We start from the raw sequence: 115,343 nt of genomic DNA, 5'->3' as shown, positions 1-115,343 counted from the left end.
AGCATCCGTTTCTAAACCGAGCGCATGAACAGTCGTCTGAACCAAAAAAGAAAGCGCGCGACGTCCGGAAACCGAAAGCGAAGTTAACCCTTCCGTTCGGCACGAAACGTAAATCAAAGCCACGTCGAGAAGAACGACGGGAACCGAGACGCCAAACACGTGAACCGGAACGAACTCACGTCAAACATGAGGCGACCGCACCGAAAGACAAACCGCGCCGCCGGAAGTGGAAAGGGAAGCTATTGCTTGTCATGTTGCTCCTCCTCATCGGAGTCGGCTATATGGCAACGCGTCCTGTCACGTTTTTAGTGATGGGAAGTGACGCCCGCGTCGGAGAATCATTATCTGGATCACGGACGGACTCTTTACAGTTGATGGAATTTGTACCACGTTCACGCACTGTTCAAAACGTCTCGATTCCGCGGGACACGTATACAGCGATTCCTTGCGAACCAGAACGAGAAGGCGATAAAATCACCCATGCGTTCGCCTATGGCGGTGCGGATTGTACGGTCGGGGCGGTAGAGGGACTGACGGAAACCTCGGTCGACGGTCAAGTCGTGATCACGTTTGAAACGTTTATGGAATTGATTGACCTCGTCGGCGGCGTCAACGTCACAGCGACCCACTCGTTCAGCGAGAAAGGCTTCAATCAAACGTATGAGTACACAGAAGGAGTGTCTTACGCCATGGACGGGGACATGGCGCTCGCCTACGCCCGTCACCGGAAGACAGACACGGACGGTGCCCGCTCGAACCGTCAAACCGAAGTCATGTCGGCCGTCGCCGATAAATTGGCCAGTCCGACGGGGTGGACGAAAATCCCGGCGACGTATCGTTTCATGAAAGACGAGATGGGACTCGAAATGAATCCGTTGCAGATGGCATCGATCGGAATGACGATGGTATTACAGCCACAGGTGGATAAACTTCAAATCGAAGGAGAAGACGCCTACATCGATAACGTCTATTACTATCAACCGACCGAAGCGAGTGTTCAAGCCATTCGTGACGCCCTCGACTTGACGATGTGGGGAACGGTGAGATAATTTCGCGAAAAGGGTTTGATTCCGTTCCGAAAGAGGAAATTTAATCAAATGAACTACTCTTTTGAGGAGGGAAATTTGAATGAAAGTTTTAGTCATTGGAGCAACAGGAAAGATCGGTAGACGTGTATTGAAAAGTTTAGCGAAATCGCATCAAGTGACCGCTTTAATTCGTTATCCTGAACTACAGGCAGAGTATGAAAAGATGGGTGCGCGCGTGCTCACCGTCGACGTCGAGAAAGAATTGGATAAAGGGATTCACGAGGCGACCTCGGGACAAGATGCCGTCATCATCGCGGCAACGGCAGGGGCAGATGGATCAAGCAAGGAAATCGAACTGCTGGACCGCAACGTCGCGATGAAAGCGATTGACGCTGCTAAAAAAGAACGTGTCCGTCACGTCGTCTTGCTCAGTGCATACGGCGCGGATCAACCGGACGCGGCACCGAAAGAACATTTCAACTTCTTGTCTGCCAATAACGCGGCCGATGAGTATATCGAACATAGCGGTTTAAACTACACGATCATTTGCCCAGTGACAATTGTAGATGGGCCAGGGAAAGGCTCGATTGAGGCATCGGAAGACTTGAGTGATGCGAATGGTGCGACGATTTCTGAAACGGACGTCGCGACGATCATCACCGCTTCGCTCGATAATCGTGGGTTGTATGGCCGTCGGATCGAAGTGAAATCCGGCAGTACCCCAATCAATGAAGCACTCGATTTTGACAGTCGTGGAGAAGTGGCGACTGGAGGCAGAACGACGCTTCGTCGACCACAACGCTAACGAAAATCTGGAGGAGAAGGTGTCCTGATGGAACGAAAATTGTATAAAGATCCGTCTGATCAAATGATTGCCGGTGTCTGTTCGGGACTAGGGAAATACCTCGGGGTCGATGTCACGTTAATGCGCATCATCTTCGTCGTCCTCGCTTTGTTCGGGGGTCCTGGTCTATTGATTTATATCGTCCTGGCCATCGTCATGAAAAAACCGCCGTCAGAGTATGAGGCGGAGCAAGAAAATCGCTTTTAACAAAACGAGCTGACCGCATCGGTCAGCTCGTTTTTTATTCGGTATAGAGCGTGTAAGTCGCCTCGAACGACTCACCAGGGTCGAGCAGTTGCATATCTTCTTTATGGCGGATGTCCTTCCGATGACCTTTGTAGTCAGCGTGTCCGAACCAAGGTTCGAGACAAGCGAACGGGGCGTCGGAGTGTGGAGGCGACCAGATGCCGAAATGGGTGAAGTGAGGGGATTCCATGACGATGGCCCGACCGCTCGGTTGATGTCGAAGCGCTGCGTACTCGATTTGTTCAAAGATGAGGGCATCTTGGTCGAACAAGTGATGAGTCAGCGGGATGTAACGGCGTTCCCCGAGAGGTTGATAGGCACCCGTCAAGTAAGGTCCTTCGAGCAATAGACGGTCGAGTGTTCGCGTCTCCCCAAAGTCAATCGTATAGTCTTCAAACGTCCCCCCGGCAAATGGGATATTAAAGGCCGGGTGCCCGCCGATGCTGAACGGGAGGACGGTATCATCTCGGTTGACGACACGATACGTCACGCTCAACTCTTCGCCGATGAGGCGATAGATGACATTCAGTTCGAATGAAAATGGATAGTGTTTACGCGTCTCGACAGAATCGCGCAGGATAAAGCGGACGTGGGTATCGGAAGCCTCGGCGACCTCGAACAGTTCGTCGCGCGCAAATCCGTGTTGGCTCATCGTGTACGTCATTCCGTCATATAAGTAACGGTCGTCGAGCAGGCGTCCGACGAACGGAAAAAGGATCGGGGCTTGCCGGCCCCAATACGTTGGGTCACCTTGCCAGAGGAGCTCCGTCCCGTCGACGTTCCAACTGGTCATTTCGGCACCGTGTGCTTTTAGTGTGACGCTAACTTTCTCGTTGTAAAGTTGCAAGATAGTTACTCTCCTTTGAATGATATGATAAGTTAAGTTTAGGAGTGAACAGTACACAGGACAAGGGGTAAATCATGCGATTTCATAAACTAGCGATTGGATTGATCATGGCTGGCCTCGTGGCCGGTTTAGGCTATAAAGGATATGACGAGTTTAATAGTCAGGCGAAGGAACCGGCGGTCAGCATCGCCACGGACGATAGCGTACTTGGCGGTCTCGAGGTCGGTCAACGCGCGCCGGCCCTTGAACTGGAGACGGTCGAAGGGGAACGCCTATCGCTCGCCGATTACAATGGACAGCCGGTTGTAGTGAACTTCTGGGCGACGTGGTGTCCTCCGTGCCGTGAAGAACTACCTGAACTGATTAAATTTAGCGATGAGACGGGCGTCCCTGTGCTAGGCGTGAACATCACGAATAATGAACGTCGCGGCCGACGAGATGTCGATGCATTTTTAGAAGAAGTGCCGCTCAGTTTCCCGGTCCTGTTAGACGAAGACGGCGAGGCTGTAAAAACGTATCGCATTGTGGCCATGCCGACGACCTATGTCATCGGATCAGACGGTGTGATCACCGCCAAACAAGTCGGACCGGTCGATTTCGATTGGTTGCGAGACAAAACAAAGTAAATGAACGGACAAAGACAGACTGGGAGTGAACCGGTCTGTCTTTGTCTACTTTTTATAATGTTGTTTGATGAGCGCATCAAAATTCGGTGTCATGTCTTCCTCGAGATAATAGTGATGATTATCTCGAATGATTGTATCGCCAACACGTGCTTCTGATGGCAAGAATCGTCTTGGGATGAAACTCGAGCCGTTGTTCCAACGTAACACGGCATACTTCCCTTCGACCCGCACCAATGTGCCGTACTTAATCATGCCTCTTCCTCCTCAACGAACAGCTTTCTGTCTCTTTATTCTTATAGAGTGTATTCCCACATTCCACAAAAGCTACACATATTTGCGCAAGGCTGGACAAGCAAATGGGAACTCAAAGAGGTGACAAAATTGTGAAGAAAGTTAGAAGAAAACGCTTTCTTTTTTGTTTGTTTTCTTCTATAATGAAGGCACGGGGTGATTTTGACGAATTTGTGAACAATGGGGGTATGGTCAATGTTTTCATCAGCTATGATTGGATTGCTCGCCTTAACCGGCGTGACCATTTATGGGATTGACCGTATGTTCACGGTCCGTTCAGAGCGCATCACAAAGAAATAGGTCTACATAATAGGGGGGATCGCAACGTCTTGGGGAGACGTTGCGATTTTTTTGTGTCAATAATCTTGCTGCCGTGACTCGCGATCTTTCGCTTTTTGTTCGACGTGCTTACGGTTCCGTTCATGGACGCGTTGGAAAAAGGCGTGCTCGGGCCAATGGGGAGACCAAACCCGTTCCTCGGGCAGAGCGAGGATATACTCTTCGGCCGCGCTCAGCCGCTCCATCATCTTGCTGCGATCGTCGCATAAATCGCCATGGCCCGGGACGAGCCAACGAATCTCATACTCATAAATGGCGGCTTGGAGTTTTTGCAAGGAATTCAAATACGCCTCGGCATCATGCTCGATGAACGGAGGCTCGATATTGGACCCGTAGTCGCCACAAATCAGGAGTCGCAACGGTTCGACGATTAAAGACATATGAGTCGACTCGTGTCCGGGCGTCAATAAAAACGTGATGGGGGTAGAGCCGAGTGCGAGCGTCCCGTCCTCGGAGATCATGATGTCGACGGCCGGTTTGACGATGGGGCGATCGATATAATACTGCTCATAAAACGACTGGATCTCGTCTAACTGCGAGCGCGCATCCGTCTCGACGAACGCCTGAGATGCGATGACGGTCGCATCGGGAAACGCATAGGCACCGATAATATGGTCGTAATGCTGGTGCGTATAGATGACATACAGCTTTTTGCCTTGTCGACGCAGTTCGACGTCTCGGCGGATGGTGGCAATCTCTTCAGGCAGCCAGTTCGGGTCGATGACGATTAAGCTCTCATTCGTCTCAATCAACGTCGAAGTCGTTCGCATGAGTGCACTTTCGTAAACAGTGAACGGTTGAAGACGTACTTGAATCACGGGAATCCCTCCTTCTTGTCTTCCATCCTTTTCCCGAATCGTCATCATTTAAGCGTCGCCGGTATGACTGCTATTATCGTGAAAAACAAAAAAAGCAGAACGTCAAATGACGTCCTGCTTCATGCACGGTACACCGTGCGGTTATGTGTGCGAGCAAATTCTCGCGTATATGTCGGTAATTGGAGCGGGTGAAGAGAATCGAACTCTCGTCATCAGCTTGGAAGGCTGAGGTTTTACCATTAAACTACACCCGCATATGAAATTTTAAAATGGAGCGGGTGAAGAGAATCGAACTCTCGTCATCAGCTTGGAAGGCTGAGGTTTTACCATTAAACTACACCCGCGAAACGCTTAACGTTACGGTAATATAATAGCACAGGATTTTAGCTTTGCAAACCCTTTTTTGAAAAAACATTGGTTGTTGCGGCTAGGTCGTCTTGCTAAGATAATAGGAGAGAGGAGTGGATGGGGCATGAGTGAGCGTAAATCCTATTTACAGATGATGAGCGAGGGCTTTCGGATGATGAAAGAAGGCAAACAAATCAATCATGAGACGAAGCTGCGCCAATGGACATTCTCGATCAGCCGTGAGGCGAATTGGCATGTGATTCTCCGGACAGAGCGCTTGAAATGGGTCAGTCCGGCGACCGATCAGTTCATCATTGAACCGTTATTCGTCCAAATCGGGGCATTACAGCTCACGCGTCATCTCGAAACGAACGAAGTACGTTTGACTATCGATGAAGAATGGGGAATTGAAAGTAAGGTCGTCTGTGACGACCAGGAGTGGGAACGATTCGTCGCGTCGCTCAAACAGATGAAGGGGGAGTAGTCGTGAGTCGAGAAAGGCTATATCGGATTGAAGCGGAAGCTCGTGGGAGTGCCTGGCGGGCCCGTGTATTGACCGGCATCCAACGATTCCGCTTTTTTAAAGGGGAATTGCTCGCACCGACTGAACGCCCTTACGTCGTCTTGAGTATCTCTCAAGACATGCAGGCACTTCCCGATTTGATTGAGACGGATATGGGTGTCCTGCTCATCCACGAACGAATCGGCCCGATTTTTATGAACTTATGCCCATATGATATTCAACTCGTTCGAGTCGAGTTGCACACGAGCACCGGAAAGACGGATCAATACTGCGCACTCAACGTGTTACGCCGTTTCGAGATTGAACATCTTGAAGATTCGGGCGAGTATCGACCGTTAGATCCGGATCGGCTCTATTTTTTGTCACGGCAAACCGTGAGACTAAATTTATTCGGGCATATGATTGCCCAAGATCGAAACAGCCAACGCCTTTACGTAACGGAGCGTCTCAAATATGCGCTTCAAGCGAAAATGGTGACCGGGCTGGCATTCAAGAAAACGAAGGAGCAAACAGCATGAAGGAATACGAAATTGACGGTTGGATCCGTCTAGACTACCCAGAACACTTTGAATACAACGAAGAAGAAGACCATGTCAGTTTTTACTCTGTCGAGGCAGATGCGCAAGGGACGCTTCAAATGTCTATCTATGAAGCGGAGGAAGCGCAAGCCCCGAGTGACGCCGCACTTCAAGAGTTGAACACGTTTTTAGGTGAGTTCCCAATCGACGTCAAAGTCGCCCCAAGCGTCACGTCGGAGGCCGGCGGCATGACGACGGCCTACGCGAGCGGAATTGAAGACGGCATGCATCTCGACGTATGGTCGTTGACAGACGGGAAGCGACTTTTGTTTTTGACGTATGTCGCCGATGAAGTGACGAATGAGAAGTTAGAGATCGAATCGATTATCGACTCGATCGAGTGGACATAACAAGAGACACGCGCCAACGTCGGCTGCGTGTCTCTTTGTGTCTTACTGGAATTTCGGAACTTCGAAGTAAAGCGTGTAAGCGTCGAGCTGTTGATACATGTTGTAAATATTGGCCGTTTGTTTTGTTGCCCACGAAATATCGGTGGCATATTGATACGTACCTGGATTGCTCGGATTGAACCGCATCTTATAGAGCGTGTTCTGTTTCCGGCTCGGGTTGTTGATATACGAGTCGCCGATGAACTTGGCCCCGCCGATGATAGCGGCTTCCGGTGTGAACCAACCTTCTTTATAAGCGCGCTCAGCACCTTTGACATGGGCGTTCCCGTCAATCGCACCGATGCCGTACATATTGTAGACGGTCTTCGGCGTGACGGCCTTGCCGTCGACGCTCGAGACGACTGTCCCGTTGGCGAGTGCGGACGTTCCGTGTCCCGTCTCTAATAACGCATGCGACAACAGATAAATCTCGTTGACGTTGTGCGTACGTGAGGCATCGATGAACGCTTGGCCACGGCCTGCTAAAATTCCTTTGCCGACGAGCGATTTGTTCAACACGGTCGCTGTCAAATCTGCACTCTTCGACAAGTCGAGGAATTGGAAATATTCACGTGACGTCGTGGCGAACGAAGTCGGTGAAACTTGACGTGTGATTTCTTCATCCGTCGCAAGACGCCAATTCCGGTCATAGACGCGAATATTGTATCCACTCGGGCGATAGTAGCTGATTGTGTAATACTGACCGATTTCACCGGTGATGGTCACCGTCTCACCCGGGTTGATCACCCCGAACGAGTGCGCCGTCAATGAGGCATCTTTCAACACCTTGACGTTTCCAGCAACGTTGGCGGCGCTGACATATCCCGTCAATAGACCCGATTTTACTTTATACCAAGTCGTCGAGCCGACCTTTTGCGTGCCGAGATATTCGAGCTTCGTATTGCTCGAGAGGCTAGTCAAGCTGGCAGCCGATGATGAGGCGGTTGCTTTCAAGTACTGGAATGAAGTTGTAAATAGCTCTGTCGAGGCGATCGTCCCGGTCGTGGCAGTCGTTGTCGCACGAGTGATGTATGATTTCGGTACATACGCGTTCGCGGCGCGATATGCGTCCGACTGGGCGAACACGTTGCGCTGCTTCGTGACCATCGTCGCGAGCGTATACGGATAAGCAGTCTCTGTGATCACCATCTCTTTACTGCCGGCAACAGGCGGCGTGTACGGTTTCGTATACGTGAGGGAGATGTACCCTTTTACGAGCGAACCGTTGACGAGGTACGAGATGACACCCCAGTCGCTGCCGACGATTGGTTTCACTTTGACGACCGTTCCGTTAGCGAGCGTACCGATAACGTTCCCGTCTACCGGTTTTGTCCGGACGTTCAACGTGCCATTGTTGGCGACGACGACCTCGACTTCCCGTTCAGCTTCTAACTGTTCTTCTGGAGCCGGTGGTTTGTCGGCGAAATAGGCGGCGGTCGCATAGCCCGTGAGCGAGCCGTACTTGATTTTGTACATCGAACTCGTCAAGCCAGCCTCAGAAATTTGCTGAACTTTCGTTCCCGTCGGAATGACGGCAATTTTTGTTTTCGGTGAAACAGACCGGTCATAGAGGACGACTCGTTGCGTCGTATAATAATCGGTCACGACGATCACCTCCGGTTTGTCGACTGAGAAATGGCGTGAAGCTGCATAGCCCGTTTTCCCGTCGTAACGTACTTTAAACCATGAGCTCGACAATCCACTCTGCGAAATCTGCTCGATTTTCGCGCCGAATGGAATCGTGTCAATTTTCGTCGCACCCGAAGCCGATGAACTATACATCGCCACGTTGCGAATCGCGTAATAAGGTTTGATCACAATCACTTCTGGCGGAGTCGTCGAGAAGTTTCGAGCCGCGGCATAGCCGGTCACGCCATCATATTCAATCTTGAACCACGAACTTGCGAGTCCGGCCTCTGACACTTGTATTACTTTGCTACCGGCTCGGATTGTCCGTAGACGTTCCGCCCCTGAAGCTGATGATTTATACAAGACGAGGTCACGAGCGGCATAGTAAGGCGTCCGCACGACGGTTTCTGGTTTTGTCTTTGAGAAATTACGTGCTGCCGCATAGCCGGTCACGCCATTGTAGCGGATTTTGAACCAAGATGAGCTCAGCCCTGGCATCGCGAGTTGTTCGACTTGGGCACCGAGTGGGATCGTCGCGATTTTCGTCGCGCCCGAGGCGGAACTGTTATAGAGAGCGACGTTCTTGACCGCAAAGTAAGGGGTCGTCGCTTCCGGTGTCAAGAGCGAAGTCGAGAAGTTCCGGGCCGGGGCGTATCCAACGGTCGAGCCGTACTCGATTTTAAACCACGAACCGGTCGCGCCGAGTGAGGCGAGGTGCGTCACTTTGGCACCTGCCGGAATCGTTCCGATTTTCGTCGCCCCTGAACCTGTCGAGTCATACAGCACGGCTGTCTTGACAGCATAGTAAGGCGTTTCGACAGGCGTCGTCGGTGTGAAGTAGCGGGCTGCAACGTAACCTGTATATTTCCCGTAAGTCACTTTCATCCACGAGCCGGTCGCGCCGTGCGAAGAGATATAGGTCACGGTCGCGTCTTTCGGGATCGTCGTGAGGATGACGGCAGAAGTCGACGTCGACGAACGCAAGTTGACGTTCGCGTCCGCTGTGTAGGCCGATGCCGTTGTCGTCGCTGTTTTTTCAACGGTTGATTTCAATGTCAAATACGTTGCCGACACGTAGCGTTTTTCGCCCTCGAATTCGATTTGGGCCCAGTTATCGTTCGTTGTGTACACTTGAACGGTCTCGCCTTGCGTCAATTTCCCGACAATGTCCGAAGTGGTCGAAGTGGCGGAACGTACGTTTAAAATAGATGTATTCACGGTTCCTTCGTATGTTGCTGCATATGAATGAGCGGGAACAAGCGTACTCAACATTGTGCTAGAGATGAGGACGGCCGTGCTCAATCGTGTGATTGTTGGCTTCAATGTGTTACCCCTTTCGGTGAATACAGATCAACATGTATGTATTCATGTAGTGTGCGGTCTAAGTATAGCGTACTTAAAAATTGGAAAGAAGAATGTAAATTACAAAAAAGGTAAATGAATTAGAAAAGTGATGTATTATTATGGAAAGAAAAAAGAACCTCCTAGGAAATGGAGGTTCTTTTTTCGATTTGTACGGTTTGATGCATCCAATCGCCGATATCGGTCCACACGTCTTGTCGTTGTCGTTCACGCAAAATCTCATGTCTGGCATTGTCATAGGAGAGAACGGTCAACTCGATATCGGCAATTTGGTGTTTACGAACGATTCCCGTGAGTCCTTCACCGTCATGGACGACCGGATCGTCAGCCCCGACAACGAACAAGATGGGTAACGTTTTCGGATGCTCGTGAATCCGGGCAGTGGACGTCACATCGAGTGAGGCGCGGGCGACCTCATGCAAGTAGCCGAGCGTCGGAATGCCACCGCAATCCGGGTCGTTTACATAGGCGGATACTTCTTCTGGAACGCTTGAAATCCAATCGCTCTCGGTCGTGGCGGGTAAGAACTTTAAGTTGTATCGTCCGAACAGCAAGCGTTCGAAAAAGCGAGATTCATATTGGCTCCCTTTGAACCGGATGGCCAAATCGATCGCATACAGTCCGATCCGCCCGATCCATCCCGAATGCGGAGGCGGAGACACGGCGATGACGCCAGCCAGGCGATGACCTAACCGTTGCCCGAGGCGACGGGCGAGCAGTGAGCCGAAACTATGGCCGAGGACGACGGTCGGCAACTCGTCTTGATAGTGATCGAGGAGTGAGATAGCGTCGTCAACCATTTGATCAAATCCTTCATGTGGAGACAAGTGGGCGTAAGTGGACTGATCCCGTGCCAAAGAACCGGCACCGCGGAGATCGCATAGGAATACGTTAAAACCAATTTCTGACAAAAAAACAGCGAATTCGACATATCGTCGGTGATGCTCAAGCATACCGTGAAAGATGAAGCAATTTCCAATTGGTTGTGAGGTGGGAATGTGTAGCACATGCGTCCGATACCCGTCCGCATACGTATGTTCCGTGACGTCCATCTGTATCCCTCCGTGTCGTTTAAAATAATCCGATCGCTTTACCGGTCTCGTCGATTCCCATATTCAAGGCGGCCGGTTGCTTCGGCAGACCTGGCATCGTCAAGACGTTTCCGGTCAAGGCGACGAGGAAGCCAGCGCCGACCGACGGTTTCAACTCTCTTACGGTCACAGTGAACCCGTGCTGGTAGCCGAGTTTCGTCGGGTCGTCTGACAGCGAGAACGGTGTCTTCGCCATACAAATCGGCAAGTGTTGCCAGCCGTTCGCTTCGATTTGAGCCATTTGTTTTTTTGCGGTCGCGGTGAACGTGACGTCGGCCGCCCCATACACTTCACGGGCGATCGTCAAGATTTTTTGTTCGATCGAATCGGTCAACGCATAGAGCGGGGTGAACGCACTCTCATTCGACTCAATCGTCTCGATGACGGCCTCGGCGAGCGCACGTCCGCCTTGGCCTCCGTTTGACCACACTTCACTGAGCGCCACTCGAATGTGGTTCGCTTCACACCAGTCGAGGACGGCCGCCAACTCTTCGGTCGTATCTGAATTGAATCGGTTGAGGGCGACGACGGTCGGCAAGCCAAGTTTCCCCATCGTCTCGACATGTTTGGCAAGAAGTTTTAATCCGTTCCCGACGGCCCCGACGTTCTCGACGTGGAGTTGGTCTTTGGCGACGCCACCATGCATTTTCAAGGCACGGACTGTCGCCACGAGGACGACGGCGTCCGGATTTAATTTACCGATGCGTGACTTGATGTGACAGAACTTCTCGGCACCGAGGTCGGCTCCGAATCCGGCTTCGGTGACGACGTATTCACCGAGCTTGAGCGCAGTTTTTGTCGCAATCAACGAGTTGCAGCCGTGAGCGATATTGGCGAACGGACCACCATGAACAAGCGCGGGCGTCTGTTCGAGTGTTTGCACCAAGTTCGGCTTGAACGCTTCTTTCAACAACAGTGTCGCGGCACCAGCCGCCCCGATTTGTTCGGCCGTGATCGGTTCGTTGTCTTGATCGTAGGCGACGACGATGCGCTTGATGCGCGTCTCAAGGTCGGTCAACGAATCGGCGAGGCAGAGGATGGCCATGATTTCGGACGCCACGGTGATGTCAAATCCGTCTTCACGTGGTACCCCGTGGGCACTGCCGCCGAGTCCGATCGTCACGTGACGAAGTGCACGGTCATTCAAGTCGAGGACACGTTTCCAGACGATTTTACGGACGTCGATCCCGAGGTCGTTCCCTTGATGAAGATGATTATCGAGCATGGCGCTGATCGTGTTGTGAGCTGCGGTGATCGCATGCATGTCACCTGTGAAGTGAAGGTTGATGTCTTCCATCGGCAACACTTGGCTGAAACCGCCGCCGGCCGCACCGCCTTTTAAGCCCATCGTCGGACCGAGTGATGGTTCACGTAGACAAACGATTGCTTGTTTATCGAGTTGATTCAACGCCTGTCCAAGTCCGACGGTCACGGTCGACTTTCCTTCACCGGCTGGAGTCGGATTGATCGCCGTGACGAGGATGAGTTTCCCGTCTTCTCGAGTCGCCATCCGATCGATGACATCGAATGATAACTTGGCTTTATATTTCCCGTATAGATCGAGGTCATCTTCTTGTAAACCGAGTTTTTCCGCAATCTCTTTGACAGGTAGCATCTCGGCTTGTTGGGCAATTGTTAGGTCGGATAACGGTTTAATCGTCGTCATGTATAAAATCCCTCCACTTTCGAACATTGTAATCTATTTAGTCCATTTCATTCGTGAATCGACCCGGAATCAAGGTTTAATCTTTCGTTGGGGAAGACTCGTTCGTGTTGTCATTGAGTTTATCATAACCCATCGCTTCGTAGAATTCACCCATTGAGTGCAATATATTCCACCCTTTCCGTCAAATGTATCCGTTTTCATTTTTGGTCCAGGAAGGTAAGTTGATAGTGGAGGCGATGAACATGACAGAAACACCGAAACGAATCAAACGGAGACGAAATTGGAAGAAGCCGGCGAGTTTTATCGCATTCGTTGGTCCGGCCTTTTTGGCATTTGTGGCAATCGTGCTTATTCCATTTTTCAACGGGATTTATTACAGTTTTACAGATTGGAACGGTGTGACGGGGCAATTGAATATGGTCGGACTGGACAACTACCATCGGATTTTATTTGAAGATGAACAGTTCCGCGCTTCGTTCTGGATCACAACGAAATATACGCTCGTGGCCGTGGTGCTGACGAATATCGTCGGCTTCCTATTGGCTTTACTATTGACGATGAACATTAAGACGCGCAATATTCTGCGCACCGTCTTTTTCATGCCAAACTTGATTGGCGGGCTCATTCTCGGGTTCATTTGGCAGTTTATCTATGTGAAGGGCTTTGAATCAATCGGGGCACTGACCGGGTGGAGTCTGTTCGAGCTGCCGTGGCTAGGTGACGCTCAGACGGCGTTTTGGGGCATCGTCATCGTCGCCATTTGGCAAGGTGGGGGCTATGTCATGGTTATTTACATCGCGGCGCTCCAAAATGTGCCGACAGATTTACTCGAAGCGGCTAAAATCGACGGGGCAAACCGGTTGAAGATGCTTCGTCATATCACCCTTCCCATGATCATGCCGTCGATCACGATTTGTCTGTTCTTGACGATCTCATGGTCGTTCAAAGTATTCGATACGAACTTATCACTGACGAACGGCGGGCCGTTCAAATCGACAGAGATGCTCGCTTTGAACATCTATACCGAATCGTTTGTGAATAATAACTACGGACTCGGCTCGGCGAAAGCAGTCATCTTCTTCCTCGTCGTCGCGGCGATTACCGTCACGCAAGTGTACTTGACGAAAAAGCGGGAGGTGGAGGCATGACGACGGAAAAAATTGAACGCATCGAAGCGAATATCGATCAGGCACCACGACAATTGTTGCCTCAAAAGCCGTTGCGGACGGGCGGATATACGGCGGGGCTCGGTCTCGTCGAACTGGTGGCGATTTTACTCGGGCTCTTGTACCTCGTCCCGTTCTATTACGTCATCGTCAACTCGTTCAAATCGATCGCCGAGATTTACACGAATACGTCTGCCTTGCCGAACGTTTGGCTCGCCTCGAACTATTCAGAGGCATGGGAGGCGATGAACTACGGACGCGTCTTCTTGAACTCGCTCCTCATCACGGCCGGCGCGAACCTACTGATCGTGCTGTTCACATCGATGGCGGCTTGGAAGCTAGTCCGGACGAAACATTGGATTTCGACGGTCATCTTCTTCTTGTTCGTCGCGGCGATGGTAATCCCGTTCCAGTCAATCATGATTCCGCTCGTGAAAGTATCGAGCGTACTCGGGTTGTTAAACAGCCATTGGGGACTGATGGTCATGTATCTCGGGTTTGGGTCAGGCATCTCCGTGTTCTTATATCACGGGTTTATGAAGTCGATTCCGGAAGAAATCGAAGAAGCAGCCATCATTGACGGTTGCTCGACGTGGGGCGTCTTTTGGCGCATCGTGTTCCCGCTTTTAAAACCGATCACGGTGACGATCGTCATCTTGAACAGCCTTTGGATTTGGAACGACTTTCTGTTACCTTCACTTGTCCTCCGAGACATCGAACTGCGGACGATTCCGCTCGCGACGTTCTATTTCTTCGGACAATATACAAAACAATGGGATTTGGCACTCGCAGGTTTAGTCCTTGGGATCGTTCCGCTCCTCGTCTTTTTCTTCGGTATGCAAAAGCATATTATCAAAGGGATCACGAGCGGCTCGATCAAATAACCCTTCCCAAGGGTCTCCCCCGTCCGCTACACGGGGGAGAATTTTTTTGAAAAAAGCTGTTGACATTCGTCGGAATATTTATAATAATTGGGTCAATTCAATTGTGAACGACATTGAAAGGACGAGTACACAGAAGACGTAAGCAAAGCGAGCCGGGGAAGGTGAGAGCCCGGACTGAAATCTCTGTCGAAGAACCTCCTGGAGTCGCTACCCGAACGCTTTGCAAGTAGACGTAGCCGGAATGTTCCCCGTTATCGGAACTACGAGATGTTCGTCTCGAAAAAGTGAGTAGATTCGTCTACTAATTTGGGTGGCACCGCGGAGCTTGAAGCCTTCCGTCCCATAGTCCATGGGATTGGAGGGCTTTTTTCTATTGCTCCGTCCCAAAATCCCACAATTGGAGGAAGAAAACATGACAACGACAGCAACAAGCAAGATGAAAGCGAAACAACAGGCGATTACAGTAGTGAAGGCGACATTCGAAGACAAGTTCAGCACGGCGCTTGGGTTGACACAAGTGCAGGCCCCGCTGTTCGTCACATCGGCGAGCGGTGTCAACGACCACTTGAACGGCGTCGAACGCATCATTCAGTTCGATACGCAGTATCCGGGACACGAACTTGAAATCGTTCAGTCGCTCGCGAAATGGAAACGAGAAGCGCTCGGCCGTTACGGATTCGAGGTCGGGGAAGGCTTGTACACCCAGATGCGCGCCATCCGTCGTGATGAAGAGCTCGACGCGACGCACTCGCTTCACGTCGACCAATGGGATTGGGAACGCGTCATCGCCCGGGAACACCGGACGACGGAGTACTTGAAGGCGACGGTCGAATCGATTTACGCGGCACTCCGCGAGACGGAACAGACGGTCGAATCGATGTACGGGATTGAGGCGATTTTGCCAGAGTCGATTCATTTCTTGACGAGCCAAGAACTCGAAGACCTTTACCCGACGCTCACACCAAAAGAACGTGAGCACGCGATTTGTAAAGCGTACGGTGCGGTCTTCCTCTCGCAAATCGGTGGTGCACTCGCCTCAGGCGATAAGCATGACGGTCGTGCGGCCGACTACGATGACTGGTCACTCAACGGCGACATCCTCGTCTGGCACCCGGAACTCGAATCGGCGTTCGAATTGTCGTCGATGGGGATCCGTGTCGACGAGACGGTACTCGCTGAGCAGTTGGCTACAGCCGGTGCCGAAGAGAAACGGAAGTACCCGTTCCACCAAGCCGTCCTCGAAGGACGCCTCCCGCTTACCATCGGAGGAGGCATCGGGCAATCCCGTGTCGCCATGTACTTGCTTCGTGCCCGCCATATCGGCGAAGTCCAATCTTCGGTTTGGCCGAGTGAGATGATCACCGCGTGTGAAGAAGCCGGAATCAGCCTGTTGTAATTATATAGAAGAAACTAAAACCAGGACTTTCTTTTTAAATAAGAAAGTCCTGGTTTTCTGTGCAACATTTTCCACCCTACACGTCAATTTTGACACCTACATAATGGAAGCGTTTTCATCTAAAGTTAGGGTGTACCGATTGGAATCATGATTGTCGACTCTATACTTAGGGAGGAAGCGAAATGAAACGTAAATGGAGATTATCGACCGCCGTGATGACGGCTGGGATGGTATTGACTCTTGCGGCCTGTGGCGGCGGGTCGCTTACGGAAGATGAAGGATCGAACGATGCGAACGCGGATAGCGGGGACAAACAAGACGTCACGTTGAACGTCTTCCAGTTCAAGGCGGAAATCGCCAAAGACCTCGAGGCGATGGCGAAAGAATACGAAGAAGAGACTGGCGTCAAAGTGACCGTCCAAACGGTCGGAGGCGGAGCTGACTATGGGGCAGCGCTCAAGTCCCAGTTCGCGTCAGGCAATGAACCGGACATCTTCAATAACGGTGGCTTCACCGAAGCACAAACGTGGAAAGACAAGTTGGAAGACTTGTCGGACGAGAAATGGGTCGGTGACTTGACCGAAGTGGCCAAAGAACCGATGACGATGGACGACAAACTGTACGGGATGCCGATGAACTTGGAAGGCTATGGTTTCATCTATAATAAAGAGCTGTTCGATAAGGCGGGCATCAGCGAACTGCCGAAGACGTTGTCTGAGTTGACGGATGCGGCTGAGAAGTTGGATAAAGCAGGCATCACGCCGTTCTCGGTCGGTTATGCCGAATTCTGGATTCTCGGTATCCATTTGCTCAACATTCCGATGGCGCAGCAAGACGATCCGGATGCGTTTATCCAGGCGCTGAACGAGAATAAAGGAAAATTCGAGGACAACGAGCAATTCCAACAGTTCTTGAAACTGTTCGACCTCACGATCAAATATGGAAATAAAAATCCACTTACGACGGACTATAACACGCAAGTCACTCAGTTCGCTCAAGGTGAGACGGCGATGCTTCAACAAGGGAACTGGGCGCAACAGATGATTCTTGACGTGAACCCGGACATCGAGATGGGCTTCGTGCCAATTCCGATCAATGATGACAAAGAGAAGATGGACCGCCTCCCGGTCGGTGTCCCGAACAACTGGGTCGTCAACAAAAACTCCGAGTATAAGGAAGAAGCGAAGGATTTCCTCGAATGGATGGCGACGTCCGATACGGGTAAAGACTACATGGTCAACAAGTTCAAATTTATACCGGCGTTCAAATCGATTGAAGCGAACGACCTTGGACCACTTGCGGACGATATCTTGGCCTATTCAAACGAAGGCAAGACGATCTCGTGGAACTGGTTCAAGTATCCGGATGGTGCGGTCAACGAGTATGGCGCACTGATGCAAGCATACGTTGGCGGTCAAAAGACAGGCGACGAGATGCTTCAAGACTTCACGAAAGTATGGGCCGATAAGGCGAAATGATAGCAACACAAGCGGCGAAATGACCCCTTCGCCACTTGTGTTTTTTTTATGAAGAAACTGTCACATGAATCCCATAAAAATGACACACATACCCCCCTAGGTTTTCGTACAATATGTTCTGAAAGCGATTCATCAAGAGGAGGGGTTATGAAACGACTAAGCGGGTTACTCGCGTTATGGTTCTTCTCACCGATTACTGTTCAAGCGAACGAGGAACCGGTGTCGCTCAAAGAACCGATTGTGATTCAATCGAACGAAACGTTTAACGGTGAAGGAAAGCGGTTCAGTAGTTGTGAACATCCTGCGTTTCAACTTGAAGGGACCGGGGCCGTGCTCGAGAACGTCGAGATCGAACAGTGCGAACGGACGACCGTACCCGCGGTGCTCGTCGTGGGACTCGGCCATCAAGTCATCGACGTTACGATTGAGGCGACCGGGACCGGGATCGCCGTCGAGAACAGTTACGGGGTCAGGTTGATTCGACCGAACGTGACAGGGAAGCGTGAGGAGGAAGGAATCTCCATCGAGGATAGCGAGGCGACAGTCATCAAAGGAGCCATCGTCGACCACGTCCGTGACGGCATTTATATTGAAAACGGGACCGGACACGAGTTGACCCGGCCGCTCGTCACGAACTCACGATACGGCGTTCATCTTATGTTCCCGACGGACGTCTCGATTGTGTCCCCGAATCTGCACAACAATGAAACTGGCGCGATGGTGATGGGGACCGAGCGCGTCCGTATCGAGAATGGACAAATCTATGATCAAGTCGGTGCGACAGGAATGGGACTCATGCTGTTCGAAGCGATTGAAACGAGCATCCGTGCCAATGCGATTTATGGGAACCGCGTCGGCATTTATGCCGAAAAATCGGAATGGACGACAATCCATGATAACGGTGTGAACGGAAATGATATCGGCCTAAGGATGAAACGGGCCAACGGGATGACGTTGACCGGGAACGATGTGACGAACAATCGCTATCCCGTCGTATCATTTGAAGCGGCCGATAACGTGATTGTCGGCAACGAATGGGGCGGGCAGACACTCGATTTGACCCAGGACGGGCAGAGCGAGATCCCGTATCGGGCCGACCCATATTTGTTTTTGCTCGCTGATTCGTATGAAGCGTTTGAATTGCTGTACGGGGCTCCAGGGTTGACCGTACTCGAGCGTGTCCTCAGGAGCCCCGACGAGGTCACGCTCACCGATGTTTCGCCACGGGCGACGACGTTCGAGTTAAAGTGGCAGGGAACGGTTGGGGCAACCGTGTTAAGTGGATTATTGATTTTATTATGGCGATTTGGGAGGAAACAAGATGATTACTTATAAGAAGATGGCAGGATTACTTACCGTATCAGGATTGACGCTCGCATTAGGTGCGTGTTCAAGCGCGGCGGCGGAACCGTTTGACATCGAATGGGGCGAGACCGAATGCGTTGTATGTAACATGAAAATCATGGACGAACAGTTCGCTGCCGAGGCAATCATGGACAACGGAAAAGGCTATGCATTCGATGACATCGGTTGTTTGATGCGGGACTGGTATCCGGAACAGACAGAAGAAGACATCGCAGCTATGTACGTCAAAGACTACAACACGAAAGAATGGGTCGACCTTGAAGAAGGAACATTCGTCTACGATAAGATGTCGAAGACACCGATGGCTTACAATATCGTCTCGTTTGCGAAGGAAGCGGATGCTGAGGCATACGTGGACGAGAACGGCGGCATGGTCATGGACCTCGACGACTTGAAAGACCATTCATGGGAGCGCGGGGAAATGAAACAGCATAAAAAGATGAACGCAGATGATGACAGCAAGATGAGTGAGAATGATTCCTCAGAAGGCCACGGACAGTAAATGATGCTGTGGCGGATCGAGTGGTCGCGCACGTTACGTCAAAAAGAGAGTTACGTCTTCCTGTTCACCTGGATGGTGACGCTCGTGCTGCTTGGCGGTCTCGGACAAGCGCTACCGGTGGCGACCGCCTACACGAACGTCAACGCGACATTACTCACCATCATCGGACTCGTCTTACCGCTTTTCGTCATGTTGACGACGGCGCTCCAGTGGGGAGGGGAGCGGGAGTCGAAACGTTTGCGCCTCTTGACGACGTACCCGCTATCGATGTTTCACCTCGTCTGGATGCGTTACACCGCCTTTCTCGCGACGCAGGCTTTAATTGTCACGCTCGCCTATGCGCTCTCGTCATTCTTCGTATCGATGCCTCTCAAGACGTGGGTCGTCCTTTGGGCATATTCGCTCGGGCTCATCGCGTATGGGGCGGCGTTCGGGACATTCGTTGGCGTCATCGGTCGAAATCGGCTTCAAGCCGTCCTCATGTCTTTCCTCGTTTGGACTGTCTTGATTTTGTTATGGCCGACGGTGCTCGTCAGTGTCATTGCGTGGATACCATACGGTGTTCAGGCGGAAGCGATGGTCGGCGCCTTGTTTTTGAACGGATTTGAGTTGTTGCGCGTCTGGGTGAGCGCAGTATTGGCGGCCCCCGATTTGTTCGGGGCCATCTATGAGACGTTTATTGGGTGGCTCGACGGCCCGGTCGGTACGGCTGTCGTCGGTGCGACAATCATCGGGGTCATTCTCAGTATGTTGGGCGCGGCAGCGTGGTGGTTACGACGGGAGGGTCGACATGATTCAACTTAATCAAGTGGGAAAACGATACGGCGAGTCATGGGCGCTCCATCCGCTTGACGGTGCGATTGACTCAGGCCAGGTCGTCGCTTTATGCGGCAGCAACGGGGCTGGGAAGTCGACGCTGTTGAATCTTATGAACGGCACGATTCCCCCAAGCGTCGGGAGCGTGTCCTTGAACGGTCAAACGATCGATGACGGGAAGGCGTACCATCGGACGTTTGGATACATGCCAGACGACTTTGCGTTCGATCCGTCTTGGACTGTCGGTGAGACTTACACCTATTACGCATTATGGCAAGGCGTGAAACCAGATTTAGCACTGTTGGAGCGCGTCGGTCTCGATGGATTGAGAAACCGAGCCGTCGGGAAGTTGTCGAAAGGGATGCGTCAACGTCTCCTACTGGCGCAGGCGCTCGTGACGAAACCTGACATCTTGCTCCTCGATGAACCGACGAACGGACTCGATCCGACTTGGATGCGTCTGCTCGGTGGCTTGTTGCGGGAAGAAGCTGAGCGTGGTGCGACGATCGTCTGCTCGACACACCAGCTTGATGTGGCAGCGATGCTCGCTGATGAAGTATGGATGCTCAAGGACGGTCGGCTTGCAGGTCGCGTCCTCGTCACGGACGAAGCGGCGGCTTATGCTGAAATCAAACGTTTCTTTTTCGAATCGGAAGTTGAGGCTTGTCAAACCGGCGCGGCTCGCACAAAATAATAGACAGTTGAAGTGGTGCTCGGAACCTTCCGGCACCACTATTTTATTGGGGAGATGAAACAAATGAGAAAGAATGTTACGGTCGCGCTGTTGTTGGCGACTTTTTTAGCGGCGATTGAAGGGACGGTCGTCTCCGTCGCAACGCCGGTCATCGCGAGCGAATTGAACGGGGCCGCCCTCGTGAGCTGGGTGTTTGCCGCCTTCTTGCTGTTCACGGCGGTATCGACACCAATCTATGGAAAGGTGGCCGATTTGTTCGGCCGAAAGCGTGTCCTGTTATTCGGAATCGGGCTGTTCACGCTCGCCTCACTTCTTTGCGGACTCGCCACATCGATGGAACAACTGATTGTCTTCCGGGCGCTTCAAGGGCTCGGCGCCGGTGCAGTATTACCGATCTCGATGACGATCATCGGCGATTTGTATAAATACGAAGAGCGCGGCAAGATTCAAGGGATTTTGAGCGCGGTGTGGGGCGTATCGGGCGTGCTCGGTCCGGTCATCGGCGGGTTCTTGGTCGAGACGTTGTCTTGGCGTTACGTCTTCTTATTGAACGTACCGTTCGCACTTTTATCGTTCATCATGATCGTCACGTTCTATAAAGAGACCGTGACCGAGACGACGGAACGGATTGACGTCAAAGGAGCGCTGTTGTTCGCGTTCGGTACGACGGCGTTCTTGTACGGGCTGATCACGTTCAGCGAGACGAACGTCTGGACGGCCTCGGTCGTCGCCAGTGCCGTCTTCAGCGTCATCTTGCTCACCAGTTTCTTCTTATCGGAACGACGGGCGAAGACACCGTTGTTGCCACTCGAATTATTGAAACAACCAATCATCGCGTCGATCAATGGGGCCGTCTTCTTCGCGGCGTGGGTCCTCGTGTCAATGTCGGCCTATATCCCGATTTGGGCACAGGCCGTCCTTGGGAAATCAGCGACCGAAGCCGGATTCATGCTCATGCCACTCTCGGTCGCTTGGACATTCACGTCGATTATCGGCGGCCGTACACTTGGAGCGGCCTCGCCACGGCGTCGGGCCGTGACAGGAATGAGTCTCTTGTTGATCGGGACAATCATCTTGACGCTGCTCACGCAATCAAGCCCAGATCTGTTCGTCTACCTCGCTGTGGCCATCATCGGAGTCGGGTTCGGCTTGTCGCAACCGATGTTCATCGTCGTCTTGCAGACCGTCGTATCTTACCGGCAACGCGGGACCGCGACGGCCGCGAACTCATTTTTGAGTACAGTCGGTCAGACGCTCGGTGTTGCCGTGTTTGGTGCAGTATTCAACTTTATCGTCCTCAGCGGTTTCCGTGACGAGGCGGGCTTGAGCGACGTATCACTCGAATCGTTCTTTAATCGAAGCGTCACCGAGACGTTAAACACGACGGTCCGGCTCCAAGGCGAGCAACTCATCGCCACCGGATTGAATACCGTCTTCATCGGAGCGGCACTCGCGGCGTTCATCGCGTTGTTGATCGCGCTTCGCTTACCAGCTAACCCACCCGAACCTTCACGCGACAACTAAAGACACGGTATGATGGTGAAAAGGAGGCGATCATGTTGAAACGATGGATCCTTGTGTTATCTCTTGTCGTATTAGCAGGTTGTGCATCGGAACCTGCTGACGCACCGGCGCCAGAAGAGACTCCGGTCGAAGAGTCGACCGAAGAAACACCTGCGGAAGATACACCAGGCGATGCACCAACATCGGAAGCAGACGATTCGCTGACATTCGGTGCGAGCGAGTCTGTCGTTGAGCAATTGGACGTACCGTGGTCGATGGTAAGGACCGACGAAGGATGGCTTATCTCGGAACGAGGTGGCACAATCGCCGTCATCGATGCGGACGGGAATCTCGATCGACAACCGGTCGTCCTCGAAGAAGATGTGCTCGAAATCGGTGAGGGTGGTTTACTCGGCCTGGCCTTGACAACAGATTTCACGACATCCCGACAAGTGTACGCCTATCATACGTACGGGACACCTGGGGACGTACGAAACCGGGTCGTCGAATTGACGTGGGACGGGGAGCGCTTTGAAGAGACGGCTGTCGTGCTCGATGAGATCCCAGGCGCCCAGTTCCACAACGGCGGCCGCTTATTGCTCGATGGCGACGCACTTTGGGTCACCACGGGAGACGCCCTCGTTCCGGATCTCGCTCAAGATGAGACGTCGATTGCCGGAAAAGTGTTACGGGTGTCCTTATCCGGAACAGGCGAGCCGACCGATTGGATTTATTCGTCGGGCCACCGCAATCCCCAAGGTTTGACGAAAGTTGGCGACACGCTTTATGCGAGTGAACATGGGGCGTCCGGTCACGATGAAGTGAACATTCTCGAGCGGGGAAACAACTATGGCTGGCCGCTCATCGAGGCAGACCAGGAACAAGATGGTCTCGAGACACCATGGTTCGAAGTCGGAGAGACGTCGTGGGCACCTTCGGGAATCGCGGCGGACGACCGTTACGTGTACATGGCGACGCTTCGGGGGAATCGCCTTGTTGCCATCGACCGAGAGACAAAAGAGGTCACCCCGCTCGTCGAGGACAAAGGGCGTATCCGTGATGTCTGGTTAGGAGACGGAGAGCTCTACTTCATCACGAACAATACGGATGGACGCGGAAATCCGAGCAATGAGGATGATCAGCTGTATCGCTTGACCCTCGAATAGAAACTGACACCCGTGTCAGTTTCTATTTTTTTGTTGTCGATATCCAATTATCCGGTATAATGGACTTCATATGGAAAATGAAGGGGAATTTTACATGAAACAATCACAAATGGTACATAAGAACGAAAAACTGTATTTTGGACTGCTCGTCGCGGCCAGCGTGTTGACGGTAGTGTTAGGAATCGTCTTCACAATCGCCTCTCTCGGCATTTTCTTATGGATAATCGGAACGATTTTAGCACTGTCGCTATTCACGCACTGGCTTCAAATCGGATATATTCGCACGAACGGCGTCAAAGTGACAGAGCGTCAATTCGCCGACTTGCATCGTACGTATCAGCGTGTCGGGCAAGAAATGGGGATTCGCCTACTCCCGGACGTCTACATTCTTCAAGCCGGGGGCGTCTTGAACGCTTTCGCGACACGTTTCTTCCAAAAGAATATGGTCATCTTGTATTCGGATATCGTCGAGTTGTCACGTGATGGGTACACGAAAGAAGTCGAGTTTGTCATTGCGCATGAACTAGCACACATTCGCCGTAATCACGTTCAAAAACAGTGGGCCATGATGCTCGGCGGCTGGATCCCGTTTTTAGGGTCTGCCTATTCGCGCGCCTGTGAATTTACGTTTGACCGCATGGCCGCCCACTACATTCAAGACCAAGCCGCATCGAAACGTGCCCTCACGATTCTTGCGATTGGTGGGAAGTTGGCAAAAGAAGTGAGCGAGTTTGACTACTTGTACGAAGCGAGCCGTGAGAACGGATTTATCGCCAAGTTGAGCGAGCTGTTATCGACGCATCCGCCGCTCCCGAAACGGATTGCGGCCATCGCGACGAACGCGGGTGAAACGAACGTTCCGGTCTTCAAGACGGCCGGATACGTCAAAGGCTCGATTATCAGCACGATCATCTTGAGCGTCATTGTCAACGTGGCCATCGTCGCCTGGTTGTTCACGAGCGATGGATTGACGGGCTTATCGGAAGGCATCGGCTCACTTGATGCGATGTCAGAAGAACCGATTCAAGAACTTGCCTATAACGATGCATCGTACGAAGAGTTCGCGGCATTGCTGGCGGACGGTGCCGACGTGTCCCTCGAGAACGAGGACGGGATGACCCCGGCTGAACTCGCTGCCGACTCCGGTCAACCAACAGGAATCATCGAATTGATTCAATCGTACGAGTGAACAGAGAGGTTTATGGCCATGCGTGTGGCCATAAACCTTTTTAATAACAGTAATTGCAAACGCTTGCATGAGCCGTGATATAATGACAGCGAGGAGGCGATGCGCGGATGAGCATTCGGACGAAGCTGACGGGAATGATCGCCTTGACGATTATCGTTCCCGTCATTTTGGCGACGGTCATTTCTTTTTGGTACGTCAAAGACAGGGAGCGAGAGCGGGGGCTCCAGCTCACCGAATGGTCGCTTGAGCGTGGGACGCTGCAAATGGAGCGATATATCTCGGACTTGAGCCGCCTGCCGACAAGTCTATATGCGAACCGGGACGTGCTCGATATTCTCGAGTATGGGCCGGGGCTATCCCTTCAGCAGACCGAATTGGAAGTGAGACGGGCGCTCCTCGGAATGTACTTGTCCCGCGAGGATGTGGCCCAGATTCAACTGCTCATGCTCGAGGACATGGACTCGTTCGCCGCTTATAAAATGAAAGTGTCCCCGCGTTCGAAACAGCAACCGAGTGCGATTCAACAGCAGTTGTTGAAGGATGAAGAGAGTCGCGTCCTGCTCGAGGCCTCGCATCCGCTTGTGCCGTATCATGATTTCGGTCCGCTCGTCTCGGAAGAAGAGGTCGTCACGCTTCATTTTCGGCTCGATAAGATTGAGACGGACCAGCCGCTCGCGATTCTTTCCATTGATATCCCGGAAGACGTCTTCATCGGTCAGCTCGCCTCGTTACAGAACAACCCGACTGAGAGCCTCTGGTTCATCGGAGGCGGTAATCAAGTGTTCGCGCAACTCGGTGACGGTGAAATCCCGCAAAACGTGTCGACGAACTCGTTGTCGAGCGACGGGAAGCATCACCGCATTGTCAAATCGTTCGAGTTTGAGAACCAGACGTTTTACGTCGGGAAATCGATTCCTGATCGTCTGTTGACCGAACCGGCATCGCGGACATCGTTTATCATCTTCGTTGTTGGGATGGTGTCGCTCGTATTGGCGTTGATCGGTGCGACCTACGCTTCGATGCGCTTGACGACCCCGATCAAGACACTGACATCGAATATATGGCGCATTGAACAAGGGGATATGACGGTCTCGTTCGATTCCCTGGGAAATGATGAGTTCGGTGTGCTCGGACGGCAATTCAAACGGATGATCGAACGCATTGACGATTTGATTCAACGCGAGTATCGTCTGGCGCTCGAAAATCGGACGAATGAACTGAGAGCGCTCCAAGCCCAGACAAACCCACATTTTTTATTCAACGCCTTGCAGTCGATTGGGACGCTTGCCCTGAAAGGGGACGGTAAGACGGTGTACCGTCTCATCACGCAGCTCTCCTCGATGATGCGCTATACGATGCACCCTGATGAGTCGCTCGTGACGCTTAGGCGAGAAGTCGACCACCTCACGTCTTACATTCGGCTGCAGCAAGTCCGTTTCCCCGATCAATTCGAGATCGAGGTCGACGTGCCGGAGACGCTCCTCGACTTGACCGTGCCGAAGATGATTTTACAGCCGCTCGCCGAGAACTTCTTTAAGCACGGGTTTGAGCGGGACGGTGCGACAGCAGCGAACCACTTCTCGGTCCGGATTCACCAAGCAGGGCCAGATCTCGTGATTCGATGTGAGAATAGCGGACGCGATATCTCGGACGAAGAGCTAGCGCTGTTAAAAGAACGGATTGAGAAGTCGACCCAACCTTTGAATGGTGCAGAAGGCACCGGTTTAAAGAACATTCGGGATCGACTCATGTTAAACTATAATCGGGAGGCTCAGTTTATGTTGGCTACACCAGAGACAGGCGGATTTCGTATTGTCATGCGTTTCCCGGCCGTAAAGGAGGCGGATGCGTCATGACGAAAGTATTGATCGTCGATGATGAGTCGCCGGTACGGGAAGCGGTGAAACTGCTCGGGGAGTGGGAACAGCTCGGCGTCACGAAAGTGATCGAGGCGCAGGACGGGGAAGAAGCGAAACGAATCATCGCCAAGGAACGGCCGGCACTGATTTTATCGGACCTGCAGATGCCTCGTTGTAACGGCATCGAGCTGATGGAATGGGTTCATAAGGAAGCTGAGGCGACCAAGCTAATCGTATTGACCGGTTATGACGAATATTCGTACATGCGGCGTGCGATTCAGCTCGGTAGTTTTGATTACTTGTTGAAGCCGATCGACCCGGACGTCTTGAATGAGACGCTTGCACGCGCTCTTGCTGACGTCACGCCTGATGAAGCGGATCCGATTCTACAGATTGGTGCGTTCATCGAGCGCCATTATGCGGAAGAACTCAGCTTACAAGGGATGAGCGAGCGCTTTTACTTGAGCCGCGAATACATATCGCGTCGCTTCAAACAGCAGTACGGCGTCAACTTATCCGAATATTTGCTGTCGATCCGGATGCTCGAGGCGAAACGTCTCCTTGAGACGAGTAGACAACGTATTTATGAAGTCGCCCAAGCGGTCGGCTTTTCGGATGATAAATATTTCCGGAAAGTCTTTAAAAAACAGGTTGGCATCACCCCGAATGAATATCGGGAGCAGTGTCACCGACTATCTTGAAGGAGGAATTTAATCATGAGTGTACACATTGGGGCAGAACCAGGACAAATCGCAGAAACGGTATTGTTACCGGGGGATCCGCTTCGCGCGAAATATATCGCGGAAACGTTCCTTGAGGACGTCGAGTTATATAACGAGGTCCGCGGGATGTATGGCTTCACAGGAACATATAAAGGGAAACGCATTTCGGTTCAAGGGACAGGAATGGGCGTTCCATCGATGTCGATTTACGTGAACGAATTGATCATGTCATACGGCGCGAAAAACTTGATCCGTGTCGGTACGGCCGGTGGGATTCAAGAAGACGTTAAAGTACGTGACGTCGTCATCGCGATGAGCGCATCGAGTGAGATGGGTCAAAACCGTGTGCGCTTCAACGGGATGGACTATGCACCGACAGCGACGTTCGACCTCCTACATCGCGCTTATATGAACGCTGAAAAGGCCGGCATCCCGGTCAAAGTCGGTCAAATCTTCACAGCCGACCAATTCTATCAAGATGATTTCCACCATTTCAAGAAGTGGGCCGACTTCGGTTGCCTCGCCATCGAGATGGAAGCGGCAGGACTCTACACACTCGCTGCGAAACATAAAGTGAACGCGTTGACGATCCTTACGATTTCAGACCACTTGTTGACAGGAGAAGAGACGACATCCGAAGAACGTCAAACGACGTTTGACGAGATGATCCGTGTCGCACTCGATACAGCGGTCGAAGTCACGAACTGATGCAAATGCCCTACAAGCCACTGGTTTGTAGGGCATTTTTGTGTCCGTGCGCCTTCCCGTGTATACAAAGTGAAACTGGCAAGCTAGACTGAAGCTGAAACGAACAGTTCGAAAATCGGGCTGTACCAAGGAGTTGTGACTATGAACAAAGCATCTGCCTTTGTCATTTATAGTATCGTCTTTTTTGCTTTCTTTGATCTTTTTGCCCAGCTTCCGGTCATGAGCACGTTCGCGACATCGGTCGGTGCGACACCGTTCATCGCCGGACTCGTCATTGCCATTTATTCATTGTCGAACACGTTCGGCAACATTTTATCGGGAATCTGGACTGACCGGATCGGTCCGATCGTCATCTTATTCGTCGGTCTCGGGCTATCGAGCCTCAGTCTATTGTCATACCATTTCGTCGACACATCGACGACGCTTCTCATCGTCCGGATCGTGCACGGCTTTGTAGCGGGTTTAATTGTCCCAGCTGCGTTCACGTTGTCTGCCAATTTGACCGCAGCGAACCGTCAAGGGAAGAAAGTGGCATTGACCGGCAGTTTTGTCGGGTTGGCGGCCATCATCGGGCCGGCGTTCAGTGGGATCATGGCGAGTCGAACGACCGTCCCCGTCGTTTTCACATACGTCGCGTTTTATGGGGCGATGGTCGCATTACTCGCACTCATCTTTTTACGTCCGTCGAAACTGTCGCTCGGAACATCGAGCCGTCAAGAGGAAGGGAAATCACGGCTTGAACGTGACGTCGTGAAGGCGTATATCGGTGCCTTCCTTTTAATGTTCTCGCAAGGTGCGATCGCGTTCTTGCTACCGCTTTATGTGCAGTCGCTCGGCTATGACTCCCGCTTGAGCGGGACGCTGCTTAGTACGTTCGGAATCATGGCGGTGCTCGTATTTGTGTTACCGACGAACCGTTTGTTCGATCAAATCGAACCAGCGAAACTTGCGGCACTCGGTGTCGGCATTCTTGGTGTGAGCCAACTGTTGATCGGCCGTGCCGAGACATCTAGTCTCTTATACGCGGTGCTCGCCTTGTACGGTGTCGGTTTCGCGATCTTGTTCCCAGCCATCAACACGATGTTGATCAAAGCCACCAACCATGCCAACCGTGGCAAATCCTACGGATATTTTTATGCCTTCTTCTCGCTTGGGACGGTAACGGGCTCGGCTTTTTTAGGCTGGCTTTCCATCACGTTGACGCAAAAATTCACGGTGACCGGAGGCATCTTGCTCGCCGCCGGGTTGGTTCTCGTCATGATGCAACAAGCGAAAAAGCGGAACGTGCCCGTGAGATAAGGCAGACCGAGAGTGTGCGGAGCGAAGGTTCAAAATGGTCGATGGCCAAGAGAAAATGATAAGATGAAGCTAGCGCTATCATCTAAGGGAGGCAGATTTATGCTCGCACCAATCGAACAGTTGACCATCGAAGAGCTCATCCGTAAACAACGTCGCTTCTATCGGACACAAGCGACCAAATCGCTCGCATTCCGTCTCAGTATGCTGACGTTTTTAAAAGAATCGATTAAACATCATGAGGCCGAAATTCTCCAAGCGTTGGAGCAGGATTTGAACAAATCGGAACTCGACGCGTTCACGACGGAGATTGGTTTCGTCTACGATGAGATTACACGGACGACTCGTGAGTTGAAACGTTGGATGCGCCCGAAGCGAGTCCGCGGTGCTTCGATTCATCTCGGGACGAAAAGTGAGGTCATGTATGAACCTTATGGCACGGTACTGATTATCGCTCCATGGAACTACCCGTTTCAATTGGCGATGGCACCGCTCATCGGAGCGATTGCCGCAGGGAACACGGCCGTCGTGAAGCCTTCGGAATTGACACCGAACGTCGCCCAAATAATCACAAAAGTGCTCGAACGGGCGTTCACTGACCGCTACGTCGTCAGCGTCGAAGGAGATAAAGACGTGGCGACGGAACTGCTCGCAAAGAAGTGGGACCATATCTTCTTCACTGGGTCGACACCGGTCGGAAAAATTGTCATGGAGGCGGCGGCAAAACATTTGACGCCGGTCACGCTTGAGCTCGGCGGGAAATCGCCGGCCATCGTCCATGACGATGCCAATATCGAGATTGCGGCGAAACGGATCGCTTGGGGCAAATGGATGAACGCCGGGCAAACGTGCGTCGCTCCAGACTATGTCCTCGTCCATGAATCGAAACGAGAGGTATTCCTCGAAGCCATTAAACGTGAAGCGTTCACGATGTTCGGGAATGGCGTCGGGACGAAGCGGTTCACACGAATCGTCAATGAGACACATTTCGACCGTTTGATCGGATATTTGACGGAAGGCGACGTATTTTTCGGAGGTCAGACCGACCGAGATCAATTGAAGATCGCTCCGACTGTATTGACGGACATCGAAGAAGACGCAAACGTTATGAAGGATGAGATTTTTGGGCCGATTCTACCGGTACTCACGTATCGTCAACTCGATGAAGTGATTGATTTCGTCGCAGCGCGCCCACACCCGCTCGCGCTCTATTTGTTCACTGAGACGAAAGAGGTGGAGCAGAAGGTGATGAAGCATCTCACGTTTGGCGGAGGTTGTGTCAATGATGTCCTTATGCATTTGACGAACCCGAACCTGCCGTTCGGTGGCGTCGGTGAGAGCGGAATGGGCTCGTATCATGGTCGCTACAGCTTTGAGACGTTCAGCCATGCCAAATCGATTTTACGCAATACGACGAAATTTGATTTACCGGTTCGTTATCCGAACTTCAAAGGAGCCGAGAAGTTGATTCGACTCGTCTACCGATGATTGGATTAGACTGCAGAGAGCCTGCAGTCTTTTTTTTGTGAACGAAAAAATAAGAAGATTGTTTGAAATGTCACATACTTTTATGAAAATGCCCATTGCCCTCCTGTATAATAAAACCATATATCACGCACGAGGCCAGATTAGGCATGAGACCAGTGGAGGGAGCAGACAACATGACTATGAAATGTGGGACGACCCAACCGAACAGCTTCGTCTTCTCAGAAGAGACGAAACAGCTCTTATTCGAGATGATGACGTTTCAAGAATATTCAAAAGCGAGTATCGTTTGTTGGGAAGGAGAAAAATGCAGTAAGTTCTTTTATTTGAAGAGCGGTACCGTCAAATTCACGAAACTGACGAAAAAAGGGAGTTCGCTCATCATGTTCATATACGGCGCTGACGACTTCTTTGGAGAGTTCGACATCGACGATGTATTCCCGAGCTCCTACAGTATCGAGACGACCGAGGACAGTGTCATCGGCTGGATTTCAAAACAAGAGATGGACGAGCTCGTGCGTCAAGACGCGCAGCTGGCTACGGAGGTGTTGCGTTGGACTTCGATGATGCGTAAACAGTCCGAGATGAAGTTGCGTGACTTATTGCTGTATGGGAAGCCAGGGGCGCTCGCCTCGACGTTGCTTCGCATGGCGGCAATGCACGGCGTAGAGGAGACAGAGGGGGTCACAGTTCCGAGACATCCGTCTGACGGCGAACTCGGACAATTGATCGGTGCACCTCGCGAAACGGTCAATCGAATGATGAACCAGTGGCGGAAAGAAGGCGTGTTAACGACGACTCCGACATCGATGGTGTTGCATGACATCGATTTCCTAAAAGAGCTATGTTACTGCGAAGGCTGTCCCGCCGGTATTTGTCGGCTTTGACTTGCCGTTCATAAGCGTTGAAAAACGTGCGGCGTCACAACATGAGAACATGAACAGGTGATTGGACCGACTGATGTCGGAGCAATCGCCTTTTTTGTATGCCTTTTTTTCAAATGTGAACTTTATGTGTGGAAACTACGCAAATTTGATGTGATTGTCACTTTTGAAGTGACAAATGTCACATATTAATCAGTGCCCCTTTTCATACAATGAAAGTGGAAATCAAAGGGAAAGGGGTCCTTCACGTGGAGAAAAACGATGGACAAGAACCGAACTTAAAAGGCACGTTCACATCGGTCATGATTGTCGCTGGCGTCATCATTGCCATGTGGTCGTCGGTCTTTTACTTATTTGTGACACGATAACGAGCAAGAGGAGGGAAGCACGATGCATATTCATAAACTTGAGAAGTATTGGTTAGTATTCGGCATTATTCTATTAGGCGTCTTTTTGACAGTGCTCGGTATCTCTGCGTTTGCTGCAGGGAATCAGCCGGCTTCGGACGCCGATTTGATCGACCCGGCAAAAGTGCATCAAACTGCACCGTTCGACAAACCAGGGCTTCATAAAATCGGTGACAACGAGTATGAGCTCGTCATGGTCGCCCAAGCGTTCACATTCACACCGGGCAATGTGGAAATCCCAAAAGGGGCGAAAGTCACGTTTCTCGTCACGTCACCGGACGTCGTCCACGGGTTCCAATTGACAGGGACACCGGTCAATATGATGGTCGTGCCAGGCCACATCAACTCGCTCACGTATACGTTCGAAGAAGCAGGCGAATTCTTGATTCTATGTAACGAATACTGTGGAACCGGACATCACATGATGTCGACAAAAATTAAGGTGGTGGACTAAATGAATGACGTAGCCTCAAAATTAAAACAGTGGGAAATGGAACGCGGCGTACCGGTACCAAGTATCGGTGTTAAAGAAGCGCGCCTCGCCTATGCCCATGTCGTCATTTCTGTCCTCGCCGTCCTGATCGGCGGTTTGGCAGGACTCATGCAGACGCTCATCCGGACCGGTGTCATCCCGGAAGTATTTGGTTATTATCAACTCTTGACCGCACACGGCATCATGCTCGGTCTCGTCTTCACGACAATGTTCATCATCGGTCTTCTTTACGCGCTCCTCGCTAAGTCGTTCGGACGTTTTGAGTCGTTCCCGACCCGGGTCGCGTGGCTCGGATTTTGGATGATCATCGCCGGTGCCGTGCTCGTCACGATCATGGTGCTCGCCAATAAAGCGACCGTGTTGTATACGTTTTACGCGCCGCTCATGGCCGACCCGATTTTCTATATCGGCCTCGTCTTGTTCGTCGTCGGCACATGGTTGTCTGCGTTCGCCATGTTCCGGATGTATGCGGACTACAAACGGGAGAACCCAGGTATTCACCCGCCGCTTCCGGCGTATATGAGTGTCATGACGATGCTATTGTGGGTCATCGCGACGCTCGGTGTGGCCGGAACGATTCTGTTCCAGCTGCTACCGCTCTCGCTCGGATGGAAAGACACGGTCGGGATTGAGTTATCACGGACGTTGTTCTGGTACTTCGGTCACCCCCTCGTCTATTTCTGGCTCATGCCGGCCTATATCGTCTGGTATACGGTCGTGCCGAAAGTCATCGGCGGGAAAATCTTCTCGGATGCGCTCGCCCGGATGGCGTTCCTGTTGTTCCTCTTGTTCTCGTTCCCGGTCGGTTTCCACCACCAGTTGACAGAGCCGGGGATTGAGCCGTTCTGGAAGTTCGTTCAAGTCATCTTGACGTTCCTCGTCGTCATCCCGTCGTTTATGACGGCGTTCTCGCTGTTTGCGACGTTCGAGCTGCGTGGTCGCGCACTCGGTGCCCGTGGGTTATTCGGTTGGGTCAAGAAAATGCCATATGGGGATGTCCGTTTCCTCGCGCCGTTCGTCGGCATGTTGTTCTTCATTCCAGCCGGAGCCGGCGGGATCATCAACGCATCGCACCAATTGAACGCGATGGTCCACAACACACTTTGGGTCACAGGTCACTTCCATATCACAGTCGGGACGGCCGTCGCCTTGACCTTCTTCGGAACGGCATATTGGCTCGTACCGGTATTGCGCGGTCGTACACTCACGAAAAAGATGAACCGACTCGGATTGATTCAAACGGGAACGTGGGCGTTTGGGATGTCAATCATGTCTTACGCAATGCACATCTCAGGACTCCAAGGTAACCCGCGTCGGACCGGACCGGCAACGTACTTCTCGGATGCGCTTACGCGCGAATGGATTCCATACCACATCGCCATGGCGATTGGCGGGACGATCCTCTTGATCTCGGTCCTCATCTTCGTTTACTCAATGTTCAACTTGTCGTTCCTCGCGCCGAAAGGGGAGGAAGAATTCCCGCTCGCTGAGACGGAAGAGGCAGCGATGGAGACGCCTCGTTTCTTTGAAAACTGGAAACTATGGATCACCGTCACGTTCGTCTTGATTGCGTTCGCTTATACGGTCCCGATTTGGCACTTGATTGAGAGTGCGCCACCGGGAGCGAAAGGCTGGGTGCTCTGGTAAACTGAAGTCAGCCCTGTAGTTTAGGGCTGACTTTTTTTGTAGGAAGGGGATGAGGGGATGGACACTTTACGGGAAACCATTCGTCGAGAACACGCCAAGTATCCGCAAGGCCGGCCGTTCATCGTCGCCATCGACGGATTGAGCGGAGCTGGGAAGACGACGCTTGTTGATCAACTGCGCGGGACCTCACCGAAGGAAATGATGCTACATATCGATGATTTTATCGTCGAGCGGCATCGGCGTTACGGGACGGGACAATCGGAAGCGATGGAATATTATGCGCTCCAATGGGACGTCGACTTACTTGTCCAGACGTTGTTCGAACCGTTGCGGCAAGGGGAGACAACGCTGACGTTACCGTACTATGCGCGCGACCGGGACGAAATCGTCATGCGAACGATCGAGATTGCTCCGAACGCACTTGTCTTGATCGAAGGAATTTTCTTATTGCGGGACGAGTGGCGCCCTTATTTTGACTACGTCGTCTATCTCGACTGTCCGCGGGAGGTCCGGTATGAACGGGTCTTGAATCGGGATACGTATATCGGCGAGTTGTCGGAGCGGATTGCCAAGTACGAGCGCCGGTACTGGCCCGGAGAAGTGCATTATTTGAAGACGGTCAACCCGAAAGCCAAAGCCAATCACATCGTTCAATCCAGTTGACGCATCCACTTATAGGAGGATGCGTTTTTATTTTGGAAAAAACTGTTGACTCCGTTAGTGTACTATGGTGATAATACAGTCAGGTAGTGTATTAGTCGCATCATACACTTAGAGAGGTGACCACATGATCATACAATTCAACACGAGAGCCCCGGTCTACATCCAAGTCGTCGACTACTTCAAAAAGAAAATGGCACTTGGCGAACTGAAAGCGGGCGAAGAGATGCCGTCGCGGCGTGAGTTAGCGAGCGAATTGAAAATTAACCCGAACACCGTCCAAAAGGCGTTCAAAGAAATGGAGGAACAACAATTGATTACGACCGAACGGAATCGCCCAAGTCGCGTGACGACGGATGAACACGTATTGAAACGGATCCGTACCGAACTCGTCGATGAGGCGGTCGCCGTCTTCGTCGAATCGATTCAAGAACTCGACGTCACGATGGATGAGCTCGTCGATAAAATCAAACGGCAATACGGGGAGGGGAATCTCGATGATCGAAGTATTGGGAGTTAAAAAACGTTACCGGAGAAAACAAGTTATCGAAGACGTGTCGTTCACGGCCCAAAAAGGAGAAATCACGTGCCTAATCGGCTTGAATGGGACCGGGAAGTCGACCATTCTCAAAGGGATCATGGGGCTGACGCCATTCGACCGGGGCACGGTGCTCGTCGACGGCAAACCGCTCGACTTGAATCGTGTCGCGTTCGTACCGGATCATTCGACGTTCCCCATCCATTTCACGATTGAACAGTGCGAGGCGTTCATGCGCGACTTTTATCCAAAGTTCGACCCGAAATTGTTTGCCCGTCTTGTCGATGAGTTCAAGCTGTTCCCAGAGGACAAGTTGAATGAACTCTCAAAAGGGACGCTCGCGAAAGTGAATTTGGCGCTCGGCATCGCCCAAGACCCGGACTATTTATTGCTCGACGAACCGTTCTCGGGCATCGACGTATTCTCGAAAGAACAAATCGTCGAGTTGTTCTCGAGTGACATCATGGAAGACCGCGGCGTCTTGATCACGACGCATGAGATTGAAGACATCGAATATTTGGTCGATAAGGCCGTCATGTTGAACAACGGTCGAATCGTCCGTGAGTTCGACGTTGAAGACGTCCGCTTCATTCACGGAAAGTCGATCGTCGATGTCATGAGAGAGGAGTTTGGGGCATGAACTTATTGAAACTAATCGGATGGGAAGTCGAACGGATGACGAAACCGTATCTCATCTTGATCACACTGCTCGTCGTCGTTCAGTTCGGTTGGCTCGGATTCTTTTTATGGAGCGAGACGAATATGTATGAAGAAATCCGTCGCACCGGGACACCGGATTATATCTTGACGTTCGCCAATTATCTCGGAGGCATGGCGTTTATTTTGTCGATCGGGGTAGCGGTGACGGCGATGATATTTTTCAGTTTTTGGATTTGGTATCGGGATTTCCAAGGTCGCGGCACGTTCATGATGCGCCTGCTGCTCATGCCGCAACAGCGGATGCTCGTCTTCGGTGCGAAGCTAACGACGATGATGTTGATGATCCTTGGATTGTTCTCCGTCCAGTGGATTGCGCTCAAACTCCAGTACATAGCGTTTTCGAGTTGGTTTGACTCGCAAATGATTCCGATGCGTGGCTCCTTCGAACAGGCCATCGGCTACGATGGGGCGCTCTCAATCATGTATCCTGCTTCAATCGTCAACTTTATCATCCATCAAGTGCTGATTGTGATCATCATTTTATTCGTCTTCACATTCGTGTTGATTGAACGAAGTCTATGGCAACGGACAATGTGGTCGTCAATCATTGCGATGCTGATGCTTGGAACGTTGATTGTCGTTCCTATGACGGCACTTTTCTTCCTGGAGAACCGCTTGTTTATGGATGAGATGATGCTTGTGATTGGTCTCGGTCTGATGGCATGGATGATGGCAGCGGTGTGGATTAGTCGTCGTTACCTAATGAAGAAATTAAGTGTGTGAGGTGAGCGTATGAAACGAATGTGGAATGTGGTCGCACTCGGTGCGGTCGTCGTCATCGGTCTCGGGACGTTCGCTTTCGATATGCGGGACACGAAAGCGGAATGGGAGTTAGATGTCAAAACGAATCCTAGTGTGTGGGAGTCACAAACGGTTGGTCTATTTTACGGAACGGAAGAAGAAGGTACGACGGAACGATTCCAATTGACGACCGATCGTAGTCGTGTGACGAGCAATGTGAACTATATCGAAGAGGCGTTAAATTATCGGAGCGAGGTAGATCCGTCAGTTCGTGGTTTTTATCGAGAATTGTCTGGCTTAAGTTTTATGCAATCGATTCGAACAGCTGACGGCTATATTGGCGTCGGCCAGAACGGGAACAAAGAGATTGCGGTGTTTCGAATGAATGGACAAGAAGTCACCAAACAAGTCTTTGGGAATGAAGTTGATGGCGCTTCTGAATTGATGGACAGTCCTTGGGCCGGCCTCTTTGTTCATGACGGAAACGTGCATGTCATTTACCGAGATGGTTATGGAGAGAATCCAGAGACGAAAATTGCTAGGTTCGATGAGGCTGCCAAACAAATCGTGATCGAGAGCGTGGCGTTACAAGATGAATCCATTTCGACCGTGACTGGAACATCGTGGGCTTTTCGACCGCACATGGCGACGATTGACGCGGATAATCGGTTCATCCCGGTTGGCATGACCGAGCAAACATCCATCACGGAAAATGGAGAAACTTATTTAAGTGAGCAAGAAAAGATTGGGATTTATGCGTATGATGCGGAAACGAAGCAAGTTGTTGAATTGATGCCAGACGGTGACATGTGGAACGCGACGGTGTACGAGGATCAATTGATTTCCTTACAAGAAGACGGGACCGAATTCGTCATCGATTTGAAGACTGGGAAGCAGTCGACACGTTCAGTCATCGATGGTTCGGTCGGCACGACCTCATACATCGGGGACCGACTGTACCATGCCCGCCCTACGAAAGACGGGGCCGTCATCGACGTCTATCAAGATGGAAAAGCCATCTCGAGCGCCACGGTGAAAGCGACGAACGACGAGGCGAAAGCATTGGTGACCAACACAGAATATTACGTGGAATAAAAAAAAGCGAGAGGCGGCCGCCTCTCGCTTATTTTGATGGTTTCGGGATGATGACCCCTTCTTCTAGATCAAGCAACATGTCGATCAGTTCCGCACAAAACTCGGGGAACTGGTCGAGGAACGCACCTGGACCGACTTCATCAGTGAAGTCGATATACAGGTCCGAGACGTTGCCGGCCATCTTCGCCGGGAGGGCGAGGAATGCCGACCCGAACCGCCAGTTGCCGCGGATATCGAGCAGTTTGCCGAGCATCACATCACCCGGTTCACGAGCCTCTGGAAGCATCACTTTGTAGATCTCTTTCGTCTCCCAATCGCGTAAACCGTCTTCGGTCACTTCGAAGACTGAACAGCGCGGGACCGCCAAGCCCCGGAGCGCGTGATAGAGGGCGGGGGACATCTCGGCCTTGTGATCCGCCAAGTAGCGGCCATGCGGCGTCATCCCGTCTTCGTCCGTCTCGAAGAAGACGGCCCAGTCGATGAACAAGTCGCGGAACAACTCCGCGTCTTTCAAGTGCCACGTGCCTTCCGAGGCGATCTCTTGTATATAGTTCGTCCATTGCGTGCTGCGCGCGAGCGCGGCCTGCTCATACAATTTTTTCAGCTCGGCCAGCAATTCGGACTCTTCTACGAGCAAAGGGAATGGAATTACTTTCCGGTCTTTTTTCATCGGCGTGGTCCTCGTTTATTCGCAGGACGCTTGACGACCGGCGGTTTATCCTCGATTCGCTTCTCGATGACGTCGCCACGGTAAATCTCGAGTTCTTTCAATTCAACGCCGAGTTGACGGGCGAACGATTTCAAATGGGTCAAATCCTCATCTGTCACGAGCGAGAGGACCGTCCCAGCCGCGTTGCCGCGTGCCGTCCGGCCTGAGCGGTGAATAAAGTCGTCGATTGATTCTGGCAAGTCGAAGTGGACGACGTGCGTCACTTCCTCGATATCGAGACCACGGGCTGCGAGGCCAGTCGTGATGAGGAGCGGGTAGTCACCTTTACGGAACTCACGAAGTGTTTCGACACGTTCGCGCTTTCCTTTCAAGCTGTCGAGCATGCGATAGTTCACTTTCATCTTGTCGAGCTCACCTTTCAACGGTGGCAAGAACGACCGGTTGTTGATGAAAGCGAGCGCTTTGACGTTGTCGACGTGAGACAGGCGGCGGAGCAACTCTGGTTTATACCGGCGCGTCGTCAACATGTAGCCATAGGTGACTTGTGCGCTTACCGCCCGCTCGATTTTCACGTGGGCCGGTTCGTTCAAGAATGGGGCAGCCCAAGCTTGAAGCGTGTCTGTGAGTGTCGCCGAGACGAGGGCGATTTGATGTTCATGCGCCGTATGTTTGATGATCCGTTCGGCAGATTCTGTCAAACCGCTATCGATGATTTGATCGGCTTCGTCGAGGACGATCGTATGCGTCTCGTGAAGTTTCAACTTTTTCTTCTCAATGAGTTCGACGAGTCGGCCCGGTGTCCCGACGATCAAATGTGGTTTTTTCTTCAACCGGTCGATTTGACGTTTCAACTCGACACCACCGATGAACGAAGCGATGCGGACGTCACCTTTCTCGGTGAAGCGTTGCGCGACCGTTTGAATCTGCATGACGAGTTCACGCGTCGGCGCGACGATGACGACTTGGATGCGGTCGTTCGACGCGTCGATTTTTTCGATGGCGGGTAATAAGTAAGCAAGCGTCTTCCCGGTACCTGTCGGCGCTTCGATCGTGACGTCTTTTCCGTCAAGAAGAAGCGGGAAGGCTTCGGCTTGGACCGGCATTGGTTCAGTAAAGCCAAGGCGATCCCAGGCTTCGTTAATAAATGGTTTTGTAAAGTTCATATCAATTCTCCTTATCGTGGGGCAAAAACAAAGGAAGCATAAGCGCTCCCTGTCTTAGATATAGCGAACATGTTCAGTATCTTGGTCGAATGAAGAACGGAGTGTCTGTGTGAACGTCTGTCCGTCCTCGATGAGTTTGATGTGCACATCGATTTGGTCAGCCGCCGCCTCGACGCCTTCGACGGTGAAGCCTTGATACACACGGTACTGCAATTCTTTCGTCAACCGTTCGTATGAAGCGAGCTCTGGATACGTCGCTGCCACGTCAATCGGGCGCGAGATGAGAGCAACGAGCAAGTTATCGCGGTAGTCGATGAAATCCTCGTTTTCGATGTCGTCGTCAAACCGAATCCAAAAACCTGCGTCTTCAAATTCTGTGATGAATCCGTCACGTTGTTCACCGTTTTCCTCTACTTTAAGAGAGATGCGGTCACCGGTCTTTAAATCGTGAGCGGCTGTCAATAATTCGTACGTCATGGGAAGAACCCCTTCCTCTTCTACAATGTTCTGCCTTCATTGTGTCCGATATAAGGCAAAAATTCAAGTTCTATCCCCGAGGTGTGAGGTACATCACTACGAAAACTGTATAAATCGTCACATCCCATCTGAAATGATACAGAAATGAGTTGAATCCTGCCGTAACAAGACTTATCTGTTTCAGAAGGAAGGGTGTTTGCATTATAACAGTATTTAAAGCGCTTACAAAAACGGCTTTATGCCAACGTTCATGAGATTGTTACAACTTTCACAAGAATGTAAAACAAAATGTTCACGTTTTCACGTACACTCAACTTATAGAAAGCACGCAGTTATCTCAACTATGAGGAGTGACCCACAATGGCAACCGAAATTAAATCAGCCTGGTCAGGATTTGTACCTGGGCAGTGGACGAACGAAGTGAACGTCGGTGAGTTTATCCGTTTGAACCGACACGAATACACAGGGGACGATCGTTTCCTCGTCGGACCGACCGATGCGACGAACCGTCTTTGGGCACAAGTGATGGAATTGACGAAAGAAGAGCGGGAACGCGGTGGTGTTTGGGCGGTCGATCAAAACAACCCATCGACAATCGTCTCGCACGGACCGGGATACTTAAACAAAGAGCTCGAGAAAGTGGTCGGTGTTCAAACGGACGAGCCGTTCAAACGTTCGATCCATCCAAACGGCGGGATCCGAATGGTCGACGCTGCCCTTGAGTCATACGGTTTCGAGCCGAACCCTGAAATCACAAAGATTTATTCGGAAATTCGCAAAACGCATAACCAAGGTGTCTTCGATGCGTATACACCTGAGATGCGGGCGGCGCGGAAGTCAGGGATCATCACAGGTCTTCCTGACGCTTACGGCCGAGGACGGATCATCGGCGACTACCGTCGTGTTGCCTTGTACGGGTTAGATTTCTTGATTGCAGAACGTAAAAAAGACTTGGCGAACCGTGGCGGTTTCTTATCAGAGTCAGATATTCGGACACGGGAAGAAATGTCTGAGCAGCTCCGGGCCCTCCAAGAGTTGAAACAACTCGGTGCGGCGTACGGGTTTGACCTCGGCCGTCCGGCGGAAAATACACAAGAGGCGTACCAATGGGTATACCTTGCATATCTCGCAGCCGTCAAAGAACAGAACGGCGCCGCGATGTCACTTGGACGTGTCTCGACATTCCTCGATGTTTACGCAGAACGTGATATCGAAGCAGGTCGTTTGACCGAGTCAGACGTTCAAGAAATCGTCGACCACTTCATCATGAAGCTCCGGATCGTCAAATTCTTGCGCACGCCTGACTACAACGAATTGTTCTCGGGTGACCCAACGTGGGTGACCGAGTCAATCGCTGGGATGAGTGAGGATGGTCGCTCGAACGTGACGAAGAGCTCATTCCGCTTCTTGCATTCACTCTCAAACCTCGGGCCAGCACCAGAACCGAACTTGACGGTGCTTTGGTCGACGAAATTGCCAGAAGGATTTAAACAATATTGCGCGAAGATGTCGATTGAGACGTCTGCGATCCAATATGAGAACGACGACCTCATGCTTCCAGAGTTTGGCGACGACTACGGCATCGCCTGCTGTGTGTCACCGATGAAGATCGGGAAACAGATGCAGTTCTTCGGTGCCCGCGCCAACATGGCAAAAGCACTCCTTTACAGCATGAACGGAGGCCGCGATGAGAAGAGCGGCGACCAAATCGCACCGGTTTGGGAGATGAACACCGAAGACGTGCTCACGTACGACAAAGTGTATGCCGACTTCGACCGGACGCTCGATTGGCTAGCCGAGCTCTACGTCAACACGCTCAACGTCATCCACTTCATGCACGATAAATATGCGTACGAACGGATCGAGATGGCACTTCATGACCCAGAAATCCTACGGACGATGGCATGCGGAATCGCTGGTCTCTCGGTCACAGCAGATAGTCTGTCAGCCATCAAATATGCGACCGTGAAACCGGTCCGAAACGAGCAAGGCATTGCTGTCGACTTCGAGACAGAAGGCGACTTCCCTAAATTCGGAAACAACGATGACCGTGTCGATTCAATCGCCGTCGAACTCGTTGAGTCGTTCATGGAAAAAGTGCGTAAGCATAAAACATACCGCGACGCGCTCCATACGCAATCAGTCTTGACGATCACATCAAACGTCGTCTACGGCAAGAAAACAGGGAACACACCGGACGGACGCCGTGCCGGCGAACCGTTCGCCCCAGGTGCGAACCCGATGCATGGCCGCGATACGAAAGGTGCTGCCGCATCGCTCTCATCAGTCGCGAAACTTCCGTTCGAGCATGCGCAAGACGGGATCTCATACACGTTCTCGATCGTACCGAAAGCACTAGGCAAAGAAGAAGTAGCTCGTGAACTCAACTTAGCGGCACTTCTTGACGGTTATATGGGCGGCGAGCATAAAGGACATCACTTGAACGTCAACGTCTTCAACCGTGAGACGTTGCTCGATGCGATGGAGCATCCGGAAGAATATCCACAGCTCACCATCCGCGTCTCTGGCTATGCGGTCAACTTCATCAAGTTGACGCGCGAACAACAAATCGACGTCATCAACCGGACGTTCCACGGTTCATTGTAAGTAATCAAGGCTTGGCGGCCTTCTTCTGAAGGCCGCTCATTCGTTAGGAGGTCATTTCGATGACAATGGGATATGTACACTCGGTCGAATCGTTTGGAACCGTTGACGGCCCGGGAATTCGTTTTATCGTCTTTTTACAAGGTTGTGCGCTTCGTTGCTTGTATTGCCACAACGCTGACACGTGGGATTTCAAAAAGAATAACCATCGTTCGGCCGAGGACGTCATTCAAGAAGCGCTCAGCTATCGTCCGTTCATGGAAGCATCAAAAGGCGGTATCACGATTTCAGGGGGCGACCCGCTCGCGCAGCCAGAGTTTTTAGAAGCGCTCTTGCGTGAAGCGAAGAAACACGGGCTCCACACGACACTCGACACGTCGGGTGCACTTCGTCCCCCTAACTTGGACGCCATCTTAGATCATACGGATCTCGTCTTACTCGATATCAAACATATCGACGATGACATGTGTAAGAAACTGACGGGACGGAGCAACGTCAATACGCTCGCGCTTGCTGAACATTTATCCGAGCGCGGAACGAAAATGTGGATTCGCCATGTCCTCGTCCCAGAATGGACACTTGATGAAGGAGCGCTCCGCCGCACGGCCGCGTTCATTCAAAAGCTCGACCACGTCGAGAAAGTCGAAATTTTGCCGTACCATGAGATGGGTGTCTATAAATGGGAGGCACTCGGTCTCGACTATCCGCTCAAAGGGATTAAACCCCCGACGACGGAAGAAGTCGAATGGGCGGAAGGGATCTTACAAGGAACTGTTTAAAAAACTGCGCAGACCGTGACGGTCTGCGCAGTTTTTGGATTACAAATGTTTTTGACTGACGTGCTGACGGATGGCTGCCTCATCGAGTGGGCGCTTGGCGACGCCGGTCTCGACGGCGGCTTTGGCGACTGCGACTGCGACGGCGGGTGCGATTCGCTCATCGAAAGGGCTTGGGATGACGACCCCGTTTATGAGATCTTCCTCGGTCAACAAGTCGGCAATCGCGTGGACGGCCGCTTCTTTCATCTCTTCGTTGATCTCGGTGGCGCGAACGTCAAGCGCCCCGCGGAAAATACCAGGGAAGGCGAGGACGTTGTTCACTTGGTTGGCGAAGTCGGAACGACCGGTCGCGACGACACGCGCCCCGGCTTTTGTCGCGAGGTTCGGCATGATCTCCGGAATCGGGTTCGCGAGTGCGAAGATGACCGGATCGACAGCCATCGAACGAACCATCTCTTCGGTGACGGCACCGGCCGCCGAGACGCCGATGAAGACGTCGGCACCTTGAAGCACATCGGCGAGCGTCCCTTCATGTTGCTTCCGGTTTGTCGCTTTGGCGATTTGATCTTTGAATGGGTTCATCCCTTCGACGCGTCCTTCGTAAATTGCGCCTTTCGTGTCACAGATGACGAGGTCTTCGACACCGAAACGCTTCAACAGTTTCGCGATGGCGATGCCGGCAGCCCCGGCACCGTTCATGACGACCCGAAGTTCAGGCATCGTCTTGTCGACGAGTCGCAGTGCGTTGACGAGACCTGCTAGGACAACGATGGCCGTCCCGTGTTGGTCGTCATGGAAGACGGGAATCGGGAGCGTCTGTTTCAGGCGCGCCTCGATCTCGAAACATTCGGGCGCCTTGATGTCTTCTAAGTTAACGGCACCAAACGTCGGTGCGAGCAGTTCGACCGTCCGGACGATCTCGTCGACGTTATGCGTGTCGAGACAGATGGGGAACGCATCGACCCCGGCAAAGCTTTTGAACAAGACGGCTTTCCCTTCCATGACCGGGAGCGCGGCCTCTGGACCGATATTGCCGAGGCCGAGGACGGCACTTCCGTCCGAGACGACGGCGACCGTGTTGGCACGGAGTGTATAATCGTAAGACAATTCTTTATCTTCAGCGATGCGACGGCACGGTTCGGCGACACCCGGTGAGTAGGCGAGGCTGAGCGCTTCTTTCGTGTCGACGTCGACTTTCGGTGTCGTTTCCAATTTCCCGTGGTGCATGGCGTGCATCTCAAGTGCGCGTTCGTTCAATGTTTTCATAAGTCTCTCCCTGTGTGCTAGCGATTTTCATCTGTGCGAATACGAATCCATTGTAGCGGAGAAACCGCTTTCTTTCGAGGGTTTTGCCTGCATTTATGCGAACTATTTCTGAACGATTGTTCACAAATGTTGGATTGGTGATAAGACTTGGTGCTAGGGTGGGAAGGTCGAAAAAGGAGCCACAGTTTTTCTGTGACTCCTCTCTTAGATTAAGCTTTCGTTTTTCGTTTCTTCTTCTCCGCGAGACGTGCCGCCTCCGCTTGCCGTTTTTCCGCGTAGCGGAGCTCGCGCTCAAGCTTGACGAAGCTCTGATAGCGTTTCGCATCGAGCGTTCCAGATGTGATGGCGGATCGGACGGCACAGCCCGGTTCGGTGCTGTGCGAACAGTCCCGGAATCGACACGTCTCCGCGAGTGCCTCGATATCCCGAAACGTGTCGTCGAGGTGATCGGCCCCGTCCCAAAGTCCGAACTCACGCATGCCCGGGGTGTCGATGACGAACAAATCGTCAATCCGGAACAGTTCACGATGCGTCGTCGTGTGCTTGCCGCGCTCATCGCTCTCGCGTACGGCTTGTGTCTCGGCGACGGTCTCACCGGCAAGCGCGTTCGTCAGTGACGATTTCCCGACGCCGGACGAACCGACGAGTACGATCGTGCTTTCGCTCGGCAGTGCGGCTCGCAACGCCTCGACGCCATCGCCTGTGAGTGAACTGACAGGGAAGACATCGACCCCGGGAACCGTCAAAGCGAGCTCATCGACGAGCGCCTCGGCGTTGTCGACTTGGTCCGATTTCGTCAAGATGATGAGCGTGTGGCTCCGGTTTCCCACGCGGCGAGCGAATAGCGCTCGAGCCGGCGCAGGTTGAAATCATGTCCGCACGCCATCGTGATCAAGATAAAATCGACGTTCGCGCAGATCAATTGTTCGCGCGTCTCGTTGCCGGCCGCTGCCCGTGACAGGACAGTGCGCCGCTCAAGGAGACGCCGAATCACGCCTTGACCATGCTCACGAACGGTGAACTCGACGAAGTCACCGATGACCGGATAGTCGCGCTCGCTTTCGGCCTCATGTCGGAATTTCCCGGTGACACTGCACGTATAGTTCGCACTTTCAGTCGTGATGGTATACATATGTTGGAACTGTGCCGTGACACGTCCCGTTGTCGTTGTTTGATTCAAATAGAATCCTCCTTTTAGTTGTGGAGGACAGTCGCCCTCCTGTTGGCTGACAAAGTGTGTACTGCGAATTGTACGGTGCTCATAAAACATCATCCTTTCGTTGTTCGATGCCTCTAGTATAACACACGATTTGAGAACGCTATCATCTCAGTCTACAGACCGAGGGAAAACAAGCCTTCCGCTCGTCGCACTATTGAAAATAACGTATTATGATAAGAGTGTACTTAACGAGGAGGGATAATCGATGAATCGCCAGGTGAAGCAAGTATTGTTCATTGTGGCCGCGATCTCTTTAGTTCTCGTTCTAATCGGCTTTTTACCGAACATGATCATGTTCGGTTTGGGGGCGCTCTTAGCACTGTGGGCTGGAGTCAGATTCATGGCCGTGACACATGTCGGCGCAAAAATCGGTTACGGCGCGCTTGCCGTGATCGGGATCATCACAATTTTATCGAATATTTGGGCGTTGATCGGGATTGTGGTGGCATGGGTATTGTTTAAAGGGTATATGATGTATGCCACCCAAAAACAAGACGTCGAGATTTTCAATGCGGACGGGTCGCGTGCGAGCCGCAGCAGTTTTCAATCGTTCGATCAAGTTTGGCAGAAGTTTGTAAACCGTCGCTAAGATTCAAAAGGAGGACATCAAGATGAAAACACCATTTGACCAGTTTCGTGATTTAGCTAACGAGTTGACGAAAGAACTATCGAAAGAGATGAAGAAGTTTCAAGATAAAGAGGGGCCACGTTCGGCTCCACGCTCAAGTGGGGAAGCCGAATTGAACCGCCATATCCGCGGTGCTGAAAAAGAGGCGCTGTCAGTCGAACGTCTCGTTGAGCGTCAAAAGTCATTGCTCGAGGAACTTGCTACAAAACGCGATGACGCCAAGCAGATGGCCGATAAGCGTTACGAGCAGACGGAACTCGCCAAACAAGCAGGCGAAGACAAGCTCGCCGAACGGGCAGCTCTCGAGTCGAAGCATTACGGTGAGCAGTATCGTTATTTTGAAGGTCTCCTCGATGAAGGAGCACGTGAACTCGATGCCCTCGAGCGCCGAGCTCTCGAGATGCGACTGAAACTCGATGAGATGCAAAACAAACGGTATGAGTTCGCAATGCGTGAGAACCTGGATTTATTGAAAGGTGCGCTCGATCAAATCTTCGGGGCAGAGACGTCGAAGACACATCCATTCACGGAAGAAGAGAAAAAAGCAGAAGAGAAGAAACAAGAACCGGCCGCTGAAGAGAAGATCGATCCAGCGGACGAAGATGATTTCGAAGCAAAACTAAAAGAACTTGAGCGTCGTTTCAAACAAGACTGACGCAACGGTTCAGCGATGGTCCGGCGAATGGTTGGGCCATCGCTTCTTTGCTTCATGTTACATACTGTTAGAGAGGGGGAAGCAATGTGGAACGTTGGAACACACGCCAAATCATCGGCTTTATGATCATTCTATTCGCCATTGGACTATTTATCGATATCGCGACGGGTGGTAACAGCGTCCTCTTCAGCATGGTCGTCCCGCTATTGTTGCTGTATATCGGGCGTCGTTTTAGCCGCAAAGGCAATCAGCCGGTCAGCTATATCTTTTACGGGATTGGCGGTATCATGCTCGTCGGGCTCATCTTCTCGTCGGCGGCGTTCGGTTTTGTATTGTCAGGTTTATTGCTCATGTTCGGCTATCGGCTGTACAAGAATCGTCCGCTCGAATCGAGTCGGTTCAAGTCACATATCCGGCAAGAACAGGCCTTTTCGTTCGGGACGAAAGAGAGCGGTCACTACGTGCTTCAAGACACGAATGAATTCTTCTTGTTGCGTGACGTCGAACTCGACTTGTCGCGCGCCATCATTCCGGAGGGAGAGACGTTCTTACTATTGAACGGACTCGCCGGGGACGTCCGAATTCTCATTCCGGCCGGCTACGATTACTCGATTGATGCATCAATCGGATTCGGCAAGATTCAAGTCGATGAGTCGAACTATTCACCGGTGTTCAACCGTCGCTTTTACACGGCTTCGGACGATTATCAAGCAGCAACACGGAAAGTCCGCATCCATATCGTGCTCATGAGCGGAAGTGTCGAGGTGATGACCGTATGAAGAAGGATTCGTATCCAAGGACGGTCGTCTGGCATCAGTTATTTAGCAGCCTACTGACGGCACTGTTCGTCACGATCGCATTTTTAATAGGTGACTCGACTTCACTCCGAGATTTGTTCACACGTGAAGAAGGGTTGCCTTTCGGTGTGTCTATCCTCGTCATCGCCGTCTTGATTGGTAGCATCTTCGGGGTCGGTTCGTATTTTTATTTGCGACGCGACTTCCGGGAAGTGGCGATTGCCTTGTGGAAGCTTGAGAATCAAAAAGAGATTACATTCCGTCCATTGTCGCCTTATCGAGATACACTCGAACGGATCGCCCGGATTTCTAAGCAACGCACGGAAATGATTGAGATGGCCAAACGGGTCGGGGACCGACCTGTCAGTGTCGAGGAAGCGCGCAGCGAAGCAGTCGTCGAAGAACGGCGCCGTGTCGCCCGTGAACTCCATGACTCGGTCAGTCAGCAACTGTACGCCATCTCGATGATGACGACGGCGGCCAAACAGACGATCACTTCAAAACCAGACGTGGCGGCCAAACAAATCGAGCAGGTCGAAGTGATGGCACAAACTGCTCAGGCGGAAATGCGCTCGCTTCTGTTGCAACTCCGTCCGGTCGAGCTCGAAGGAATGACGCTCAAGACGGGAATCGAGCGCCTGTTAGAAGAACTGTCACGCAAACAATCGACCGAGCTCGTATGGCGCCTCGAAGAAGTCGAATTGTCGCGACATACTGAGAATGAACTGTTCCGCATCGTCCAAGAAGCGATTAGCAACACGCTTCGCCATGCGAAAGCGAAGCGACTTGAAATCGAAATGCGGACCGTGCAACAGACGGTCATCTTAAAAATAAACGACGACGGGATCGGCTTTAATGTCGATGATACACAAGTCGCCTCATATGGCTTACAATCGATAAGAGAGAGGACGGCTGAGGTCGGCGGGACGTTACGACTCGTCAGTGTGCCAGGCGTCGGTACTCAGATTGAAGTGCGTGTGAAACAACAAGTGGAGGGGTTAGAATGATTCGAGTCGTATTGATTGATGACCATGAGATGGTGCGGGCCGGCGTCTCGGCGTTTCTGTCGACGCAGCCTGACATCGAAGTCGTCGGAGAAGCATCGGATGGCGCGACAGGGGCCGAGCTTGCCATCGCCGAGAAGCCCGATGTCGTCTTGATGGATTTAGTGATGGAGCCTGTCGATGGGGTCGAGTCGACGAAGCGGATCAAGGCGAGTTGGAAAGAGGCCAAGATTTTGGTCGTGACGAGTTTCTTGGATGACGAGAAAGTGTATCCGGTCATCGAGGCCGGGGCTATGAGTTACGTCTTGAAAACGGCGAACGCCAACGAGATCGCCGATGCGATTCGTCAAACGGCAGCCGGCAATCCGGTCATGGCCGCCCAAGTGACGGGCAAGATGCTCGAACGGCTCCGACATCCGGAAAAGACGTTGCACGAGAGTCTGACGGCAAGGGAACGTGAGATTTTGCAATTGATGGCGGAAGGGAAATCGAACCAAGTCATCGCCGATGAACTATACATCTCGTTGAAGACGGTGAAGACACACGTCTCCAACATTTTGACGAAGCTTGACGTCTACGACCGGACGCAAGCCGTCGTTTATGCGTTTCAACATAATATCGTCAGTAAAGGATGAACAGGGTGCTTCCAAGCGCTGCACTCGAATTGTCCACACATGGCTACACGACAAACAAGGATCACGCCGACGCGTGATCCTTGTTTTTAGTTCTTCTGTGCTTGAATTTGTTCATCAATCTCCGATAAATATTCCCATCGCTCCATCTTCGCATCGAGCGCTTCTTTCAACGCGGCAATGTCGGCGTACAGTTCATTCACTTTACCGAGGTCGCTACCCGCTGCGGCGAGCCGTGCCTCGGCTGCTTCGATCTCAGATTCGAGAGAGGCGATATCATCCTCGATCGTCTCCCATTCTTTCTGCTCTTTAAAAGTGAATTTGACGACATCGACTTTGACACGCTCTTTCTTCTCTTTCGATTCTTTTTTCACTTGTTGCTTCGTCTGTTCTTGGAGTGTGGCTAAATAGTCACTGTACTCCGCATGATAAACGTTGATCGTCCCATCTTCGAAGGCGATGAGCTGCTCTGCAATCCGATCTAAGAAATAGCGATCGTGACTGACGGCGATGACCGTACCTGGGAACGACTCCAAGTAGTCCTCGAGGACAGAAAGTGTCTCCGTATCAAGGTCGTTCGTCGGTTCATCCAAAAACAGTACGTTCGGCTCGTCCATCAAGATACGGAGCAAGACGAGGCGGCGTTTCTCGCCACCGGATAGTTTGGCAATCGGTTTGTATTGAGCGTCCGGGGTGAACAGGAACCGTTCGAGCATCTGACTGGCCGTGATCGTCTCGCCGTCCGGCGTATAAATGACTTGAGCGATGCGTTCAATCTCATCGATGACGCGTCGCGTTGTGTCTTCGAATTCGACTTGTTGCCCATAATATCCGAGATGGACGGTTTCCCCGTGGACGACCGTCCCGTTCGTCGGTTCGAGGCGGTGGGCAAGCAAGTTCATGAGTGTCGTTTTCCCACTCCCGTTCGGTCCGACGATGCCATACCGTTCCCGGCGTCCGAACAACCACGTGAAATCTTCAATGAGCAAGTGATCGTCATAACCGAAGGACAAGTTCTCCACCTCGATTACTTTTTTCCCGAGGCGGCGCGAACCGACGGATACTTCGAGCGCCTCATCCTCGGCAAGCGTCTCTTGATGCTTCAAGTCCTCGACGCGCTGGATGCGTGCCTTCTGTTTCGTCGTCCGTGCCTTGGCACCACGACGCAGCCAAGCGAGCTCACGACGCAAAATGTTTTGCCGCTTTTGCTCCATTGAATGCGACCGAGCTTTTCGTTCGGCACGCTTCTCAAGGAAGAGCTCATAGTTGCCGTCATAGAAGTAACTCGTGCCATCGGCGATTTCAAGGATATGATTCGTGACTCGGTTCAAGAAATAACGGTCATGGGTGATGAGCAGGATGGCCCCCCGGTAATCAGCGAGAATCGTCTCAAGCCAAGCAATCGTATCGGCGTCGAGTTCGTTCGTCGGCTCATCGAGTAATAGTAAGTCAGCTTCGTCGAGTAGGGCTGCGGCCAAAGCGACCCGTTTCTGTTGTCCACCGGAAAGCGAGCTGATCTCTGCCGTCACGTCCGGAAGACCGAGCCGATTTAAAATCGATTTCAACTTCGCTTCAGTCTCCCATGCGTCGGCTGCATCGACTGCTTGCTGGGCTTTCATAAAGCGTTCCAACCATTGTTCGCTCGTCGGGTTCGCCTCGAGTGCTTGGCGCGCGAGCTCATACTGTTTCAACGCCTGGACGGACGGGGTGTCACTCGTGAACAACGCGTCTAAAATCGTTTGCCCGGGGGCGAAGTCGACCGTTTGGGTCAAATAGCGAATCCGGTAATCGTTCGGGTGTTGCATCGAACCCCGGTCTGCGGTCTCGACGCCGGCGATGATTTTTAAGAACGTCGACTTTCCGGAGCCGTTGACCCCGATGACCCCGATGCGATTACCTGGGTGAATCGTCATCGTGACGTCGTCGAACAAGACTTTATCTGCAAATTCTTTATGAATGCCTTCGATGGCTAATAAACTCATGATTCTTCTCCTTCAACGACGCGGCGGATCATCGTCTCTGCCAGCGCCGCAATTTCTTTATTCGGGACGTCTGCCGGATCGATGACCGGTAAAAACGTGACGTCGACCGTACCCGGTGTGATTCGGTTTGTCGTCTCGAGCAAATGGTGGCTTCCTTTAATGGCGACAGGGATGATTTTGGCACCGCTTGATGTGGCGAGCGTCAGGCTACCAGCTTTGAACTCTTTGATTGGTCCGCCTTTTGAGCGGGTGCCTTCCGGGAAGACGATAATCGACTGTCCTGATTGGATCGTCTCGACGCCGGAACGGATTGCTTTAATGGACTGGCGCCGGTCGCTGCGGTCAATGAAGATACAACCCATCAGTTCCATCCAACGCGGAATGATTGGGAACTTTTGCACTTCGATTTTTGAGATAAACGCTTTTGGATGTTTCGTCGCTGTGATCATAATCGGGACATCAAAGTTCCCTTGGTGGTTCGCGACGTAGACGACCGGTTCATTCGGGATGTTCTCTTGGCCGTGAACACGGACGCGAGCGCCGGCGATTCGTAGTAGAAAGCTTGCCCACTTATAGGCGACGGTTTGGACGTATCCATAACGTTCCGGGGGCGTCAGTCGCTTCGCTTTCGGATAGAACGGAAGTGTCAGCGGTAAGACGGCGAAAAAGGCGATAAACCAGATGGCGGTGCGGATCATACATATTTCTCCTCTCGATCGTTCAGTAATGAGTCTGGACACGAAGAAAGAGTCTTCCTCTCTTGACGAGAATCCGACTCTTCGGCATGAATCTTTATTCCCAGAAGCGAGAATCGCTTTCCTCTTCTTCTTCCTCGAGTTCGAACGTGATTCGTTTATTCACCGGGTCCACAGCAAAGTAAGCCCCATCTTGTTCGATGCTCTTGAACTGCATGACTTGGTCACTGCCGATTTCAAGCGTGAGTCGAATGCGATTGTCATCGTCGACGAGCAAGATGCCGTCTTCTTTCAGCCATAGCTCCATGACAGGTGAATAACGCAATAGCCATTCGTTCGATAAAGGGATTTCGTTCATACGTGTTTGTGCCTCCTACGGGTTGAGTCCGTTTTGCTCTTCTTGTCTAGAATAGAATAACAAAAGTGGAGGGGGAAGACGAGCGTTATGTAGAACGTTTACGCGTAGTTGAATGCATGCGCGCCACGATGCGCTTGATCTTTTTTTGATTCCGGCGCTCGATGAGCAAGACGTTCGTTTGTGCGACCAACTGTTTAAATGAAGATAAGCCCATAGCGAGCAATACGGCGAACAGGAATGTACCGATCGGGTCTTTGAAAAAACCGGTTTGGAGCGAGACGGACAAACCGACGACCGAAAGAATCGTGGTGAGAAAATAAAATAGCATGAGTGACTCTCCCTTCCCAGATGATTCAATAATAAAAGCCGAACGTTATGTTCGTTCGACAGATGCATAAAAAATCCCTTTTTTTGTCGGAACAAAACAAAAAAACGCCTTCTGTCAGGAGAGGGCGTTTACTCTTGGACCATCGTGACGGATGAAGATACGTTCGTATCGACTCCGTTTGAAAAAATGAAGCTAAGTGAAGCGAGTAGCGCGAAGAAAGCAATCAATAAGCCTTTCATGAAGCGCTTCGCGAATGATCGAGATTGTACATCAAACATTTTATATCCCCCGTTCGGCCATGGCTGAAACCTAATTCGTTAAACAACACTTCCTTAATAATAACGTTTTCAAAATGTGGATACTAGATGGAAAATGCACGTTCACAAAATTGTCACAAAATTTGAAATATAGAAGCTAGTATATGGACCCATTTAGCAAAACGGGGGGCAATCTTGTTCACGGTTTAGACACAATTGAACGGAGTAAGGAAATCGAACGTGATATGATTAGGAACGTGTGTAGGTAGGTATACTGACAGTAATAGATGAAAAAGGATGTGGATTGTATGGCATTACGTGCAGGAGAAGTAGTAGACTTGGTCGCGGAACGTTCAGCTGATTTTGGTGTGTTTATCGGAAACGGTCGCGAAGAGGTACTCCTTCATCGAAAAGAACAAACTGAAGAAGTCACAGTCGGACAGACGGTGCGGGTCTTCCTTTATCACGACTCAGAAGGACGTCTCGCTTCGACGATGACGATTCCGAGCGTCACGTTCGATGACTATGAGTGGTATGAAGTGACTGGAGTCCGGTATAACACCGGTGTGTTCGTCAATATCGGGATTCAAAAGGATGTACTCGTCTCATTAGATGATCTTCCTGAGAACCGGTCGTATTGGCCAAAAGAAGGGGACAAGCTTTGCATTCGTCTCAAGTACGATCAAAAGAGCCGTCTTCTCGGGGAACCGGCCCACTATGCGTACTTGAACTTGTTGGCGCGTCCCGCTAAAGAGGAATGGGGCAATCAAGATGTCCATGCGGTCGTCGTCAATCGACGCGAAGTCGGTGTGAACGTCTGGGTCGAAAATGAATCACTCGGTTTCTTACATGAAGCAGAGATGACACGTTGGCCACGTCTCGGTGAGCAATTGACCGTGCGTGTGACGCAAGTGAAACAAGACGGGACGGTACTCGTCTCGATGAAACCACGGGCATATGAGGCGATCGACCCGGACGCGGAAAGTATCCGTGCTTATATTGAAGAACGCGGCGGCCAAATGCCTTATGGCGACAAGACGGCGCCGGACGTGATCGATCGTGAGTTCGGGATGAGTAAAGCGGCGTTCAAACGCGCACTCGGGAAACTGCTGAAAGAAAAGCAAGTTGAAAAACTCGACAACGGCTATAAATTGAAATAAGATAACTCATGTCCAGGTGGCTATGAAAAGTTTTAGAATGTATTTCTTTCATTTTAGAAACAAATACGTTATAGTTAGTAAAGTTGACTACGAGGAAACATTGGAAAAACGTCTGTAGAACAAAACCTCAGACGTTTTTTGTATGAAAAAAGGAGAATATAATTTGACAAAATTCCAAGATTTACAGTTAAGTGAAGCATTAGTAAAAGGTGTACTCAAAATGGGCTTCGAAGAAGCTACACCGATCCAAGCTGAGACAATTCCTGTCGCACTCACAGGAGTGGACGTATTAGGTCAAGCGCAAACAGGTACAGGGAAAACAGCAGCTTTCGGTATTCCGACAATTGAGCGAATCGACACAAAGGCACGTCAAGTCCAAGCACTTGTTCTTGCACCGACACGTGAACTTGCGATTCAAGTTGCAGAAGAATTGAACAAAATCGGTGAAGCGAAGCGCGTTTACGCACTTCCAGTATACGGTGGCCAACAAATCGACCGCCAAATCCGTGGTTTGAAAAAGAACCCACAAATCGTCGTTGCCACACCGGGCCGCCTCATGGACCACATGAAGCGTAAGACGATCAAACTCGACGAGATCCAAACTGTGATCTTGGACGAGGCAGATGAAATGCTCAACATGGGCTTCGTTGAAGACATCGAGATGATTTTGAAAGGCCTTCCGGCTGAACGTCAAACGCTTCTCTTCTCTGCAACAATGCCACCACAAATCAAGAAGATTGCTGAGCGCTTCATGAAGTCGCCGACGATCATCAAAGTAAAAGCGAAAGAAATGACAGTTGAGAACATCAACCAACAATTCCTCGAATTGCGCGAAGGTCAAAAATTCGATACGCTTTGCCGCTTGATCGACATCGACTCGCCAGAACTCAGCATCATCTTCGCTCGTACGAAGAAACGTGTTGACGAAGTGACAGAAGCACTCATCAAACGTGGTTACACGGCTGATGGTCTTCACGGTGACTTAACGCAATCAAAACGTGACCAAGTCATCCGTCGTTTCAAAAACGGCACAATTGACATCTTGGTCGCGACAGACGTTGCAGCCCGTGGTCTTGATATCACAGGTGTCACACACGTTTACAACTTTGACGTCCCACAAGACCCGGAAAGCTACGTGCACCGTATCGGACGTACAGGCCGCGCTGGTAAAACAGGTACAGCCCTTACGTTCATCACGCCACGTGAATTCGGTCAAGTCAAAGCAATCGAACGCGTAACGAACAAGAAAATGAACCGTCGTCACGTACCGACAATCTCAGAAGTGCTCGAGGGCAACCAAAAGCAATCGGCTGAAGAATTGATCGAACGTGTTCAAGCGGGCGACTTCAAAGCTTACACGCAACTTGCGACTGAGCTTCTTGAAGAATACGAAGCAGTCGAGCTTCTTGCAGCGGCACTTCGTGGATTGACGAAAGAGCCAGATTCAACTCCGGTTGAAATCTCGTATGCAGAACCAGTACGCGTCAAACGTCAAGGTGGACGTAACGACCGTGGTGGATACCGTGGAAATCGCAGCGGCGGCGGAGAACGTCGTGGCGGCGGTGACCGTGGCGGACGCAGCGGTGGCGGCGGTGGATACCGTGGCAAACGTAGCGGTGGAGACGACCGTCGTCGTTCAGACGACCGTGGCCCACGCCGTCCGCGTGACTAATCAATAACTAAAACCGCATCTCCTTAAGTGGATTTGCGGTTTTTTTTATGGTGTCATGCTACACTAAATGAGTAGAGACAGAAAAATGAGGTGTCAACGGATGATTGAACTAGGTTTTGGTCTCGTCATACTAGTGGCGTGCGTCCTGGCTTTGAAACCGATTATTACGCGGACCGAGCGTCCGAATTTTCGATATATCCCGGTCGCCACGCTCCTGTTCGGCGCGATGATTTGGCTTGTGATGGCCATCGGCGTGGGCGGGAAGATGGGAATCGGCTACGGTGTGATGAGTATCGTATATTTCATTGCTTGTTTCGGTGCCTATATGTATGTGCATACACGAGCGAGCTGAACCCAGCTCGCTTTCGTGTTTAGAAAAAAGACGAGGTGATCAAGTTGGACGCAGTGGATGTGATGATGAATCCAGAAGAAGTCGAAGTGACATTTGAACCAATCCTGGGAGCCGCCACCTTCCAAGTAGAAGGTTATATGGTCCATGGACAGTTCAGGGGCGAGTCGCTCACCCCATTCTTTTACGACGATGACGTTCCGCTCGAGTATCAGCTCGATATCGCCAAACGGATGGAGCGTTTAGCGGCCGAACAGTTAAGGGATGCGACGCAATTCGTCACGTTCCGATGTCGTTCAGAGTGGATTCTCGAACAAGGAGGCGAGGCGTTTTTGGCCCCGCTTCGAGAATTGAACTTCCCGCTCCATCGCATTTATGTGACGCTTCAAGGGACGGATCTCGTTGACGTGTCACGCTTGTCACGAGTCGTCCAATATTATCGTTCATCTGGTGTTAAAGTCGCGCTCGACTTCGCAGAATCAACGAGCATCGAAGACATCATGACGGTGGCGCCTGAGATGTTGCTCGTCGATTTGGCGACGATGGTCGAGAAGAAGACGTTATCGGTCACGTATCCGCAAATGCTTCAGACGATGGAATATATCGCTTCCCGTCTCGGGGCTCCGCTCCTCTATAAATCGATCGACCATCTCGGACAGTTGCGTTATGCGTGGCGTCATGGCGGACGTTATTATATGGGAAGTCTCCTCGGGCAAAGCGATGCGATGCCGCCGCGCGAAGCGAAAGGCATGAGCGTATTGACGCAAGAAGTACCGTCGTTCTTCTTGCACGATCAAGAGCGATTAAAGCGATTATATGAATTGGAGTTCGAACTCCATAAACGAATCCACGACCTCGTCCAAAGCGGGAAGTGGTCGCGCGATAAAAAAGATGAATGGTTGCTCCATATTGCCCCGAAACTCGAAGGGACGTTCGTCCGTTACTATTTGACGGACCAAACCGGGTTCCAGACGAGCGCGAACGTCTATCAGGCACAGTCCGCTTGGACGGTCGATAACACGTATCGCGGCTATAATTGGAGTTTCCGTCCGTACTTTATTCGGACGATGGCGGCGATGGACGTGCGCGGACGAGGCTATTTGTCCGAGGATTATCGCGACTTCAGTTCGAACGAAGTGACGCGGACGTTCAGTTATCCGTTACCGGACGGCATGTTCTTGTTTGCCGATTTATCAGAAGAGTTCTTATATCAAAATCGACTATTAGATTGAGAGGGAAAATGATGTTAGATTATGATTACGATGCATTGCGCGAGATTGGGCGGATTGTCGCCTTGGCGCGCGACGAGATGGCGAAAGCAGTCAAGCCAGGCATGACGACGAAACAGTTGGATGAAATCGGGCAGCGTGTTTTAGAAGCGGAAGGGGCCGCCTCGGCCCCGATTACGATGTATGAGTTCCCGGGTTATACGTGTATTTCCATCAATGAAGTCGCAGCCCATGGGATTCCAGGTGACCTCGTCATCCAAGACGGTGACGTGGTCAACGTCGACGTATCGGCCGTGAAGGACGGCTACTATGCCGACACAGGACGTACGGTCATCGCGGGCACACCGAAATCGGCTAAACACGAGCGTTTGGTCGAAGTGTCATTGACATCGCTCGAAGCGGGTCTCAGCAAAGTGAAGGCCGGCGTCAAGGTCAACCAAATCGGGAAAGCGATTTATGCCGATGCCCGTAAGAACGGCTTCACGGTCATCCGTAACTTGGCGGGCCACGGCCTCGGTCGCACGCTCCACGGTGAGCCGGAGACGATTTCGAACTACTATAGCCGTGAAGAGAACGACATCTTGAAAGAAGGACAAGTCATTGCCGTCGAAACGTTCATCTCGACGAAAGATGAAATCGTCTATCAATCGGAAGAGGACGGTTGGTCGTTGTTCACCCCGAACAACAGCCTCGTCTCCCAGTTCGAGCACACGGTCGTCGTCACGAAAGACGGCTATGAAGTATTGACGGGCACATTCCGTTAACGATGAAAAGGCGGCAGACGCGAAGTCTGCCGCCTTTTTTGCGGAGTTTTTACAGGAGTCGAATCGTCTGTTCACTCAGTTGCTCGATTTTCGTCCAATCCGGTGCGACCTGGTCGGGAAGCATCAATTGTCCGTTCTCGACTTCGAGCGGGGTATCGAGCAAATCGGTCTCGAAGTAAGCGCTCGTCCCGGCCATATCGGCCGGGTAGGCGGCTCCGCTCAATGAGGCGAATAAGAGCGTGTGATAACGGCCGATGGAGGACTCATACATCCCACCGACCCAGTAGGGGGTGCCGCTATCGCGAATCGCGAGCGCCTCGCTCCAGCCGCCGACGCGGGCCGGTTTGATATTGACGATGCGACCGGCTTGAAGTCGATGCATCGTCGCCACGTCTTGAGCCGCACTGATCGATTCATCGAGACAAATCGGTGTGGTGAGCCGTGCCTGCAAGTCCGCTGTCTCGACCCAATGTGTGCTCGGATAAGGCTGTTCGATCATCAAGAGACGGTAGGTGTCCAATGCCTCGAACCAGTCAAGCGATTGCTTGGAGCCACTTCCGTTCAAATCAATCATGAGCGGGGCGTCCGGAAAAACGCTGCGAATCTCGCCGAGCGCAGGAAGCAGTTCATGCGGGGACGCTTTTAACTTGATCCGGTCGAATCCGGACGCGAGCGCAGCCTCGATGGCGTTCAACGTCTGACTGAGCAGACCGATGCCAATCGTCCGGCCGCATGCCACGGCATCGCCGGCTTGGACGTATTGTTTTAATGTCTGATTCGCGCGGGCCGCTTCCACTTCCCATAGAGCGCTCTCCCACATCGCTTTCGCCATCGGTTGGCCGATGATCGAGCTGACATGGGGACCGAACGAGGCGGCAGACAACGTCATCCCTTTCAGAAGTTGGACAATCAAAGCGGACGTATCGATGACGGAGCGGACGGTCTCAGCCGTATACCATGGCGTCTCGAACGCGACACCTTCCCCGTAGCCGACAACACCGTCGACCGTCTCCAGCCGGAGAATGACCGTCCGTCTCGTCGTCAACACGGCGTGGGCGGTGACAATCGGATGTTTGAACGTGAGGGGGACGATATACAGTTCAGCGCGACGAATCATGGTCAGCCTCCTTTAAGCGATGACGCATCAATTTACCGTTGGCGTTACGAGGCAGCTCGTCGACGGCAATCCATGCTTTCGGATGTTTATAAGATGCCAGATGGTCGTGCAGCAGCTGAATCGCCTCATCGAAATCGAACGTACCGACCGTGAAGGCGACGGGTACCGCTCCCCAAGTCGGGTCGGGACGACCGACGACCCCGACGTCTTGAATGCCCGGGCAACGCAATAACACGCTCTCGATTTCGGCCGGATAAATGTTCTCACCGCCGGAGATGATCAAATCACTGCGGCGGTCATGGACGTACAAGTAACCGTCTTTCATCGTGCCGAGGTCGCCCGTTTGCCAATAGCCGTCGGGCGTCCAAGCATCGGCCTCTGGCTGTTTATAGTAACCAGGGGTCACCGTCGGTCCGTTCACTTCAATCTCCCCATCCGCATTGATACGGAGTTGGGTCGGCGCGATTGCTTGACCGCTCGAACCGATGTGGGCGAGTGCCTCGGCTGGCAACAGCGTCGCGACTTGCGAACACGTCTCCGTCATCCCGTACGTCTGGGCGACCGGTAACTGCCGCCGCTCGGCTTCTTCGAGCAACGGACGCGGTACGGGACCGCCGCCGACGAGCAGAAGTTGCAACTGATGGCGGGAGAGACCTGCGTCGAGGAGCCGCTTAAGCATGACCGCAACGAGCGAGATGTGGGTGATTCTTGCCGTCGCAATCAACTCGAGTGTACGAGCGACATCGAACTTCGGTTCGACGTATAGTAGCGAACCGAAACGAGCGCTCCGATACACTTGCGCGAGTCCGCTCATATGGAAGAGCGGCGTCACGACGAGCATCCGGTCACTTGTCCCGTAACCGAGGCGCGTCTTGGCCGCCTCGGCGCTCGCGACGTGATTGCCGAACGTCTGCTTTACGGCCTTGGCCCGTCCAGTCGTGCCTGAGGTGAACATGAGCGACATGACTTCATCGTCTGCCCACTCGTGCGGTGTAGCGAGTGACGCCTCATCTCGTGACGTCAACGCGAATTGGGTGATCGACAGTTCAATCGGTTCATCGACGAGCAATACATCGATATCGGCCGTCTCGATTTGTCCTGCCAGTTCGCTCATCGTCAACCGTGTGTTGAGCGGAACGAGTACTTTTCCGAGTAACTGGATGGCGTGGACAGCGATGACATAATCAGCGCTGTTCACAGCGCGTAATCCGATATGCCGGGCTTCGGGTGCGACCCGTTCCAGGAAGTGGGCCAAACGGGAGCTTTCCGTGCTTAACTCGGCCCAAGTCAAACTGACGGACGCGGTGACGAGTGCCATGGCGTCGCGTCGATGTTGTGTCACATAACGATTCATCATCAGAACCTCCAAAAAAAGAGTAGCGAAGTCGCTACTCTTTGTCGATTTACGGGAAACGCGGGAACTGACCGAAGTCTGGGTCGCGTTTTTCTTTGAAGGCGTCGCGGCCTTCTTTTGCTTCGTCTGTCGTGTAGTAGAGAAGCGTCGCGTCGCCGGCAAGCTGTTGAAGTCCTGCGAGTCCGTCCGTGTCGGCGTTCATCGCTGCTTTCAAGAAGCGAAGGGCCGTCGGAGAGTGTTGCAAGATCTCTTGGCACCATTGGATCGTCTCGGCTTCAAGTTGCTCGAGTGGAACGACCATGTTGACGAGTCCCATGTCAAGCGCTTGCTGTGCGTCGTATTGACGGCAGAGGTACCAGATTTCGCGTGCTTTCTTGTGCCCGATGATGCGGGCCAAGTAACCTGAACCGTAACCGGCATCGAACGAGCCCACTTTTGGTCCAGTTTGACCGAAACGGGCGTTGTCGGCTGCAATCGTCAAGTCACAGACGACGTGCAAGACGTGTCCGCCACCGATCGCATAACCGGCTACCATGGCGATGACTGGTTTCGGGATGACGCGAATCAAACGTTGAAGGTCGAGGACGTTCAAGCGTGGAATCTCGTCGTCACCGACGTAGCCGCCGTGGCCGCGTACTTTTTGGTCGCCGCCTGAGCAGAAGGCTTGATCGCCTTCACCAGTCAAGATGATGGCACCGACTTCTTTATCGTCACGGGCGCGTGCGAACGCGTCGATGAGCTCGTTGACCGTGAGTGGACGGAACGCGTTCCGTACTTCCGGGCGGTTGATGGTAATTTTGGCGATGCCGTTCCACTTCTCGTACTTGATATCTTCGTACGTGCGGACCGATGTCCAGTTTGCTACTGATTCCATTTAAATTCCCCCTAAAATCAATTTCTCTATCATTGTACCAAATTGTTGGGCATTCTCGACATGTGGAGCATGAGATGCGTCCGAAATTTCATGAATTTCAATATCGGGACGAATCAACTGCATATTCCGAGCAATCTGTTGAAACTTCACATCGTGTTCCCCGACGATCAAATCGGTGCGAGGTAAACGGTCGAGTAGCGGCCAGAGCGACGGCATGCTACCCGTCCCGATGGCGCGGAGGCTGTCCGCGAGTGCGGCTGGACGTTGGGCCAACCGCTCAGGACGGAGGGCGGCGCGCATCTCGTCGGTTTGATGCCAGAGCGGAAGACGTTCCCAACGGTCAACGAACGCCTCAAGTCCTGCGCGCTCGATGAATTCGGCGAGCTTTTCGTCTTGAAGCCGGCGTTGTCGACGTTCAGCCGCTATGTTGAGCCCGGGCGTCGTGCTAATGCCGATGAAGTGGTTGACCCGACCATCATAGGCGGCGAGTGTCATCCCGATACGTCCGCCGAGCGAGTAACCGACGACCGTCCACGGACCTTCGTCCGTATCGAGTAGCGCCGATAAGTCCCTCACCTGTTGACTCATCTTGGCACGCCCGACCGCTTGCTGTCCGGTGCCGCCGTGTTGCAATAGCGACGGGGCGACGAGCCGGACGGGGAGCTCAGGGAACTGGGAGATCCAAGCCGCACTCCCGGTGAACCCATGAAGAAGCAAAACGGGACGGCCGCTCCCACGTTCGAGCAACTCATAGGAGACGCCACGCACGGAACGCATCACGATTCGTTCTCCGTCGTCAAACGGTCCGTGAGCGAAGCGGTCCAACGACGATGCTCGGCCACGTTCCTAGCGCGATCAGACGGAAATTCGATCAGCTGAACGCCTGCTTCAATCGCCGTCATGACATCTTCAGGCTGCTCGAGCAAGCGATAGCTGAGTCCGTATGTGTCAGCGAATCCACGTAGATTCAACTGCAGCGGCGTCCCGAACAAGTCCTCGAACATTTGCGGTGCGATCGAAGCTTGTGGCAAGAAAGAGAAGATGCCGCCGCCATCATTGTTGACGACGACGATGGAGAACGTACCTGGGTGCGATTTGACGAGTTGCAGGGCGTTGCTGTCATGATAAAACGCCAAGTCGCCAATTAACAGGGCGGCCTTGTCCGTATCGTGACAGGCACCGAGCGCGCTCGAGATGATGCCGTCAATCCCGTTCGCCCCGCGATTGGCGAGGACGTCGATTGACTGACCGGCTGAAAGTGTTGTATCGATATCACGGATCGGCATGCTATTGCTGACGAAGATGCGATCAAGACGAGACGCCAGCAAATGACGCGTCAATGCGCTTTCTCCGCTCAAAGCAGGTTTTGCGGATTCGGCGACGCGTTCGAACAATGCGAAACGATCGAATAAGTCGGCGTCATAGTCTTTGTTGATGGTGGCGACATAATCAATCGCATCGCCGTACACGACCGTGGCGCTGTTCGACGGGTCGCGGAACGATCCCGGTTGCTCGATCAAGACGTATGGCACGTCGTGAAGCCACTGATTCAGCCGTTTCGAGACGGGAGCAGCCCCGAACCGGACGACCGCGTCAGGTGTCCATTCCGTGCGATGCTCGCTCGCGAGCCACGCGTCATAGTTCGTCAAGACATGGTCAAACCGGCGCATCCCGCTCAATGGGTCGGCGAAGACCGGAATACGATGGGCCAGCGCCGACGCGTAGAGAGGCTCAAGCCATGATGTCGGAGTACCTGGTCCGACGATGAAGGCGAGACGATTGACGTCAATCTCTTGTTTGAACCGTTTCAAGTCGAGACTTGTCGGTTTAAGATAGGTCGGCTCAGAGGATTCGGCTTGACCGCCCAGGAGTGACGTCAAGCGCTCGATATCCGGCAACAACGGTTCACGGAACGGGATGTTCACATGGACCGGACCGAACGGCGCATGCATACTCGTCCGGACGAGCCGGGCGACTGTCTGTTCCATGTAGCGCTGACTCGCTGCTTCAGGAACGGGGAGGTCGACGCTCGCTTTCACGTGTTCGCCGTACAGTCGAACTTGGTCGATCGCTTGAGGCGCCCCGACGTTCCGAAGTTCGTGCGGCCGATCGGTCGTCAACACAACGAGCGGCAGTTGTGAGATATTTGCCTCGGCCACCGCCGAAAAGTAGTTGGTGGCGGCAGTACCGCTCGTGCAGATGAGCGCGACCGGGCGCAACGATGATTGCGAACGAGTCAACCCGAGTGCGAAAAAGGCGGCCGACCGTTCGTCGACGATGATATGATGTCGGACGCTCGGATGAAGATAGGCGGCCATGGCGAGCGGTGTCGAGCGAGAGCCGGGACTGATGACGACGTCCTCGACCCCTTGTTCGACGAGCCGGTTCATCATACCGGCGACCCACTCCGTTAACGGTTCATTCATGCTTCATTGCCTCCTGCGCGTACTTTGTCCAATCCGAGAGCTTGCTTGATTGGACTGAGCTTGATTTCTGTCTCGGCGAGCTCCGCTTCGAGTTCAGACTCTTGGACGATTCCACAGCCTGCGTATAGCGCCACGAATTGATGGTGGACAAGAGCCGACCGGATCGAGACGACGAACTCTCCTTCACCGTCCGTGTTCAGCCAACCGAACGGTGACCCGTACCAGCCGCGGTCGAACCGTTCAATCTCGCGCAACAAGCGGACAGACGTCCGTTTCGGAGATCCACCGAGCGCCGGGGTCGGGTGGAGCGACTCGATGATCGACAGCAAGGATGCGTTCGTATCGAGCGTTGCTTGAATCGGTGTGTGCAGATGGAACACCGACCGGTTCTCCAAGATGCGCGGCGACTCCGGTGCCTTGATGGTAGCCGCGTATGGTGTGAGGGCGTTCTTGATGTCCTTCACGACGATTTGGTGTTCCTCGAGGTTTTTGGCGTCGTGGAGTAACGTCTGTTTGGCTACATCCGATTCGATCTCGGTGTCTGGTCGCTTGATGGTGCCGGCGATGGCGGCCGTTTCAATGTACGGTCCTTGTTTCTTGACGAGCCGTTCCGGCGTCGCTCCGAAAAATCCGATTTCCCGCTTCGGCTGATACAAGAACACGTAACTGCCCGTCTGATGTTCTGACAAGTGGCGCAGTGTCGTCGCGAACGGGAACGCCTCTTCCGAGGTCTGGTAGATTTCTTCCCGGGCGATGACGATCTTTTCGACTCGTTCTTCAGTGATGTTCAGTTTAGCTTGTTGGAAACTCGACTTGAAATGGTCGACGCCGTCTTTGACTTGCGAGTAAGTCGGTGTTTGTTCGTCGGGCGCATGTAGCGCGTTGAACTGGGCGAGTTGATCGGCCAATTGAATCAAATATTGTTCGACCGAACGTTTGGCCGAGACGAGCGTCGAAACGGTCAACGTGTGCTTGTCGCCCGAGCGGCGATATAGAAATTTCGGCACGACCAACGATGCTTCACCGAACGCTTCCCACATATTTTTTTGGGGCCGCACGAACGTGTCGAACGAAAAGCCCGAGAACGCATAAATGACCGCGTCGACGTCCCGGCGGTGCAGGCTCCAATCGTACTGTAGACGTTGGAAACGTTCGGGACCAGAAGCCGTCAACACGAGCGCATCGGCACATCCGAGCATCTCGAGGGAGCGGTCTGGCGTCGAAAAATAGTAGTGGGACGTTTCAGTGTTTTGAATAATATGGAACGCGTCGAACGAAGGGATTTCCCACGTGTACGAGGCAAGTACCGGTCGTTGCCAAGCACGTGCCCGTTTATGGGCTTGTTCGATTCGTTGTTTAATGTGTGTTTGAGTATCTGGCATGAAAGAAAAGCCTCCTCAATCCAATGGAATTCTCATTCTTTAGTGTATCATGACTTCACAACAGAACTGGCCGTCAAATGCTCGAGAAAGTGAAGGGAGCCGTCCGAGCGGCGGGCATTGACAGGTTTTTTCAAAGAGACGTAAACTAACGAAGGGAGGGAAGTGCATGAAGAAGAGAGAGAAAGGTGCGTATTGGCGCATGATTCGCCCGCATACGTTGACAGCGAGCTTCATACCGGTGCTGTTAGGGACGTTCATCGTCCTCGGGCAAGTCGAGTTGAAGTGGGGATTGTTCTTAGCGATGCTCATCGCCTCGGTCTTGATTCAAATCGCGACGAATTTATTTAATGAATATTATGATTACAAGCGTGGACTCGACCACGAAGGTTCCATTGGAATCGGTGGCTCGATCGTACGTGATGGGTTCACACCCGGACAAGTGCTCGGGATCGCGCTCGGTATGTATGGGGTGGCGGCTGTGCTCGGGCTCTATATTGCGGCTTCAACGAGTTGGCATTTAATTTGGATCGGTGTGCTGTCGATGGTCGTCGGATTCCTGTACACGGGAGGTCCGCTCCCGATCGCCTACACGCCGTTCGGGGAAATCGTCGCTGGCCTATTCATGGGTTATGTCATCATCGGCATCTCGGGATATATCCAAATCGGGACGGTGACGACAGAACTGTTGCTCGTATCGTTTCCGATGGCGCTTTTGATCGGGGCGATCTTGCTCGCGAACAACATTCGTGATTTGGATAATGATAAAGTGAATGGGCGCAAAACAATCGCCTGTCTCGTCGGACATCGTCGTGCCGTTCTCGTCTTGGCCGGATTCTTTATCGCGGCATTGGTCGGCATCCTCGTCGCCGTATTCGGGTTTGGCGTGACGCCGTGGGTGCTGTTGTCATTGCTGACAATTCCAATCATGGTACGGGCAGTGAAGCGTTTTTGGGTCAAGCGTGAACCGGCTGAACTCATGCCGGCGATGGCGATGACTGCAAAAGTGAACACGTTGTTTGGCGCTTGGATGGTCATCGGGTTAATGGTCGCGCGGCTAATCGCGTGAATTAAGAGGAGGGAACCACATGTCAGTCGTTCAAGAAATGCTAGCGTTCAATGAAAAATTCGTAACAGAGAAACAATATGAGCAATTTGTCTCGGATAAGTTTCCCGATAAAAAAATCGTCATTTTAACGTGTATGGATACGCGTCTGACGGCGTTGTTGCCTCAAGCCCTCGGACTAAAAAACGGGGATGCCAAAATCATAAAAAATGCGGGAGCCGTATTGTCACATCCGTTCGGATCGGTCATGCGTTCGATCCTCGTCGCGTTGTATGCGCTCGGGGCCGAAGAGGTCATCGTCATCGGTCATTATGATTGCGGCATGGCGGCGATCGATCCGAATGCGGTCATCGCAGAAATGGAACGTCGCGGCATTGAACCGCAGACACTTCAAACACTCAAGTCGTCAGGGATGGATTTGGAGAAGTGGTTGCACGGGTTTGACTCGGTCGAAGCGAACGTCGTCAACTCGGTCAACCTCGTCAAAAACCACCCGCTCTTGCCGCCGGGCACGAACGTCCATGGGTTCGTCATCGACCCTGCGACTGGTCGTCTCGACGTCGTCGAAGCATAATGCAAAAGGCGGTCTCTTCTGGAGAGACCGCCTTTCTTTCGTTACCCGTATGTGTTGACGGGGATATCTTTATAGTCGTCATCGTCCGAATCTTTTGATTTGGACTTTTTATTTTTCTTATAGTTTTTCTCGTACTCACGTTCGCTCGGCGTTTTGAAGAAACGTTGCCAAGTAGCGTTGATTTCTGAGCCGATCAAAATGATCATGCCGGTCAATTGTAACCAAAGCAACGTGACGATGATTCCTCCGAGTGAGCCGTACGTCGAATCGTAATTGCCGAAGTTCGAAACGTACAGGCTGAAGCCGAGGGAGACGAGCTGCCAGGCGATGACGCCGAAGATCGCACCTGGAATCGTGCTTTTCCAGAACACGTGTTGCTGCGGGGCGATTTTATAGAAAATTGACAACGTGAAAATCAAGATGACGGTCGTCAACACGTAGCGGAACACGTTGATCAAGATGACGTCGGCCCCCGAAATAGGGATGAAACGGGCAACGAAATCGATGATTTGCGAACCGAACACGTTCGAGACGATGAGCAGTAACATGCCAACGCCGAGTAATAACGTCAACCCGAGGGCGATGCCTTTGCTGACGAAGAAATTACGTTCGTTATCTTCCCCGTACGCGTGAATCGCCATATTGATCAAGCGTTCAACCCCTTTAGCCGCCGACCAAATGGCTAAAATCGCACCGATCGAGAGGAGTCCGCCGCGCGGTTCGCCGATGGCGTCGAAGATACCGGTCAAAAATTCAGTCGCGGCCGCCCCGGGCGCCAAGTTGTTCAACTGCTCTTGGAACGACGCCTGAGAAATGTCAAAGAACGACAGCAATGCGAGAATGAAGATGATACCCGGGAAAATCGATAAGAACCAAAAAAAAGCGAGTGTCGCGCCGTAATCTTGAACATCATGTTCTTTGAAGCGACGAAGCAACTCTTTCCCGAAGGCGAACCAATTCTTTTTTTCTTTTACTTCTGTAGTATCCATATATGAGCCTCCTGAACGTTATCGTTAGAAACTTTCTTTCCCGAAATGTCAGGAGGCTACACATGAAATCAGTCTTCGGCCAGCGTTTTATTGAAAAATCGTTCGGCTTCATTCGACAGCAAGTCGGCGAGTGATGGTGGTCGTACCGGCAAATGGCTGAGCGCGCTTCGCTTCACCCACATCGGCGTATACGACCCGTTCGTTTGCTCTGCTTGAAATTCTTCACCTGTCCCGGTCCCGAACTCACCACCGGTCATCCGGGCCCAGTAGTATGGGTTCAACTCTCCATTGAAGGCGACATGTGCGGCCACGCCTTCAAGTTCGACGTGGACGCCGAGCTCTTCGAACGCTTCACGGACGGCCGTCTCTTCAGCCGTATGACCGAATTCGACACCGCCGCCCGGAAACACATAATACAAAAGGTTTTCTTTCTCTCGGCGAATGAGCGCGACTTCGTCATGTTCATTCACGAGGATGATGGCACTGCGTAATTTCGTTCTGACCAATGGAATCGTTCCTTTCGATTTCGTATCGTGAACAAAACGCATCGACTCGCGGCCGATGCGTTTTGGTTAATCTGTTGCTGGTTGTTCAAGTGAGGCGTACATGTCAGGTGTCAGGCCGTTATCGTGCGAGGCGATGACTTTCCCAGCGACGCGCATCCCGAGTCGGAGCGCATCTTCAATCGGGTGACGTTTCATCAACTCAGAGATGACAGCGGAGAAGAATGAGTCACCCGCACCGGTCGAGTCGGCAACTTTCACTTTCGTCGTCGGGACGTGACCTTGTTCATTCGTGCGTAAGTCGACATAGACGGCGCCGAGCTCACTCATCGTGACGATTGTGAGCGGAGCTCCTTTCATTGCGAGCACTTCGGCGACGCGTAACGCATCGTCCACAGTGACGATGGACATATCAGACAAAATCTCCGCTTCTTCGCGGCTACAGATGAAGCCGGTGAAACCTTGGAGTAAATGACGGTTCCGTTCAATCACCGACAGATGACCGCACACGCCATACAGCGGAAGCTTCATTTCGCGGCACAGTTCAATGGTCTCGTTCAATACATTGACCGACAAGTCGAGGTCAATCGCGACCGCCTCACTTTCAGCGAACACTGTATCGATGCGACGGAGGATACATTCTTCCATCATCGCTTCGTCCGGTTGCTTCGAGATTGACGTTTGCAGGTCACCGTTGTTATCCATGACGGCAAGCCACATGCCCATCCCATTGTCATCGAGCAAATCGACGTGATCGACGTTGACGTTCAAACCGCGGAGTTCTTCGAGAACACCCATCCCGATTTGATCGTTCGTCACGGTCGACACGAAACGGACGTCATTCCCGAGAACACCTAAGTTTTGGGCGACGTTTCGGCCGGTCCCACCGTTCGAGAACGCGATGTCACCGACGTTCTTGGCATCTTTATGAAGCGGGGCGAACGAGGTTCCTTTAATATCGACAAACACCTTGCCGATTACTGCAATCGTATTCATATACTGTACCACCTTTAGCCAATCTTCCTATCAGTTCCGGTCTCATTAGACACATTGTTTCAATTATAGCGAAATTACTAACGGCTTTCAACGACGGTTTGAATGAGTGTCGAATTTTGTCATTCCCACGAGGTGCTGAGCAAACGAAGCCCGTTCAAGATGACGAGGATGGTCGATCCTTCATGGCCGACGACCGCGAACGGCATGACGAGCAGTTCGAAGATATTCGTCGCGATCAACACGAGGATGACACCTAAGGCGAACACGACGTTTTGGAGAACGACGCGATTCAATTTACGGGACTGTTTGATGGCCGAGCTCAACCGACGGAGGTCGTTTTTCATTAAGACGACGTCGGCCGTCTCGAGGGCGGCGTCTGTCCCTTCACCCATGGCGATCCCGACATCGGCTGTCGCGAGGGCAGGGGCGTCGTTGATGCCGTCGCCAATCATGCCGATGCTACCGTATTCTTGTTTTAATTGTTTAATCTGCTCGACCTTCTCTTCTGGGAGACATTCGGCGATGTAACGGGTCAACCCGGCCTCAGTGGCGATGGCGCGGGCTGTCGCCTCGTTATCGCCTGTGATCATGATCGTCGCGATACCGAGATGGTTGAGTCGTTCGATCGCTTGTTTGGCTTCAGGGCGCAGTGTGTCCCGGAGCGCGAACGCTCCAATCGTCATCTTTTCATCGCTGACGAACACGAGCGTATGGCCGGCAGCTTTTAAACGTTCGACATCGTCGCGGAAGAAATCTCCGCTCGGATCGGCGAATTTTTGTTTGCCGACCCGATAGGCGACACCATCGATCGTCGCTTCAATCCCGGACCCGGTCACGTCTTTGAAGTGTTCCATCGTTCCTGTGTAGTTCCCTGTGAATTGGACGAGCGCTTCGGCGAGCGGGTGCATCGAATGTTCTTCAATCAAGCTGACGATGCGATAGACGTGCTCTTTCTCAACGGTTGGATGGATCAATGCCGATTGGACTTCTGGTTTACCGATTGTAAGCGTGCCGGTCTTATCGAAGGCGATCGCTTTCAAACGGCCCATGTTCTCGATGTGAACACCGCCTTTGAACAAAATTCCATGTTTGGCGGACGAAGCGATGGCGGCGAGTGCGGCCGGAGTGATGGCTGCGACGAGGGCGCACGGCGAAGCGACGACGAGTAAAATCATACCGCGGTAAATACTCGTCTCAAGCGACCACGGCGTCAACACAGGTCCGAGCAAGATGATTGCGGTGACGGAGACGAGCACGACTTGAACGTAGCGTCCCTCGTACCGGTCGATGAACTGGGCGGACGGTGATTTTTCTTCTTGCGCTTGCTGTACCATTTGAATGATTTTTTGGAACAACGTTTCCGTGGCGAGTTTTGTCACTTCTAATGTCAAGACACCGTTCAAGTTGACGCTTGAGCCGTATACCTCGTCGCCGACGTTTCGGTCGACCGGAATCGATTCACCGGTGATGGCGGCTTCCTCGATCGAGGCACTGCCTTTCAAAATCCGACCGTCGACCGGGATGCGTTCGCCGGGTCTTACGTAGATGTGGTCTCCGACGCGAAGGTCGTCGATATGGACGACCTCGAGGCCGCCCGAAGCGTTCAATCGCGTCGCTTGTTCAGGTTGCAGTTCCATTAATGACTCAAGAGCGCGTTCGTTTTTGTTCATCGTGTACGTCTCGAGTGCACCGGACAAAGCGAAAATGAAGATGAGGATGGCACCTTCCATCCAATAGCCGATGGCCGCGGCGCCGATGGCCGCGATGATCATGAGCAGTTCGACGTTCAACGAACGGGTTTCCCACGTATCGGTCAGACCTTCTTTCGCTTTGGCATATCCGCCGATTAAAAAGGCGGTCAAATAGAGGGTGACGTAGAGCGCAGGAGCTCCGTCTTGTCTTTCCGCGATATATGCGAGTACAATCAATACACCACTGATGAGCGCCATGATGAGCTCGATATGTTCGAACCAGTTGGCCCGTTTGAAGACGTGGCTTTTTTCCTGTGTGACGGTTGATGTGTTCATGTGAGCACCTCTTTCTAAATGAGAATATATATCAGTTAAATGATAATGATTGAGGATGATTATCATTATCTATTGTTGATATGATTGGATTTAATACTAGTTTCAGCTCATAACCTTATTTATAATGATTATCATTTAAGTCTATTTTAGCACCAATCGTAATAACTCACAAACTAAAAGATTAAGGAGTTTTTGTGTCATGCAAAATGTATTTCAACGCCCTTGGACGGTCACGTTCCTCGCGCTATTCAACACGTTTTTATGGGGGAGCGCGTTCCCGTTCATCAAACTGAGCTACGAGGCGCTTGATATTCAAGAGCACGAGTACGGCCAGCAGTTGTTTTTTGCCGGCGAACGCTTTTTATTGTCCGGACTGCTCTTGCTCGTGATTAGCCGCCTCGTCTTCAAACGGCCGATTCGATTAAACGCGGAAAAGTTGAAGGCGTATGCACATTTAGGGGCATTTTTGACATTCTTACAATATTTGTTCTTTTATATCGGGCTTTCCATCTCGACCGGGGTGCAAGGTTCGATTATCGCGGGATCGACCTCATTCTTCCAAATGGCGCTTGCCCATTTCCGTTATGAGGATGATCGTCTCAACCGATTGAAGGGGATTGCCCTCACACTCGGGTTCTCTGGGATCGTCATCGCCAACTGGCCGACAGCGCACGCAGAGATAGGATTTGGGATTGGCGAGATCTTGCTCATTATGGCGATGATCTCAGGGGCGTTCGGGAACTTGATTGCGAAAGACTACTCACGCGCACATGATGTCGCCCCGATGACGGCTTGGGCGATGGTATTCGGCTCGCTCGGTCTTCTCGTCGTCGGCTATGTGCTCGCGCCAGGGGATGTGTTCCTTCCTTACACGGTCACGACGCTTTTCTTCTTGCTGTATCTCGCGCTCTTGTCTGCAATCGGGTTCACGTTATGGAACACACTCATGAAATATAATCCGGTCAGCCGGGTATCACTTTATATGTTTTTTGTTCCCTTATTCGGTGTCGTCTTATCGAGCGTTTTACTCGGTGAAACGATCCCGTGGAACGCGCTTGTCGGATTATTGTTCGTCATCGCGGGCATCTATCTCTCGACTTATTTCCAGGGGCGAGTCAACCGTTCGGCCCGTTGATCAAACAAAGCTGACGCACGGTTGACGGAATCTTGTTCCCATGGCAAAATATATTAAAAATTCTGAATTCTTTCAGTTGAAAATCGGTCTTCGTTGTAAAGACTTGCGTGCGAATCTGATAGAAGGGAGGATTGTGCCATGGCAAGAAATCCGATTGTCCGAAATATACTCATCTCGCGTCAACCACGGGACGAGTACGTCAAATACGTGATGAAGTGCGTAAGTCGCGGATTGAAGGAGCATCACGACCAAGTGGACGCGCGTGCAACGAGGCAAGGGGAGGACATCCAGACGAAGTGGCATATCAATGATCGCGTCATTGAAGTCACAATCAAGTCGGACGTGCTGGCCTCACTAGAGACAGAACCGTTCGCGCTCGATGAAGTGTTCATGCGCGCGTTCGAACGAAACGACGTTCGTCTCGGTCCAATCAAGGAATGAGTGATACGAAAAAGGGTGAGTCTCCGTTGAGACTCACCCTTTTATGCATCAATCGGCTTCGCTTTCGCTGTGAACAGACTCACAGCCAAGATGCCGAGAATAAGTGTGTACATCAAGAAATACACTTCTTTCGGTAACGCAATCCAAAACGCGCCAATCATCGGTCCGCTGATCGAACCGACGCTGAACGAGATGCTATAGAGCATATTGCCGGTCGGTAACAACGAACGTGGCAACACTTCTGTCATATGAGCCAAACCGAGCGAATACGTGGAGCCGAGACCGGCTCCGGCAAGAGCGAACAAGACGAGCAGCCAGGCGTAATGCTCGACGGCGAGGTTGGCGACGGCGAAGACGAGCGTGCCGAGCGTCAACACGATTTGCAGGATGCGTTTCTTTCCGAAGTGATCGGCGAGGCGGCCGAGCGGTAACTGGACGATGATCGAGGCGACGATGAACGTCGTGATGAGCGTACTCGTCTGCGTCAGCCCGATGTCGTTGCGGACCGTGAAAATCGGTAAGTTGGCATTCAAGCTCGCCTCAAGGAACCCGTATGTAAAAGCAGGTAAGAGCGTATATCCGCCGCCGATGAGGACGAGGCGGATGCGTCCTTTCGAATCGGTCTTCACTTTCTCAGCCTCAGGGTACTCGTTGTCGACCTTGAAGATCAAGAACAAGGATGCGAGACAGAAGACGATCAAGACGAGGAACGGCAGCCAAAAGTGGAGGTCGACGAGCGGGGCGATGAGCGGGCCGACCGCGAATCCGAGGCTGAACGCCATCCCGTAATACGCCATCGCCCGGCCAAGACTTCGCTTCTCGCTCGCAGACGTGACCCACACTTGGGATCCGTAATGGAGCGCCGAATCCCCGAATCCGATGACGAAACGCATGAGTGCCCACATGAGCAGTGACGGCCAGAGCGGCAAGAAGAACGTGGCAAGCGCCGTCAAGACGATGCCGAGGACGATGGTCGGCCGAAACCCGTACTTGCGGACGAACCGTTCGAGTAGCGGCGCAGAGACGATGACGCCTAAGTAGAGCATCGTCGCATTCAACCCGTTCAACCAGGCCGGGTTGCCGTCCCGTTCGATGAGCGTCGACAAGAGCGGGATGAGCGCGCCTTGAATCAAACCAGAAATAAAGACGACGAGTAATAAAATCGAAAACCGAAACCGTTGCATAGTTCACCTCATTATTCATTACATAGTAAAAAGCTGAGAAGGGTCTCAGCTTTTTGGTTCGTCAATCGGTTGAGGTACATGATTCAAGTGTAAGAGTTCATCATCCCAACTGCCTTGACTGAATACTTCATCACGGTCTACTTTGTCTGAAACGAATGCGGCTGTCAATAAGATGCTGAGCACACCACCGAAAATGATGATGGCCATGACGGTGATCATGAATACATAGATGGCTGTCATCTTTAAACACCTCGATTCAGTTTATATACTGAACATTTCCCGAAACGAAACAATTAAAACGGCTCAGCGACACGTTCTTGAAAGTTCACGTCCGGGTAATACGCTTGCTTGACGAGCGCGTTCGGCCCGAGACATTTGACGGCCGGGCAGTGGCATGACAGTGTGGCGTTCAGACTGCTGTTCGTCCACGTTTCGTATGCATCCTGGAACGAGGTGTCATACAGTGTGCCGAGCGTGCCGAGCTCGTCTCCGAAGTCGGTGACGATAATCTGGCCATCGAAGATATTCGTGTTGAGGCGTGAGCGGCCATCTGGGTCGTTCCGAACGGTGACATTCTTCGCCTCGTGGAGTCGTTTCAACAAGGCGCGGTCTTCTGGTGCGCCGGAGCAGGCATAAAACGGCAACGTCCCGAACAACATCCAGACGTTCTCGTCTCGGACGTCGAGCAGGTCATGAATCGCCTGACGGGTGTCGGCAAGCGATGCCGACTCGAGCGCGCTAGCCCAGTCTGCGGGGTACATCGGGTGCACTTCATGACGCTGACAGCCGAGTGCGACGATCTCTTCATGGATTTCTTTCAAGTGCGGGATCGTCCGTTTGTTGATCATCGTCTCGGCGGATACGATGATGCCTTCGGAGGTGAGCGCCCGGGCATTGTCTTTCATCGTCTGAAGCATCTTCAAACGTGCCTCGACGCTCGGTTTTCGGTCCATCATCGCGAAACCGCCCTCTAAGAAATCCGCATCTGTGCCCCAGTTATGCGAAATGTGCAAAACGTCGAGGTAAGGGGTAATAAGATGGTAGCGAGAGAGTGGGAGCGTCAAGTTCGAGTTGATTTGCGTCCGAGCGCCACGCTCTTTCGCATAACGCAAGAGCGGGACGACGTAGTTCCGCACCGACTTCATCGACAGCATCGGCTCGCCGCCTGTGATGGAGAACGCCCGTAAATGCTCGATCTCATCAAGGCGCGAAATCAATAGGTCGAGCGGGACTTCAGGTTCTTCCGTCTGATCGAGCATATAGCCGACCGCGCAATGTTCGCAGCGCATATTGCATAGCTTGGTCGTCGTCACTTCGACGTTCGAAAGGACGAGGCGACCGAACTCGGTTTGATCGAGGTAGGCTTCCCATGGATCAAACGTTGTCGAGATGTTTTGCATATCAATTCCACCTTTTCATCAAGTCACACGAAATAGTATGCTATAATAACAACTCTTTGTCACGAACCAAAGGAGCGATCACGAGATGGGTAAATCACGAACAGATACGGCAGGAAAAATGAACGTGTTAAAATCGAGAACGGAATTACTGTGCTTATCAGTCAATACGTTGGACGAATTCACGACGCCAGAGGATTTGCATCGATTGTTAGCTGATATTGATTCCTTACGTGCGAAAGTCGTACGTTACGCCAAAGATTTAGAACAAGTATCTCGAAAGGATGAAACACATTGAAACTGATCGTAGGAGAATACACAAGCGCCCAAGCCGAGCGGCTAGGCATTAACGGAGAGGGCATCGCGACAATTGATCGCATGGTCATCTTCATCCCAAACTTATTACCAGGCGAGAAGGCGAAAGTCGAGATTACGCGCGTCGAACGGAACTACGCCGAGGCACGCGTCATCAAGCGCGACAACGATTCACCGGACCGGGTCAAACCGCCGTGTCCGATTTATGACGAGTGTGGCGGTTGCCAGATTCAACATATGAGTCCGCGCCTACAGATGGACTATAAAGAAGAAATCGTCCGCAACGCCTTCCGTCAGAAGACGAAACTGAACGTCGACAAGTCGGATATCCGTGCGACGAAAGGGATGGACAACCCTTGGTACTACCGCAACAAGTCGCAATTCCCGCTCTCGACGCGTCGCGGCGAGATCGTGTCGGGTCTCTACAAACCGAACACAAACGAACTCGTGCCAATCGAACACTGCATGGTACAGCAGCGCGACACGACGAACATTAACAACGCCATCGTCCGTATTTTGAACGAGCTCGACATCCCGGTATATGATGCGCGCCGTGACGTCGGTTTCGCCCGTACCGTCATCGTCCGCTCAGGCTACAAGACAGATGATGTCCAAGTCGTGCTCGTCGTCGGGAACGAGGACGTCCCGCGTTTAGATGAATTGAGCGATCGCATCATGGCGTTACCGAACGTCGTATCGTTCCACATTAATATCAACTCGAACCGTTCGGGTGTCATCTTCGGTTACCGTACGGTCCATATCGCCGGTCAAGACAAGATGGACGAGCAACTCGATGACGTCCATTACCACTTGTCACCGCGCGCGTTCTTCCAGCTCAACCCGGCTCAGACAGAAATCATGTATCGTGAAGTCGTCGAGGCGGCTGGACTCACGGGCGAAGAGCGCGTCATCGATGCGTACGCCGGTGTCGGTTCGATCGGGCTATGGCTCGCGCCGCACGCAAAAGAGATCCGTGGGATGGAAGTCGTCCCGGAAGCGGTCGAAGATGCGAACGCGCACATGCGTGAGAACGGCTTCAGCCATGCGACTTATGTCGAAGGCCGGGCCGAACATTGGATCCCGCGCTGGGTGAAAGACGGATGGATTCCAGACGTCATCGTCGTCGACCCGCCGCGCACAGGGGTCGATCATCAACTGTTGAATGCGATGATTTCATCGAAAGCGAAACGCATCGTGTACGTGTCATGTAACCCGCAGACGCTCGCGCGTGACGCGGATCAACTCATGAAAGCCGACTATAAGATCAACTATATTCAGCCGTACGATATGTTCCCGCAGACGGCGCATGTTGAGTCAATTGTCGTCTTCGAGAAGAAGAAAAAGAAAAAGTATTGACGGGGTTGTGAAAACGCTTGCAATAACGATGTTTTCACGTTATAGTTCAGATGTCAGACTTCTTTGATAAACGTTAAGAAGCGGAGGAACATCAGATGATCCCACAAGAAAAAGTGAACGAGCTTGTCCATAAAGCGATTGATGCACGGTCGCGCGCCTATACTCCTTATTCGAAGTTTAATGTCGGGGCTGTCGTCATCGACGAGACCGGCAAAGAGATCTCGGGTTGCAACGTCGAGAACGCTTCGTACGGCTTGTCGATGTGTGCAGAACGGACTGCCATATTCAAAGCGGTATCGGAAGGCAGCAAGGCAATCGAGACTGTCGTCGTCGTCGGCGACACGGACGGACCAATCTCGCCATGTGGCGCTTGCCGTCAAGTTATCGCCGAGTTTGCCAGTGACGACTTTACATTGATTCTCGCGAACATGGCCGGGGAGACGAAAGTGATGACGAAAGAAGAGATGTTGCCTTACGGCTTCTCGCCAAGCGATTTAACATAAAAATGCGGACGAATTTCGTCCGCATTTTTATTTATTGCCCTCATATTTTTTCTCGCTGACCGAGTCATCCTTCGAGTGCCGCTTTTGTTTCTCATCTTTCACTTTCTGGTTCAGCTCTTCTACCGGGATCGGGTCGACCGTTTCCATCCCTTCCTGGTCGAAGATGCTCTCCTTGTCCGTATCGACGGCATCCGGATTATCAAACGGTCGCTTGGACGTATCTTTTGACTGTTTCATCTTCATCGCCTCCTTGTCTTGACTGTTATTCCACTTCCTGAATGGGTGTAAACGCTTTAGAAAATGGGTTTCGATTTCGCAGAACAGTGGAATTATCCGTACATAGTGACTAAGGAGGGGTATTCGGATGGATAAGAAAGTATTGATGGGAATCGTACTCGGGGTAGCTGGGGCCGCGCTCGTCGCACCAAAAGTAGCGGCACTCTTGACTCAGGACCGAGATGACGATACATGGAGCAAAATGGACAAGATGGAAAGTGTCGATTCGGATAAGGATGAGGCGGAGGAAGGCCTCACTCAACTCGATTCGAACTATCGGGCCGAGTGGCAAGCGAATGGTTATCCACAGACGCACGCCGAGCGGGAACGTCTCATGAATGAATCAGATGACGCCTATAAAGGCAAAGACATATAAAAAAGACAGCCGCGGCTGTCTTTTTTATATGTCTTCGTCCGGCAAGAGCGGCAATGTGAGCGTGACGGTCGTTCCGTTGCCAACTTCTGAAGTGAAGTGCATCGAGCCGCCGTGGCGTTCCATGATGTGTTTGGCGATGGCGAGGCCGAGCCCGGTCCCGCCATCTTCGCGTGTCCGTGACTTATTGACACGGTAAAATCGCTTCGTCAATTGATCGAGATCCTCTTTCGGGATCCCCCGACCTTCGTCCCGAATCTCGGTGACGGCATTGTCGGCGGTCGCATATGTCTTCACATGGATCGATTTCCCGGCTTCGGTGTAGCGAAGGGCGTTATCGAGCAAGTTTCCAACGACTTGCTCGAGCCGGTCGTGGTCCCCAAGAATGATCAAGTCGAAATCGAGGTCCGTCTCGATCGTGACGCCTTTCGCCCTGGCAATCGGCTCGAAACGGTACAGCACATCTTCGAGTACTTGCGAATAGACGACCGGTTCTTTCGTCATCGGATATGAGTCGCGTTCGAGTTGGGCCAAGTCGAGCAAGTCGTTGACGAGCCGTTGCAAGCGCTCCGTCTCATTCTCGATGATCTCGTAATATTGGTTTTTCGTTTTCTCGTCGAGCGACGGGTCTTGGAGCATTTCCGTATAGCCCCGAATATATGACAACGGTGTCCGCAATTCATGACTGACGTTCGCCAAAAATTCTTTCCGTTGCTCTTCGACGAGACCGAGTGACTCGGCCATCCGGTTCAGCGTCTCGGCGAGCTCGCCAATCTCGTCATCGTAATAAATCGGGATACGGTGCGAGAAGTCGCCTTTGGCATATACTTGCGAGGCTCGCTTCATTTGTATGAGTGGCTGAATGATCGTATCGATAATTTGCGTCCCGAAGATGAGCAAGTTCACGATCATCAAGATGAGCAAGAACGTGATCATGAGCCGAATCGGTTGGAACGGCTCACTGATTTTACTTAACTCCATATATAGGATGAGCGCATTATCGAGCTCGCCGTCCCGGATGAGCGGGAAGGCGGACATCAGGATATCCACATCCTCGGTCGGGTGTTTACGGGTGACGGAGATCGCGTAGCCGTCTTGCAGTTTGGCGAGGTCTTGTTCCCTTAAAAACGTCTTGCCTGAGCCGAGACTGTCTTCCCTGACCGACGAGAGGAACACTTTCGTCTCGGTCAGTTCGTTCGTGTACGTCATACTGTCCGAAAACGCGTCAGAGAAGCCGTCCGCCTTGTAGATGGTGACGAGCTTCTCTCCGCGGTTGATGAGCAGTTCTTCCTGCGTCTGAATATAGAACTTGTCGTACAAGTAAAACGTCATGATGATGAACACGAACGCGGAGAAGAGGCTAGCGGTCCAGATGGTGATCCAAATCCGCTTCCGGATCGTGTATTGCTTCATACGGTCGCCTCGAACTTGTAGCCGATCCCCCAGACGGTTTGAATGTAGCCACCTGCTTCACCGAGCTTGAGGCGAAGCGTCTTGATATGCGTGTCGACCGTCCGAAGGTTACCGTGGTACTCGGTGCCCCAAATTTGATCGAGCAACTGTTCACGTGAGAAGACTTTCTCTTCATTCGTGATGAACAAGTAGAGCAAATCGAACTCTTTACGGGTCAAGTTGACCGTTTTCCCTTTTACGCTGACCGCACGGCCGTCGATATCGATGGACAAGACTCCGGTATCGAACGTCGCTTCTTGTTCTTTCGAGAAGTTATGCGTCCGACGAAGCGTTGCTTCGATGCGGGCAAGCAGCTCGCGCGGACTGAACGGCTTCGTGATATAGTCGTCCGCGCCGATCTTCAAGCCATGGATGCGGTCGAGTTCTTCTGACCGGGCCGTGAGCATGATAATCGGGACGTTCGAGAACTCGCGGATGCGCATGCACGCCGTGAGGCCGTCGAGTTCAGGCATCATCACGTCGAGCAGGACGAGGTGGAACGACTGTTCTTTCAATAAGTCGATTGCCTCGAGGCCGTTCGTGGCTGTGACGGTCTCATATCCTTCCTTCTCTAAGTTCGAAACGAGTAAATCCCGCATTTGTTCTTCATCATCGGTCACTAAGATGCGAAACGTTGGTTCTGACATTGGGCATTCTCCTTTACAAAACGGTTAACGAGGCTGTGTGATAATTCCCTCATACCTCTATCATACCTATCTCTCCGAATTAGAACAGAAATATTCATTGCCGTAAAGTTGTCCTCATGAAATCCACACAAAAACGCCACAAAAAAGCCAATTCTTTGTCAGAATTGGCTTACGCTTCGAGCTGTGCTTCATAGGTATGGTCGAATTCAGGCGCATGGAGTGAGTGCAAGTAGAGTTGGAAACTCGACTTCGACACTTCATACAAGACATATTCGACGTCCCCTTGGTTGATTTCAGTCAATAGTTCAGACCGGATCTCGTTAGCGCAGAAAGCGTACGGTAGTTTCTCAGCTGCCGCGATCGAACGCTCATTCGATTGACGGATTTTTAAAAATACACTTTCCATGTCAAGCTCGAAGAAAAGTTCAGAGAAGAACGCTTCTTTCGCGACTTGATTGTAACCTTTGCCGTGATACGGTTTGCCAAGCCACGTCCCGAGGAATCCATAGCCCGATTCCACATCGAACAAGCTGATCGTCCCAATCGGGGTACCGAACTCGTTCGTGATGGTACGTGAGATGATGTTTCCTTGCTCTTCTAGCTCGATGATTTGCTTCGTGCTAAATAAAAACTCGTCAAAGTGGACCGTCTTTTGACGGACATACGGAAAGACATCTGGGTGTTGCATCAGTTCGAACAACTCCGCGCAGTCGGTAAGCTCACGAAATTTGAGCACCTTTACATTCCTCCTCCTATTTCAGACCGCTGAAGAATAGTTGTAACGAAAGCATACTTCTGGCTTCGTTGTTCGAACTTGCCTTGGCTGCTCCCTTTTATGAAGTTACAAGATTATTTTATATAGTTTTTTTGAAAAAGCAAGTAAATAAAATGCAACTTCACAAAAAAATAATAAGAGCGCTTTCACGACTGGCCTCACTTACATCTCATGATGTGTTTTCGATCGGCTCGTCGAGTAAACGATGTGGCCATCGACGATGGTCATAATCGGCTTTGACATGTAGTCGAGCGGGAAGTGACTCCAAAGGACAAGGTCGGCATCTTTGCCGATTTCGAGCGAGCCGATGCGGTCGTCTACTCCAAGCGATTCGGCCGGATGGATCGTGATGGCGCGGAGTGCGACGTCGACCGGAAGTCCTTCGCGGGCAGCAAGACCGGCGCAAAGATTTAAATATTGAACGGGCGTATAAGGATGGTCCGTCGTGATCGAGACGATCATATCGTGTTCATGTAAAATTCGGTACGTCTCCCATGTTTTGTTCTGGAGCTCAATTTTCGATTTACGTGTGAACGTCGGACCGACGGTGACATGTTTGACACCGAGTTCGCGTAACTTTTCAGCGACGAGATGTCCTTCCGTACAGTGCTCGATCCGATAATCGAGGTCGAACTCTTGCGCGAAGCGGACGACCGATAAAATATCGTCGGCGCGGTGAGCGTGGACCCGGATTGGCATCTTGCGGTCAAGGGCGAGTTGAATCATCTGGCTGCCGAACGTGCCGATCGTCTTCGTCGAGTCGACGGTCCGGAACGCTTCACGCAATAATCCCATGATCCCCATGCGGGTCAACTCACCAGATCTCCCCATACTGTGGACACGCTTCGGGTTCTCCCCGAGGGCGAGCTTGAGACCGGCATAACGCCGAAGTACCATGTCCTCGATGAAGCGGCCGTGCGTTTTAATGACACTCGTCACCCCGCCGATGACGTTCATACTGCCGGGCATGACTTGAACGGCAGTGACTCCGGCCATGAGCGCCTCTTGAAACCCTTCATCGAGCGGATAGACGCCGTCGATGGCCCGAGCGTGCGGCGTCATCGCCTCGACGGTCTCGTTTGCATCGTTTCCGACTGAACCTGTCCCTTCGTCATACAGTCCGAGGTGGGTATGGGCATCGATAAACCCTGGGAACAAGAAGTTGCCTTCGGCTTCGATGACCGTTTCTCCGTCGAGCGGGTCCAGCAAGTCTGCCATTTCAATGATTTTGCCGTCCTTGACGCGCAAATCTCCGTAAAAATGTGGGGCAGTGATTGGATAAATGTGGGCGTTACGAATTAACAAATTACTCACGTGCTAGCTCCTTTCAAATCAAATGAAGTAGTTGTTTCAAAGCGGGTTCTAACGTTTCGTAACGGAAGCGGAAACCGTGATTGAGTGCTTTCGTCGGGACGACTTTCGCCCCTTCAAGGACGATGACACTCTTCTCTCCGAGCGCGAGCTTGAGGAGCGGTGCTGGGGCAGGTGCCCAATGCGGGCGATGCATCACGCGTCCGAGCGTTTTTCCAAACTCATTCATCGTGACGGGCGTCGGTGCCGAGCCGTTGACGGGGCCTTCGATGGAAGTCGTCTCGATGATATGGACAAACAGGCGAACGAGGTCGTCCAAATGAATCCACGGTACCCATTGCTGTCCTGAGCCGAGCCGTCCTCCGACACCGAGCGTGTACGGCAGTTTCATGAGCGGGAAGGCACCGCCGTCATTCGATAAGACGACACCGGTCCGCATCGTGACGAGGCGAATTCCCATGTCTTTGATCGGGGCCGCCTCTTTCTCCCACAATACACAGACGTTTCCTAAGAAGTTGGTCCGGTCCGGGAGTGGGGTCGCTTCGGAATACGTGATGGAACGGTCTTCCCCGTAAATCCCGATGGCGGATCCGCTGATGACGACGCTCGGCTTGCGTTTCATATTTTTAATGATCCGAACGACTTCTTTCGTCCCGTCGATTCGGCTTTGAAGAATGGCTTGTTTCTGTTTATGTGTCCAGCGTCCATCGTTGATGGAGGCGCCAGCCAAATGGATGAAGGCGTCGACGTCTTGCAACTCGGACTCAGGATGGCTGTCAGGTGTCAACCATTCAACGAACGAGATCCCTCCTTGTCGCGGACGCGGGCGGCGCGTCAATACGACGACTTGATGTCCGGCCTCGGCAAGCGCACGGACGAGCGGGCGACCGATTAGTCCGGTTCCGCCGGTGATTGCAATTTTCATAAGTCTCCCTCCAGTATATTGAAGCGATTTCAAAACGGGTATGGGTTCCATAAAGAAAGCGGACCGTTCGTATTGTGAATACCCTTTCTTCTAACTTATCAAAAATCCTGCTCGAAAGGGGAACGTGATATGTTAGAAGCAGGAAATGGAGGGATTTCGTGAAAATTGCCAAGTTTACGACCCAGAAGAAAAATAAAGACCGGCTCAACGTGTACGTCGAGAAGGACGGGCGTGAGGAGTTTGCGTTCGCCATCGACCTCGACGTCTTCATCAAATATGAATTGACGAAAGGGATGGAGCTCGAAGACGACTTCGTCCGTGACGTCCTTCAAGCCGAAGAAGAACAAAAAGCATATAAAGCGGCCGTCAATTATTTATCGTACCGGATGCGTGCCGTTTCAGAGGTGCGTGACTACCTCGTGAAGAAAGAGATAGATGAGGCAGCCATCAAGCGCGTCATCGAGCGATTAATCGAACAGCGCTACTTGAACGATGCTGAATTTGCCAAAGCCTACACCCAGACGAAGTTCAATACGAGTCCGAGCGGACCGATCAAAATTAAACGAGAACTCACCCAGCTCCGAATCGACGCTGACATCATTGAAGAAGTCATCGGCGCAATTTCGCACGAAGACCAGCTTGAAAAGGCCGGAAAATTCGTAAATAGGAAACAAATGGAAACAAATCGCCGTTCTGCCACAGAAGTGCAACAAAGAATTCAACAAACCCTAATGCAAAGGGGATTTACGTTTGATATCATTTCAGAGGCGATTCTCACGTTTTGGGAGAACGAGGATGAGGACGTTGAACTTTCGGCTTGTTTGACACAGGCGGAAAAATTAAATCGGAAGTTCAGTGGATATGCCCCATATGAGCGGAAACAGCGGATGAAGATGCAGCTTCGACGCAAAGGTTTTCCATATGAGGTGATTGATCGGGCTTTAGATCGACTCGCTGAACAAGAGTCATAACGGGAGATTCATTTACGGTAGGGGAAAAATCTGAAAAGGTGGGTCTACATTGACGATTTTTGAATGGATTACAGCACTCATGCCGATTGTGGCAGTGCTCGTATTATTGGTCATTATGCGTTTACCGGCGTCGGTCGCGATGCCGCTCTCGCTCGTTTTGACGGCAGGACTGGCGTTCTTCGTCTGGCAACTCGATGCGACACGGATTATGGCGGCGACGTTACAAGGACTCGTGATCGCCGTCACGACGGTCTGGATTGTGTACGGTGCGATTGGGATGATGAATACGATGAAAGAGGGCGGCGGTATGAACGCGATTCGCTCTGGATTCGTTAACATCACACCGGATCCCCGGATTCAAGTGCTCATCGTCGGCTGGTTGTTCGTCTCATTCATCGAAGGTGCTTCGGGCTTCGGGACACCAGCTACGGTTGCGGCGCCCCTTTTGATCGCCCTCGGCTTCCCGCCGATTGCAGCGGTCGTCATCGCTTTATCGGCCGACGTCTCGGCGGTCACGTTCGGTGCGGTCGGCACACCAGCTTTAATCGGAATTGGGAACGGGCTGTCGCTTGACGTCAATCAACCGGAAACGATCGAGTTTTTGACAAGCGTCGTCTTACAGACGGTACTCATCGACATGTTCGTCGGTTTGTTGATTCCGTTTATCTTGATTTTGATGCTGACCCGATTCTTCAGCAAAGAGAAGTCAATCAAGCCGGCGCTCGAAGTGTTCCCGATTGCCATTATCGCGGCACTCGTTTACAGTATCCCGGCCTACATTTGGACACTCATCCTCGGATTTGAATTCGGGGGCATGCTCGGCGGGTTGACGGGTCTCGTCATCCTCGTCGCAATGGCACGCAAAGGGATCCTCATGCCAAAACGGGTGTGGACGTTCGACGGTTATGCCGATGAGATCGAGCAGCCGCTTGAGAAGCCGTCTGTCGGTAAAGGCAAACGTGAACTTCCGCAGTGGAAGGCGTGGGCACCATATTTGATTTTGACGATTTTCCTCGTGTTGACACGGACTGTGCCATTCTTGAATGAATTGGCACGTAGCGTCCGCATTGACTTGCCAAACATCATCGGGGTCGAAGGAATCTCGACGTCGTGGGAACCGTTCTATTCGCCAGGGTTCATGTTCATCTTGACGATGATTGCGACATTCTTCCTCCACAACATGAGCTGGTCACAAGTGACTTCGGTCTTTAAAGCGACGACGCTCGGTGTCGTCGGGACGGCCATCACGCTCGCTGCATCAGTGCCGATGGTTCGAATCTTCATTCACTCAGAAAATGGTGGAGCTGGTCTGGCTTCGATGCCGGTCGAACTTGCCACGGCTGCAGCCGATACGTTCGGCGGTGTCTGGCCGCTCGTCGCACCATGGATTGGGGCGCTCGGCGCCTTCGTTTCCGGATCGGCCACGTTCTCGAACATGATGTTCTCAAGTTTGACGACGAATGTCGCCGAATCCGTTGGTTTGAACGAGACGCTCGCGTTATCGATGCAGATGGCAGGGGCCAACGCCGGTAACATGATTTGTGTCTTGAACGTCGTCGCGGTCGCCTCGGTCGCAGGTCTTCTTGGGAAAGAAGGAACGATCATTCGCTATACGCTCATGCCGATGATTTACTACGTGACGGCGACAGGTCTTGTTGGCTTGATGCTCGCCACTTTCTTCTTGTAAAAAAGTTACAAATTATTTACGACAATAATATTGACAATTTTCTGAACAGTCTGCTAAGGTTTTAGTAGATTTTCAAACTATGAACAGAGAGGAGCCAGCATGATGAAGTACATTCCAACACTACAACGCACACACACAACATCATATGGCTACTCGTATTTGACTGCGTAATTTGGCAGCTGGATAGGGGTAGTGTCCTTTCCCTGACCATGCAAAAGACTGAAGACTCAGAAGCGTACTTCATCCGATTGGTTGCACAATCAGGTGACGTGCGCTTTTTTTGCGTGCGCGGAAAGGACGGAAGGGGGAATCAGTCATGAAACTGATTAAACAACTAGATTGGTTTATTAAAAGACAGAAGCGGACGTATATCGTCGCCATCATCCTGCTCATCATCACCGGCGTCGTCGATATGCTGCCGCCATGGATTATCGGGCAGGCGATCGATGCCATCCGCGAAGGGAGCTTGACGACGGAACGTCTCGTCATGATCGTCGGATCATTGCTCAGTATCATGGTTTTATCATACGTCCTTTCGTATGTATGGATCGCCCGTCTGTTTGGGACGGCGTTCCTGCTCGAGAAAAAATTGCGGGCCCGTTTCTTCGGCCACTTGCTCCGGCAGACACCGCGCTTCTATCAACAGCACCGCACCGGGGATTTGATGGCGCTCGCGACGAACGATTTGAAGGCGGTGGAACGGACGGCCGGGTTCGGCGTCATGACGCTCGTCGACTCGTTCAATATGACGCTCATCGCCCTCACAATCATGGGCGTGTTCATCGATTGGAAGTTGACGCTCGCCGCACTCTTGCCGATGCCGCTTCTCGCCTGGTCGATGAATAAGCTCGGACGCCAAATCCATGCTCGCTTCACAGCGGCACAGGACGCGTTCGGCGTGATGAACGACCAAGTCGTCGAATCGATTTCAGGCCTTCGGGTCGTCCGTTCGTTCGTCCAAGAAGAGGCGGACACGAAGAAATTCGACACGATCACCGACGACGTGATGGCGAAAAACATGCACGTCGCGAAAATCGACGTCTTGTTCGAACCGGTCATTAAACTGCTCGTCGGCTTGAGCTATTTGATCGGTTTGTCGTTCGGAACGTATCTCGTGTTCACGAACGACATCACACTCGGACAGCTCGTCTCGTTCAACATCTATCTCGGGATGCTCATTTGGCCGATGTACGCGTTCGGGGAACTGATCAACGTCGTGCAACGGGGGACGGCCAGCCTTGAACGAATCGAGGCGACGATGAACGAGACACCGGACGTCGTCTCGACCGGCACGGTCGAAGTCGGCGTCCCGGAGAAAATCACGTTCAAATCACTATCGTTCCAATATCCAGGATCGACCCGAGCCTCGCTTGAAGACATCGTCTTGCACGTGTCGCGTGGCGAGACGATCGGCATCGTCGGACCGACCGGGGCCGGGAAGACGACGCTATTGCGTCAAATGCTCCGCGAGTATCCGATCGATGACTCGCTACTCGTCAACGGGGTCCCGATTCACGACATCAAACTCGATACCGTGCGCGGTTGGAGCGGTTACGTCTCGCAAGAACATTTGCTGTTCTCGAAAACGGTCCGTGATAATATCTTGTTCGGCTCAAACGATGCGACGGAACAAGACCTTGAAACGGCGATTCGACTTGCGGCGTTCGATACCGATATCGAGCATTTAGAGAACGGTCTCGACACGGTCGTCGGGGAACAAGGGGTCATGCTCTCGGGTGGCCAGAAACAACGGCTCTCGATTGCCCGCGCTCTCTTGAAAGACCCAGAGATCCTCTTGCTCGACGATTCGCTTTCAGCGGTCGACGCCAAGACGGAAGCACGCATCATCGATTCGGTCCGGACGAGCCGGGCCGAACAGACGACGTTTATCGTCGCGCACCGCCTGTCCGCTGTCGCCCATGCCGACCAGATTCTTGTGCTGCAAGACGGTCGCGTCACAGAGCGGGGCACACATGACCAACTGATGGAACGACGCGGTTGGTATTATGAACAATACGTTCGACAAGGAGAGTCGGAGTAATCCGGGAAAGGGGGAATCTCTCATGATCGATCAATACGAATTAGATCCAGTCCGCAGGAAAAAAACGATCCGTTCACTCGTCGGCTATGCCAAACAAGTGAGACGCTCGATTTTCCTCGGTTTGACCTTACTATTTTTAGCGGTCGGCGCCGAACTAGCCGGACCGTATATCGCCAAAATTATCATCGACGACCATATCGTCGCCATCGAGCGCGATTGGGTTCAAGTCGAGTCAGGCGGGAGTGTCGACTTTGACGGCAACTCCTATGAAAAAGAGACACGGCTCGACGGAGAGACCGTCGTCCGACCTGTCTCGATCGTTCAGACGACGGACGGATACTATCTCGTCCCAGACGCTGTCATGAGTGGTGGGGTACGTGAAGTCGAAGACGGCGTCCTCACCATCACACGGAGCGAGGAATCAGCGACGTACGACAATATCGTGCCGCTCTCCTCGACCGATGTGTTTCAATTTTATGAGACGGATCTTCAGGCCGTGCTTATGTTATCTGCCTTGTACGTCGTCTTGCTTCTTATCGCGGCCGGTTTGAACTGGGGGCAACAGATGCTCCTCCAGCGATCGGCCCATAAGATTGTCAAAACGATGCGACTCGACGTCATGCGGCATTTGCAGACGATTCCGGTCCGCTACTTTGACCAGACACCGATCGGGAAAATCGTCAGCCGCGTCACGAATGACACTGAGACGATTCGCGACCTATATTTGGGCGTGCTCGCACGCGTCTTCCAAAGCGTCGTCATGATGATTGGTGTCCTGATTGCCATGTTCTTCTTGGACGTGCGCCTCGGTCTCGTCTCGCTCATCATCATCCCGGTCGTCATCGTCTGGATTAAGCTATTCCAACGCCTGTCGACCCGAAACAACTTCCGTGTCCGTGCCCTCGTCGCGGATATGAACGCCCAATTGAATGAGAGCATCCAGACGATGCCGATCATTCAATCGTACGTCAAAGAAGATCTCGTCTATGACGAGTTCAACGAGAAAAACAGCGACAACTTCCAAACGAGACGGAAACTGCTCAAACTGGATGCGCTCATGTCGCACAACTTGGTCAACTTCTTCCGCAACATGGCGCTCGCCTTACTCATCTGGGTCGTCGGTGCGCAGACGCTTGGAACGGGCAGCGTGCTCACGCTCGGGATTTTATACGCCTATATCGATTACGTGTCACGGATCTTTGAGCCGGTCACACAAATCATGAACCAACTGTCCCCGCTCCAACAAGCGCTCGTCTCGGCAGACCGGATGTTCCAGTTGCTCGACGAGAAAGGGGAAGACGTGTCCACGGAACGGATTGCACGCTTTAAAGGCGAGGTCGCCTTCGAGGACGTGTCGTTCAGCTATGAGGCCGGGAAACCGGTGCTTCAACACATCGATATCCATGCGGAACCGGGTGAGACGGTGGCGCTCGTCGGTCATACGGGCAGCGGCAAGAGTTCGATCATGAACCTGCTCATGCGTTTTTATGACCCGTCAGAAGGAACGCTCAACATTGATGGCATGGACGTGACGAAACTGCCGACGCAAGCCGTCCGCGCCCATCTCGGTATCGTGCTCCAAGACCCGTTCTTGTTCACGGGCTCGATTCGAACGAACGTGACGCTCGGTGACGAGACGATCTCGGACGAGCGGATTTGGCAAGCGTTGACGGCGGTCGGAGCCGATCGATTCGTCAAACAGTTGCCACACGGAATAGACGAGCCGGTCATCGAACGCGGCGCCTCGCTCTCGAGCGGAGAGCGCCAGTTGATCAGTTTCGCCCGTGCCCTCGTCTTCGACCCAGCCATCCTTGTCTTAGATGAGGCGACGGCAAGTGTCGACTCTGAGACAGAAGCGCTCATCCAAGACGCGCTCAAGACGCTCACATACGGGCGGACGACGTTCGTCATCGCGCACCGTCTCTCGACGATACGGGAAGCGGACCAAATCCTCGTCCTCGATCACGGTCACATCATCGAGCGAGGCAACCATCAATCACTCATCGCTGATGGCGGGGTCTACGCCCGGATGCATGAGTTGCAAAGTAAACAACAAGCCATCAGTTGAGGAGGTCTTATGGAAATTATCGGAAAGCATAACCGGGCCAAAGTGTTCAATGAACGGATTGACGATACGACGCGGGCCCAAATCCAAACGCTCGTCGACCAACCGTTCACGCGAGGCGCCTCGATTCGAATCATGCCGGACATGCATGCCGGCAAAGGATCGGTCGTCGGGACGACGATGACGATTCACGACAAGGTCGTGCCGAACCTCGTCGGCGTCGACCTTGGGTGTGGCATGCTCTGTACGGAAATCAAGGTAAAGCGCATCGACTTTCAACGGCTCGACGACGTCATCCGCCAATATGTACCGAGCGGGATGAACATCCGGGATACAGCACACCCGTACGCGTCTGAGCTCCCACTCGAGGATGTGCGGGCGCCTTATAAGCTCGACCGGGCCCTCCGCTCGGTCGGCACGCTCGGCTCGGGCAATCATTTCATCGAAGTGAACCGGGACGAAGCCGGACGCACGTTTCTCGTCATCCACTCCGGCTCACGCCACCTCGGTGTCCAAATCGCTGACCATTATCAACAGTTGGCGGTCGAGCACATGATGAAGACGGTCGACATTCGAGACGAGATTGAACGGATGAAGGCGACGGGACGGCAGCAGGACATCTCGGTCTATCTCGAGACGGAGCGCGAGGCACGGAATCGTTTCCGCGACCTCGCCTACGTCGAAGGGGAAGCGATGGAAGATTACATGCACGACGTGCGCATCGCACAGCAATATGCGGCCGCCAACCGTCTCGCCATGACCGACGTTATCGTTGAGGCGATGAACTGGAACGTCGTCGACCAATTCGATACGGTCCACAATTATATCGATCACGACGCGATGATGCTTCGGAAAGGGGCCATCTCGGCGCGGAACGGGGAGCGGGTCATCATCCCGATGAACATGCGCGACGGCTCGCTCATCTGTACCGGGAAAGGCAACCCGGATTGGAACTACTCGGGTCCACATGGCGCCGGTCGGGTCATGTCACGCTCGGCAGCGCGGAAACGGGTTGACTTCAAAGAGTTCAAACGATCAATGGAAGGGGTTTGGTCGAGCTCGGTCCGGCCGTCGACGATTGACGAATCACCGTTCGTCTATAAGTCGATGAAGGAAATCGTCCGCTATATCGAACCGGCCGTCACGATTGATCAAGTCATCAAACCACTGTATAACTTCAAGGCGAACTGAAAGGGCGAATTCAGTTTCGCCTTTTTCTTTTCCGCGAAAAATCTGATACGCTACAAGAGAGGTGAGCGAAATGGAAAAACGATTGAGTGATTTATCAAAATATGAACTCGAACAAGAGATTCGGGCGCTCCATGAACGGAAGCGGAAAGCCGAGCAGATGGGCATGGTCAGTGAGATCGAGGTCGTCTTGCGACGGATCGCGATTGCTGAGAGTTATTTGATTGACCCGAAGTCGTTCAAACCGGGGGCGACGTACATCGTCAACTATAATGACCGCCCGTTCCGCTTGAAGTTCGTGAACGGCGTCATGGGCTGGGGGACGTTCGAAGGGGAGACGGCTGAACATGCGATTCCGCTCTCGGAGTTGTCGGAGGTGAACGCATGACCCGGACCGAACAATACGAGCGCTTGGCACACATCTTGAAACAGAAAAATGATGTCTTAAGCGACGTGGAGGCGTTGACGTGGGTCGAAGTGCTGTGGGAGGACTTTGAGACGACACTCGCCCGGGCCGGAGAACCATATCCGGGAGAAGCAAAATCGTTCCAGTATGTCGTGCAACAGATTGATGCGTACGGACCGCAACTCCACTTGTTTCAAACGAAAAATGAGAAGTTCAAGCACTTGATGTCCAAGCGCGACCTTCATTGAAAAATCACGCCATAATCGGCGTGATTTTTTGCTTGCAAACAACTCACAATCCGTTATAATAAAGGTCGCTATTAGTTCGTTTCATAGTTAAGTATTTATAAACTTTCTTTAGTTGGAATCATCTTTCACTAAACTTGAGACGAGGCCGAAAGGAGGGAATGTGACTTGGACGTCGGTCAAAAAATCAAACGGCTCCGCGTCAAGAAGGGCTTGACGCAAGAAGAGCTGGCCGAACGCACGGATTTGAGTAAAGGGTATATCTCTCAAATCGAGCGTGATTTGAGTTCACCTTCGCTTGAGACATTATTCGACTTGTTAGAAGTACTAGGTTGCTCACCGAAAGAATTTTTCGATGAAGAGATCTTTCAAAAGGTAAGTTATAGCGAAGACGACCGGACCGTGTATGTGGATGAGGAACGAAAATACCGGACCGAATGGCTCATCCCGGAATCGAACGAAAAAGAGATGGAACCGATTTTGCTGACCTTCTCCAAACATGGGGAATTCAAGCGCTATGAGCCTTCCCGTTCCGAGACGTTCGTCTACGTCCTGTCAGGGCGGATTGCCCTCAAGCTCGGCCATCACACGTATTTCGCCAAAGCGGGAGAAACATTATATTATGTCGCTTCGGATTCACATCAGCTCGTCAACGACTGTGATGGCGAGAGTGAATGTTTGATCGTCGCGACCCATTCATATTTATAAGGGAGGAACCGAAATGAACCCAGAAACGATTATCCGCTTTGACAACGTGTCGAAGCGTTACGATGACACCGTCGTCTTGGAAAACATTAGCTTTGAGATTGAACGAGGGAAGTTCTATACGTTGCTCGGACCGTCTGGATGTGGGAAGACGACGATTTTACGTCTGATCGCAGGTTTCACGGATGCGACAGAAGGCGACATCCAGTTCAACGGGAAGCGCATTAACGACGTCCCAGCGAACAAACGTCAAGTGAACACTGTGTTTCAAGACTATGCGCTCTTCCCGCACTTGAACGTGTTCGAGAATGTCGCATTCGGTCTGCGCATCAAAAAGATGAAAGAAGCGGACGTGAAGACGAAAGTCGAACAAGCGCTCAAATTCGTTAACTTGAAAGGGTACGAGTCACGTGAAATCGATGAGATGTCAGGCGGGCAACGACAGCGTGTCGCCATCGCCCGTGCCATCGTCAACGAACCGGAAGTCATCTTGCTCGATGAGCCGCTCTCGGCGCTCGATTTGAAGCTCCGGACGGAGATGCAATATGAGCTTCGTGAATTGCAACAGCGTCTCGGCATCACGTTCATCTTTGTCACGCACGACCAAGAAGAAGCGCTCGCCATGTCGGATGAGATTTTCGTCATGAATAACGGAAAGATCGTCCAAAGCGGGACACCGACCGACATTTACGACGAGCCGATCAACCGTTTCGTCGCTGATTTTATCGGAGAGTCGAATATCGTACCGGGCGTCATGCCAGAAGATAACATTGTCACGTTCGCCGGGAAGACGTTCGATTGTGTCGACCAAGGGTTTGATCGCAATGAAAAAGTCGAAGTCATCATCCGTCCGGAAGATTTGGAGATGACGTCGGTCGACTCGGCGAAACTCGTCGTCGATGTTGACTCGCAACTGTTCCGCGGCGTCCACTATGAGATTTGCTGCTATGACCAAGAAGGGAACGAATGGCTCGTCCATTCAACGAAAAAATCGGTCGTCGGCTCAAAAATCGGCCTCACGTTCGATGACGAGGCGATTCACGTCATGCGCTTAGGGGAGACGGAGGAAGAGTTCGACCGTCGTCTCGAGTCCTATGAGGAGGTCGCTCATGAATCAAACTAGTCAAACCGCGAAGACGGTCTATTTGACGACCTATTGGTTATGGATCGCGCTGTTCGTCATCGCGCCGCTCCTGCTCGTCGTCTACTACTCGTTTTTTGATATCGAAGGGAACTTGAGTTTAGAGAACTATCAGATGTTCTTCACGTCGACATATTTGACGATGACGTTGTCTTCCTTCTGGTATGCGTTCTTGATCACGTTCTTCTCGCTCTTGATCGGGTATCCGACCGCCTATTTATTGACGAAGACAAAGCATAAGCAACTTTGGCTTTTGCTCATCATTTTGCCATCATGGATCAACTTATTGCTTAAAGCCTATGCATTCCTCGGAATCTTCGGGACGTACGGCATCACGAACCAATTTTTAGAGGCGATTGGCATCGGGACACAACAGATTTTGTTCACGGATTTTAGTTTCGTGTTCGTGTCGGTCTATATCTTCATCCCGTTCATGATCTTGCCGATTTATAACGCCATTGAAAAGCTCCCGCCGTCGCTCGTCTATGCGTCGCGTGACCTCGGGGCCTCGAACTGGACGACATTCCGCCGGGTCATCTTCCCGCTCACGCTCGACGGCGTGAAGTCAGGGATTCAAATCGTCTTTATCCCGGCATTGTCACTGTTCATGATCACCCGACTCATCGCCGGAAACCGAGTCATTACGCTCGGGACGGCGATTGAACAACAATTCCTCGTCACGCAAAACTGGGGCATGGGCTCGACGATTGCCGTGTTCTTGATTTTGGCGATGGTCCTCGTCATGGTCATCACGCGTGACTGGGGCGCGAAAGGAGCGGTGCGTCGATGAAACCGAAAAAATTTAAATTAGCCAACCTTTATTTGATGGCGGTGTTCTTCATCCTCTACGCACCAATCATCTACTTGGTCGTCTACTCGTTCAACAGTGGCGGGACGATGAGTAACTTTGAAGGCTTCACGCTCGACTGGTACAAGTCGCTCTTTACCGACACCCGCTTGCTCGTCATCGTCTTGAACACGATTGTCATCGCTCTGCTGTCGGCGACGATCTCGACCGTGCTCGGCGTCATCGGCGCGCTCGCCATCTATACGGCGCGGCAACGCTTCACGAAGACGTCGCTCTTGTCGCTCAACAACGTGTTGATCGTCAGTCCGGACGTCATCATCGGGGCGTCGTTCCTCATCCTGTTCACGATGCTCGGGATTCAGCTCGGTTTCTACTCGGTGCTATTGGCGCATATCGCCTTCTCGGTGCCGATCGTCGTCATCTTGGTCTTGCCGAAGCTGCAAGAGATGAGCCCGACGCTCATCGATGCGTCGCGTGACCTCGGCGCGAGCACGTGGGACGTGTTGACGAAAGTCATCTTGCCGTATATCACACCGGGCATCTTCGCCGGGTTCTTCACGGCGCTCACGTATTCGCTCGATGACTTTGCCGTCACATTCTTCGTGACCGGCAACGGCTTTACGACACTTGCCGTCGAAGTCTACTCACGGGCTCGCCAAGGCATCTCGCTCGAAATTAACGCTTTGTCAGCCATCTTGTTCTTGTTCACACTCATTCTCGTCCTTGGGTATTATGTACTTGCCCAACGCGGTGGTAAAGCGAAGGAGGTAAGACGATGAAAAAATTGGTCATCATGTTGACGGTGCCGGTCCTCGTCAGTGCCGCTCTTTTGCTCTGGGTGTATCAAATCAATATGGCGCAAGGGTTTGGCGGCGATAACACGCTTGTCGTCTACAACTGGGGCGATTACATCGATGAAGACTTGATTGGCGAGTTCGAGGAAGAGACGGGTTTGAAAGTCATCTATCAGACGTTCGATTCGAACGAGGCGATGCTCACGAAAATCGAGCAAGGCGGTACGGCGTTCGACATTGCGGTCCCGTCGGATTACGCTATCAGTAAAATGATCGAAGAGGACCTGCTCTTGCCGATCGATTATGACAAGCTCGAGAACTTCGATAACATTGACCCACGTTTCCTCGACAAGTCGTTCGATCCGGGTAACACGTACTCGGTCCCTTACTTCTGGGGAACGGTCGGTATCGTGTACAACCCTGAGCTCATCGACGGTGAGATTACGTCATGGAACGACCTATGGGACATGCCGCTCGAGAATGACATCTTGCTCGCAGACGGGACTCGTGAGGTGATGGGCTTCGGTCTGAACTCGCTCGGTTACTCGCTCAACACGACGGACAAAGACGAGTTGCTCGAGGCGGAGAAAAAGCTCGAGACGCTCTGGCCGAACATCAAAGCGATCGTCGGCGATGAAATCAAGATGCTCATGGCCAATCGCGAAGCGGCCGCGGCCGTCGTCTGGTCAGGTGACGCCTCCGAAATCATGTACGAGAACGAAGAGTTGACGTACGTGATCCCGGAAGAAGGGACGAATCTCTGGTTCGACAACCTCGTCATCCCGAACACATCGAAAAACGTCGAAGGCGCGCACCAGTTCATCGACTTCATGCTTGACGCGGAAATCGCGGCCCGCAATACCGACTATGTCGGATATTCGACACCGAACGAAGCGGCACTTGAATTCTTAGATGAAGAAGTGACGTCAGACGAACGTTTTTATCCGTCAAAAGACGTGACAGATGAGCTCGAAGTGTATGAGAACTTAGGCAAGCGCATGAACGCGTACTACAACGAACTCTACTTGCGCTTTAAAATGCAAAGTAAATAAAAGGAGTCCCGCTCACCGTGAGCGGGACTTTTTTGGATGGGGCGGGGAATCACGTCACCCGTTGCTTGGCAGCGATATGGGCCTCCCTGACGGCTTCGTCCGCAGATGCGAATTGGAGCAGCTGCTCGTAGATGGCCGTCTGTTCCGCCAACGTCAACCGGGCCTCGCCTGGCAAGGCAATCTGCTGTTTCCATGTCTTCCGGTTCAATACGGGAACGTCCGCCACGTCGATGCGCTTCAAGGTCGACCGGTCGCTGAAGACGATCCAAGAGTGGAGCAGACTCCGCTCCACAGCAAGCGTTTGTTCCATCGCTTTCATATGCAACTCGTTCTGTTTAATCGGATTGAAAAAGCGGAACTTCTTTCGATTCGGCATCGACTGCGTCCAGTGCCGTTCTTGTTCATGTCCAAAAATCCAGCCGCTATAATTTTTTGACTCAATCACGTGGACACCACTCTGGTTGATGAACACCACATCGATTTCAGTCGTACGCTCTCGATTCTTTGGATGGGGCAAATATAGATTCGTCAAGATGAAGGGATTCGGGACGCGCTCCTCGATGGCGGCGACACATAAATACTCGCCGTATAAGCCGGTGTCTTGAACGACTTTGAAATAGCTGTGTCCGGTCTGGGCGTAATAGCGGCTCCGTTTATAGCGCTTGACCTTCGTATACAACATACCGCTCATCACCAGGAACAAAGGACCGAATAGACTGACCAATGAAATCAACATTCCGTTGAACGTGCTCGTTAGAAGCTCGGACATAGGCTGCCTCCTTTCGTGTCTCTCTTTACTATATCGAATCGAGCCGATTTTTAGGTTGATTTTTGGGGATAATTGGAAATGTGATTTTAAGAAAAAGATGTCTATTGATTGAAAAAAGACCAGCCATCGAGATGACTGGTCTTCTACATTCAGCTTTGATGCAACTCGGCCCGTTCTTCGTCCGTGAACACGCGGGAACGACTTAAAAATCGTTTTCCTTCCACGCCCTCGACCGAGAACATGCCGCCCCGGCCCTCGACGACGTCGATGATGAGTTGGGTGTGTTTCCAATAATCGTATTGCTTCTCGTGCATATAGAACGGACACCCACCAATCTCACCGAGCAGGACGTCATGATCCCCAACCATGAACTCATCTTGGGGGAAACACATCGGGGAGCTCCCGTCACAACAACCGCCCGACTGGTGAAACAAGAGCGGTCCATGTTTTCGTTTCAGCTGTTCGAGGAGCGCGAGCGTGGCGGGGGTGGCCTCGACGCGATTCACCATCTCAGAAGAACCCGAGTTTTTGTTCGCTATAGCTGACGAGCATGTTTTTCGTCCGTTGATAATGGTTGAGCATCATCTTATGGTTCTCGCGGCCAATCCCAGACATCTTGTATCCGCCGAACGCGGCATGGGCCGGATATTGGTGATAGCAGTTGATCCAGACGCGACCCGCTTGAATCTCGCGACCGAACCGGTAAGCCCGATTCATGTCACGGGTCCAAACGCCGGCGCCGAGTCCATATAACGTGTCATTCGCGATGGCGAGCGCCTCGGCATCGTCCTTGAACGTCGTCACCGACAAGACCGGTCCGAAAATCTCTTCTTGGAAGATACGCATCTTGTTATGGCCTTTGAAGATGGTCGGCTGCACGTAATAACCGTCAGCGAGTTCGCCGTCCATCATGTTGCGCTCGCCGCCGATGAGGCATTCCGCGCCCTCCGACTTTCCGATCTCCAAGTACGACAAGATTTTTTCCATCTGCTCATTTGATGCTTGGGCACCCATCATGACGTCAGGGTCGAGCGGATTTCCGAGTTTGATCGCTTTGACCCGTTCGAGGACGCGTTCCATGAATGGCTCATAAATCGACTCGTGGATGAGCGCGCGTGATGGGCACGTGCATACCTCGCCTTGGTTCAAGGCGAACATGACGAGTCCTTCGATCGACTTGTCAAAGAAATCATCATCGGCGTCCATGATGTCGGCAAAGAAAATGTTCGGCGATTTGCCGCCGAGTTCGAGCGTGACCGGGATGATGTTTTGTGAGGCATACTGCATGATGAGTCGACCTGTCGTCGTCTCACCCGTGAACGCGACCTTATCGACGCGGTCGCTCGACGCGAGCGGTTTGCCGGCCTCGAGTCCGAACCCGTTGACGATATTCAACACGCCTGGCGGGAGCAAGTCTTCAATCAATTCCATGAGCACCATGATGGAAGCAGGCGTCTGTTCAGCTGGTTTCAACACGATACAGTTTCCGGCAGCAAGAGCCGGCGCGACTTTCCAGACCGCCATCAAAATCGGGAAGTTCCATGGGATGATTTGGGCGACGACACCGAGCGGTTCATTGAAATGATAAGCGACCGTGTCGTTGTCGAGTTCACTGATGCCGCCTTCCTGTGACCGGATGACGCCCGCAAAATAGCGGAAGTGATCGATGGCGAGCGGAAGGTCGGCGTTGAGCGTCTCACGGACGGCTTTCCCGTTCTCCCACGTCTCAGCGTAGGCGAGCATTTCGAGGTTCGCTTCCATACGATCGGCGATTTTATTTAAAATGACAGAGCGTTCGGTGACCGACGTTTTGCCCCAGGCGTCTTTGGCGGCATGGGCAGAATCCAAGGCGAGCTCGATATCTTCTTTCGTTGAGCGGGCGACTTCGCATAAAACTTTACCATTTACCGGAGAGGTGTTCTCAAAATATTCTCCCCCTGCAGGCGCGGTCCACTTTCCGTTGATGTAGTTTTCATAGCGGTCTTTAAAGTGAACTTTCGTGCCTGTCGAGTTTGGGACTTCATAAATCATGGTCGTTCCTCCCTTTTCCGTAAAGTGTAGGGACCTTATGTATGCGCTTACATTTTACTGTAAGTCAACAGCTCCCTTTTTTCATCGTAACGGGTTGGTGTGATAAAAGTCAAAATTTTTCGACAATAATTTGTCACATTTAAACGGAAATGTTTTGAAGTCAAGATTTGTGGTAAACATCATATTAGCATCAATTTTAAATCGAAGGAGTGGACGTAATAATGGCAAAAACATATCAAGTCGACCCGGCACACAGTTCGATTACATTTACGGTCAAGCATATGATGATCTCGAAAGTAAAAGGGGAGTTTAAAGATTTTCACGTCGAAGCGAACGGACAACCGGACGATCTCGCGAACGCCCGCGTGAACGTGACGATCAAGGCGGCATCGATCGATACGAATAACAGCGATCGCGACAACCATTTACGGTCTGGCGACTTCTTCGATGTGGAGCAACACGAGGACATCGTGTTCGAGTCGACATCGTTCCGCTCAAAAGGCGGCGGTGAATTCGAACTGACCGGGAATTTGACAATTCGCGGGACGACCCGGGAAGAGACGTTCGAAGTCGAATATGAGGGAAGTGCAAAAGATCCATGGGGTAACATGAAGCACGCCTTCACCGGGGACGGGTCGATCAACCGGGAAGATTACGGATTGACGTGGAACCAGGCGCTCGAAGCGGGCGGCGTCCTCGTTGATAAAAAAGTGAAGTTTGACTTTGAGCTCCAGTTCACGGAGTCGGAGGCATAAAAAAAGTCGCTCTCGCGAGCGACTTTTTACTGTTCGTAGGCCAATTTCTTTTGTAAGCTCTCTTCGCTGAACACCCAACCGGTGAACGAAGACAACACTTCGTTTGACACTTCATCGACGATGACGACGGCGACGAACGGATAAATGTCTTTCGAAAAGTAGCGCAAGTTCGTGAAGCGATATTCAATCATGCCATTGTGGCGTGTGACCGTATACGTGTGAATCTTCGAAAACTCAAGGAACGATTGAAGATCCGCATTTTTACGGGCCTCCACGAAGTGAAGGTCGTCTTCCCCAGGCATCGGCTTGTCACGGAAACGACCACATTCGATGACCGTCCCTTTTTTTACTTTGACTGCTCCTAAACCGTTGCGGAATCGAACGGCGACGTGCCAGTCATCCCAGCCGATACCCGGCGAGATGAACAGTTCGTGGGCGCCGGCGAAGTGACGGGCGACCGTGGCGAGGGCGCGATTACGCAATTTGAACTGGATGGCGTAATAGCTGATGACGAGCGCAATGAGCAGTGCAAAAATCGGGACAGTCGCCCCTGTGATAAGCCATAATACATATGCGCCGTAATAGGCAGAGAACAAATACGGATCGAACGTCCCGATGACGCCCCAGCCAATCCATTTCTTCGAAAATGGTTGGAGGGCTTGCGTCCCGTAGGCGTTGAACAAGTCGACCGTGACGTGCAACAGCACGGCGATTTGTGCCATGACCCATAATGAGGCAGGGTTGACGCCAAGCGCGAGTCCGATGACAGCGCTGACGATGATCGGCCAGGCGAGGAGTGCGGTGATTCCGTGTGAACGACCGCGGTGCTGGCGTAAATACGTGCTATTTCCTTTTAGTTTGAAGACCGTGTCAAAGTCCGGAGCATGCGAGCCGACGAGAGCCGTCGCTGTCATGGCTAGAAACATTTGTGCGTCGCCTGACACCTCTGGGCTGAGGGTCGCGATTGCACTTAAACCAAGTCCCATCCCAATGTGAGTAGCAGTATCCAATGTGCTTCAGCACCTCCATAAGTAGAAAAAACGGCGTTATTTGATCCATTTCATCATACAATATTTTTAAAACGAGGGGAAACGAAATGCTCGATGTTGATAAATTGTTCACAAATTATAATATTCAAGAATTTAACACAAATTTAGTGACGTGGTTCAATCGCGAAAAGCGAGATTTGCCGTGGCGTCACGGGAAAAATCCGTATCGCGTCTGGGTGAGTGAGGTCATGCTCCAACAGACGCGCGTCGATACCGTCATCCCATACTATAACCGTTTCATGGAGCGCTTCCCGACGATTGAGGCATTGGCAGCGGCCGAACCCGATGAGGTTGTCAAATATTGGGAAGGACTCGGTTATTACTCACGGGTCCGAAACCTTCATCAAGCCGTCCGGGAAGTCGTTGCCGTGTACGATGGCATCGTCCCCGAGGAAAAAGAGCGGTTCGAAAAACTAAAAGGCGTCGGGCCGTATACGACCGGGGCCGTGCTCTCGATTGCCTACAATCAGCCGGAACCGGCCGTCGATGGCAACGTCATGCGCGTCATGTCCCGACAATTCGGGATTTATGACGACATCGCCATCCCAAAAACGCGGAAGTTGTTTGAGCAAGTCGTGCGTCGACTGATGGACCCGGCGCATGCCTCGGACTTTAACGAAGGCATCATGGAACTCGGGGCGACGGTATGTACGCCGAAAAACCCGATGTGTTCGCTTTGTCCCGTTCAAGACGATTGTTATGCTTATACCCATAACGTTCAAGATGAACTCCCGGTCAAGACGAAAAAAGGGGCGTCTCGGATTGAGATGTATGATGCGCTTTATTGTCGACAAGAGGGCCGCACGGCCTATATGAAGCGACCGGAAACAGGTCTTCTCGCTGGAATGTGGCAATATCCGCTTACAGACCGGGGAACGGGGGAACAGTTAAACGGAACCTATGTTGGACAAGTGAAACATGTGTTTTCCCACATCGTCTGGTACATCGACTTATACGAAGTCGAGACGTTACCGGCAGGGGAATGGACTTGGCTCGACGAAGAGGCACGGGACGTGGTGACCGTATCGGTCGCCCAACAAAAATTAGAGCAGATGGCAGGTGCAAAAGATGAGACAGTTTGACGTACGAACGCCATATGACACATCCGTTGACACGCTTTGGACGCTGCTCCAAGATGCTTCGCTCTTATCAACACTGACATCGTTCCCGAAAGTGACGCTCCTTGGGGATGGGGCGTCGGTCGAGGGGAATCTCGTTCAATTGCGGGTTGGTGTCGGTCCAGTTTCATTACCGTGGAACAGTGCCATCACATTGACCGGGAATTACGCTTTTTGTGACCAAGGTGTGAAGTTGCCGTTTCCGTTCCGTCGCTTCAGCCATGTCCATCGGGTCGAACAAGTCGGAGGACAGGCTGTCATGGTCGATGAGGTCACATTCGATAGTTACGTACCGACCGTCCTTGTCGAATACTTCGTGCTTCGACCGATGTTCAAAGCGCGAGCCAAAGCATTCCAAAAAACACTAAATTCGTGAAAATAAGAGATTTCCTTTTTCATTGGTTCTGAAAGTCGCTATAATTAAATATGAGAATTGTATAGCATCATAGCGGAAAGGAGGAGCTTATGAGCTTATTTCCCAAAGCAGGTAGCAAGATCGAGATACAGAGCTACAAGCACAACGGAACTTTGCATCGCGTTTGGGAAGAAACGCTCGTCCTTCAGTCGTCAAAAACGGATATGATCGGATTCAATGACCGCATCATGGTCAGTGAGTCAGACGGCCGGCAATGGAGAACTCGTGAGCCGGCAATTTGCTACTTTTCATCTGAGTTTTGGTTCAATGTCATCTGCATGATTCGCGAAGATGGGATTTACTATTACTGTAATCTAGGTTCGCCGACAACGTTCGATGGGGCAGAACGTGCCATCAAGTACATCGACTACGATTTGGACATCAAGGTGTTCCCGGATATGTCGTACACGATTTTAGATGAGGATGAATATGAGCGGCATCGTCGCGAGATGAATTATCCGAAAGCGATTGATCGAATCTTGAAACAGAACGTTCAAGAACTTATTAACTGGATTCGAGGACGGAAAGGGCCGTTCAACCCAACATTCGTCGATGAATGGTATCGCGAATACGAAGCACGTTACCGGAGATGATTGCTCATCTCCGCTTTTTTCTTGAAGGAGGAACTAATGGGTAGTATTAAACGTTATTTAAAGTTCGTTAAACCGTATAAAAAACAAATCGCGCTGACCATCTTCGTCGGGATTTTGAAATTCTCCATCCCGCTCGGGTTGCCGCTCCTTTATAGATATGTCATCGATAACTATTTGACGGAAGATGCTCCGGCTGCCGACTACACGGAGCTCGTCTGGCTGTTCAGCATCGTCTTCTTCGTCTTCCTCGTCTTGAAGCCACCGATTGAATACTTACGCCAATATTTGGCGCAATGGGCGGCGACGCGGATTTTGTTCGACGTCCGGAACCGATTGTTCGATCACGTCCAAAAGTTGTCGCTCCGCTACTATTCGAACAATAAGACGGGACAAATCATCTCGCGCATCATCAACGATGTCGAGCAGACGAAAGATTTCGTCATCACCGGTCTGATGAACATCTGGCTCGATATGGTCACGATTTTGATTGCCATCGCCATCATGTACACGATTGACCCGCAGCTGACGCTCATCGCCGTCTTGCCGCTCCCGTTCTACGCCATCGCCGTCCGTTACTTCTATGGACGATTGCGCCGGCTCACGCGGGAACGCTCGGCCGCCCTTGCGGACCTTCAAGGTCATTTGACCGAACGCGTCAACGGGATGGCCGTCATCCGCAGCTTCGCGCTCGAACCGTATGAGAACAAAGCGTTCGAAGAACAAAACGGCGGTTTCTTGAAGGCTGCACTCCGCCATACGGGGTGGAACGCGAAGACGTACGTCGTCGTCTCGACGATCACCGACATCGCTCCAATTTTGATTTTCACGACGGCCTCATGGCTCGTCTTGCAAGGGGACGTTTCGCTCGGGACGCTCGTCGCCTTTATCGCCTATATCGATCGTCTCTACGCACCGCTCGGTCGTCTCGTCAACTCGGCGACGACGCTCACTCAATCAGTCGCTTCGATGGACCGTGTGTTCGAATTCCTCGATGAGCCGTACGACATCGAAGAGAAGCATAGCGCCTTCGTACCTGTACAAACGGCTGGCGATATCGAACTCGACCGGGTCAGCTTCGCTTATGAGAAAGACGGAGCCCGGGCTCTCCACGATGTCAGCTTGCACATTCGTTCAGGGGAGCGGGTCGCGTTCGTCGGCATGTCTGGCGGCGGGAAATCGACGCTCGTCAGCCTGATTCCACGATTTTATGACGTCACGTCAGGCAGCATTAAAATTGACGACACCGACGTCCGTGATTTTAAACTGCGGGCCCTCCGTGACCAAATCGGGATGGTTATGCAAGACTCGGTCCTCTTCAGTGAATCGGTCGCGATGAATATCCGGATGGGGAATCCGGAAGCGAGTGACGAAGATGTAATCGCCGCCGCGAAAGCTGCCAACGCCCATGAGTTCATCTCAAACTTGCCGGACGGCTATAATACGCCGGTCGGGGAGAAAGGGGTTAAACTGTCAGGTGGGCAAAAGCAACGGCTCGCCATCGCCCGGGTCTTCTTGAAACATCCACCGATCATCATTCTCGACGAAGCGACGAGTGCGCTTGACCTTGAGAGTGAGGCGATGATTCAGGATTCGCTCGCGCGATTGACGAGAGGCAGAACGACGCTCATCGTCGCGCACCGATTGTCGACCATCACCGACGCCGATAAAATCGTCGTCGTCGATAACGGACAAATCATGGAGACCGGGACGCATGAAGAACTGATGCGTCGCCGCGGCGCCTATTACGATTTGTATATGATTCAAGATTTAGCAGTCGTCGAATGAGACGGGACCTCGAGGAAACTCGAGGTCTTTTTGTTTTCCGTGACAGTGAGACGGGAATGAAGAAACGACATGCCAAAAGGGGGATGAACCAATGATGAACGGGGAAGGATTAATTACGGTAAAACCGCTAAAAGACGCGCTCGAGCTGACGTGGTCAGTCGAAGGGACGGTCCGGCTCACGCGGAACGGGAAGTATGTGTATGAAGGAACCGATCAACACTATGTCGATCACGAGACCGGTGTGGGAGAACAAGTCGCTTATCGCATCACGGACGAACAGGGGGAAGTGGCGAAAGTGTATACGGCCGCCGTCGACCCAACTGACGACTTGTACTGGAATCGTCATCTCACGTCGGCAGTCGTCGCCTCGAACGGCACCCATCTCCAATGGGACCCGATTGCTGACGTCGAAACGTATGCGATTTACCGGCAAGGACGACGCATTGCCGAAGTCGTCGGCCATGCTTATTTGGACGAGACGCCGCTCCATGAGCCGACAATGTATGAAGTGCGGGCGCTCCGCTCTGTGAAGCGAGATGAGAAACCGGGGACGAGTCTCATTCACGCCGTCGGCAAAGCGATGTCACTCGCCAAAGAATTGAAGACGGACACGAGACGGGACAAGGAATTGTACGTCATGTATTTTCTCGTCAGTCCGATTCGACCTGATTTGGAGACGGTGGACCAGATTCAGCTTCGCGTCCAGACGTTCATCCGCCCGCCGATGATTAAAAACCCGAACTTGTTGTCGCCTCATCCGTATTTTGAAGGAGACGGTCGCCCTTATAACGTTCATGCGACCGACTACCGGACGCGGACGGAAGTGAAAGCCGAAGGGCTGAGTGGTATTCCGATCGTCTCCATCAAAAAAGATGCGAATGTGACGCGTGGCTATACGAAGCATCACCGTTTGACGGGTGAAGATATCGCCTCTGTCGACCAAGTGTATCTCGAAGATGTCGATATCGACCGCGGGCGGGCGGCGTATCGGTTGCAACATTCCGTTGGCAACCCGCTCGTTATCGCGCCGGACATCAAATATACGATCGTCGCGCAATTAAAGGACAATGCTACGTTCAAGCTGTCCGGAAGTCATACGCAATCGCCACATCATGAGGTGTATCTTCAAGTCGGTGATGCCCCATGGACGACGATTCACCGGGCGGACGACCTCGGTGTTAGTTTCATGGGCAATCCGATGCCGGAATGTCACTGGACGTACTTGACCTGTATGGACTAAAAAAAACCGTCGACTCATCGAGTCGGCGGTTTTGGTTGTTGGTCGAGAAATCGGCTCCGTTCTTCCGGCGTCGGCAGTTTGCACGTCTGTTTTTGTCCGAACCACTGATAGCGATGTTTAGCGATTAGGTCATAGCCGAAATCGCGAATCGGTTTTGGGACGAACCTCACAAACCGGAGCCAACGCCACTTCCCATCCAATCCTTCAGCGATGCGGACCGCCGCGTCGGATTTAATGTACGGGACACCATCGCGAATCAACACGATGCTGTCGACCGAGTCGTTGATACGATGACGTTTACGTAAAGCTTGACCGGCCTCGCCTTGAAGCGAGGCGAAATGAAAGTTCCCCGTCGCGTCACGGTTCAAGATGAACTGGACGCTCGCGTCGCAAAAGTTACAGTCTCCATCAAATAATACAATGGCTGGCATACCACTCGCCTCCTTCACTCTTGCCTGTTTCCGTTCCGGTGTCACTTCAAACGTCATGCGGCGAGCTGGCGCACCGATTCCATCCTATATAACGAGACGTAGTAGAGGTAGGCACCGAGCGCTCCGAACAAGAAGATGTAGCCACTCATGAACACGGGTCCGATGAATGCTCCGACGACAATCCCGGCCGCGGCCACGAGTTTGGCCCCGTGGAATGTGAGTCCACCGAAAGCAAGGTACGAGGCGCGACGCTCCGGGTCGAGCAAATCGACTTGTTTCACTTGGCGGATCGGCGAGTACAGCAATTCGCCGACTGTGAAGACAACGGCCAAGACGGCGAGAATCAGGAACGAGTTCATCGACGTGATGGCAGCGTACGCCGTGATGTATAACGACAAGCCGATGAAGAACACGTATTTCTCACGGTACCGTTTCACAAACGCAGTGACAGCGAACGTGATGGCGACGACGAGTAGTGTATTCTCGAGTTGCATGAATGCCATCATTCGGACACCATCGAACGGAACACCGACGATCGAGCGCTGTTGAAACGATTCCGCCAAATGAACACCGATATAGTTCGCCATATGGAACTCGGTCGAGAAGACGAGCATGCTGCCGAGCACGAACAACATCCAGCGTCGGTCATTGAGGGCGATCCGGTAGTTTTGAATCACGCCGACAATCGGATTGGCCGGCGTCGACCGGTTACCTTGATGCGAATCGACGAGATAGCGTTGCAAGACGACCGTTGTGATGGTCAATACGAGCGTCATCCCGACGAACAAGCCGAAGCGGTAGTCACGATAGAAGGCACCGCCGAGCATGACACCGCCGGCGATAGCCAAGTTGACGAGCCAATAATCATATACATAAATCGCTTTCCGATTCGATTCTTCCATCGAATCGATGACGATTGCCTCCAAGGCCGGATAGTTCAACCCGTTGGCGACCGCGTGACCGAAGTAGAGAATGGCCACGGCGAGTGCCCAATTGTTTGATGGGTGAATCGCCACCGTCATTCCGATGAAGCAAAGGATTTGAACGAGTTGGCCGATTTGTAAGACGTGCTTGCGATTGAAGCGATCCGAGAAGTACCCACCGAACAAGCCGGTGACATACCCGACGATGACGAATGACGTCATGATGATCCCGGCAGCGATTTTGCCGAGTTCTTCTGAAAAGTATAAAGCCATGAATGGAAAGATGGCCGAGCCGACGATGCGGATGAAAAAACCGCAGACGAGTCGAAGCCGAACGTTGGTTGGAAAATCTTTGAATTTCATGTGAGCACCTCCTTGTCACTACTTTAAACGTGGACTACACTTGGTAAAAAGAGACAAAATATTTGGACATGTCCACTTTTAGGGGGAAGGTCATGAATGCGAAACTAGTGGCGATTTATCGCCACACGATAGAGACGGGCAAAAGGGAAGTGACGTTGCGGGAAGCGGTTGAAGCAGTCGGCTATAGTGAGAAACAAGTGAAGCGTGATATCAAGGCGTGGCAAACGTTAGGCTGGGTGGAATATCAGGCCGGGAAAGGGCGGGGTCATGAATCGATACTCCGCTTTCAGTCGGGATTTGCTCGGACGCTGAACGACTGGGTCGAAACCTCATTCTCAACGGCCTCGATGGCGGACGCGGCCAAATGGTTGGAGTGGGAGTGGCCACCCGCGTTACGGGAATTGATTCAAGCCCGGATTTGGAGTCGATTCGGTTTCGAACAGACGGAAGAAGACCGATTCGTGTTTCCGCGTACCCGGACGCTTGAATCACTCGACCCGCTCGACATCCATATCGCGATGGAGGCGTCCTTGTCTCGGCACGTCTTCGATCGCCTCTTCGAATGGGATGGGACGACGGTCCAAACGTCCCTTGCCCATCATATCGAAGAAGTGACATTCGGATTTCGGTGTTATATCCGAAAAGGCGTCACATTCCACAACGGGATGACGTTAGCCGCCAAAGATGTCGTTTACTCGTTGAATCGATTATTGGCTCGCGGAAAACAAGTTTGGTTGTTCGCGCCAATCGAACGGGTCGAATCGCCGGCGCCTTACGTCATTGACATCCATACGAAAGCGCACCGGGCCTACATCGAACGTTTACTTGCCCAAACGCCGGCATCCATTACGTATGAAGGGGCAGAAGGGATTGTCGGGACGGGACCGTTCAAATTGGAGAAACGGTCCGAAGAAGTCGTCCGGTTGCGGGCGTTCGAGCGTGGGCTTCGACCGCGTCCTTCATTAGATGTGGTCGAATTTGTCACGTTCTCAGAAACGGATTATGCCAAGTGGAGCGCCGGTGATGATCAGAGCATCGTCAAGTGGATCGCTGAGGCCGGGGCGCGTTATCTCATGTTCAACTTGCAGCACTCTTGGCTCAAAGATGATATGGACACACGACTTGCCATTCAACAGGCAATCCATAAAGAAGCGTTCGTCGACTTGGGAGGAGAGCGTCATCAAGTGGCCCATGGTTTTTTCCCGGAGGCAAGTCGACCGGTGGCGGCACCAAAAGCAACGGGAAGTTCGCGCCGTCCACTGCGTCTATTGCATTTGCCGTTCGACGTTGCGACAGAAGACGCGATGCTTGTCGCGGAACAGTTGCGCGTAGCCGGCTTTACCGTTGAGACCGAGACGTATACGATTGCCTCGTTACTACAAGAGGAGACGCTCCGGCGTGCTGATTTGATTTTATGCGGGGAGATGATGAGCGAAGATCTCGATTTGGCGTTTCTCGCGTTTTTGACGAGTGAACTGTCACTCGTCGGCAAGTTAATCGCGCATGAAACGGAGCTCCGGACGATGATGGACCGTTACCGTCAGACCGATATGAGTGCGTGGCCGTGGCTCCATCGTGACGTCGAGCGTTATTTGACAGAAGCAGCACTTGTTATTCCTCTGTATCACGTGGCCCGAGAGCGGCGATTCCCGAGCTTTCTAGGGGAAGTTCCAGTCGATGTGTTCGGCCACCCCCGCTACGACCAGCTGTGGATTCGGCCTTCGGTGTAAACGAAAAGGAGATGCCGCGGCATCTCCTTTTGCTTATAGTTGGGCGAACGCGCGGTTTACAGCGGCAATCGTCTCTTCGATATCTTGTTCGGTATGCTCAGTCGTCAAGAACCAAGCCTCGTACTTCGAAGGGGCTAAATTGACACCGTTCTCGAGCATCAATTTGAAGAAACGTCCGAACACTTCACCGTCTGATTTTTCGGCGCCTTCGTAATCGGTCACAATCTCGTCCGTGAAGTAAACCGTAAGGGCACCTTTTAAACGGTTCAACGTGATGGTCACACCATGTGTTTCTGCGGCTTCACGAATCCCGGCCTCGAGCTCGGCACCGAGTGCGTCGAGCTTTTCGTAAACGCCGGGTTGCTCGAGAACCTCGAGACAAGCGAGACCCGTTGCCATCGACGCCGGGTTGCCGGCCATTGTTCCGGCCTGATAGGCTGGGCCGAGCGGAGCGACCGTCTCCATGATTTCAGCTTTACCGCCATAGGCACCAATCGGCAAGCCTCCGCCGATGATTTTCCCGAGTGCGGTCATATCCGGTTCAATCCCGTACACTTGCTGGGCGCTTCCGTACGTGAAACGGAACGCCGTGATGACTTCGTCGTAAATGACGAGTGCACCATGTTCATGGGTGATGTCATTGACGGCCTGGAGGAAGCCTGGTTTCGGCTCGACGATCCCGAAGTTCCCGACAATCGGTTCGACGAGGACGCAGGCGATTTGACTTCCCCATTCGCTCATCATGTCTCGGAACGCCTCGACGTCATTGAACGGCACGGTGATGACTTCTTTCGCCGTAGCTCGTGTGACGCCGGCTGAGTCTGGTGAGCCGAGCGTGGCCGGTCCACTGCCTGCCGCGATGAGCATCAAGTCCGAGTGACCGTGATAGCAACCGCTGAATTTGACGACGAGCTCACGACCGGTATAGGCGCGAGCGACACGAACGGTCGTCATGACCGCCTCGGTCCCTGAGTTGGTGAAACGGACTTTATCCATTGACGGGATGGCCGCCTTTAGTTTTTTCGCGAACTCGACTTCAAGCGCGTGCGGTGTCCCGTAAAGGAGTCCTTTAGACGACGCCTCAATCAACGCTTTATGGATATGCGGATGGGCGTGGCCAGTGATAATCGGTCCGTACGCCGCCAAATAGTCGATATAGCGATTGCCGTCGACGTCATAGAAATAAGCGCCGTCTCCTCGTTCCATATAGACGGGTGCACCGCCGCCGACTGCCTTGAATGAGCGGGAAGGGCTATTGACCCCGCCGACGATGTGCGTCAAGGCGTCGGTATACAAAACGTCTGAATTGTTGCGTGTAGATGGTGTTGCCATATGTATTGCCTCCTTTTACAAATTCGCACTTATTGTATCATAGCCGTCAACCGCATAAGCTCAACGTTTGACGACCGTTCAAGAAATCAGTACACTATTTATAAAGATTACTATATAAGAAATAGGTTAATTCTAACTGACATTTCGCATGAATTTTATAGAAGAAATGAGGGATTGACGTGGGAAGCGAAATGCTTGACCATGCTGTTCAGTCGCTCCGAGAACATGGAGTCAGAATGACGCCTCAGCGCCAGGCCATTTTGGAGTACCTCGTCACGGAGCACAGTCACCCGACAGCGGATGACATTTATAAGGCACTTTCGGCGAGATTTCCGAACATGAGTGTCGCTACCGTCTACAATAACTTGCGCGTCTTTAAAGAAGTCGGACTCGTTCAAGAGATGAACTATGGGGACGCTTCGAGTCGCTTTGATTTTGTGACGTCGCGTCACTACCACATCATCTGTGATGCATGTGGGAAAGTCGTCGACTTCAACTATCCGGTCCTCGATGAGATCGAATCGGTCGCATCTCAATTGACAGGGTTCAAAGTCGATCGTCACCGTCTTGAAGTATACGGGACGTGCCCGGCTTGCCAAGCTGAACAAGCGCATAAACATTAAAAAAACATCCTCAGGCAGAGGATGTTTTTTTTATTCGTGTGAATGGGTTTGACGCTTATTATATTTTTCATCGAACTCTTTACCTTCGAGCGATTGATCGATCGTGAGCGGTTCGTCGCAGTGCATACATAAGTCGACCCGGCCGAGCATCTTTGTCTGTTTCTCACAATTCGGGCAAGTGACGACGATGGCTTTCGTGGATGCCATCCCAATAATAAAGTAGAGCGCTGAACTCGATAACACCATCACGAAGCCGAGCAACATGAAAATAATCATCAGCCATGTGATGCTTTTCGCCAACAGGCCGAGATACATGACTCCGATTCCCGCAAAGACGAGCAACAACGCAAGGTTTCGAGCGCGGTTGATTTTATTCCCCCGTTTTTTCATTTCGTAATCCCTCCATGTCTGTCTTTACTATAGCTCATCTGCACGACCGTGAGAAGTTCATACAATCGCTGGCAGGAGAATTTTAAAAGAAGGCGAATCATTTTTGTATCAGATTATTGGGTGGACGATTGTGGTTCATCATTATAGAAAGAAGGTATCAAGGTGACTATGGAGTATGCGACGCGCACGATCTATTCGGAATATGCGGCCTTGAAGACAACGCTTGGCATCATTGAAGTGAAAAAGAAACGGCCGAGAGATCCTTTGACCGATCAATCGGACCGGCTGTTGATTGTGATTGAAGCGAAAGAAGAACCGTTCTGGACAGTGAAACATTATCAGGTTGGGCAAGAGAAAATTATTCTTCATCTCGTAAGTGACTCGATGATGGATCGTTGGATTTTAATGAACGAGAATCGCCGGGCCATTCATTGGATTGAAGATGGGATGGTTTTGTTTGAACGAAATACGTTTTTATTAGACTTGCGACAACGCCTTCGTAATTTTTCGAATGATGAGCAACGTCTTCAACTGTCCCTTGCTTTTGCGAAGTTGTTGCGACGCTTTGAAGATGGACGAAGCTTATTTTTACAAGAGGAGCATCAAGATGCTTTCACCCAAATCCATCACGCCTTGACTCATTTGGCGCGGTTGTCGGTGTTGGAGGCCGGAATTCATCCGGAAATCATATTGTGGAAGCAAGTGCGCACACTCGATTTGGAAATATATAAGTTACATGAAGAACTGGTGAGCGGACAAGAATCGCTAGAACAGCGGATTCATTTGGTGATCATCGGCATTGAACATTTGATTCAATCGAAAGTGTTGCCCGGCACTCTCCTTCTATTACAAACGATGCAACAACGGGATGAACCGTGGCCGTTCTCAGAATTGATGGAGCATCCGAACTTGCAAGCATTGAAAGTCGACCTGGGGAGCATCGTCGGCTTCCTCGTTCGAAAAGGATATGTCCGGTCGGTCGCCCGGCCGACAAAAGGTGTCGGTGTCGAAGCAATCGCTTATGAAATCGCCTGACTACTATAGAAGCGAATGGAGTAGCTGATTTAGATGAAAATGATGAAGTTTATATTAGGCAGTGTGTTTATTGTGTTTGTGGCTTGGGTCATATCAGTTTTCATAGGATTGTTCATGATGGACGATCCGGTTGCCGGGGCACGTCCGATTGTATGGACGATTTGGTATGGAGTAGCGTTAGTGATTGTCATTATGGCGCTATATGACTTCTCACCGTTGAAAAAAGGTCATCTCAAGCGAATCGCTTTAATTGGAACGGTGCTCGGGGTCGTCTTCTTTGGTTCGGTGAAAGGCTATTATGTGTATACAGAAGGTTTACGGATTGAAGAACGGGGCGTCGAGTTGATGGACTATCAGCCTTTTAAGGAAAAATCGGATTTAGCGGAGCTGGACGGCGAATCTTCGTCTAAACTAGACTCGAAGTTGCCGCGTCTCGATGGCGCGACAGCCCTTTATCCACTTTATGCGTCTTTCGTCGAGGCGGTCTATCCATCAGGCGAATATAATCCATACGGCATCGAAGAATGGGATGAGAGCCCTGTCGTATCGACGACGACAGGTGAAGCCTATGATCGTTTGATTCGCGGGGAGACAGATATCATCTTTGTTGCCGGACCATCGGATCTACAAGTGGCTGCGGCCGAGAAGGCTGGTGTGCAGTTCAACATGACGCCGATCGGGCGCGAAGCGTTTGTCTTCTTTGTACATGAAGACAATCCGGTTGACTCTCTCAAATTAGAAGAAATACAGCAAATTTATGCGGGAGACCTCGACGATTGGAGTGAGGTCGGAGGCGAGACTGATACGATTCGAGCATTTCAACGTCCAGAAGGGAGCGGGAGTCAGACTGCTCTTCAGCGGGTGATGGGGGAAGAGAAACTGATGGATGCCCCAGTCGAAGATGTCCCGGAAGGAATGGGTGGGATTATCGAGCAGACGGCAGCCTACCACAACCATAAGAATGCGATTGGCTTTTCTTTCCGTTATTACGCGACCGAGATGGTAGAGGACCATGACATTAAATTACTTCAAGTGAACGGGATTGCCCCGACGGTCGAGACGATCGCTGACGGGACGTATCCAATCACTTCTGAATTTTATGCCATCACGACAGAAGAGAATTATGAAACGTACAAGCCGTTTTTGGATTGGATGACGTCTGAAGAAGGACAAACATTGGTAGAACGGACGGGTTACGTTCCGTTAGCGCAAGACTGAAGGGTTGAGCCTCGCTAAGGGGCTCAACCTTTTTTTATTTTTTGTGATATTTCTATTGACGAAGTGGTAAATAGAGATTATAGTTATAAACGTTGTCACAGCGAAAGATTATTTCAGTAAAACAATTTGTGAAAAAAGTTGTTGACGCGGAGATAGACGACGTGATAAATTAATGAAGTCGCCAAGAGCGGCAGACGAACTTTGAAAACTGAACGATGAGGCAAAAAAAGTTTTACAATTTTTGAATGAAGCGCAAGCTTCGTCATTTTTAAAGAGCTATATCAAATTCTTTGGAGAGTTTGATCCTGGCTCAGGACG

At 52.1% G+C, this 115,343-nt stretch carries 118 protein-coding genes, 2 tRNA genes and 1 other annotated feature (1 of these 121 running past the window's edge); of the genes, 74 read left to right on the top strand and 46 right to left on the bottom strand.

Annotated elements, in window-relative coordinates:
- The 3 genes from KNP86_RS10780 to KNP86_RS10770 form a co-directional block, all read left to right on the top strand.
- Window positions 1–1,049: the 3' portion of an LCP family protein gene (locus KNP86_RS10780; protein WP_214754272.1), read on the top strand. It extends 181 nt beyond the left edge of the window; 1,049 of the gene's 1,230 nt are visible here — the last part of the coding sequence; its start codon lies off the left edge, out of view; the stop codon is at window positions 1,047–1,049.
- 79 nt (window positions 1,050–1,128) lie between these two features.
- Entirely contained in the window at window positions 1,129–1,833 is a 705-nt protein-coding gene (locus KNP86_RS10775; RefSeq protein ID WP_034781176.1) for an SDR family oxidoreductase, read from the top strand.
- A gap of 27 nt (window positions 1,834–1,860) precedes the next feature.
- On the top strand, window positions 1,861–2,079 hold the full coding sequence (locus tag KNP86_RS10770) for a PspC domain-containing protein (RefSeq protein WP_034781174.1): 219 nt from the start codon (window positions 1,861–1,863) through the stop codon (window positions 2,077–2,079).
- A gap of 34 nt (window positions 2,080–2,113) precedes the next feature.
- On the opposite strand, the gene KNP86_RS10765 is transcribed toward KNP86_RS10770, so the two are convergent.
- Window positions 2,114–2,965 carry an aldose 1-epimerase family protein gene (locus KNP86_RS10765; RefSeq protein WP_251128517.1) on the bottom strand — a complete coding sequence of 284 codons (852 nt, stop codon included), beginning with the start codon at window positions 2,963–2,965 and terminating at the stop codon, window positions 2,114–2,116.
- Window positions 2,966–3,039: 74 nt separating this feature from the next.
- Between KNP86_RS10765 and KNP86_RS10760 the strand changes: the two genes are divergently transcribed.
- A complete protein-coding gene (locus KNP86_RS10760) occupies window positions 3,040–3,591 on the top strand; it encodes a TlpA family protein disulfide reductase (protein ID WP_138859961.1) in 552 nt (183 codons plus the stop codon).
- Window positions 3,592–3,636: 45 nt separating this feature from the next.
- Here the strand turns inward: KNP86_RS10760 and KNP86_RS10755 are convergent, their stop codons facing one another.
- From KNP86_RS10755 to KNP86_RS10740, 4 genes are all read right to left on the bottom strand, one after another.
- Window positions 3,637–3,843 (bottom strand): DUF3006 domain-containing protein, encoded by a 207-nt coding sequence (locus tag KNP86_RS10755; protein ID WP_016508383.1) that lies wholly within the window; start codon window positions 3,841–3,843, stop codon window positions 3,637–3,639.
- 395 nt (window positions 3,844–4,238) lie between these two features.
- Window positions 4,239–5,039, bottom strand: a complete 801-nt coding sequence (locus KNP86_RS10750; RefSeq protein WP_034781170.1) for an MBL fold metallo-hydrolase — start codon at window positions 5,037–5,039, stop codon at window positions 4,239–4,241.
- A gap of 180 nt (window positions 5,040–5,219) precedes the next feature.
- Window positions 5,220–5,293 (bottom strand) — tRNA-Gly (locus KNP86_RS10745).
- A gap of 16 nt (window positions 5,294–5,309) precedes the next feature.
- A tRNA-Gly gene (locus tag KNP86_RS10740) sits at window positions 5,310–5,383 on the bottom strand.
- Window positions 5,384–5,511: 128 nt separating this feature from the next.
- Between KNP86_RS10740 and KNP86_RS10735 the strand changes: the two genes are divergently transcribed.
- The 3 genes from KNP86_RS10735 to KNP86_RS10725 are packed head-to-tail and all read left to right on the top strand — an operon-like array spanning window position 5,512 to window position 6,838.
- The gene (locus KNP86_RS10735; RefSeq protein ID WP_214708704.1) at window positions 5,512–5,871 is read left to right on the top strand and encodes a hypothetical protein; all 360 of its coding nucleotides are present in this window, start codon (window positions 5,512–5,514) and stop codon (window positions 5,869–5,871) included.
- 2 nt (window positions 5,872–5,873) lie between these two features.
- The gene (locus KNP86_RS10730; RefSeq protein WP_034781166.1) at window positions 5,874–6,428 is read left to right on the top strand and encodes a hypothetical protein; all 555 of its coding nucleotides are present in this window, start codon (window positions 5,874–5,876) and stop codon (window positions 6,426–6,428) included.
- Window positions 6,425–6,838, top strand: coding sequence for a hypothetical protein (locus KNP86_RS10725; RefSeq protein WP_034781164.1), 414 nt, complete (start codon window positions 6,425–6,427; stop codon window positions 6,836–6,838). Before KNP86_RS10730 ends, KNP86_RS10725 begins: the two co-directional genes overlap by 4 nt.
- A gap of 42 nt (window positions 6,839–6,880) precedes the next feature.
- Here KNP86_RS10725 and KNP86_RS10720 read toward each other — a convergent pair whose 3' ends face one another.
- The 3 genes from KNP86_RS10720 to KNP86_RS10710 form a co-directional block, all read right to left on the bottom strand.
- Window positions 6,881–9,724: an SH3 domain-containing protein gene (locus tag KNP86_RS10720; RefSeq protein ID WP_214754270.1), complete on the bottom strand. Its 2,844-nt coding sequence runs from the start codon at window positions 9,722–9,724 to the stop codon at window positions 6,881–6,883.
- Between the two features lie 266 nt (window positions 9,725–9,990).
- The gene (locus KNP86_RS10715) at window positions 9,991–10,920 is read right to left on the bottom strand and encodes an alpha/beta fold hydrolase (protein ID WP_214754268.1); all 930 of its coding nucleotides are present in this window, start codon (window positions 10,918–10,920) and stop codon (window positions 9,991–9,993) included.
- A 19-nt stretch (window positions 10,921–10,939) separates the two neighbouring features.
- Window positions 10,940–12,625, bottom strand: coding sequence for a formate--tetrahydrofolate ligase (locus KNP86_RS10710; RefSeq protein WP_214754266.1), 1,686 nt, complete (start codon window positions 12,623–12,625; stop codon window positions 10,940–10,942).
- Window positions 12,626–12,867: 242 nt separating this feature from the next.
- Here KNP86_RS10710 and KNP86_RS10705 point away from each other — a divergent pair, with 242 nt between their 5' ends.
- The 25 genes from KNP86_RS10705 (at window position 12,868) to KNP86_RS10585 (ending at window position 38,039) form a co-directional block, all read left to right on the top strand.
- Entirely contained in the window at window positions 12,868–13,773 is a 906-nt protein-coding gene (locus tag KNP86_RS10705; protein ID WP_034781156.1) for a carbohydrate ABC transporter permease, read from the top strand.
- Window positions 13,770–14,675, top strand: a complete 906-nt coding sequence (locus KNP86_RS10700) for a carbohydrate ABC transporter permease (protein WP_084592978.1) — start codon at window positions 13,770–13,772, stop codon at window positions 14,673–14,675. The genes KNP86_RS10705 and KNP86_RS10700 overlap by 4 nt, the downstream gene beginning before the upstream one ends.
- A gap of 104 nt (window positions 14,676–14,779) precedes the next feature.
- Window positions 14,780–15,021: a binding site (T-box leader), on the top strand.
- A gap of 66 nt (window positions 15,022–15,087) precedes the next feature.
- Window positions 15,088–16,071, top strand: coding sequence for an aspartate--ammonia ligase (gene asnA, locus KNP86_RS10695; protein ID WP_138859955.1), 984 nt, complete (start codon window positions 15,088–15,090; stop codon window positions 16,069–16,071).
- A gap of 182 nt (window positions 16,072–16,253) precedes the next feature.
- Window positions 16,254–17,549, top strand: a complete 1,296-nt coding sequence (locus tag KNP86_RS10690; protein WP_034781154.1) for an ABC transporter substrate-binding protein — start codon at window positions 16,254–16,256, stop codon at window positions 17,547–17,549.
- Between the two features lie 147 nt (window positions 17,550–17,696).
- Complete coding sequence (locus KNP86_RS10685) at window positions 17,697–18,884, top strand: right-handed parallel beta-helix repeat-containing protein (RefSeq protein WP_214754265.1); 1,188 nt, start codon at window positions 17,697–17,699, stop codon at window positions 18,882–18,884.
- Window positions 18,871–19,416 (top strand): nitrous oxide reductase accessory protein NosL, encoded by a 546-nt coding sequence (locus KNP86_RS10680; RefSeq protein ID WP_052090279.1) that lies wholly within the window; start codon window positions 18,871–18,873, stop codon window positions 19,414–19,416. The genes KNP86_RS10685 and KNP86_RS10680 overlap by 14 nt, the downstream gene beginning before the upstream one ends.
- Window positions 19,417–20,220, top strand: coding sequence for an ABC transporter permease (locus KNP86_RS10675; RefSeq protein ID WP_251128358.1), 804 nt, complete (start codon window positions 19,417–19,419; stop codon window positions 20,218–20,220).
- Window positions 20,207–20,926: an ABC transporter ATP-binding protein gene (locus tag KNP86_RS10670; RefSeq protein WP_214754263.1), complete on the top strand. Its 720-nt coding sequence runs from the start codon at window positions 20,207–20,209 to the stop codon at window positions 20,924–20,926. The genes KNP86_RS10675 and KNP86_RS10670 overlap by 14 nt, the downstream gene beginning before the upstream one ends.
- A 63-nt stretch (window positions 20,927–20,989) precedes the next feature.
- A complete protein-coding gene (locus tag KNP86_RS10665) occupies window positions 20,990–22,450 on the top strand; it encodes an MDR family MFS transporter (RefSeq protein ID WP_034781148.1) in 1,461 nt (486 codons plus the stop codon).
- A 32-nt stretch (window positions 22,451–22,482) separates the two neighbouring features.
- Complete coding sequence (locus KNP86_RS10660) at window positions 22,483–23,595, top strand: PQQ-dependent sugar dehydrogenase (protein ID WP_214754261.1); 1,113 nt, start codon at window positions 22,483–22,485, stop codon at window positions 23,593–23,595.
- A gap of 94 nt (window positions 23,596–23,689) precedes the next feature.
- Window positions 23,690–24,784, top strand: coding sequence for a M48 family metallopeptidase (locus KNP86_RS10655; protein ID WP_214754259.1), 1,095 nt, complete (start codon window positions 23,690–23,692; stop codon window positions 24,782–24,784).
- A gap of 107 nt (window positions 24,785–24,891) precedes the next feature.
- On the top strand, window positions 24,892–26,640 hold the full coding sequence (locus tag KNP86_RS10650; RefSeq protein ID WP_214754257.1) for a sensor histidine kinase: 1,749 nt from the start codon (window positions 24,892–24,894) through the stop codon (window positions 26,638–26,640).
- Window positions 26,637–27,344, top strand: a complete 708-nt coding sequence (locus KNP86_RS10645) for a response regulator transcription factor (protein WP_034781142.1) — start codon at window positions 26,637–26,639, stop codon at window positions 27,342–27,344. Before KNP86_RS10650 ends, KNP86_RS10645 begins: the two co-directional genes overlap by 4 nt.
- Window positions 27,345–27,359: 15 nt before the next feature.
- A complete protein-coding gene (deoD, locus tag KNP86_RS10640; RefSeq protein ID WP_034781140.1) occupies window positions 27,360–28,073 on the top strand; it encodes a purine-nucleoside phosphorylase in 714 nt (237 codons plus the stop codon).
- Window positions 28,074–28,214: 141 nt separating this feature from the next.
- On the top strand, window positions 28,215–29,372 hold the full coding sequence (locus KNP86_RS10635) for an MFS transporter (RefSeq protein WP_214754255.1): 1,158 nt from the start codon (window positions 28,215–28,217) through the stop codon (window positions 29,370–29,372).
- 99 nt (window positions 29,373–29,471) lie between these two features.
- On the top strand, window positions 29,472–30,857 hold the full coding sequence (locus KNP86_RS10630; protein WP_214712847.1) for an aldehyde dehydrogenase: 1,386 nt from the start codon (window positions 29,472–29,474) through the stop codon (window positions 30,855–30,857).
- 173 nt (window positions 30,858–31,030) lie between these two features.
- Window positions 31,031–31,741 (top strand): Crp/Fnr family transcriptional regulator, encoded by a 711-nt coding sequence (locus tag KNP86_RS10625; protein WP_034781136.1) that lies wholly within the window; start codon window positions 31,031–31,033, stop codon window positions 31,739–31,741.
- Window positions 31,742–31,986: 245 nt separating this feature from the next.
- The gene (locus KNP86_RS10620) at window positions 31,987–32,106 is read left to right on the top strand and encodes a cytochrome c oxidase subunit 2A (RefSeq protein ID WP_232819585.1); all 120 of its coding nucleotides are present in this window, start codon (window positions 31,987–31,989) and stop codon (window positions 32,104–32,106) included.
- 22 nt (window positions 32,107–32,128) lie between these two features.
- On the top strand, window positions 32,129–32,599 hold the full coding sequence (locus tag KNP86_RS10615; protein WP_034781134.1) for a cytochrome c oxidase subunit II: 471 nt from the start codon (window positions 32,129–32,131) through the stop codon (window positions 32,597–32,599).
- Window positions 32,600–34,285, top strand: coding sequence for a b(o/a)3-type cytochrome-c oxidase subunit 1 (locus tag KNP86_RS10610; protein WP_034781132.1), 1,686 nt, complete (start codon window positions 32,600–32,602; stop codon window positions 34,283–34,285).
- A 57-nt stretch (window positions 34,286–34,342) separates the two neighbouring features.
- The gene (locus tag KNP86_RS10605) at window positions 34,343–34,948 is read left to right on the top strand and encodes a kinase (RefSeq protein WP_214754253.1); all 606 of its coding nucleotides are present in this window, start codon (window positions 34,343–34,345) and stop codon (window positions 34,946–34,948) included.
- A gap of 124 nt (window positions 34,949–35,072) precedes the next feature.
- Complete coding sequence (locus KNP86_RS10600) at window positions 35,073–35,465, top strand: GntR family transcriptional regulator (protein ID WP_214708735.1); 393 nt, start codon at window positions 35,073–35,075, stop codon at window positions 35,463–35,465.
- Entirely contained in the window at window positions 35,443–36,123 is a 681-nt protein-coding gene (locus KNP86_RS10595; RefSeq protein WP_214754252.1) for an ABC transporter ATP-binding protein, read from the top strand. Before KNP86_RS10600 ends, KNP86_RS10595 begins: the two co-directional genes overlap by 23 nt.
- The gene (locus tag KNP86_RS10590) at window positions 36,120–36,926 is read left to right on the top strand and encodes a hypothetical protein (protein WP_214754250.1); all 807 of its coding nucleotides are present in this window, start codon (window positions 36,120–36,122) and stop codon (window positions 36,924–36,926) included. Before KNP86_RS10595 ends, KNP86_RS10590 begins: the two co-directional genes overlap by 4 nt.
- Window positions 36,927–36,935: 9 nt before the next feature.
- Window positions 36,936–38,039, top strand: coding sequence for a hypothetical protein (locus KNP86_RS10585; RefSeq protein WP_214754248.1), 1,104 nt, complete (start codon window positions 36,936–36,938; stop codon window positions 38,037–38,039).
- A gap of 28 nt (window positions 38,040–38,067) precedes the next feature.
- On the opposite strand, the gene KNP86_RS10580 is transcribed toward KNP86_RS10585, so the two are convergent.
- Genes KNP86_RS10580 through KNP86_RS10570 form a run of 3 tightly spaced genes read right to left on the bottom strand, consistent with a single transcriptional unit; the run spans window position 38,068 to window position 40,349 of the window.
- Complete coding sequence (locus KNP86_RS10580) at window positions 38,068–38,709, bottom strand: hypothetical protein (protein ID WP_214754246.1); 642 nt, start codon at window positions 38,707–38,709, stop codon at window positions 38,068–38,070.
- Window positions 38,706–39,872, bottom strand: a complete 1,167-nt coding sequence (locus tag KNP86_RS10575; protein WP_034781120.1) for a DEAD/DEAH box helicase — start codon at window positions 39,870–39,872, stop codon at window positions 38,706–38,708. The genes KNP86_RS10580 and KNP86_RS10575 overlap by 4 nt, the downstream gene beginning before the upstream one ends.
- A gap of 54 nt (window positions 39,873–39,926) precedes the next feature.
- Window positions 39,927–40,349: a hypothetical protein gene (locus KNP86_RS10570; RefSeq protein ID WP_214754245.1), complete on the bottom strand. Its 423-nt coding sequence runs from the start codon at window positions 40,347–40,349 to the stop codon at window positions 39,927–39,929.
- 360 nt (window positions 40,350–40,709) lie between these two features.
- Between KNP86_RS10570 and pflB the strand changes: the two genes are divergently transcribed.
- Window positions 40,710–42,956 carry a formate C-acetyltransferase gene (gene pflB / locus KNP86_RS10565; RefSeq protein WP_214754242.1) on the top strand — a complete coding sequence of 749 codons (2,247 nt, stop codon included), beginning with the start codon at window positions 40,710–40,712 and terminating at the stop codon, window positions 42,954–42,956.
- A gap of 59 nt (window positions 42,957–43,015) precedes the next feature.
- The gene (gene pflA / locus KNP86_RS10560; protein ID WP_021067805.1) at window positions 43,016–43,732 is read left to right on the top strand and encodes a pyruvate formate-lyase-activating protein; all 717 of its coding nucleotides are present in this window, start codon (window positions 43,016–43,018) and stop codon (window positions 43,730–43,732) included.
- Between the two features lie 39 nt (window positions 43,733–43,771).
- Here pflA and KNP86_RS10555 read toward each other — a convergent pair whose 3' ends face one another.
- The 3 genes from KNP86_RS10555 to KNP86_RS15685 form a co-directional block, all read right to left on the bottom strand.
- Window positions 43,772–44,998 (bottom strand): NAD(P)-dependent malic enzyme, encoded by a 1,227-nt coding sequence (locus tag KNP86_RS10555; RefSeq protein WP_214754240.1) that lies wholly within the window; start codon window positions 44,996–44,998, stop codon window positions 43,772–43,774.
- 209 nt (window positions 44,999–45,207) lie between these two features.
- On the bottom strand, window positions 45,208–45,828 hold the full coding sequence (gene rsgA / locus KNP86_RS15690; RefSeq protein WP_353048172.1) for a ribosome small subunit-dependent GTPase A: 621 nt from the start codon (window positions 45,826–45,828) through the stop codon (window positions 45,208–45,210).
- Complete coding sequence (locus KNP86_RS15685) at window positions 45,795–46,178, bottom strand: ribosome small subunit-dependent GTPase A (RefSeq protein ID WP_251130497.1); 384 nt, start codon at window positions 46,176–46,178, stop codon at window positions 45,795–45,797. Before KNP86_RS15685 ends, rsgA begins: the two co-directional genes overlap by 34 nt.
- Window positions 46,179–46,422: 244 nt before the next feature.
- On the opposite strand from KNP86_RS15685, the gene KNP86_RS10545 reads away from it, so the two are divergent.
- The 5 genes from KNP86_RS10545 to KNP86_RS10525 all read left to right on the top strand — a co-directional run bounded on the left by KNP86_RS10545 (window position 46,423) and on the right by KNP86_RS10525 (window position 49,936).
- Window positions 46,423–46,806, top strand: coding sequence for a lmo0954 family membrane protein (locus KNP86_RS10545; RefSeq protein ID WP_214754238.1), 384 nt, complete (start codon window positions 46,423–46,425; stop codon window positions 46,804–46,806).
- 22 nt (window positions 46,807–46,828) lie between these two features.
- A complete protein-coding gene (locus KNP86_RS10540) occupies window positions 46,829–47,500 on the top strand; it encodes a PspA/IM30 family protein (RefSeq protein WP_138859937.1) in 672 nt (223 codons plus the stop codon).
- Between the two features lie 86 nt (window positions 47,501–47,586).
- Window positions 47,587–48,279: a cell wall-active antibiotics response protein LiaF gene (liaF, locus tag KNP86_RS10535; RefSeq protein WP_034781097.1), complete on the top strand. Its 693-nt coding sequence runs from the start codon at window positions 47,587–47,589 to the stop codon at window positions 48,277–48,279.
- Window positions 48,276–49,304, top strand: coding sequence for a sensor histidine kinase (locus KNP86_RS10530; RefSeq protein ID WP_034781091.1), 1,029 nt, complete (start codon window positions 48,276–48,278; stop codon window positions 49,302–49,304). Before liaF ends, KNP86_RS10530 begins: the two co-directional genes overlap by 4 nt.
- Complete coding sequence (locus KNP86_RS10525; RefSeq protein WP_034781089.1) at window positions 49,301–49,936, top strand: response regulator; 636 nt, start codon at window positions 49,301–49,303, stop codon at window positions 49,934–49,936. The genes KNP86_RS10530 and KNP86_RS10525 overlap by 4 nt, the downstream gene beginning before the upstream one ends.
- Window positions 49,937–50,022: 86 nt before the next feature.
- On the opposite strand, the gene KNP86_RS10520 is transcribed toward KNP86_RS10525, so the two are convergent.
- From KNP86_RS10520 to KNP86_RS10500, 5 genes are all read right to left on the bottom strand, one after another.
- Complete coding sequence (locus KNP86_RS10520) at window positions 50,023–51,915, bottom strand: ABC-F family ATP-binding cassette domain-containing protein (RefSeq protein ID WP_034781087.1); 1,893 nt, start codon at window positions 51,913–51,915, stop codon at window positions 50,023–50,025.
- A complete protein-coding gene (locus KNP86_RS10515; RefSeq protein WP_214754235.1) occupies window positions 51,912–52,613 on the bottom strand; it encodes a lysophospholipid acyltransferase family protein in 702 nt (233 codons plus the stop codon). Before KNP86_RS10515 ends, KNP86_RS10520 begins: the two co-directional genes overlap by 4 nt.
- Before the next feature lie 94 nt (window positions 52,614–52,707).
- A complete protein-coding gene (locus KNP86_RS10510) occupies window positions 52,708–52,968 on the bottom strand; it encodes a hypothetical protein (protein WP_034781079.1) in 261 nt (86 codons plus the stop codon).
- 85 nt (window positions 52,969–53,053) lie between these two features.
- Window positions 53,054–53,296 (bottom strand): hypothetical protein, encoded by a 243-nt coding sequence (locus tag KNP86_RS10505; RefSeq protein WP_034781078.1) that lies wholly within the window; start codon window positions 53,294–53,296, stop codon window positions 53,054–53,056.
- 128 nt (window positions 53,297–53,424) lie between these two features.
- Window positions 53,425–53,574 carry a hypothetical protein gene (locus KNP86_RS10500; RefSeq protein WP_021067792.1) on the bottom strand — a complete coding sequence of 50 codons (150 nt, stop codon included), beginning with the start codon at window positions 53,572–53,574 and terminating at the stop codon, window positions 53,425–53,427.
- 287 nt (window positions 53,575–53,861) lie between these two features.
- On the opposite strand from KNP86_RS10500, the gene KNP86_RS10495 reads away from it, so the two are divergent.
- The 5 genes from KNP86_RS10495 to map all read left to right on the top strand — a co-directional run bounded on the left by KNP86_RS10495 (window position 53,862) and on the right by map (window position 58,727).
- A complete protein-coding gene (locus KNP86_RS10495) occupies window positions 53,862–54,713 on the top strand; it encodes a CvfB family protein (protein ID WP_034781077.1) in 852 nt (283 codons plus the stop codon).
- A gap of 163 nt (window positions 54,714–54,876) precedes the next feature.
- Entirely contained in the window at window positions 54,877–56,385 is a 1,509-nt protein-coding gene (cshA, locus tag KNP86_RS10490) for a degradosome RNA helicase CshA (protein WP_214754233.1), read from the top strand.
- A 100-nt stretch (window positions 56,386–56,485) separates the two neighbouring features.
- Entirely contained in the window at window positions 56,486–56,737 is a 252-nt protein-coding gene (locus tag KNP86_RS10485) for a hypothetical protein (protein ID WP_034781064.1), read from the top strand.
- A 35-nt stretch (window positions 56,738–56,772) separates the two neighbouring features.
- Complete coding sequence (locus KNP86_RS10480; protein WP_353048171.1) at window positions 56,773–57,966, top strand: EAL-associated domain-containing protein; 1,194 nt, start codon at window positions 56,773–56,775, stop codon at window positions 57,964–57,966.
- Window positions 57,967–57,977: 11 nt separating this feature from the next.
- Window positions 57,978–58,727, top strand: coding sequence for a type I methionyl aminopeptidase (gene map / locus KNP86_RS10475; RefSeq protein WP_138859932.1), 750 nt, complete (start codon window positions 57,978–57,980; stop codon window positions 58,725–58,727).
- A gap of 49 nt (window positions 58,728–58,776) precedes the next feature.
- Here map and menC read toward each other — a convergent pair whose 3' ends face one another.
- From menC to KNP86_RS10445, 6 genes are read right to left on the bottom strand one after another with little or no spacing between them, the layout of a single operon-like run.
- Complete coding sequence (gene menC, locus KNP86_RS10470; RefSeq protein ID WP_214754229.1) at window positions 58,777–59,844, bottom strand: o-succinylbenzoate synthase; 1,068 nt, start codon at window positions 59,842–59,844, stop codon at window positions 58,777–58,779.
- Window positions 59,828–61,201, bottom strand: a complete 1,374-nt coding sequence (menE, locus tag KNP86_RS10465; RefSeq protein WP_251130496.1) for an o-succinylbenzoate--CoA ligase — start codon at window positions 61,199–61,201, stop codon at window positions 59,828–59,830. The genes menC and menE overlap by 17 nt, the downstream gene beginning before the upstream one ends.
- Before the next feature lie 46 nt (window positions 61,202–61,247).
- Window positions 61,248–62,072 carry a 1,4-dihydroxy-2-naphthoyl-CoA synthase gene (gene menB, locus KNP86_RS10460; RefSeq protein WP_214754227.1) on the bottom strand — a complete coding sequence of 275 codons (825 nt, stop codon included), beginning with the start codon at window positions 62,070–62,072 and terminating at the stop codon, window positions 61,248–61,250.
- A complete protein-coding gene (locus tag KNP86_RS10455; protein ID WP_214754315.1) occupies window positions 62,073–62,849 on the bottom strand; it encodes an alpha/beta fold hydrolase in 777 nt (258 codons plus the stop codon).
- Window positions 62,849–64,498, bottom strand: coding sequence for a 2-succinyl-5-enolpyruvyl-6-hydroxy-3-cyclohexene-1-carboxylic-acid synthase (menD, locus tag KNP86_RS10450; RefSeq protein WP_214754225.1), 1,650 nt, complete (start codon window positions 64,496–64,498; stop codon window positions 62,849–62,851). The genes KNP86_RS10455 and menD overlap by 1 nt, the downstream gene beginning before the upstream one ends.
- A complete protein-coding gene (locus KNP86_RS10445) occupies window positions 64,495–65,880 on the bottom strand; it encodes an isochorismate synthase (protein ID WP_034781040.1) in 1,386 nt (461 codons plus the stop codon). The genes menD and KNP86_RS10445 overlap by 4 nt, the downstream gene beginning before the upstream one ends.
- 166 nt (window positions 65,881–66,046) lie before the next feature.
- Here KNP86_RS10445 and KNP86_RS10440 point away from each other — a divergent pair, with 166 nt between their 5' ends.
- Both KNP86_RS10440 and KNP86_RS10435 read left to right on the top strand, forming a co-directional pair.
- Window positions 66,047–66,946 carry a 1,4-dihydroxy-2-naphthoate polyprenyltransferase gene (locus KNP86_RS10440; RefSeq protein WP_138859928.1) on the top strand — a complete coding sequence of 300 codons (900 nt, stop codon included), beginning with the start codon at window positions 66,047–66,049 and terminating at the stop codon, window positions 66,944–66,946.
- 19 nt (window positions 66,947–66,965) lie between these two features.
- Complete coding sequence (locus KNP86_RS10435) at window positions 66,966–67,517, top strand: beta-class carbonic anhydrase (RefSeq protein WP_034781037.1); 552 nt, start codon at window positions 66,966–66,968, stop codon at window positions 67,515–67,517.
- Window positions 67,518–67,558: 41 nt separating this feature from the next.
- Here KNP86_RS10435 and KNP86_RS10430 read toward each other — a convergent pair whose 3' ends face one another.
- From KNP86_RS10430 to KNP86_RS10415, 4 genes are all read right to left on the bottom strand, one after another.
- On the bottom strand, window positions 67,559–68,506 hold the full coding sequence (locus tag KNP86_RS10430; protein ID WP_214754223.1) for a YihY/virulence factor BrkB family protein: 948 nt from the start codon (window positions 68,504–68,506) through the stop codon (window positions 67,559–67,561).
- 68 nt (window positions 68,507–68,574) lie between these two features.
- The gene (locus tag KNP86_RS10425) at window positions 68,575–69,012 is read right to left on the bottom strand and encodes an NUDIX domain-containing protein (protein WP_034781346.1); all 438 of its coding nucleotides are present in this window, start codon (window positions 69,010–69,012) and stop codon (window positions 68,575–68,577) included.
- Between the two features lie 66 nt (window positions 69,013–69,078).
- On the bottom strand, window positions 69,079–70,005 hold the full coding sequence (locus KNP86_RS10420) for a carbohydrate kinase family protein (protein WP_034781033.1): 927 nt from the start codon (window positions 70,003–70,005) through the stop codon (window positions 69,079–69,081).
- A gap of 119 nt (window positions 70,006–70,124) precedes the next feature.
- Complete coding sequence (locus KNP86_RS10415) at window positions 70,125–72,032, bottom strand: heavy metal translocating P-type ATPase (RefSeq protein ID WP_214754221.1); 1,908 nt, start codon at window positions 72,030–72,032, stop codon at window positions 70,125–70,127.
- A gap of 199 nt (window positions 72,033–72,231) precedes the next feature.
- On the opposite strand from KNP86_RS10415, the gene KNP86_RS10410 reads away from it, so the two are divergent.
- Both KNP86_RS10410 and KNP86_RS10405 read left to right on the top strand, forming a co-directional pair.
- The gene (locus KNP86_RS10410) at window positions 72,232–73,167 is read left to right on the top strand and encodes a DMT family transporter (protein WP_034781029.1); all 936 of its coding nucleotides are present in this window, start codon (window positions 72,232–72,234) and stop codon (window positions 73,165–73,167) included.
- Between the two features lie 138 nt (window positions 73,168–73,305).
- The gene (locus KNP86_RS10405; RefSeq protein ID WP_128123764.1) at window positions 73,306–73,608 is read left to right on the top strand and encodes a hypothetical protein; all 303 of its coding nucleotides are present in this window, start codon (window positions 73,306–73,308) and stop codon (window positions 73,606–73,608) included.
- 41 nt (window positions 73,609–73,649) lie between these two features.
- Here KNP86_RS10405 and KNP86_RS10400 read toward each other — a convergent pair whose 3' ends face one another.
- The 3 genes from KNP86_RS10400 to yfkAB are packed head-to-tail and all read right to left on the bottom strand — an operon-like array spanning window position 73,650 to window position 76,192.
- Complete coding sequence (locus tag KNP86_RS10400; protein ID WP_034781020.1) at window positions 73,650–74,792, bottom strand: MFS transporter; 1,143 nt, start codon at window positions 74,790–74,792, stop codon at window positions 73,650–73,652.
- A 45-nt stretch (window positions 74,793–74,837) separates the two neighbouring features.
- Window positions 74,838–75,032, bottom strand: a complete 195-nt coding sequence (locus KNP86_RS10395) for a hypothetical protein (protein ID WP_021067771.1) — start codon at window positions 75,030–75,032, stop codon at window positions 74,838–74,840.
- A gap of 53 nt (window positions 75,033–75,085) precedes the next feature.
- Window positions 75,086–76,192 carry a radical SAM/CxCxxxxC motif protein YfkAB gene (gene yfkAB / locus KNP86_RS10390; protein ID WP_214754219.1) on the bottom strand — a complete coding sequence of 369 codons (1,107 nt, stop codon included), beginning with the start codon at window positions 76,190–76,192 and terminating at the stop codon, window positions 75,086–75,088.
- Window positions 76,193–76,277: 85 nt separating this feature from the next.
- Between yfkAB and KNP86_RS10385 the strand changes: the two genes are divergently transcribed.
- The 3 genes from KNP86_RS10385 to KNP86_RS10375 all read left to right on the top strand — a co-directional run bounded on the left by KNP86_RS10385 (window position 76,278) and on the right by KNP86_RS10375 (window position 78,363).
- Window positions 76,278–76,487, top strand: coding sequence for a hypothetical protein (locus KNP86_RS10385; RefSeq protein WP_016510454.1), 210 nt, complete (start codon window positions 76,278–76,280; stop codon window positions 76,485–76,487).
- Window positions 76,484–77,860, top strand: coding sequence for a 23S rRNA (uracil(1939)-C(5))-methyltransferase RlmD (rlmD, locus tag KNP86_RS10380; RefSeq protein WP_034781018.1), 1,377 nt, complete (start codon window positions 76,484–76,486; stop codon window positions 77,858–77,860). Before KNP86_RS10385 ends, rlmD begins: the two co-directional genes overlap by 4 nt.
- A gap of 95 nt (window positions 77,861–77,955) precedes the next feature.
- Complete coding sequence (locus KNP86_RS10375) at window positions 77,956–78,363, top strand: cytidine deaminase (RefSeq protein ID WP_034781016.1); 408 nt, start codon at window positions 77,956–77,958, stop codon at window positions 78,361–78,363.
- Between the two features lie 27 nt (window positions 78,364–78,390).
- On the opposite strand, the gene KNP86_RS10370 is transcribed toward KNP86_RS10375, so the two are convergent.
- On the bottom strand, window positions 78,391–78,600 hold the full coding sequence (locus tag KNP86_RS10370) for a hypothetical protein (RefSeq protein ID WP_034781015.1): 210 nt from the start codon (window positions 78,598–78,600) through the stop codon (window positions 78,391–78,393).
- A gap of 127 nt (window positions 78,601–78,727) precedes the next feature.
- Here KNP86_RS10370 and KNP86_RS10365 point away from each other — a divergent pair, with 127 nt between their 5' ends.
- Window positions 78,728–79,015, top strand: a complete 288-nt coding sequence (locus tag KNP86_RS10365) for a hypothetical protein (protein ID WP_034781013.1) — start codon at window positions 78,728–78,730, stop codon at window positions 79,013–79,015.
- Window positions 79,016–79,039: 24 nt separating this feature from the next.
- On the opposite strand, the gene KNP86_RS10360 is transcribed toward KNP86_RS10365, so the two are convergent.
- From KNP86_RS10360 to KNP86_RS10340, 5 genes are all read right to left on the bottom strand, one after another.
- A complete protein-coding gene (locus KNP86_RS10360) occupies window positions 79,040–80,425 on the bottom strand; it encodes a sensor histidine kinase (RefSeq protein ID WP_214754217.1) in 1,386 nt (461 codons plus the stop codon).
- Window positions 80,422–81,111, bottom strand: a complete 690-nt coding sequence (locus KNP86_RS10355) for a response regulator transcription factor (RefSeq protein ID WP_021067764.1) — start codon at window positions 81,109–81,111, stop codon at window positions 80,422–80,424. The genes KNP86_RS10360 and KNP86_RS10355 overlap by 4 nt, the downstream gene beginning before the upstream one ends.
- Window positions 81,112–81,280: 169 nt before the next feature.
- On the bottom strand, window positions 81,281–81,847 hold the full coding sequence (locus KNP86_RS10350) for a GNAT family N-acetyltransferase (RefSeq protein ID WP_034781009.1): 567 nt from the start codon (window positions 81,845–81,847) through the stop codon (window positions 81,281–81,283).
- A 201-nt stretch (window positions 81,848–82,048) separates the two neighbouring features.
- Complete coding sequence (locus KNP86_RS10345; protein WP_034781007.1) at window positions 82,049–83,200, bottom strand: amidohydrolase; 1,152 nt, start codon at window positions 83,198–83,200, stop codon at window positions 82,049–82,051.
- 13 nt (window positions 83,201–83,213) lie between these two features.
- Window positions 83,214–84,122 carry a TIGR01777 family oxidoreductase gene (locus KNP86_RS10340; RefSeq protein ID WP_214754215.1) on the bottom strand — a complete coding sequence of 303 codons (909 nt, stop codon included), beginning with the start codon at window positions 84,120–84,122 and terminating at the stop codon, window positions 83,214–83,216.
- A gap of 158 nt (window positions 84,123–84,280) precedes the next feature.
- On the opposite strand from KNP86_RS10340, the gene recX reads away from it, so the two are divergent.
- The 12 genes from recX (at window position 84,281) to KNP86_RS10280 (ending at window position 97,225) form a co-directional block, all read left to right on the top strand.
- Window positions 84,281–85,093: a recombination regulator RecX gene (gene recX, locus KNP86_RS10335; RefSeq protein WP_214708787.1), complete on the top strand. Its 813-nt coding sequence runs from the start codon at window positions 84,281–84,283 to the stop codon at window positions 85,091–85,093.
- A gap of 49 nt (window positions 85,094–85,142) precedes the next feature.
- Complete coding sequence (locus KNP86_RS10330; RefSeq protein ID WP_052090274.1) at window positions 85,143–86,780, top strand: L-lactate permease; 1,638 nt, start codon at window positions 85,143–85,145, stop codon at window positions 86,778–86,780.
- Between the two features lie 316 nt (window positions 86,781–87,096).
- Entirely contained in the window at window positions 87,097–88,821 is a 1,725-nt protein-coding gene (locus KNP86_RS10325) for an ABC transporter ATP-binding protein (protein ID WP_034781002.1), read from the top strand.
- Between the two features lie 22 nt (window positions 88,822–88,843).
- Window positions 88,844–90,889 (top strand): ABC transporter ATP-binding protein, encoded by a 2,046-nt coding sequence (locus KNP86_RS10320; RefSeq protein WP_214754213.1) that lies wholly within the window; start codon window positions 88,844–88,846, stop codon window positions 90,887–90,889.
- 9 nt (window positions 90,890–90,898) lie between these two features.
- Complete coding sequence (locus tag KNP86_RS10315; protein WP_034781001.1) at window positions 90,899–92,077, top strand: RNA-splicing ligase RtcB; 1,179 nt, start codon at window positions 90,899–90,901, stop codon at window positions 92,075–92,077.
- A gap of 70 nt (window positions 92,078–92,147) precedes the next feature.
- The gene (locus KNP86_RS10310; protein WP_034780998.1) at window positions 92,148–92,462 is read left to right on the top strand and encodes a YfhH family protein; all 315 of its coding nucleotides are present in this window, start codon (window positions 92,148–92,150) and stop codon (window positions 92,460–92,462) included.
- Window positions 92,459–92,728: a YfhJ family protein gene (locus tag KNP86_RS10305; RefSeq protein WP_034780997.1), complete on the top strand. Its 270-nt coding sequence runs from the start codon at window positions 92,459–92,461 to the stop codon at window positions 92,726–92,728. Before KNP86_RS10310 ends, KNP86_RS10305 begins: the two co-directional genes overlap by 4 nt.
- Before the next feature lie 165 nt (window positions 92,729–92,893).
- On the top strand, window positions 92,894–93,433 hold the full coding sequence (locus tag KNP86_RS10300; RefSeq protein WP_034780996.1) for a helix-turn-helix domain-containing protein: 540 nt from the start codon (window positions 92,894–92,896) through the stop codon (window positions 93,431–93,433).
- Between the two features lie 13 nt (window positions 93,434–93,446).
- Window positions 93,447–94,553: an ABC transporter ATP-binding protein gene (locus tag KNP86_RS10295; protein WP_034780995.1), complete on the top strand. Its 1,107-nt coding sequence runs from the start codon at window positions 93,447–93,449 to the stop codon at window positions 94,551–94,553.
- On the top strand, window positions 94,540–95,361 hold the full coding sequence (locus tag KNP86_RS10290; protein ID WP_034780994.1) for an ABC transporter permease: 822 nt from the start codon (window positions 94,540–94,542) through the stop codon (window positions 95,359–95,361). Before KNP86_RS10295 ends, KNP86_RS10290 begins: the two co-directional genes overlap by 14 nt.
- On the top strand, window positions 95,358–96,158 hold the full coding sequence (locus tag KNP86_RS10285; protein WP_034780992.1) for an ABC transporter permease: 801 nt from the start codon (window positions 95,358–95,360) through the stop codon (window positions 96,156–96,158). Before KNP86_RS10290 ends, KNP86_RS10285 begins: the two co-directional genes overlap by 4 nt.
- On the top strand, window positions 96,155–97,225 hold the full coding sequence (locus KNP86_RS10280; protein ID WP_214754211.1) for an ABC transporter substrate-binding protein: 1,071 nt from the start codon (window positions 96,155–96,157) through the stop codon (window positions 97,223–97,225). The genes KNP86_RS10285 and KNP86_RS10280 overlap by 4 nt, the downstream gene beginning before the upstream one ends.
- 49 nt (window positions 97,226–97,274) lie before the next feature.
- Here the strand turns inward: KNP86_RS10280 and KNP86_RS10275 are convergent, their stop codons facing one another.
- From KNP86_RS10275 to exaC, 3 genes are all read right to left on the bottom strand, one after another.
- Window positions 97,275–97,994 carry a nuclease-related domain-containing protein gene (locus KNP86_RS10275; RefSeq protein WP_052090272.1) on the bottom strand — a complete coding sequence of 240 codons (720 nt, stop codon included), beginning with the start codon at window positions 97,992–97,994 and terminating at the stop codon, window positions 97,275–97,277.
- Between the two features lie 149 nt (window positions 97,995–98,143).
- Window positions 98,144–98,503 (bottom strand): DUF779 domain-containing protein, encoded by a 360-nt coding sequence (locus KNP86_RS10270; RefSeq protein ID WP_034780988.1) that lies wholly within the window; start codon window positions 98,501–98,503, stop codon window positions 98,144–98,146.
- A 1-nt stretch (window position 98,504) separates the two neighbouring features.
- Window positions 98,505–100,025 (bottom strand): acetaldehyde dehydrogenase ExaC, encoded by a 1,521-nt coding sequence (exaC, locus tag KNP86_RS10265; protein WP_021067746.1) that lies wholly within the window; start codon window positions 100,023–100,025, stop codon window positions 98,505–98,507.
- 221 nt (window positions 100,026–100,246) lie between these two features.
- Here exaC and KNP86_RS10260 point away from each other — a divergent pair, with 221 nt between their 5' ends.
- The gene (locus KNP86_RS10260) at window positions 100,247–100,780 is read left to right on the top strand and encodes a YceI family protein (RefSeq protein ID WP_034780985.1); all 534 of its coding nucleotides are present in this window, start codon (window positions 100,247–100,249) and stop codon (window positions 100,778–100,780) included.
- A 26-nt stretch (window positions 100,781–100,806) separates the two neighbouring features.
- Here the strand turns inward: KNP86_RS10260 and KNP86_RS10255 are convergent, their stop codons facing one another.
- A complete protein-coding gene (locus tag KNP86_RS10255; protein WP_034780983.1) occupies window positions 100,807–101,790 on the bottom strand; it encodes a metal-dependent hydrolase in 984 nt (327 codons plus the stop codon).
- Window positions 101,791–101,876: 86 nt separating this feature from the next.
- Between KNP86_RS10255 and mutY the strand changes: the two genes are divergently transcribed.
- The 5 genes from mutY (at window position 101,877) to KNP86_RS10230 (ending at window position 106,980) form a co-directional block, all read left to right on the top strand.
- Window positions 101,877–102,911 (top strand): A/G-specific adenine glycosylase, encoded by a 1,035-nt coding sequence (mutY, locus tag KNP86_RS10250; RefSeq protein ID WP_214754209.1) that lies wholly within the window; start codon window positions 101,877–101,879, stop codon window positions 102,909–102,911.
- Complete coding sequence (locus KNP86_RS10245) at window positions 102,898–103,323, top strand: SRPBCC family protein (protein ID WP_034780979.1); 426 nt, start codon at window positions 102,898–102,900, stop codon at window positions 103,321–103,323. Before mutY ends, KNP86_RS10245 begins: the two co-directional genes overlap by 14 nt.
- 89 nt (window positions 103,324–103,412) lie before the next feature.
- Window positions 103,413–103,955 carry a nucleoside tri-diphosphate phosphatase gene (ntdP, locus tag KNP86_RS10240; protein ID WP_021067741.1) on the top strand — a complete coding sequence of 181 codons (543 nt, stop codon included), beginning with the start codon at window positions 103,413–103,415 and terminating at the stop codon, window positions 103,953–103,955.
- 36 nt (window positions 103,956–103,991) lie between these two features.
- Entirely contained in the window at window positions 103,992–105,740 is a 1,749-nt protein-coding gene (locus tag KNP86_RS10235; protein ID WP_214754207.1) for an ABC transporter ATP-binding protein, read from the top strand.
- Between the two features lie 91 nt (window positions 105,741–105,831).
- On the top strand, window positions 105,832–106,980 hold the full coding sequence (locus KNP86_RS10230) for a DUF3238 domain-containing protein (RefSeq protein ID WP_214754205.1): 1,149 nt from the start codon (window positions 105,832–105,834) through the stop codon (window positions 106,978–106,980).
- Between the two features lie 14 nt (window positions 106,981–106,994).
- On the opposite strand, the gene KNP86_RS10225 is transcribed toward KNP86_RS10230, so the two are convergent.
- A complete protein-coding gene (locus KNP86_RS10225; protein WP_214754204.1) occupies window positions 106,995–107,411 on the bottom strand; it encodes a thiol-disulfide oxidoreductase DCC family protein in 417 nt (138 codons plus the stop codon).
- Between the two features lie 53 nt (window positions 107,412–107,464).
- Entirely contained in the window at window positions 107,465–108,697 is a 1,233-nt protein-coding gene (locus KNP86_RS10220; protein ID WP_214754203.1) for an MFS transporter, read from the bottom strand.
- A 92-nt stretch (window positions 108,698–108,789) separates the two neighbouring features.
- On the opposite strand from KNP86_RS10220, the gene KNP86_RS10215 reads away from it, so the two are divergent.
- Window positions 108,790–110,427 (top strand): ABC transporter substrate-binding protein, encoded by a 1,638-nt coding sequence (locus KNP86_RS10215; RefSeq protein ID WP_214754202.1) that lies wholly within the window; start codon window positions 108,790–108,792, stop codon window positions 110,425–110,427.
- Window positions 110,428–110,460: 33 nt separating this feature from the next.
- Here KNP86_RS10215 and KNP86_RS10210 read toward each other — a convergent pair whose 3' ends face one another.
- Window positions 110,461–111,759 (bottom strand): glutamate-1-semialdehyde 2,1-aminomutase, encoded by a 1,299-nt coding sequence (locus KNP86_RS10210; protein ID WP_034780968.1) that lies wholly within the window; start codon window positions 111,757–111,759, stop codon window positions 110,461–110,463.
- Window positions 111,760–111,950: 191 nt separating this feature from the next.
- On the opposite strand from KNP86_RS10210, the gene perR reads away from it, so the two are divergent.
- Window positions 111,951–112,382, top strand: a complete 432-nt coding sequence (gene perR, locus KNP86_RS10205; protein WP_029596002.1) for a peroxide-responsive transcriptional repressor PerR — start codon at window positions 111,951–111,953, stop codon at window positions 112,380–112,382.
- Between the two features lie 30 nt (window positions 112,383–112,412).
- Here perR and KNP86_RS10200 read toward each other — a convergent pair whose 3' ends face one another.
- The gene (locus KNP86_RS10200; protein WP_131438348.1) at window positions 112,413–112,772 is read right to left on the bottom strand and encodes a YgzB family protein; all 360 of its coding nucleotides are present in this window, start codon (window positions 112,770–112,772) and stop codon (window positions 112,413–112,415) included.
- Window positions 112,773–112,940: 168 nt separating this feature from the next.
- Here KNP86_RS10200 and KNP86_RS10195 point away from each other — a divergent pair, with 168 nt between their 5' ends.
- On the top strand, window positions 112,941–113,807 hold the full coding sequence (locus KNP86_RS10195) for a nucleotidyltransferase-like protein (RefSeq protein WP_034780965.1): 867 nt from the start codon (window positions 112,941–112,943) through the stop codon (window positions 113,805–113,807).
- A gap of 117 nt (window positions 113,808–113,924) precedes the next feature.
- Window positions 113,925–115,025, top strand: coding sequence for a PstS family phosphate ABC transporter substrate-binding protein (locus KNP86_RS10190; protein ID WP_251130495.1), 1,101 nt, complete (start codon window positions 113,925–113,927; stop codon window positions 115,023–115,025).
- Window positions 115,026–115,343: the final 318 nt, after the last annotated feature.

The sequence above is a fragment of the Exiguobacterium sp. s16 genome (assembly GCF_018618115.1).
Lineage (GTDB): Bacteria > Bacillota > Bacilli > Exiguobacteriales > Exiguobacteriaceae > Exiguobacterium > Exiguobacterium mexicanum_A.
The sequence above is the reverse complement of the archived record's forward strand: the minus strand, read 5'-3'. Positions and strand labels throughout refer to the sequence as shown.

Bases quoted from the DNA above. Each gene is read 5' to 3' on its own strand.
- KNP86_RS10775 (WP_034781176.1), top strand. From the start codon at position 1,129: ATGAAAGTTTTAGTCATTGGAGCAACAGGAAAGATCGGTAGACGTGTA.
- KNP86_RS10770 (WP_034781174.1), top strand. From the start codon at position 1,861: ATGGAACGAAAATTGTATAAAGATCCGTCTGATCAAATGATTGCCGGT.
- KNP86_RS10760 (WP_138859961.1), top strand. From the start codon at position 3,040: ATGCGATTTCATAAACTAGCGATTGGATTGATCATGGCTGGCCTCGTG.
- KNP86_RS10755 (WP_016508383.1), bottom strand. From the start codon at position 3,843: ATGATTAAGTACGGCACATTGGTGCGGGTCGAAGGGAAGTATGCCGTG.
- KNP86_RS10735 (WP_214708704.1), top strand. From the start codon at position 5,512: ATGAGTGAGCGTAAATCCTATTTACAGATGATGAGCGAGGGCTTTCGG.
- KNP86_RS10725 (WP_034781164.1), top strand. From the start codon at position 6,425: ATGAAGGAATACGAAATTGACGGTTGGATCCGTCTAGACTACCCAGAA.
- KNP86_RS10715 (WP_214754268.1), bottom strand. From the start codon at position 10,920: ATGGACGTCACGGAACATACGTATGCGGACGGGTATCGGACGCATGTG.
- KNP86_RS10710 (WP_214754266.1), bottom strand. From the start codon at position 12,625: ATGACGACGATTAAACCGTTATCCGACCTAACAATTGCCCAACAAGCC.
- KNP86_RS10705 (WP_034781156.1), top strand. From the start codon at position 12,868: ATGACAGAAACACCGAAACGAATCAAACGGAGACGAAATTGGAAGAAG.
- KNP86_RS10700 (WP_084592978.1), top strand. From the start codon at position 13,770: ATGACGACGGAAAAAATTGAACGCATCGAAGCGAATATCGATCAGGCA.
- asnA (WP_138859955.1), top strand. From the start codon at position 15,088: ATGACAACGACAGCAACAAGCAAGATGAAAGCGAAACAACAGGCGATT.
- KNP86_RS10690 (WP_034781154.1), top strand. From the start codon at position 16,254: ATGAAACGTAAATGGAGATTATCGACCGCCGTGATGACGGCTGGGATG.
- KNP86_RS10685 (WP_214754265.1), top strand. From the start codon at position 17,697: ATGAAACGACTAAGCGGGTTACTCGCGTTATGGTTCTTCTCACCGATT.
- KNP86_RS10680 (WP_052090279.1), top strand. From the start codon at position 18,871: ATGATTACTTATAAGAAGATGGCAGGATTACTTACCGTATCAGGATTG.
- KNP86_RS10675 (WP_251128358.1), top strand. From the start codon at position 19,417: ATGATGCTGTGGCGGATCGAGTGGTCGCGCACGTTACGTCAAAAAGAG.
- KNP86_RS10670 (WP_214754263.1), top strand. From the start codon at position 20,207: ATGATTCAACTTAATCAAGTGGGAAAACGATACGGCGAGTCATGGGCG.
- KNP86_RS10665 (WP_034781148.1), top strand. From the start codon at position 20,990: ATGAGAAAGAATGTTACGGTCGCGCTGTTGTTGGCGACTTTTTTAGCG.
- KNP86_RS10660 (WP_214754261.1), top strand. From the start codon at position 22,483: ATGTTGAAACGATGGATCCTTGTGTTATCTCTTGTCGTATTAGCAGGT.
- KNP86_RS10655 (WP_214754259.1), top strand. From the start codon at position 23,690: ATGAAACAATCACAAATGGTACATAAGAACGAAAAACTGTATTTTGGA.
- KNP86_RS10650 (WP_214754257.1), top strand. From the start codon at position 24,892: ATGAGCATTCGGACGAAGCTGACGGGAATGATCGCCTTGACGATTATC.
- KNP86_RS10645 (WP_034781142.1), top strand. From the start codon at position 26,637: ATGACGAAAGTATTGATCGTCGATGATGAGTCGCCGGTACGGGAAGCG.
- deoD (WP_034781140.1), top strand. From the start codon at position 27,360: ATGAGTGTACACATTGGGGCAGAACCAGGACAAATCGCAGAAACGGTA.
- KNP86_RS10635 (WP_214754255.1), top strand. From the start codon at position 28,215: ATGAACAAAGCATCTGCCTTTGTCATTTATAGTATCGTCTTTTTTGCT.
- KNP86_RS10630 (WP_214712847.1), top strand. From the start codon at position 29,472: ATGCTCGCACCAATCGAACAGTTGACCATCGAAGAGCTCATCCGTAAA.
- KNP86_RS10625 (WP_034781136.1), top strand. From the start codon at position 31,031: ATGACTATGAAATGTGGGACGACCCAACCGAACAGCTTCGTCTTCTCA.
- KNP86_RS10615 (WP_034781134.1), top strand. From the start codon at position 32,129: ATGCATATTCATAAACTTGAGAAGTATTGGTTAGTATTCGGCATTATT.
- KNP86_RS10610 (WP_034781132.1), top strand. From the start codon at position 32,600: ATGAATGACGTAGCCTCAAAATTAAAACAGTGGGAAATGGAACGCGGC.
- KNP86_RS10605 (WP_214754253.1), top strand. From the start codon at position 34,343: ATGGACACTTTACGGGAAACCATTCGTCGAGAACACGCCAAGTATCCG.
- KNP86_RS10600 (WP_214708735.1), top strand. From the start codon at position 35,073: ATGATCATACAATTCAACACGAGAGCCCCGGTCTACATCCAAGTCGTC.
- KNP86_RS10595 (WP_214754252.1), top strand. From the start codon at position 35,443: ATGATCGAAGTATTGGGAGTTAAAAAACGTTACCGGAGAAAACAAGTT.
- KNP86_RS10590 (WP_214754250.1), top strand. From the start codon at position 36,120: ATGAACTTATTGAAACTAATCGGATGGGAAGTCGAACGGATGACGAAA.
- KNP86_RS10585 (WP_214754248.1), top strand. From the start codon at position 36,936: ATGAAACGAATGTGGAATGTGGTCGCACTCGGTGCGGTCGTCGTCATC.
- KNP86_RS10580 (WP_214754246.1), bottom strand. From the start codon at position 38,709: ATGAAAAAAGACCGGAAAGTAATTCCATTCCCTTTGCTCGTAGAAGAG.
- KNP86_RS10575 (WP_034781120.1), bottom strand. From the start codon at position 39,872: ATGAACTTTACAAAACCATTTATTAACGAAGCCTGGGATCGCCTTGGC.
- KNP86_RS10570 (WP_214754245.1), bottom strand. From the start codon at position 40,349: ATGACGTACGAATTATTGACAGCCGCTCACGATTTAAAGACCGGTGAC.
- pflB (WP_214754242.1), top strand. From the start codon at position 40,710: ATGGCAACCGAAATTAAATCAGCCTGGTCAGGATTTGTACCTGGGCAG.
- pflA (WP_021067805.1), top strand. From the start codon at position 43,016: ATGACAATGGGATATGTACACTCGGTCGAATCGTTTGGAACCGTTGAC.
- KNP86_RS10555 (WP_214754240.1), bottom strand. From the start codon at position 44,998: ATGAAAACATTGAACGAACGCGCACTTGAGATGCACGCCATGCACCAC.
- KNP86_RS10545 (WP_214754238.1), top strand. From the start codon at position 46,423: ATGAATCGCCAGGTGAAGCAAGTATTGTTCATTGTGGCCGCGATCTCT.
- KNP86_RS10540 (WP_138859937.1), top strand. From the start codon at position 46,829: ATGAAAACACCATTTGACCAGTTTCGTGATTTAGCTAACGAGTTGACG.
- KNP86_RS10530 (WP_034781091.1), top strand. From the start codon at position 48,276: ATGAAGAAGGATTCGTATCCAAGGACGGTCGTCTGGCATCAGTTATTT.
- KNP86_RS10525 (WP_034781089.1), top strand. From the start codon at position 49,301: ATGATTCGAGTCGTATTGATTGATGACCATGAGATGGTGCGGGCCGGC.
- KNP86_RS10520 (WP_034781087.1), bottom strand. From the start codon at position 51,915: ATGAGTTTATTAGCCATCGAAGGCATTCATAAAGAATTTGCAGATAAA.
- KNP86_RS10515 (WP_214754235.1), bottom strand. From the start codon at position 52,613: ATGATCCGCACCGCCATCTGGTTTATCGCCTTTTTCGCCGTCTTACCG.
- KNP86_RS10510 (WP_034781079.1), bottom strand. From the start codon at position 52,968: ATGAACGAAATCCCTTTATCGAACGAATGGCTATTGCGTTATTCACCT.
- KNP86_RS10505 (WP_034781078.1), bottom strand. From the start codon at position 53,296: ATGCTATTTTATTTTCTCACCACGATTCTTTCGGTCGTCGGTTTGTCC.
- KNP86_RS10500 (WP_021067792.1), bottom strand. From the start codon at position 53,574: ATGTTTGATGTACAATCTCGATCATTCGCGAAGCGCTTCATGAAAGGC.
- KNP86_RS10495 (WP_034781077.1), top strand. From the start codon at position 53,862: ATGGCATTACGTGCAGGAGAAGTAGTAGACTTGGTCGCGGAACGTTCA.
- KNP86_RS10485 (WP_034781064.1), top strand. From the start codon at position 56,486: ATGATTGAACTAGGTTTTGGTCTCGTCATACTAGTGGCGTGCGTCCTG.
- map (WP_138859932.1), top strand. From the start codon at position 57,978: ATGTTAGATTATGATTACGATGCATTGCGCGAGATTGGGCGGATTGTC.
- menC (WP_214754229.1), bottom strand. From the start codon at position 59,844: ATGATTCGTCGCGCTGAACTGTATATCGTCCCCCTCACGTTCAAACAT.
- menE (WP_251130496.1), bottom strand. From the start codon at position 61,201: ATGATGAATCGTTATGTGACACAACATCGACGCGACGCCATGGCACTC.
- menB (WP_214754227.1), bottom strand. From the start codon at position 62,072: ATGGAATCAGTAGCAAACTGGACATCGGTCCGCACGTACGAAGATATC.
- KNP86_RS10455 (WP_214754315.1), bottom strand. From the start codon at position 62,849: ATGCGTTCCGTGCGTGGCGTCTCCTATGAGTTGCTCGAACGTGGGAGC.
- menD (WP_214754225.1), bottom strand. From the start codon at position 64,498: ATGAATGAACCGTTAACGGAGTGGGTCGCCGGTATGATGAACCGGCTC.
- KNP86_RS10445 (WP_034781040.1), bottom strand. From the start codon at position 65,880: ATGCCAGATACTCAAACACACATTAAACAACGAATCGAACAAGCCCAT.
- KNP86_RS10440 (WP_138859928.1), top strand. From the start codon at position 66,047: ATGAAGAAGAGAGAGAAAGGTGCGTATTGGCGCATGATTCGCCCGCAT.
- KNP86_RS10435 (WP_034781037.1), top strand. From the start codon at position 66,966: ATGTCAGTCGTTCAAGAAATGCTAGCGTTCAATGAAAAATTCGTAACA.
- KNP86_RS10430 (WP_214754223.1), bottom strand. From the start codon at position 68,506: ATGGATACTACAGAAGTAAAAGAAAAAAAGAATTGGTTCGCCTTCGGG.
- KNP86_RS10420 (WP_034781033.1), bottom strand. From the start codon at position 70,005: ATGAATACGATTGCAGTAATCGGCAAGGTGTTTGTCGATATTAAAGGA.
- KNP86_RS10415 (WP_214754221.1), bottom strand. From the start codon at position 72,032: ATGAACACATCAACCGTCACACAGGAAAAAAGCCACGTCTTCAAACGG.
- KNP86_RS10410 (WP_034781029.1), top strand. From the start codon at position 72,232: ATGCAAAATGTATTTCAACGCCCTTGGACGGTCACGTTCCTCGCGCTA.
- KNP86_RS10405 (WP_128123764.1), top strand. From the start codon at position 73,306: ATGGCAAGAAATCCGATTGTCCGAAATATACTCATCTCGCGTCAACCA.
- KNP86_RS10400 (WP_034781020.1), bottom strand. From the start codon at position 74,792: ATGCAACGGTTTCGGTTTTCGATTTTATTACTCGTCGTCTTTATTTCT.
- KNP86_RS10395 (WP_021067771.1), bottom strand. From the start codon at position 75,032: ATGACAGCCATCTATGTATTCATGATCACCGTCATGGCCATCATCATT.
- yfkAB (WP_214754219.1), bottom strand. From the start codon at position 76,192: ATGCAAAACATCTCGACAACGTTTGATCCATGGGAAGCCTACCTCGAT.
- KNP86_RS10385 (WP_016510454.1), top strand. From the start codon at position 76,278: ATGGGTAAATCACGAACAGATACGGCAGGAAAAATGAACGTGTTAAAA.
- KNP86_RS10375 (WP_034781016.1), top strand. From the start codon at position 77,956: ATGATCCCACAAGAAAAAGTGAACGAGCTTGTCCATAAAGCGATTGAT.
- KNP86_RS10370 (WP_034781015.1), bottom strand. From the start codon at position 78,600: ATGAAACAGTCAAAAGATACGTCCAAGCGACCGTTTGATAATCCGGAT.
- KNP86_RS10365 (WP_034781013.1), top strand. From the start codon at position 78,728: ATGGATAAGAAAGTATTGATGGGAATCGTACTCGGGGTAGCTGGGGCC.
- KNP86_RS10360 (WP_214754217.1), bottom strand. From the start codon at position 80,425: ATGAAGCAATACACGATCCGGAAGCGGATTTGGATCACCATCTGGACC.
- KNP86_RS10355 (WP_021067764.1), bottom strand. From the start codon at position 81,111: ATGTCAGAACCAACGTTTCGCATCTTAGTGACCGATGATGAAGAACAA.
- KNP86_RS10340 (WP_214754215.1), bottom strand. From the start codon at position 84,122: ATGAAAATTGCAATCACCGGCGGAACCGGACTAATCGGTCGCCCGCTC.
- KNP86_RS10325 (WP_034781002.1), top strand. From the start codon at position 87,097: ATGAAACTGATTAAACAACTAGATTGGTTTATTAAAAGACAGAAGCGG.
- KNP86_RS10320 (WP_214754213.1), top strand. From the start codon at position 88,844: ATGATCGATCAATACGAATTAGATCCAGTCCGCAGGAAAAAAACGATC.
- KNP86_RS10315 (WP_034781001.1), top strand. From the start codon at position 90,899: ATGGAAATTATCGGAAAGCATAACCGGGCCAAAGTGTTCAATGAACGG.
- KNP86_RS10310 (WP_034780998.1), top strand. From the start codon at position 92,148: ATGGAAAAACGATTGAGTGATTTATCAAAATATGAACTCGAACAAGAG.
- KNP86_RS10305 (WP_034780997.1), top strand. From the start codon at position 92,459: ATGACCCGGACCGAACAATACGAGCGCTTGGCACACATCTTGAAACAG.
- KNP86_RS10295 (WP_034780995.1), top strand. From the start codon at position 93,447: ATGAACCCAGAAACGATTATCCGCTTTGACAACGTGTCGAAGCGTTAC.
- KNP86_RS10290 (WP_034780994.1), top strand. From the start codon at position 94,540: ATGAATCAAACTAGTCAAACCGCGAAGACGGTCTATTTGACGACCTAT.
- KNP86_RS10285 (WP_034780992.1), top strand. From the start codon at position 95,358: ATGAAACCGAAAAAATTTAAATTAGCCAACCTTTATTTGATGGCGGTG.
- KNP86_RS10280 (WP_214754211.1), top strand. From the start codon at position 96,155: ATGAAAAAATTGGTCATCATGTTGACGGTGCCGGTCCTCGTCAGTGCC.
- KNP86_RS10275 (WP_052090272.1), bottom strand. From the start codon at position 97,994: ATGTCCGAGCTTCTAACGAGCACGTTCAACGGAATGTTGATTTCATTG.
- KNP86_RS10270 (WP_034780988.1), bottom strand. From the start codon at position 98,503: ATGGTGAATCGCGTCGAGGCCACCCCCGCCACGCTCGCGCTCCTCGAA.
- exaC (WP_021067746.1), bottom strand. From the start codon at position 100,025: ATGATTTATGAAGTCCCAAACTCGACAGGCACGAAAGTTCACTTTAAA.
- KNP86_RS10260 (WP_034780985.1), top strand. From the start codon at position 100,247: ATGGCAAAAACATATCAAGTCGACCCGGCACACAGTTCGATTACATTT.
- mutY (WP_214754209.1), top strand. From the start codon at position 101,877: ATGCTCGATGTTGATAAATTGTTCACAAATTATAATATTCAAGAATTT.
- KNP86_RS10245 (WP_034780979.1), top strand. From the start codon at position 102,898: ATGAGACAGTTTGACGTACGAACGCCATATGACACATCCGTTGACACG.
- ntdP (WP_021067741.1), top strand. From the start codon at position 103,413: ATGAGCTTATTTCCCAAAGCAGGTAGCAAGATCGAGATACAGAGCTAC.
- KNP86_RS10235 (WP_214754207.1), top strand. From the start codon at position 103,992: ATGGGTAGTATTAAACGTTATTTAAAGTTCGTTAAACCGTATAAAAAA.
- KNP86_RS10230 (WP_214754205.1), top strand. From the start codon at position 105,832: ATGATGAACGGGGAAGGATTAATTACGGTAAAACCGCTAAAAGACGCG.
- KNP86_RS10225 (WP_214754204.1), bottom strand. From the start codon at position 107,411: ATGCCAGCCATTGTATTATTTGATGGAGACTGTAACTTTTGCGACGCG.
- KNP86_RS10220 (WP_214754203.1), bottom strand. From the start codon at position 108,697: ATGAAATTCAAAGATTTTCCAACCAACGTTCGGCTTCGACTCGTCTGC.
- KNP86_RS10215 (WP_214754202.1), top strand. From the start codon at position 108,790: ATGAATGCGAAACTAGTGGCGATTTATCGCCACACGATAGAGACGGGC.
- KNP86_RS10210 (WP_034780968.1), bottom strand. From the start codon at position 111,759: ATGGCAACACCATCTACACGCAACAATTCAGACGTTTTGTATACCGAC.
- perR (WP_029596002.1), top strand. From the start codon at position 111,951: ATGCTTGACCATGCTGTTCAGTCGCTCCGAGAACATGGAGTCAGAATG.
- KNP86_RS10200 (WP_131438348.1), bottom strand. From the start codon at position 112,772: ATGAAAAAACGGGGGAATAAAATCAACCGCGCTCGAAACCTTGCGTTG.
- KNP86_RS10195 (WP_034780965.1), top strand. From the start codon at position 112,941: ATGGAGTATGCGACGCGCACGATCTATTCGGAATATGCGGCCTTGAAG.
- KNP86_RS10190 (WP_251130495.1), top strand. From the start codon at position 113,925: ATGGACGATCCGGTTGCCGGGGCACGTCCGATTGTATGGACGATTTGG.